The organism is Phytohalomonas tamaricis (assembly GCF_003012345.1).
In the GTDB taxonomy this organism is placed as follows: Bacteria; Pseudomonadota; Gammaproteobacteria; order Pseudomonadales; family Halomonadaceae; genus Phytohalomonas; species Phytohalomonas tamaricis.
This window is the reverse complement of sequence record NZ_PVRV01000013.1, coordinates 1-95,869: the sequence shown is the minus strand read 5'-3', so window position 1 is coordinate 95,869 and position 95,869 is coordinate 1. Positions and strand designations below refer to the sequence as shown.

Annotated in this window: 94 protein-coding genes, 5 tRNA genes and 1 pseudogene; 15 read left to right on the top strand and 85 right to left on the bottom strand. The window is 53.2% G+C overall.

The annotated features are described in order from the left end of the window. Positions 1–216: 216 nt before the first annotated feature. Positions 217–1,041: a CDP-diacylglycerol--serine O-phosphatidyltransferase gene (gene pssA / locus C3Z11_RS00655; RefSeq protein ID WP_106475602.1), complete on the bottom strand. Its 825-nt coding sequence runs from the start codon at positions 1,039–1,041 to the stop codon at positions 217–219. Positions 1,042–1,102: 61 nt separating this feature from the next. Here pssA and C3Z11_RS00650 point away from each other — a divergent pair, with 61 nt between their 5' ends. Beyond that, positions 1,103–1,609 (top strand): MOSC domain-containing protein, encoded by a 507-nt coding sequence (locus C3Z11_RS00650; protein ID WP_106475601.1) that lies wholly within the window; start codon positions 1,103–1,105, stop codon positions 1,607–1,609. A 50-nt stretch (positions 1,610–1,659) separates the two neighbouring features. On the opposite strand, the pseudogene ilvC reads toward C3Z11_RS00650, so the two are convergent. The 3 genes and pseudogenes from ilvC to C3Z11_RS00635 all read right to left on the bottom strand — a co-directional run. After that, positions 1,660–2,691, bottom strand: a pseudogene (ilvC, locus tag C3Z11_RS00645) (ketol-acid reductoisomerase); the annotation flags it as partial. Between the two features lie 42 nt (positions 2,692–2,733). Beyond that, a complete protein-coding gene (gene ilvN / locus C3Z11_RS00640; RefSeq protein ID WP_106475599.1) occupies positions 2,734–3,225 on the bottom strand; it encodes an acetolactate synthase small subunit in 492 nt (163 codons plus the stop codon). Then, positions 3,225–4,949, bottom strand: a complete 1,725-nt coding sequence (locus tag C3Z11_RS00635; RefSeq protein ID WP_106475598.1) for an acetolactate synthase 3 large subunit — start codon at positions 4,947–4,949, stop codon at positions 3,225–3,227. The genes ilvN and C3Z11_RS00635 overlap by 1 nt, the downstream gene beginning before the upstream one ends. A gap of 589 nt (positions 4,950–5,538) precedes the next feature. On the opposite strand from C3Z11_RS00635, the gene treF reads away from it, so the two are divergent. Then, positions 5,539–7,098: an alpha,alpha-trehalase TreF gene (gene treF / locus C3Z11_RS00630; protein WP_106475606.1), complete on the top strand. Its 1,560-nt coding sequence runs from the start codon at positions 5,539–5,541 to the stop codon at positions 7,096–7,098. 161 nt (positions 7,099–7,259) lie between these two features. Here the strand turns inward: treF and clpB are convergent, their stop codons facing one another. From clpB to rluD, 3 genes are all read right to left on the bottom strand, one after another. After that, positions 7,260–9,839, bottom strand: coding sequence for an ATP-dependent chaperone ClpB (gene clpB / locus C3Z11_RS00625; RefSeq protein ID WP_106475597.1), 2,580 nt, complete (start codon positions 9,837–9,839; stop codon positions 7,260–7,262). A gap of 220 nt (positions 9,840–10,059) precedes the next feature. Then, complete coding sequence (gene pgeF / locus C3Z11_RS00620; RefSeq protein WP_106475596.1) at positions 10,060–10,812, bottom strand: peptidoglycan editing factor PgeF; 753 nt, start codon at positions 10,810–10,812, stop codon at positions 10,060–10,062. Between the two features lie 54 nt (positions 10,813–10,866). Continuing rightward, complete coding sequence (gene rluD / locus C3Z11_RS00615) at positions 10,867–11,826, bottom strand: 23S rRNA pseudouridine(1911/1915/1917) synthase RluD (protein WP_106475595.1); 960 nt, start codon at positions 11,824–11,826, stop codon at positions 10,867–10,869. Between the two features lie 201 nt (positions 11,827–12,027). Here rluD and C3Z11_RS00610 point away from each other — a divergent pair, with 201 nt between their 5' ends. Continuing rightward, complete coding sequence (locus tag C3Z11_RS00610) at positions 12,028–12,840, top strand: outer membrane protein assembly factor BamD (RefSeq protein WP_106475594.1); 813 nt, start codon at positions 12,028–12,030, stop codon at positions 12,838–12,840. Positions 12,841–13,192: 352 nt separating this feature from the next. Continuing rightward, a complete protein-coding gene (locus C3Z11_RS00605) occupies positions 13,193–13,456 on the top strand; it encodes a PP0621 family protein (protein WP_106475593.1) in 264 nt (87 codons plus the stop codon). 7 nt (positions 13,457–13,463) lie between these two features. Here the strand turns inward: C3Z11_RS00605 and thiO are convergent, their stop codons facing one another. Next, entirely contained in the window at positions 13,464–14,570 is a 1,107-nt protein-coding gene (gene thiO / locus C3Z11_RS00600) for a glycine oxidase ThiO (RefSeq protein WP_106475592.1), read from the bottom strand. A 157-nt stretch (positions 14,571–14,727) separates the two neighbouring features. On the opposite strand from thiO, the gene C3Z11_RS00595 reads away from it, so the two are divergent. Next, positions 14,728–15,258 carry a GspH/FimT family protein gene (locus tag C3Z11_RS00595; RefSeq protein ID WP_106475591.1) on the top strand — a complete coding sequence of 177 codons (531 nt, stop codon included), beginning with the start codon at positions 14,728–14,730 and terminating at the stop codon, positions 15,256–15,258. A gap of 403 nt (positions 15,259–15,661) precedes the next feature. Here C3Z11_RS00595 and C3Z11_RS00590 read toward each other — a convergent pair whose 3' ends face one another. The 16 genes from C3Z11_RS00590 to rplU form a co-directional block, all read right to left on the bottom strand. After that, a complete protein-coding gene (locus C3Z11_RS00590; protein WP_106475590.1) occupies positions 15,662–18,637 on the bottom strand; it encodes a VWA domain-containing protein in 2,976 nt (991 codons plus the stop codon). Further along, positions 18,634–19,182, bottom strand: coding sequence for a hypothetical protein (locus C3Z11_RS00585; RefSeq protein ID WP_158700882.1), 549 nt, complete (start codon positions 19,180–19,182; stop codon positions 18,634–18,636). The genes C3Z11_RS00590 and C3Z11_RS00585 overlap by 4 nt, the downstream gene beginning before the upstream one ends. Beyond that, the gene (locus C3Z11_RS00580; protein ID WP_106475605.1) at positions 19,160–20,137 is read right to left on the bottom strand and encodes a PilW family protein; all 978 of its coding nucleotides are present in this window, start codon (positions 20,135–20,137) and stop codon (positions 19,160–19,162) included. The genes C3Z11_RS00585 and C3Z11_RS00580 overlap by 23 nt, the downstream gene beginning before the upstream one ends. Further along, positions 20,134–20,661, bottom strand: coding sequence for a type IV pilus modification protein PilV (gene pilV / locus C3Z11_RS00575; protein WP_106475588.1), 528 nt, complete (start codon positions 20,659–20,661; stop codon positions 20,134–20,136). The genes C3Z11_RS00580 and pilV overlap by 4 nt, the downstream gene beginning before the upstream one ends. 113 nt (positions 20,662–20,774) lie before the next feature. Further along, on the bottom strand, positions 20,775–21,257 hold the full coding sequence (locus C3Z11_RS00570; protein WP_106475587.1) for a sterol desaturase family protein: 483 nt from the start codon (positions 21,255–21,257) through the stop codon (positions 20,775–20,777). A gap of 68 nt (positions 21,258–21,325) precedes the next feature. Beyond that, complete coding sequence (gene ispH, locus C3Z11_RS00565; RefSeq protein WP_106475586.1) at positions 21,326–22,303, bottom strand: 4-hydroxy-3-methylbut-2-enyl diphosphate reductase; 978 nt, start codon at positions 22,301–22,303, stop codon at positions 21,326–21,328. Positions 22,304–22,320: 17 nt separating this feature from the next. Continuing rightward, entirely contained in the window at positions 22,321–22,767 is a 447-nt protein-coding gene (locus C3Z11_RS00560; RefSeq protein WP_106475585.1) for an FKBP-type peptidyl-prolyl cis-trans isomerase, read from the bottom strand. Positions 22,768–22,793: 26 nt separating this feature from the next. Beyond that, positions 22,794–23,306, bottom strand: a complete 513-nt coding sequence (gene lspA / locus C3Z11_RS00555; protein WP_262927152.1) for a signal peptidase II — start codon at positions 23,304–23,306, stop codon at positions 22,794–22,796. Positions 23,307–23,338: 32 nt separating this feature from the next. Beyond that, entirely contained in the window at positions 23,339–26,170 is a 2,832-nt protein-coding gene (gene ileS, locus C3Z11_RS00550) for an isoleucine--tRNA ligase (protein WP_106475584.1), read from the bottom strand. Positions 26,171–26,180: 10 nt separating this feature from the next. Next, positions 26,181–27,263, bottom strand: a complete 1,083-nt coding sequence (gene ribF, locus C3Z11_RS00545; protein WP_106475583.1) for a bifunctional riboflavin kinase/FAD synthetase — start codon at positions 27,261–27,263, stop codon at positions 26,181–26,183. Between the two features lie 98 nt (positions 27,264–27,361). After that, the gene (murJ, locus tag C3Z11_RS00540; protein WP_106475582.1) at positions 27,362–28,918 is read right to left on the bottom strand and encodes a murein biosynthesis integral membrane protein MurJ; all 1,557 of its coding nucleotides are present in this window, start codon (positions 28,916–28,918) and stop codon (positions 27,362–27,364) included. Positions 28,919–29,081: 163 nt separating this feature from the next. Further along, complete coding sequence (gene rpsT, locus C3Z11_RS00535) at positions 29,082–29,348, bottom strand: 30S ribosomal protein S20 (RefSeq protein WP_106475581.1); 267 nt, start codon at positions 29,346–29,348, stop codon at positions 29,082–29,084. Between the two features lie 194 nt (positions 29,349–29,542). Continuing rightward, positions 29,543–30,676: a glutamate 5-kinase gene (gene proB, locus C3Z11_RS00530; RefSeq protein WP_106475580.1), complete on the bottom strand. Its 1,134-nt coding sequence runs from the start codon at positions 30,674–30,676 to the stop codon at positions 29,543–29,545. Between the two features lie 25 nt (positions 30,677–30,701). After that, the gene (gene cgtA, locus C3Z11_RS00525; protein WP_106475579.1) at positions 30,702–31,895 is read right to left on the bottom strand and encodes an Obg family GTPase CgtA; all 1,194 of its coding nucleotides are present in this window, start codon (positions 31,893–31,895) and stop codon (positions 30,702–30,704) included. A gap of 101 nt (positions 31,896–31,996) precedes the next feature. Continuing rightward, a complete protein-coding gene (gene rpmA, locus C3Z11_RS00520; protein ID WP_106475578.1) occupies positions 31,997–32,254 on the bottom strand; it encodes a 50S ribosomal protein L27 in 258 nt (85 codons plus the stop codon). Between the two features lie 34 nt (positions 32,255–32,288). Further along, positions 32,289–32,597, bottom strand: a complete 309-nt coding sequence (rplU, locus tag C3Z11_RS00515; protein ID WP_106475577.1) for a 50S ribosomal protein L21 — start codon at positions 32,595–32,597, stop codon at positions 32,289–32,291. Between the two features lie 263 nt (positions 32,598–32,860). Between rplU and ispB the strand changes: the two genes are divergently transcribed. Continuing rightward, positions 32,861–33,835, top strand: coding sequence for an octaprenyl diphosphate synthase (gene ispB, locus C3Z11_RS00510; RefSeq protein ID WP_106475576.1), 975 nt, complete (start codon positions 32,861–32,863; stop codon positions 33,833–33,835). Between the two features lie 90 nt (positions 33,836–33,925). Beyond that, a tRNA-Pro gene (locus tag C3Z11_RS00505) sits at positions 33,926–34,002 on the top strand. Positions 34,003–34,101: 99 nt separating this feature from the next. Here the strand turns inward: C3Z11_RS00505 and C3Z11_RS00500 are convergent. The 3 genes from C3Z11_RS00500 to C3Z11_RS00490 all read right to left on the bottom strand — a co-directional run bounded on the left by C3Z11_RS00500 (position 34,102) and on the right by C3Z11_RS00490 (position 36,782). Beyond that, on the bottom strand, positions 34,102–34,797 hold the full coding sequence (locus C3Z11_RS00500; RefSeq protein WP_158700881.1) for a hypothetical protein: 696 nt from the start codon (positions 34,795–34,797) through the stop codon (positions 34,102–34,104). Positions 34,798–34,911: 114 nt separating this feature from the next. Further along, on the bottom strand, positions 34,912–36,474 hold the full coding sequence (locus C3Z11_RS00495) for a phospholipase D family protein (protein WP_158700880.1): 1,563 nt from the start codon (positions 36,472–36,474) through the stop codon (positions 34,912–34,914). Positions 36,475–36,548: 74 nt separating this feature from the next. Further along, positions 36,549–36,782, bottom strand: a complete 234-nt coding sequence (locus C3Z11_RS00490; protein ID WP_106475603.1) for a hypothetical protein — start codon at positions 36,780–36,782, stop codon at positions 36,549–36,551. 69 nt (positions 36,783–36,851) lie between these two features. Between C3Z11_RS00490 and C3Z11_RS00485 the strand changes: the two genes are divergently transcribed. Further along, on the top strand, positions 36,852–37,676 hold the full coding sequence (locus tag C3Z11_RS00485) for a TlpA disulfide reductase family protein (RefSeq protein WP_106475573.1): 825 nt from the start codon (positions 36,852–36,854) through the stop codon (positions 37,674–37,676). 27 nt (positions 37,677–37,703) lie between these two features. Here the strand turns inward: C3Z11_RS00485 and C3Z11_RS00480 are convergent, their stop codons facing one another. Next, a complete protein-coding gene (locus C3Z11_RS00480) occupies positions 37,704–37,823 on the bottom strand; it encodes an entericidin A/B family lipoprotein (RefSeq protein WP_262927153.1) in 120 nt (39 codons plus the stop codon). 268 nt (positions 37,824–38,091) lie between these two features. Here C3Z11_RS00480 and rapA point away from each other — a divergent pair, with 268 nt between their 5' ends. Further along, a complete protein-coding gene (gene rapA, locus C3Z11_RS00475; protein WP_106475571.1) occupies positions 38,092–41,025 on the top strand; it encodes an RNA polymerase-associated protein RapA in 2,934 nt (977 codons plus the stop codon). A 96-nt stretch (positions 41,026–41,121) separates the two neighbouring features. On the opposite strand, the gene C3Z11_RS00470 is transcribed toward rapA, so the two are convergent. Beyond that, entirely contained in the window at positions 41,122–42,015 is an 894-nt protein-coding gene (locus C3Z11_RS00470) for a TIGR01777 family oxidoreductase (RefSeq protein ID WP_106475570.1), read from the bottom strand. 455 nt (positions 42,016–42,470) lie between these two features. Between C3Z11_RS00470 and C3Z11_RS00465 the strand changes: the two genes are divergently transcribed. The 4 genes from C3Z11_RS00465 to fabB all read left to right on the top strand — a co-directional run bounded on the left by C3Z11_RS00465 (position 42,471) and on the right by fabB (position 46,464). Continuing rightward, on the top strand, positions 42,471–42,887 hold the full coding sequence (locus C3Z11_RS00465) for a sirohydrochlorin chelatase (protein WP_317450647.1): 417 nt from the start codon (positions 42,471–42,473) through the stop codon (positions 42,885–42,887). Positions 42,888–43,085: 198 nt separating this feature from the next. Further along, positions 43,086–44,009: a MerR family transcriptional regulator gene (locus tag C3Z11_RS00460; protein ID WP_106475568.1), complete on the top strand. Its 924-nt coding sequence runs from the start codon at positions 43,086–43,088 to the stop codon at positions 44,007–44,009. Positions 44,010–44,717: 708 nt separating this feature from the next. Next, the gene (fabA, locus tag C3Z11_RS00455; protein ID WP_106475567.1) at positions 44,718–45,233 is read left to right on the top strand and encodes a 3-hydroxyacyl-[acyl-carrier-protein] dehydratase FabA; all 516 of its coding nucleotides are present in this window, start codon (positions 44,718–44,720) and stop codon (positions 45,231–45,233) included. Positions 45,234–45,246: 13 nt separating this feature from the next. Then, a complete protein-coding gene (gene fabB / locus C3Z11_RS00450; protein WP_106475566.1) occupies positions 45,247–46,464 on the top strand; it encodes a beta-ketoacyl-ACP synthase I in 1,218 nt (405 codons plus the stop codon). Between the two features lie 91 nt (positions 46,465–46,555). On the opposite strand, the gene C3Z11_RS00445 is transcribed toward fabB, so the two are convergent. From C3Z11_RS00445 to ssb, 3 genes are all read right to left on the bottom strand, one after another. After that, the gene (locus tag C3Z11_RS00445; RefSeq protein WP_106475565.1) at positions 46,556–47,311 is read right to left on the bottom strand and encodes a lysophospholipid acyltransferase family protein; all 756 of its coding nucleotides are present in this window, start codon (positions 47,309–47,311) and stop codon (positions 46,556–46,558) included. Beyond that, entirely contained in the window at positions 47,308–48,180 is an 873-nt protein-coding gene (locus C3Z11_RS00440) for a sugar nucleotide-binding protein (RefSeq protein WP_106475564.1), read from the bottom strand. The genes C3Z11_RS00445 and C3Z11_RS00440 overlap by 4 nt, the downstream gene beginning before the upstream one ends. 454 nt (positions 48,181–48,634) lie before the next feature. Next, a complete protein-coding gene (ssb, locus tag C3Z11_RS00435) occupies positions 48,635–49,213 on the bottom strand; it encodes a single-stranded DNA-binding protein (protein ID WP_106475563.1) in 579 nt (192 codons plus the stop codon). A 420-nt stretch (positions 49,214–49,633) separates the two neighbouring features. On the opposite strand from ssb, the gene uvrA reads away from it, so the two are divergent. Continuing rightward, positions 49,634–52,465: an excinuclease ABC subunit UvrA gene (gene uvrA, locus C3Z11_RS00430; RefSeq protein WP_106475562.1), complete on the top strand. Its 2,832-nt coding sequence runs from the start codon at positions 49,634–49,636 to the stop codon at positions 52,463–52,465. A 60-nt stretch (positions 52,466–52,525) separates the two neighbouring features. On the opposite strand, the gene C3Z11_RS00425 is transcribed toward uvrA, so the two are convergent. The 53 genes from C3Z11_RS00425 to cyoA all read right to left on the bottom strand — a co-directional run bounded on the left by C3Z11_RS00425 (position 52,526) and on the right by cyoA (position 93,379). Beyond that, positions 52,526–53,305, bottom strand: a complete 780-nt coding sequence (locus tag C3Z11_RS00425) for an EAL domain-containing protein (RefSeq protein ID WP_106475561.1) — start codon at positions 53,303–53,305, stop codon at positions 52,526–52,528. A gap of 110 nt (positions 53,306–53,415) precedes the next feature. Further along, positions 53,416–53,802, bottom strand: coding sequence for a 50S ribosomal protein L17 (gene rplQ / locus C3Z11_RS00420; RefSeq protein ID WP_106475560.1), 387 nt, complete (start codon positions 53,800–53,802; stop codon positions 53,416–53,418). Between the two features lie 40 nt (positions 53,803–53,842). Continuing rightward, positions 53,843–54,841: a DNA-directed RNA polymerase subunit alpha gene (locus C3Z11_RS00415; protein ID WP_106475559.1), complete on the bottom strand. Its 999-nt coding sequence runs from the start codon at positions 54,839–54,841 to the stop codon at positions 53,843–53,845. Between the two features lie 49 nt (positions 54,842–54,890). Beyond that, positions 54,891–55,511, bottom strand: a complete 621-nt coding sequence (gene rpsD / locus C3Z11_RS00410) for a 30S ribosomal protein S4 (RefSeq protein ID WP_106475558.1) — start codon at positions 55,509–55,511, stop codon at positions 54,891–54,893. Positions 55,512–55,523: 12 nt separating this feature from the next. After that, positions 55,524–55,910 carry a 30S ribosomal protein S11 gene (gene rpsK / locus C3Z11_RS00405; protein ID WP_011505752.1) on the bottom strand — a complete coding sequence of 129 codons (387 nt, stop codon included), beginning with the start codon at positions 55,908–55,910 and terminating at the stop codon, positions 55,524–55,526. A 34-nt stretch (positions 55,911–55,944) separates the two neighbouring features. Then, complete coding sequence (gene rpsM, locus C3Z11_RS00400; protein WP_106475557.1) at positions 55,945–56,301, bottom strand: 30S ribosomal protein S13; 357 nt, start codon at positions 56,299–56,301, stop codon at positions 55,945–55,947. A 122-nt stretch (positions 56,302–56,423) separates the two neighbouring features. Next, positions 56,424–56,537 (bottom strand): 50S ribosomal protein L36, encoded by a 114-nt coding sequence (gene rpmJ / locus C3Z11_RS00395; protein ID WP_077373351.1) that lies wholly within the window; start codon positions 56,535–56,537, stop codon positions 56,424–56,426. 28 nt (positions 56,538–56,565) lie between these two features. Beyond that, positions 56,566–57,900, bottom strand: a complete 1,335-nt coding sequence (secY, locus tag C3Z11_RS00390) for a preprotein translocase subunit SecY (protein ID WP_106475556.1) — start codon at positions 57,898–57,900, stop codon at positions 56,566–56,568. Beyond that, entirely contained in the window at positions 57,900–58,334 is a 435-nt protein-coding gene (gene rplO, locus C3Z11_RS00385; RefSeq protein WP_106475555.1) for a 50S ribosomal protein L15, read from the bottom strand. The genes secY and rplO overlap by 1 nt, the downstream gene beginning before the upstream one ends. 3 nt (positions 58,335–58,337) lie before the next feature. After that, complete coding sequence (gene rpmD, locus C3Z11_RS00380) at positions 58,338–58,520, bottom strand: 50S ribosomal protein L30 (protein ID WP_106475554.1); 183 nt, start codon at positions 58,518–58,520, stop codon at positions 58,338–58,340. A gap of 5 nt (positions 58,521–58,525) precedes the next feature. Continuing rightward, positions 58,526–59,029, bottom strand: a complete 504-nt coding sequence (gene rpsE, locus C3Z11_RS00375; RefSeq protein ID WP_106475553.1) for a 30S ribosomal protein S5 — start codon at positions 59,027–59,029, stop codon at positions 58,526–58,528. Positions 59,030–59,040: 11 nt separating this feature from the next. After that, a complete protein-coding gene (gene rplR, locus C3Z11_RS00370; protein ID WP_106475552.1) occupies positions 59,041–59,391 on the bottom strand; it encodes a 50S ribosomal protein L18 in 351 nt (116 codons plus the stop codon). Between the two features lie 9 nt (positions 59,392–59,400). Next, complete coding sequence (gene rplF, locus C3Z11_RS00365; RefSeq protein ID WP_106475551.1) at positions 59,401–59,931, bottom strand: 50S ribosomal protein L6; 531 nt, start codon at positions 59,929–59,931, stop codon at positions 59,401–59,403. A gap of 9 nt (positions 59,932–59,940) precedes the next feature. Further along, positions 59,941–60,333, bottom strand: a complete 393-nt coding sequence (gene rpsH, locus C3Z11_RS00360) for a 30S ribosomal protein S8 (RefSeq protein WP_106475550.1) — start codon at positions 60,331–60,333, stop codon at positions 59,941–59,943. Positions 60,334–60,357: 24 nt separating this feature from the next. Continuing rightward, a complete protein-coding gene (gene rpsN / locus C3Z11_RS00355) occupies positions 60,358–60,663 on the bottom strand; it encodes a 30S ribosomal protein S14 (protein WP_106475549.1) in 306 nt (101 codons plus the stop codon). Positions 60,664–60,673: 10 nt separating this feature from the next. After that, positions 60,674–61,213, bottom strand: a complete 540-nt coding sequence (gene rplE / locus C3Z11_RS00350) for a 50S ribosomal protein L5 (RefSeq protein WP_106475548.1) — start codon at positions 61,211–61,213, stop codon at positions 60,674–60,676. A gap of 18 nt (positions 61,214–61,231) precedes the next feature. Next, positions 61,232–61,549 carry a 50S ribosomal protein L24 gene (gene rplX / locus C3Z11_RS00345; protein WP_106475547.1) on the bottom strand — a complete coding sequence of 106 codons (318 nt, stop codon included), beginning with the start codon at positions 61,547–61,549 and terminating at the stop codon, positions 61,232–61,234. Between the two features lie 14 nt (positions 61,550–61,563). Beyond that, positions 61,564–61,935 (bottom strand): 50S ribosomal protein L14, encoded by a 372-nt coding sequence (gene rplN / locus C3Z11_RS00340; RefSeq protein WP_106475546.1) that lies wholly within the window; start codon positions 61,933–61,935, stop codon positions 61,564–61,566. 44 nt (positions 61,936–61,979) lie between these two features. Next, positions 61,980–62,240: a 30S ribosomal protein S17 gene (gene rpsQ / locus C3Z11_RS00335; RefSeq protein ID WP_106475545.1), complete on the bottom strand. Its 261-nt coding sequence runs from the start codon at positions 62,238–62,240 to the stop codon at positions 61,980–61,982. Position 62,241: 1 nt separating this feature from the next. After that, complete coding sequence (gene rpmC / locus C3Z11_RS00330) at positions 62,242–62,433, bottom strand: 50S ribosomal protein L29 (RefSeq protein WP_106475544.1); 192 nt, start codon at positions 62,431–62,433, stop codon at positions 62,242–62,244. Continuing rightward, entirely contained in the window at positions 62,433–62,846 is a 414-nt protein-coding gene (rplP, locus tag C3Z11_RS00325; protein ID WP_106475543.1) for a 50S ribosomal protein L16, read from the bottom strand. Before rplP ends, rpmC begins: the two co-directional genes overlap by 1 nt. Positions 62,847–62,860: 14 nt before the next feature. Further along, entirely contained in the window at positions 62,861–63,562 is a 702-nt protein-coding gene (gene rpsC / locus C3Z11_RS00320) for a 30S ribosomal protein S3 (RefSeq protein ID WP_106475542.1), read from the bottom strand. An 11-nt stretch (positions 63,563–63,573) separates the two neighbouring features. Continuing rightward, positions 63,574–63,909 (bottom strand): 50S ribosomal protein L22, encoded by a 336-nt coding sequence (gene rplV / locus C3Z11_RS00315; protein WP_106475541.1) that lies wholly within the window; start codon positions 63,907–63,909, stop codon positions 63,574–63,576. Between the two features lie 16 nt (positions 63,910–63,925). After that, positions 63,926–64,201 carry a 30S ribosomal protein S19 gene (gene rpsS / locus C3Z11_RS00310; protein WP_027349299.1) on the bottom strand — a complete coding sequence of 92 codons (276 nt, stop codon included), beginning with the start codon at positions 64,199–64,201 and terminating at the stop codon, positions 63,926–63,928. 42 nt (positions 64,202–64,243) lie between these two features. After that, entirely contained in the window at positions 64,244–65,071 is an 828-nt protein-coding gene (gene rplB / locus C3Z11_RS00305) for a 50S ribosomal protein L2 (RefSeq protein WP_106475540.1), read from the bottom strand. Between the two features lie 16 nt (positions 65,072–65,087). Then, positions 65,088–65,384 carry a 50S ribosomal protein L23 gene (gene rplW / locus C3Z11_RS00300; protein ID WP_106475539.1) on the bottom strand — a complete coding sequence of 99 codons (297 nt, stop codon included), beginning with the start codon at positions 65,382–65,384 and terminating at the stop codon, positions 65,088–65,090. After that, entirely contained in the window at positions 65,381–65,989 is a 609-nt protein-coding gene (rplD, locus tag C3Z11_RS00295) for a 50S ribosomal protein L4 (protein WP_106475538.1), read from the bottom strand. Before rplD ends, rplW begins: the two co-directional genes overlap by 4 nt. Positions 65,990–66,003: 14 nt before the next feature. Further along, on the bottom strand, positions 66,004–66,642 hold the full coding sequence (gene rplC, locus C3Z11_RS00290) for a 50S ribosomal protein L3 (protein ID WP_106475537.1): 639 nt from the start codon (positions 66,640–66,642) through the stop codon (positions 66,004–66,006). A gap of 154 nt (positions 66,643–66,796) precedes the next feature. Then, the gene (gene rpsJ, locus C3Z11_RS00285) at positions 66,797–67,108 is read right to left on the bottom strand and encodes a 30S ribosomal protein S10 (RefSeq protein WP_106475536.1); all 312 of its coding nucleotides are present in this window, start codon (positions 67,106–67,108) and stop codon (positions 66,797–66,799) included. A gap of 165 nt (positions 67,109–67,273) precedes the next feature. Beyond that, positions 67,274–68,467, bottom strand: a complete 1,194-nt coding sequence (gene tuf, locus C3Z11_RS00280) for an elongation factor Tu (RefSeq protein WP_106475535.1) — start codon at positions 68,465–68,467, stop codon at positions 67,274–67,276. Positions 68,468–68,498: 31 nt separating this feature from the next. Then, positions 68,499–70,616 (bottom strand): elongation factor G, encoded by a 2,118-nt coding sequence (fusA, locus tag C3Z11_RS00275; protein WP_106475534.1) that lies wholly within the window; start codon positions 70,614–70,616, stop codon positions 68,499–68,501. A gap of 18 nt (positions 70,617–70,634) precedes the next feature. After that, positions 70,635–71,105 (bottom strand): 30S ribosomal protein S7, encoded by a 471-nt coding sequence (gene rpsG / locus C3Z11_RS00270; protein ID WP_106475533.1) that lies wholly within the window; start codon positions 71,103–71,105, stop codon positions 70,635–70,637. 84 nt (positions 71,106–71,189) lie between these two features. Beyond that, positions 71,190–71,564 (bottom strand): 30S ribosomal protein S12, encoded by a 375-nt coding sequence (gene rpsL, locus C3Z11_RS00265; protein ID WP_106475532.1) that lies wholly within the window; start codon positions 71,562–71,564, stop codon positions 71,190–71,192. A gap of 157 nt (positions 71,565–71,721) precedes the next feature. Continuing rightward, on the bottom strand, positions 71,722–75,939 hold the full coding sequence (rpoC, locus tag C3Z11_RS00260) for a DNA-directed RNA polymerase subunit beta' (protein WP_106475531.1): 4,218 nt from the start codon (positions 75,937–75,939) through the stop codon (positions 71,722–71,724). A gap of 81 nt (positions 75,940–76,020) precedes the next feature. Then, a complete protein-coding gene (rpoB, locus tag C3Z11_RS00255) occupies positions 76,021–80,097 on the bottom strand; it encodes a DNA-directed RNA polymerase subunit beta (protein ID WP_106475530.1) in 4,077 nt (1,358 codons plus the stop codon). A gap of 258 nt (positions 80,098–80,355) precedes the next feature. Next, on the bottom strand, positions 80,356–80,727 hold the full coding sequence (gene rplL, locus C3Z11_RS00250) for a 50S ribosomal protein L7/L12 (RefSeq protein ID WP_106475529.1): 372 nt from the start codon (positions 80,725–80,727) through the stop codon (positions 80,356–80,358). Between the two features lie 77 nt (positions 80,728–80,804). Then, positions 80,805–81,311, bottom strand: coding sequence for a 50S ribosomal protein L10 (gene rplJ / locus C3Z11_RS00245; RefSeq protein WP_106475528.1), 507 nt, complete (start codon positions 81,309–81,311; stop codon positions 80,805–80,807). A gap of 259 nt (positions 81,312–81,570) precedes the next feature. Then, positions 81,571–82,263 (bottom strand): 50S ribosomal protein L1, encoded by a 693-nt coding sequence (rplA, locus tag C3Z11_RS00240; RefSeq protein ID WP_106475527.1) that lies wholly within the window; start codon positions 82,261–82,263, stop codon positions 81,571–81,573. Between the two features lies 1 nt (position 82,264). After that, positions 82,265–82,696 (bottom strand): 50S ribosomal protein L11, encoded by a 432-nt coding sequence (gene rplK, locus C3Z11_RS00235; protein WP_106475526.1) that lies wholly within the window; start codon positions 82,694–82,696, stop codon positions 82,265–82,267. Between the two features lie 79 nt (positions 82,697–82,775). After that, positions 82,776–83,309, bottom strand: coding sequence for a transcription termination/antitermination protein NusG (gene nusG, locus C3Z11_RS00230; RefSeq protein WP_106475525.1), 534 nt, complete (start codon positions 83,307–83,309; stop codon positions 82,776–82,778). 8 nt (positions 83,310–83,317) lie between these two features. Further along, positions 83,318–83,686, bottom strand: coding sequence for a preprotein translocase subunit SecE (gene secE / locus C3Z11_RS00225; RefSeq protein ID WP_106475524.1), 369 nt, complete (start codon positions 83,684–83,686; stop codon positions 83,318–83,320). 69 nt (positions 83,687–83,755) lie between these two features. Beyond that, positions 83,756–83,831 (bottom strand) — tRNA-Trp (locus tag C3Z11_RS00220). Between the two features lie 123 nt (positions 83,832–83,954). Continuing rightward, positions 83,955–84,029 (bottom strand) — tRNA-Thr (locus C3Z11_RS00215). Between the two features lie 6 nt (positions 84,030–84,035). Continuing rightward, positions 84,036–84,109: transfer RNA gene (locus C3Z11_RS00210), tRNA-Gly, on the bottom strand. A 45-nt stretch (positions 84,110–84,154) separates the two neighbouring features. Further along, positions 84,155–84,238 (bottom strand) — tRNA-Tyr (locus C3Z11_RS00205). 306 nt (positions 84,239–84,544) lie between these two features. Then, positions 84,545–85,522, bottom strand: coding sequence for a biotin--[acetyl-CoA-carboxylase] ligase (locus tag C3Z11_RS00200; protein ID WP_106475523.1), 978 nt, complete (start codon positions 85,520–85,522; stop codon positions 84,545–84,547). Positions 85,523–85,711: 189 nt separating this feature from the next. After that, complete coding sequence (gene cydB / locus C3Z11_RS00195; RefSeq protein WP_106475522.1) at positions 85,712–86,719, bottom strand: cytochrome d ubiquinol oxidase subunit II; 1,008 nt, start codon at positions 86,717–86,719, stop codon at positions 85,712–85,714. A 2-nt stretch (positions 86,720–86,721) separates the two neighbouring features. Next, positions 86,722–88,137: a cytochrome ubiquinol oxidase subunit I gene (locus C3Z11_RS00190; protein ID WP_106475521.1), complete on the bottom strand. Its 1,416-nt coding sequence runs from the start codon at positions 88,135–88,137 to the stop codon at positions 86,722–86,724. Between the two features lie 529 nt (positions 88,138–88,666). Beyond that, positions 88,667–89,554 carry a heme o synthase gene (gene cyoE, locus C3Z11_RS00185; RefSeq protein ID WP_106475520.1) on the bottom strand — a complete coding sequence of 296 codons (888 nt, stop codon included), beginning with the start codon at positions 89,552–89,554 and terminating at the stop codon, positions 88,667–88,669. Positions 89,555–89,567: 13 nt separating this feature from the next. Then, on the bottom strand, positions 89,568–89,903 hold the full coding sequence (locus C3Z11_RS00180) for a cytochrome o ubiquinol oxidase subunit IV (RefSeq protein ID WP_106475519.1): 336 nt from the start codon (positions 89,901–89,903) through the stop codon (positions 89,568–89,570). Next, positions 89,903–90,517: a cytochrome o ubiquinol oxidase subunit III gene (locus C3Z11_RS00175; RefSeq protein ID WP_106475518.1), complete on the bottom strand. Its 615-nt coding sequence runs from the start codon at positions 90,515–90,517 to the stop codon at positions 89,903–89,905. The genes C3Z11_RS00180 and C3Z11_RS00175 overlap by 1 nt, the downstream gene beginning before the upstream one ends. A gap of 3 nt (positions 90,518–90,520) precedes the next feature. After that, the gene (cyoB, locus tag C3Z11_RS00170; protein WP_106475517.1) at positions 90,521–92,497 is read right to left on the bottom strand and encodes a cytochrome o ubiquinol oxidase subunit I; all 1,977 of its coding nucleotides are present in this window, start codon (positions 92,495–92,497) and stop codon (positions 90,521–90,523) included. Positions 92,498–92,500: 3 nt separating this feature from the next. Then, positions 92,501–93,379 (bottom strand): ubiquinol oxidase subunit II, encoded by an 879-nt coding sequence (gene cyoA, locus C3Z11_RS00165; protein ID WP_106475516.1) that lies wholly within the window; start codon positions 93,377–93,379, stop codon positions 92,501–92,503. A 680-nt stretch (positions 93,380–94,059) separates the two neighbouring features. Here cyoA and C3Z11_RS00160 point away from each other — a divergent pair. Then, positions 94,060–95,457: an MFS transporter gene (locus tag C3Z11_RS00160; protein ID WP_106475515.1), complete on the top strand. Its 1,398-nt coding sequence runs from the start codon at positions 94,060–94,062 to the stop codon at positions 95,455–95,457. The last annotated feature ends 412 nt before the right edge of the window (positions 95,458–95,869 follow it).

The following is a 95,869-nucleotide window of genomic DNA, read 5'->3' as shown; positions in this document are numbered from 1 at the left end:
CTACTCTCTTTACCGATCCTGTCAAGCCATTCCGAAGAATTTTCCAAACAGAATCAATGTCTTGCGCTTCCTCCGCCACCGACCCGAAGGACTCGTCCCCGGCAGCGGATGCGTACTTTACGCGCCAGGGTGACGGAGCGCAAGCACTTTCTTAAAAATAATTGAGGCAACCTTTTGGGTTACCTCAAACAGCATCTTGTGTGGTTTTACAGCACTTTATTTCGACGGCTTTCTTGTGCGCCGCCATATTGCCATTACCGGCCCAGAAAGCGAGTAACCGCCAAAAAGCAGTAACAACATGACAGCCGGCTCAAGGGAAATGACCACAAACCCGAGCACAATCGCCAGCAATGCGACGAAGGGAACCGGACCCTTGAAATCGATATCCTTGAAGCTGTAATAGCGGATATTGCTGACCATCAAAATACCCGCAGCAGCCACAATAAACGCCATCAGCAATTTGAAGCCGAAAGCAGTTGCTTCGAAGCTGTGAAATGTCCAGACGCAACCAGCCACGACACCGGCCGCCGAAGGACTGGGCAACCCAATAAACCACTTCTTGTCGACACTACCGATCTGAACATTGAAACGTGCCAGTCGCAATGCCGCGCCAGCAACGAAGACAAAGGCAGCAATCCATCCCAGCTTACCAATATCCTGCAGCGTCCAGCTGAACGCCACAATGGCTGGCGCCACGCCAAAAGACAACATATCAGCAAGACTGTCGTATTCTGCACCGAAGGCACTCTGCGTATTAGTCATTCGTGCCACCCGCCCATCAAATGCATCGAGCACCATGGAGATGAATATCGCAATAGCCGCGCCACCATAATCACCGTTCAAGGCAGCGACTACTGCAAAGAAGCCTGAAAACAGTGCTGATGTGGTAAAGAGGTTGGGTAATAAATAAATACCGCGCCGTCGTACTCGTTTACCGTCTTCAACGACCTCCTCGACGACTTCGCTATCTTCCTGAAACTCCGAAAACGGATCCTTACGGCCATTGTTTTCCTTGTCTGAGGTATTGGGCTCTTGCGTCATAGGTCTAATCCCGTTGGAGTTGGCTAATACATTCTACATGCTAGACGATAGGTAATCCGCCATGAATGATATGAAGACGCTGCTGGAACGTTTTCCTCATGCAGGCCGCATCGAGTGGCTTGGCGTTCGGCCGGCCCGCAATGAAGCAGTGCGAATTGTAGAAACTATTGAAGCACAGCCAGGCCAAGGGCTAATAGGTGATCGCTATAACGGACGCAGCGGCAAGCGCGAAGTTACGCTAATTCAGGCTGAACATTTGCCCGTTATTCAGGCACTGTGCCCCGGCACGTCCATTCAACCTGAGATGCTTAGACGCAATATCGTCGTGTCCGGTATCAACCTTCTGGCACTGAAGGGTAAGCGCTTGCGGCTAGGTGAAAACGTCATAGTGGAGATCACTGGTCTTTGTGCACCCTGCAGCAAGATGGAGGTTGTTCTGGGTCCAGGCGGTTACAACGTGATGCGCGGTCATGGCGGCGTCACAGCACGCGTTGTGCATTCCGGGATAATTTGCCTGGGAGATACAGCGAGCAAGGACGACAATAGTGAAGATATTCAGCCAAGCTAACAAAACGGGCGTGGCAATTGCCACGCCCGCCAGTACCGATAAAGCAGAAATCAGTTCTTGGACTTATCGACCATCTTGTTAGCCGCGATCCACGGCATCATGCCACGCAGCTTTTGGCCGACCTGCTCGATTTGATGCTCGGCACCAATACGACGCTTGGCCTTCAGCGTCGGGAAGCCAGCCTGGTTATCGAGGATGAAGTCCTTGGCGAACGTACCGTTCTGGATATCCTTAAGTACCTGACGCATCGCGTTCTTGGTCTCTTCGGTGACGATTTTCGGCCCGGTGACGTAATCGCCATACTCCGCTGTATTGGAGATTGAGTAACGCATGTCGGCCATACCGCCTTCGTACATCAAATCAACAATCAGCTTGAGTTCGTGCAAGCACTCGAAGTAAGCCATCTCCGGCGCATAGCCAGCCTCCACCAGCGTCTCGAAACCGGCCTGCACCAGCGCGGTGGCGCCACCGCAGAGTACCGCCTGCTCACCAAACAGATCGGTCTCGGTTTCTTCGCGGAAGGAGGTATGGATAATTCCCGCACGACCGCCGCCATTGGCACTGGCATAGGACAGCGCAATATCCTTGGCCTGACCGGACTTGTCCTGGTAAATCGCGATAAGGCTGGGCACCCCGCCACCCTGGGTATAAGTAGAGCGCACGGTGTGACCCGGCGCCTTGGGGGCCACCATGATCACATCGATATCTTCACGCGGTTCAATCTGCTGGAAATGAATATTGAAACCGTGTGCAAACGCGAGCGCCGCGCCTTGCTTGAGGTTCGGCTCGATATCGCGGTAGTAGATCTGTTTCTGCGATTCATCCGGCGCAAGGATCATTACAACGTCAGCACCCGCCACAGCATCCTTGACCTCAGCAACCTTAAGCCCGGCATTTTCGGCCTTGCTCCAAGAGCTAGAATCCTTACGAAGCGCGATAGTCACCTCGACACCGGAATCCTTCAGGTTGTTGGCATGCGCATGCCCTTGGGAGCCGTAACCCACGATGGTGACTTTCTTGCCTTGGATCAGGGAGAGATCACAATCCTTGTCATAATACACTTGCATTGAATTCACCTTGTCATCATGACGACAACGTCGCCAGTTATGTGTCCAGAAATTTGATTAGACACTCAGAATCTTTTCGCCACGTGCGATACCCGATACCCCAGTACGCGCCACTTCGAGTACGCCAATCGGCCCCATAGCCTGCAGAAAGGCATCGAGCTTACCGGCATCGCCGGTTATCTGCACGGTATAGAGGCTAGGCGTGACATCGACGATCTGCGCCCGGAAGATATCCACTGTACGCTTGACTTCGTCACGCGCGCTGCCTGTGGCTTTAACCTTGACCAGCATCAACTCGCGCTCGATATGGGCACCTTCGGTCAGATCAACCAGCTTAACCACATCAACCAACTTGTTGAGGTGTTTGGTGATCTGCTCGACAACGCGGTCATCACCTACTGTCGTCACCGTCAGACGTGACAGCGTGGGATCGTCGGTCGGCGCAACGTTGAGCGTCTCGATGTTGAAGTTACGCTGGGAGAACAGCCCGACTACGCGAGACAGCGCACCCGGTTCGTTTTCCATCAGAATCGAAATGATGTGACGCATCAGGTTCGCTCCGTCTTGGAAAGCAGCATGTCACGCATGGCGCCGAGCGGCACCTGCATCGGATAGACGTGCTCGCGCGGGTCGACATGGATATCCAGGAAGACCAGCTCGTCTTTTAGACGAAACGCCTCTTCAAGCGCCGGCTCGAGTTCCTCAAGCGTACGCACCGTCATCGCCTTGAAACCGTAGGCTTCGATCAGCTTTTCAAAGTCCGGCAGCGACTCCATGTAGGAATGCGCATGGCGTGATTTGTAATTCAGATCCTGCCACTGACGCACCATGCCCAGCGAGGCATTGTTCAGGTTAATGATCTTGACCGGAATGTTGAACTGCTTACAGGTCGACAGCTCCTGCATCATCATCTGGAAACTGCCTTCACCGGTGAACAGCACAACATCATCATCCGGATAGTTCAGCTTGATGCCATTAGCCGCAGGGAAACCGAATCCCATCGTGCCCAGACCGCTCGATGATATCCAACGATTGGGCTTGTTGAACTTGTAATACTGACCGGCAAACATCTGATGCTGACCAACATCGGTAACCACAAAAGCGTCACCGTGAGTGATCTTGTGTACCGCCTCGACAACCTGCTGAGGCTTGAGCGGCTCACCCGGCGTAGCAGGCTCATAGAGCTTACCGGCACGCTCACTACGCCAGCCTTCGATCTGTTGCCACCACGCTTCGAGCGCATCCTGGTTAACACTTTCTCGACTGGAAAGCAGTCCCAGCATCTCGTTCAAGACATTGTCGGCTGCGCCAACGATCGGCACGTCAGCCTGAACGGACTTGGATATAGAGCTAGGATCAATATCCACATGGATGATCTTGGCCGTCGGGCAGAACTTGGAGACATTATTAGTGACGCGGTCATCAAAGCGCACACCAATACCAAAGACCAGATCGGAATGGTGCATCGCCATGTTCGCCTCATAGGAGCCGTGCATGCCGGGCCAACCCAATGACTGTCGGTCATTTTGCGGATAGGCGCCAAGCCCCATCAATGACGTAATAACAGGCAGATTAAGGCGCTTGGCAAGATCGGTAAGCGCCTCACTGGCACGCCCCGAGATCACCCCACCGCCGGCAAAAATCACCGGACGGCGTGCCTTGAGCATCATATCAACCGCTTTTTTGATCTGCCCGGCGTGGCCGCGCGTTACTGGACTATAGGAGCGCAGCTTGACCTTCTTGGGATAGACATACTCATAACGCTCGGTCGGCGCGGTCATATCCTTGGGAATATCAACTACTACCGGCCCTGGACGGCCAGTCGACGCCAGGTAGAACGCCTTTTTGAGAATAGTCGGGATCTCGGAAGGATGACGCACAGAGAAACTGTGCTTCACGATTGGCCGTGTAACACCGACGATATCGGTTTCCTGGAAAGCATCTTCGCCGATCAAATGGCTGGCCACCTGGCCGCAGAGCACAACCATCGGAATCGAATCCATATAGGCGGTAGCAATGCCTGTCACGGCATTGGTTGCCCCTGGACCGGAGGTTACGAGCACCACGCCAGGTTTACCGCTGGCCCGCGCATAGCCATCGGCCATATGCGTAGCGGCCTGTTCGTGACGTACAAGAATGTGTTTTACATCGTCTTGGCGAAACAGCGCATCATAGATATGCAGCGCTGCGCCGCCGGGATAGCCGTAGATATACTCAACACCCTCATCTTTCAAAAAGCGGGCGATCATATCGGCGCCGGAAAGCAATTCCACTGGTGAGTCTCCCCTGGAGGTCTCGAGTGCATACACGATGCGGTACGCATCGGCGTTCGAGGGCGGCGATGCCGCCTGCCGTGGCCCTTGGCCAACGACACCTGATGCCAGACCCTGGCGTTCTTCGGCCCGGTTGGGGCCTGCACTTTATAGCGCATCGGGTCGATGCGTCGGGGCAATGATCAGGCAGGCGGATAGCGCCCTGGCCCGGTAGGTCCTTCGACAGGCGGGTAGAGGTCTAACGCCTACCCTTCACGCGGTAGCTGGGGGTTGCCCGTGCCATTCCGCGCCCGAAATCAGGAAGCCCTAAGATTCCCTTACCCTCGGGCGAGTGTCAACCAACAATCACGGCCACAAGCACTGAAAAAGAGCACTTTTTTGTTTCACCCCTGTAGTGCGCACCAAAAAAGCCGATATCAGCTTCACTTGATGGTCGGAATATCCCTGCATACTTTAGATAAAGCAGGAATTTCATCTACAGCGGAACACGACCATGAAAACGAACTCACTAGCGTTACGGTGGCTCGCCTGGGGTATTGGCTGCCTCGCATTTTTTCTCTCATTCGATTATGTCGAAGGGGCCTCTTCAATGAACACTGAGACGTCAGAGCTGAAAACGGTAGGGAACCAAGAGGTTCCGCCGCGCCCGGATCTGTTGTGGAAAGATCTATTTACCGACGTGCAGCGTCGCGCCATCTTCGACGACAGCAAGACCTTCGTTGACCTAGTGCCACTGGCTAGTCCTGAGTCGATTCTAAGCACTTACCATCACGTCAAGGCAGAACATAAGCTCGATGACGAAGCACTCAAGACTTTCGTCCTGGAGCATTTCGCACCTGCCGAAACCGCGGCAGTAGCTTATAATCCCGATCCAAATGAAGACGTCACGACCCACATCGACGAACTTTGGACAGCACTGACGCGTCAGCCCCAGTCGAAGAAGAGCCCCTATTCATCGCGCATCGCACTGCCAGCGGCGTATGTCGTGCCCGGCGGCCGTTTCGATGAAATTTATTACTGGGACAGCTACTTCACCATGCTCGGCCTGCTGGAGAGCGGACGTTCTGAACTCGTCCGTGACATGGTGCAGAATTTCGCCTACTTGATTGACACCTTCGGCCATATTCCCAATGGCAACCGCACCTACTACCTGAGCCGCTCCCAGCCGCCTTTCTTCGCCAGTATGGTGGACCTGCTTGCAGGTGTTGATGGAGACGACGTCTATCGCCGTTACCTTCCCGAACTTGAAAAGGAATACGCTTATTGGATGGATGGCGCCGATCAGCTCCAGCCTGGTGAGGCACGCCGTCGTGTCTTACGCCTGGAAGATGGCACACTGCTCAACCGCTACTGGGACGATCTTGCCGAACCGCGTCAAGAAGCCTATGTAGAAGATGTTGAAACGGCAGAAGCGTCATCACGCGATCACGCCATGGTCTGGCGCAACTTGCGCGCCGGGGCTGAAAGCGGCTGGGACTTCAGCTCCCGCTGGTTGAAAGACGGTAAAACGCTGACCACTATCCGCACTATCGATATTGCGCCAATCGATCTTAACAGCCTGCTTTATCATCTCGAAAGAACGCTGGTCAAAGCTAATGAACTGGCCGGCCATACAGACAAAATTGATCATTACCGCGAGCGCGCGGCGCAGCGTCTTCAGGCGATTCGTACCCGGTTTTGGAATGCCGAGCAGGATTACTACGGCGACTATCTCTGGCAAGAAGATAAATTGACCGGCGTGATCAGTGCCGCCATGGCTTTTCCGTTGTTCTACGGCATCGCTACACCCGAACAGGCTCGTGGCGTCGCCGCAACACTGGAACGCGAATTGCTCAAACCTGGAGGCCTATCCTCAACGACAACCACTACCGGCCAGCAATGGGATCAACCCAACGGTTGGGCGCCTTCGCAGTGGATCGCTATCGAGGGATTAAAGCGTTATGACAACACCCAGCTGGCCCGTACCATTGCCTCGCGCTGGATTCATACCAACCTTGAGCGTTACAACGAAGAACACAAACTGATTGAGAAGTACAACGTCATCAATAATCAACGTGCCGGTGGCGGTGAATATCCTGCTCAGGATGGTTTCGGCTGGACCAACGGCGTATTACGGGCGCTAATGGCGGATTATCCTGATGTTCATTAAACCTTACCTGATCATGTAAAGCGGCTCACAACACGCCGACTAGCACTTAAGCCAGCCGGCGTGTTGTCATCTTGCTCATATTTTCTATATAAAAGCCCGCATAAAGCGGGCTAAAGAACTTACAGCCAAAGTGACTCTCTTTTTTCCTGGTCCGATATCTCTTACTTAGTGAAGGCTAAACGCCCTTCAGCAGCAGTCACTTTGATCGTATCCCCAGGGCCAAAGCGACCAGAGAGCAAATCCTGAGCAAGCGGGTTCTCGAGCCGGCTCTGAATCGCCCGTTTGAGTGGCCGAGCACCATAAACCGGATCGAAGCCGACCACCGCCAGCTGGGCCATGGCATCGTCTGATATCTCTATCGCCATGTCGCGCTCTTTGAGGCGTGTGCGCAGCCGATCAAGCTGGATACTGGCAATGTGCTGGATCTGTTCCTGACCGAGCGGATGGAACACCACCAGCTCATCGATACGATTGATCAACTCGGGACGGAAATGCTGGCTAACCACATCCATCACTGCAGCCTTCATCTTGTCGTAACTTTCTTCCCCCTGCGACGCAAAGGACTGAATCACGTCGGAGCCCATGTTGGAGGTCATGACGATGACGGTATTACGAAAATCAACGGTCCGTCCCTGCCCATCGGTCAAACGACCATCTTCGAGCACCTGAAGCAAGATATTGAAGACATCGGGATGGGCCTTCTCGACCTCATCAAGCAGCAGTACCGAGTAGGGCTTGCGCCGTACCGCCTCGGTCAAATAACCGCCTTCTTCGTAACCAACATACCCCGGTGGCGCACCGATCAACCGTGCCACGGAGTGCTTCTCCATGAACTCCGACATATCGATACGTACCATTGCCTCTTCGGTATCAAACAAAAACGAGGCCAGCGCCTTGCACAGCTCGGTCTTGCCCACCCCGGTCGGGCCGAGGAACAAAAATGAGCCATTGGGGCGATTGGGATCGCTGATTCCAGCGCGCGAGCGGCGCACCGCGTTGGAGACTGCCTCAACGGCCTCATCCTGGCCGACGACGCGCTCATGCAGCGCTTCTTCCATGCGCAGTAGCTTGTCACGCTCGCCCTCAAGCATTTTGGATACCGGAATGCCGGTCCAGCGCGACACAACTTCGGCGATTTCCTCTTCGGTAACATTGGCACGCAGCAGCTTCAGCGGCGTCTTCTCCGCCTCACCGGCCTCGTTCATCTTGCGCTCGAGTTCGGGAATCACGCCATACTGGATTTCCGACATACGTCCAAGATCGCCCTGCCGCCGTGCAGCTTCGAGATCAATTCGCGCCTGTTCAAGTTCGGCCTTGTACTGGGCTGCGCCCTGCAGGCTTGCTTTTTCAGCCTTCCATATTTCGTCAAGGTCCGCATACTCGCGCCCTAATTCGTCGATCTGACCTTCAAGCGTATCAAGGCGCTTCTTGGACGCCTCGTCAGTTTCCTTCTTCAGCGCCTCGCGCTCGATCTTGAGCTGGATCAGGCGCCGTTCAAGACGGTCCATCTCCTCCGGCTTGGAATCCATCTCCATGCGGATGCGCGATGCCGCCTCATCGATCAGGTCGATCGCCTTGTCAGGCAGCTGACGGTCGGTGATGTAGCGGGTCGAGAGCTTTGCTGCAGCGATGATCGCCGGATCGGTGATATCAACGCCGTGATGCACCTCGTAACGCTCTTTGAGGCCGCGCAAAATGGCGATGGTGTCCTCTTCAGACGGCTCATCGACCAGCACCTTCTGGAAGCGACGCTCAAGCGCGGCGTCTTTTTCGATGTACTGCCGGTACTCATCAAGCGTGGTCGCGCCGACACAATGCAGCTCGCCCCGCGCCAACGCCGGCTTGAGCATGTTACCAGCATCCATCGCCCCTTCAGCCTTGCCGGCGCCAACCATGGTGTGCAACTCATCGATGAACAGGATGACCTGCCCTTCTTCCTTGGCCAGCTCGTTGAGCACCGCTTTCAGACGCTCCTCGAAATCGCCGCGGAACTTGGCGCCAGCCAGCAGCGCACCGAGATCGAGCGACAGCACGCGCTTGTTCTTGAGCCCTTCCGGCACCTCGCCGTTGACGATGCGCTGGGCGAGCCCTTCGACGATGGCGGTCTTGCCCACGCCGGGTTCACCGATCAACACCGGATTGTTCTTGGTGCGACGCTGCAGAACCTGAATGGTACGGCGAATTTCATCGTCACGGCCGATCACCGGGTCAAGCTTGCCGTCGGCGGCACGCTGGGTCAGGTCCATGGTGTATTTATCAAGTGCCTCGCGGCTTTCTTCCGCCCCGGCATCGTCCACTTTGGCACCGCCACGCAGACTATCGATCGCTTGCTGGACCCCCTGCTTGGTCAGGCCAGCGCCATTTAGAAGCTTGGCAATGTCGCTGCCCATGCTGAGTGCAGCGAGCAGTACTAATTCGCTTGCAATGTACTGGTCGCCGCGCGCCTGCGCTTCACGGTCGGCAAGATTGAACAGGCGGGCCAGATCCTGACCCATGGTGACGTTGCCGTCGAAATTGCTTACCGCCGGCAAGTTATCGACATGAAGGCTCATTCCATCACGCAGCTTGCTGGCATCGCCCCCCGCCTTTTGAATCAGCGCCTTGAAGCCATTGTCACTGTCATTCAACAAGGCCAACAATACGTGTCCCGGCTGCAGTTGATTATGACCATGACCTACCGCCAACGATTGAGCTTCCGCCAGCGCATTTTGCAACTTACTGGTCAGTCGATCGATTCTCATAGCTATTCCTCACTTGGCATCTGGGCGGCGCGCACTGGAACGACATGTTCTAGCGGCCCGTCAGCGATGCATTCAAATCATGTTGATAACCAAGATGGGGGAGCAGCCAGGAGGTTTCAAGATAGGGGGTTGACAAATTAACGCTGGCCAAAATGGCAGCGCAGTCCATAAGAAGTACTTATAGCGAGAGGGATATTTTTTCTGTCTGCGACGTCAGCTGTTATCTTAACCAGATGACCGACGCCATCCGGCCGGTATGACCATCGTCACGACGATAGGAATAAAAACGTGGGTCGGACGCCGTACAGAAATGCCCACCGGTGATCTCCGTCAACCCCAGCGCCTCAAGGCGCAGACGTGCCAGACGGTAAAGATCGGCCATGTAATGATTGAGCTTGTAGGGACTAGGTTCAAAGGCCATTTCAGCCTCGGCCTGGTGCGCCACAAAGGTATCGAAGACTTCCCGCCCCACCTCGAACTGGGCATTTGAAATGGCCGGGCCCAACCAGGCCAGCATGTTGGCCGGTTCGCAGCCCAGCGCATCCAGCGTTGCTTCAAGCACGCCCTCAGCCAGCCCACGCCAACCGGCATGGGCCACCCCGACCTTGGTCCCACGCCGGTCACAGAAGAACACGGGCAAACAGTCGGCTGTCATGACCACACAGGCATAATCGTGATTCATCGCCACGGCCGCATCAGCCTTGGGCGGACTCGGCTCAAAAGAGCGCTGAACAGATGTGCCATGTACCTGGTCAAGCCATAGCAGAGGGCGCGAATCATCGAGCTGGTCCTCTAGCAGCCGTCGGCAAAGATTCACTTTTGCAGGATCATCGCCGACATGCGCCGCCGGATTAAAGGAGGCAAAGTCACCTTCACTGGGCCCTGTTTCACGCGTGGTCACGAAGGCACCAACGGTGCTTGGCGCACTCCAGTCAGGCAGGATCAGGCTAGGCTGTTCACTCTTAGTATTCATGCGCTCGCGGCCTCGTCCGCTCAATTCTTCTTGCCTCTCACGTCTTCTTGCCCCTCACGACTCTTCGAGCATATCTGCCCGCAAACAATCGAGCAGCACGCTCATATCGTCAGGCAAATCTGCATGGTACGTCTGGGTCTCTCCGCTGACAGGATGATCAAACGCCAACTTTCGAGCATGCAGCGCTTGCCGAGGAAACTCGCGCAGCATCGTTTTCAAGGCATCACTGGCACCGGCAGGTAACTTGAGTCGTCCACCGTAGACGGGATCACCGACCAAGGGATAGCCGCGATGCATCATATGAACGCGAATCTGGTGAGTACGTCCTGTTTCCAACCGGCAGCTCACATGCGTATGGCCACGAAAACGTTCCTTGACGCGATAATGCGTGACCGCCGCTTTGCCACCTGCCACGACCGCCTGACGTTTACGGTCCTTGGGGTGACGTCCGATCGGGGCATCAACCATCCCACCAGCGATCATCACACCGGTAGCCACCGCATCGTATTCACGCCATACGCTCTTGGCTTGCAACTGCTCAACTAATGCCGTCTGCGCCCGCAGCGTTTTGGCGACCACCATCAATCCGCTGGTATCCTTGTCCAAACGATGAACGATGCCGGCACGCGGTATCGCCGCCAGCGAAGGCGCATGGTGCAGCAGTGCGTTGAGCAACGTGCCATCAGGGTTGCCCGCCGCGGGATGAGCAACGAGGCCCGCCTGCTTGTTAAGCACCAGGACATCATCATCTTCATCGATGATATCGAGCGCAATGGCCTCGGGTTGCCACGCAGTTGAATCCTCCACTCGCGCACTCAGCCTGAGCTTCGAGCCACCCAGCACGCGATCTTTGGGTTTCGCCTGGGCACCATCCAACGTCAGGGCGCCTTCTTTAATCCAGCCTTTCACTCTTTCACGCGAATAATCCGCAAGGAGCTCGGCGGCGGCCTGATCAAGGCGCAGGCCGGTCATGGCATCAGGAATGGTAAGACTGTGTTCAATGCTTTCGGCCATGGGGCTCTCTCAATGCGCGTATCGCGATAGGCGTTTCGCGGCGGCTATACGATGTTTTATAGTAGCTCTCGATCTATACGGCTCGATTATCGAGCCACTGGGCTTTATAGTGAGCCCCTTTCACAGTTTTCAATAGTCAATGAGTAGCCAAGGCGGTGAAGCTTATCATACCGCCGAGGGTTGCCCGACACGAGGAAGATGATGCGCGCCATTTCTCTGAGTGCCCTCACGCTGGCGGCCATACTGCTGACGGGCTGCGCCGGTAATTCACCGCAACAAGATGCACCTGAGGTGCCGGAACAGGAATTATATCAGCAAGCCCAGCAGGCGCTCGATAACGGACGCTACTCCACTGCAGTAACTCGGCTCGAGCAGCTCGATAATCGTTATCCTTTCGGACGTTATGCCGAACAGGCCCAGCTTGAGCTGATCTATGGTTATTATCAGATCAGTAACTGGGAATCGACCCGTGCCGCTGCCAGCCGCTTCATCCGTTTGCATCCCGACCACCCGCAGATCGATTACGCCTACTACATGCGCGGTCTGGCCGCCTGGCAGGCAGGCCGCTTCAGCCTGGAGAGCTTCGACCTGATCGATATCTCCAAGCGTGACCTGGGTGCCACGCGTGATTCCTATGTCGATTTTGGCGAACTGGTACGACGCTTCCCAGACAGCACCTATGCTCCGGATGCCCGTCAGCGCATCATCTTCCTGCGCAACGTACTGTCCCGCCAGGAGCTTCAGGTCGCTGACTTCTATCTGCGCAAAGAAGCCTATGTCGCTGCGGTAGAACGCGGCAAGTGGGTGCTTGAACACTATCCACAGACGCCCGCGTCACGCGATGCATTGGCTGTGATGGTGGAGGGTTACATGGGGTTGAACATGACCGATCGCGCTCGGGAAACCTTGGCGCTGCTGATCAAGAACGACCCGCAGAACAAGCGACTCGATGGCACCACGTTTGTACCGCGCTATGTCGATGCCAAACCGCTCAAGGTTCAAAGCCAAGGCTAAGATAAGGCATTGGCGCTGCTCCTTACGCAAGCTGTCCCTTACGCAAAAAGAACGCCTCGCATCCGCGAGGCGTTCTTTTGTTTGCTCGGTATTACCGGCGCTCTTGCTGGTTAGGCGGCACCATCGTCTCAATCAGGTTTTTCTGGCCGAACATAGTTTAAAGTCGTGAAGTTCATTGGCACGGGCTAGGCCTGACGCCGTACACTACCGTCTTGCTGCGCTCATGACTTTGCATGGCCTATACAACGCGACCAGACCCACTTGCCCGCGCTAGTGGCGCCATCGCGGCCTGTTCAACGCAACTGTTGTATACGCCGGCTCCCATCCAACAGATCATCGGAAGGATAAAACCTTGCTTGTTCGTCTGATTATTTTCGCCATTCTGATCTGGTTTGGCCTGAAGCTTTATCGCCGTTATAAATTGAAACAGGAAACGCTAAAGCGTCAAAAGGCAGCGCATGAGCTACGTGACGGCGGTGTCATGGTGCGCTGTGCCTATTGCCAGGTTCATTTGCCCAAGAATGAAGCCCTGACAAATGATACCCAATGGTTCTGCTGCGAACCGCATCGTCAGAAATTTCTCACGTACGGTTCCCAGCGCAAGGATGAGCGATAACGGTAAGCTATAACAGCCGCTCGCTCGTGGCATTTTTCGGTTGGTAGGGAGCAGGATCTACAATCGGGACATTCCCTAGTAACAGATCGGCCAGCAGTTGCCCTGCTGCAGGCGCCATCATCACGCCATTGCCGAAATGACCGGCATTGATGGAGAGCCGAGCTACCTCAGGTAGTGCGCCGATAAATGGAATACTGCCGGGCGTACCGGGTCGCAGCCCTGCCCAATGCTGCACCACCTCGCAGTGCTTTAATTCCGGCAGAATCTCCAGCGCTTGAGCGTACAGCTGACGATACCCTTCCTCAGGAAGGGACTTGTCGAAGCCGACATCCTCGAAGGTGCTTCCTGCTAGAATCAGGCCATCACGGCGCGGTATCAGGTAATGCCCGTTCATCAGCACGACATGTTCAAGCAAGCCAGGCGCAGCCTTGAAAAGCAGCATCTGTCCTTTGACCGGATAGATAGGCAACACGCTTCCCAATGGCTCAATTATTCGTGCACTCCAGGCCCCACCGGCTACAACCACATGCCCTCCTTCAATCAGCCCCTGGGAGGTCTCAACACCTAAGGCTGTGCCGGCGTTTACGTGGACTCGGTACACCTCTGTATGCTCAACCAGCGTCACATGATCCAGCTGCTTCAGGCGCTCGCGCAGCGCCTTGCCCAGACGGGGCGTACGAATGCTTCCAAGATCGGGCATCCATAACGCCGGATATGAAGACGCCGTCAGCTGGGATAATTTCGTTTCCAGCAGTGCAGGACTAGCTGTTTCCAAGCGTTTATCGAATGCCGAAGCCCATGCCTTGGCACTTGCTACATCTTCGACACGTAGATAGAAAATACCGCCCGGCGTAAATTGCGGATCGATCCCGGTGGCTGCCGCCAACTGCTCGGCAAGCTGGGGATAAAACTGTTCAGCGTAGCTCGCCAGTGCGGTAACCGGCGCGTCGTAGCGCCAGGGATAAAGCGGCGAGACGATCCCACCACCTGCCCAGGACGCCTCGTGCGCACAGCGCTGACGTTCGACAAGTGTCACCGAGGCGCCTGCTTCGGCTAACCGAAGTGCACTCATCATCCCTATGACACCGCCACCTACAATCAAGAAGTCGTCCAAACATCTTCTCCAGCTGAGCTTTTCCAGCGATGATACCGAATACCATCGTCTCCTCGCTAAGCCTCCCCGTCCATCGTGCCGATAGATAGCAAGAAGAAAACGATAAGAATCCATTTCGCGCGAATCTTGCGCTCAAACGACACGGGTATCCAGAGGCATGAACGCGCAAAAAAAGCATCAGTCCGGTATCGGGCTTTTAGAATCGCTCGTTACGCTTTTGCTTATCGCATTACTCGCGAGCTGGTCACTTCCGCATTACCAGCAATGGCTTAACGAAACTGCCGCCCGCGGGGCCAGAAACGACATGCGTACGTTGATTGCCTATGCCCGCCAGACCAGCGTTGCCATGCATCGTTCGTTGATACTTTGCGGCAGCACCAATGGTAGCGATTGCGATGGCCAATGGCAGCACTACACGATCGTGCGTACCTCTCAGGAAAATAACCAGGCAAATAGCACCGAGGAAGTGCTCGCCCGCCTCGAACCCGATACGCGTATTACGATCAAAGGGCCTGGCGCAGATCGCCTCTTTCATCCTCAACCGACCAAGAACATGGTCAATGCCACGTTTCGCTTCTGCCTTCCGGCCTCAGGATCTGCAGATTCGCCACGCGCGTTGTTACTGGTGGTCAACGCGATGGGACGCACCCGCGATGAATCGCTTACTAGTGACGCCGAGTGCTCATGACGCCTCTGGCTGCCCCTGATATCAGCTACGGCATGCCGATGACTTATCCGTGGGCATACAGGGATTGAAGGCAATAGGTGATCTGCTTGACGATGCCCGCGACAAAGACGTTAGCCAACAAGTTGATGCTCAAACGAAGCGTAGTCCGTGCTGCACTTTGCTCGCCCTGAAAGTAGCGTTGCCGGGCTGATCGGAAAAGTCATAACACAAGGAGGGCAAACAGCAGGCTTCGAGCAAAACGTAATGTCTATCGGTTAGTCGATAGAAAAATAAGCTCACAGAAATGAATCATGCGGAGTTCTGCACTGAGCATGAGCGCAAAAGGTTCAATGAATGATAGCTCCCGGTCAGCCAATGGCCGAAATGACTAAGCAATGGCCAATAACAGCGCCGAGGCTACCGTTCATTTTTCCTGATACCACCAGGAGGGTTGAATGTTCTGCTGCGAAAAGCTCAACGATTCGCTTCCAGTCACTGCTGTCAGCACCTGTTGCAAAACGCTACTGTTGATACCCAGAATCTGTACGCTACCGTTGGAAACGTGAAGCGAGGGCGTGCCGACCATATAGTCGCTCGTTAACTCCACGGCGGCGATCTGACCCGCCGTTTCTTTTGCTTCCGACCCTTGCCAAGTGATTTGCGGGAATTGGAAGGCATAAAAGTAGCTGACACCATCGATAGGCGTGCAAATACTCGCACTCGGCTCATAAGCAGTGAAAAACGTAGTCCCCGTGACCGTTTGCGTGTTAGACAGCACCTTGCGTCCGCTGCCTGCCTCGCCGATGGCAAGCTTCCAGCCCGAGAAACTCGCTAGTGCGGTTTTTGACGTTCGTGCAGCGGCTGGAAAGCTTAAGGTCCCGCTTTCGCTTTCCGCATCGAATGTAGCCTCGCTCAGATCATCGAAACTTATCGCCTGCGCACCCTCTGCTCCGCTCAGAACGGAGGTCACATTGAGGATGAACAGGTAGTTACTGATCTCAGTCCGCCCGGGATGGGCACGGTCGCCGCTGCCGATCATCAGAAAATCGAACTTCTGACCGCCGATAGTGGTACGTACCAAATCCGGCGTGTTGAAAAAGCGCCGGTCCTGGCCATCACTGAGGTGTCGGCCCAGCGTCGCCAGTTTGGTCAGGCTCCACTGCGAGGCATCCGTATTGCTGATATCGGCGTACCAGACATTCCCGCCCGTATCGGCGAAGAAAGCGTGATCGCTTAGATCATTGAGATCGAGATCGACCAGGTTAAGATTGCCCGACACGCTGTCCTTCAACTCAGAGGTGGCGTTGAGCTTGTCGCTGCCTGTCGTAGCGGCAAAGCCACCGATGAGATCACCACTATAAGCGTCAACAATATAGACGCCGGTGCCACGCGAGTCGTCCTGAATCGCGTCGAGATCATCTTTGGCGATGTCGTAGCCGCCGCCGAAGGTGAAGACCGCTTTTGATGATTCCAATTTAGCCGGTATGGGCGTCGACCATGTCTGACCGAGGGTTGCAAACCCCGCCGTCTGAGGTGTGATACGCCAGGCCCATGCAGGTGGACCATCCTTCTTTGTGACATCTAAGCCGTAATAACTGTAGCCGCCGCGTCGAAAGCCGAAGGCGATCAAGGCACGATCATCATTCGCGTCACCGATCACGCCGCTCTTGTCACTATCGACAGTGATATAACCCAGTTCACCATCGAGACCGTAATTGATTGACTGCGCTGATTCATAGATTTTCTCACCGCTTTCAAGATCGTAGGCACGGTATTGTTCATTGCCGTTGAGCATGCGATAGACCGGAGTATCGACAGTCTCCTCGGGCCAGAATGCCCAGCTCTCCTGTCCCGTACTGGCATTTACGGCATGCAAAATACCTTCATTGGTGCCAAAGAAGAGGCGAACGTTACTATCGCTGTCGCCGCCGTAATTGATCGCAATCGGCGTCGAGTGAATGATATCGCCTACCAGCCAGTCACGTGTGCCACCACTGCCACCGATGACATCCTTACCCAGCACCCAGTTGGCGACATCGACCGGCGCATATTGCGTACTCTTGAGCAGAGTGGCAGCCGGGGAACCGAAATATTGATCGGCGTCTCCCCTTGCCCCTGAACTGCTGATCGTCGGGAGATAAGTGGAAAGAGAGACGATACGGTTAGCACTAAGAATATCAGTGTAGACATCCCGGCCCAGGTAGCCTTGAGTGAGCAATTGCGCACCGAAGCCGCCACTTTCCACCTCGTCGTCATCGCTGGCACCGCTCCATAGCTCGCTGCCTGTACGTTCTCCCGCTTCGCTATCATAAACATATTTCTTGATATTACCTGTCCACTGCTGATCCTCTTGTGGCAGGAAACGCGGTAGATAGACATAGTCCAAACTGCGCGTCTGGGTGACGTTGGCAGCGGTGAGCTCAGAGGACACCAGCGTCCGAGACTGAGAAAGAATATTGGCAACGATATTATTAAACGCGGTGCTGAGCTGACTGACGTCATCGGCGGTGAAATAGCCCTTGGTGTCGGTTTCTTCACCTTCCTCGTCCAGGAGCGGTGAGGCCGCATCCTTTAGCAATTGTTGATCAGTAGCGAAGCCGATCGTGTAGGTATAGGCATGCTGATCGCCAGCCAGATCAGGAGCCAGATCATGGGTTCTCATGTACTCGGTCAACTGCGGCAGGCAGTTTTCGCTATTGCCGTCGTTATCGGCCTCATAATTGCCGCATGTACTACTAGCGACGAGAGACTTTATTTTGCTATTGGCATCGATGTCCTTGTTGGGCTGCCCATCGGTCATATAGATCACGTAAATGTTTTCACAGGATCTTAACGGGGATTCATATACCCCATTGGTTTCAATTGTCGTATCTCGATCTGGCTGGTCCTTCGCTTTCTTGTCATCGCCAAACCACACCGAATCTCCCGAGAAATAGCGATAGACTTCATACATGGTCTCGCACAGCGGCGTAGTGGTAGTAGCCTGTAGGCTATTAACGACATTCTGGAGCGCCAGACGACCGTGATCACCCGTTTCATCCTGAGTTTTTTCCGATGGAAAGCCCTGTACTATACGACCGCCGTTGTTTTTATTAACGCCACTCTGAACGTCATAGTTATCGTTAAATACGGTCAATGCAAAATTGAGCTTTGGATTATCTTCGATAATCTTAATAATAACGCTCTTGGCGACAGCGAGGCGTGAGTCACTGCTATTGGCAACTTTAGCCGTCATGCTTGCCGAGTTATCGAAAATGATCATTACCTGCGGCTGGCCACCGAGACTGTCACTTTGATAACGCGACATATAAACATCAACGTCATCACCGTAGGCATACCCCCCCATAGTAATGGTAAATAGCCACAAGCACAGGGCGATAACCTTTAGCCTAATCGTCATAAGGCCAGTCCATTGGAGGTGGTCGCGCTATAAGTCACATCGAAAAGTCCCTGTTGAAGAGCACTACTGGAATGCAGAATATCCCTTTGCTGCTCACGCGAAATATCGGCTTCATAGTAACGGCAAAGTGCTCGCCCGTTTGAACTTGAAAGTTCGCGTATCAACGCCTCATCATCACAGGGATTATCCACTCTCTTCAGAGTGATACTTCCTTCCCCGCTACAGTCATCTTCGTCGTCAGCGCACACAGTGATATCTATGCTCTGATCCTTTTCAAGCTGCTGGAGTTGCGTCATCAAACTGCTCGTCTCTCCGCTACTGTCAGGCAAGAGATCCATTAGCAGCTGATCGACAACCCCATCATTGAGCTGGAAATTCTCGACGCGCTGTCCGGTCTGATAAGCAGAACGCGTCTCGAACAGCCCACTGGAAAAAAGCGATAGCGCCAGAATTGACATGCCGGTCAGTAATATCAGGCCGATCAGCAGTGAAAAGCCGCCTTGCTTTTTCGGCGTTGAGATATCAATCGCTATGGTTACGTGCATTGCGAATCATGACCGTGGTGGAGAAAAGGCGTCGGATACGATTGTCGGCGGGTGCGCTGTAGGTTTGTCCACCTAGCATGAGGGTCGATTCGCCTATCTGCCGTGGCACTGCCAAAGCGTCGCTGCGAATCACAAGGTAGACCCGAGCGCTGATGACGTTTTGCCACCACCCGAGCAGGTCGCTCTGGGCCTGTAGCACAGCCTCTTCACTGGAATAATAGTGATCGGCAAAACCATCACCGTCCTGGTCATAACCCCAGTCAATAGCCAGCGCTTCAACGTTGCGAACGATCTCAACCGTGCGATACTGCCCTGTCGCGCCTAACTGAGCCATATAGAGTGCAGGCACATTGAGTGCGCCACCATCCGACTGCGTTTCCTGAACGCTGCGCAGATAGTAATACACGGCGTGATACTGCCACTGATCATCATCGTCTAGATTACTGCAAGCCCCACCAGACCCAGTCCCGATCCAGGCACAGCTCCCGTGACTTTCCAGCCCGACCGATGAGGCGCCATCCACCTTCGCATAGCGTACAAACAGCACGTCATGCGGTGCCTGCGGATCGCCTGACCAGAGGCTGTTGATACAACCACTGTGCTGACACACCTCTGCCGTCGGCGCCCCCCAAGCCGGGAGTGGCTGAGCTAGTTGAGCATCGCCACCGTAGCCAGCCCTGGCAGCCTGCTGGAAGTTGTCATCATCTGCTTCGAAAGTGCCTTCGAACGATGGCTGCCAGACCTTGCCCCAGAATCCGGCGCGCCGTATATCGTCAGCGATCAGCTGCGTTGCGAAGCGTCCCGTCGACTGCACCTCGGTAAGCGCTTGCTGATACTGCGCTGCACGCGCCACATGGATATAGATAGTGACGATCGCGCCGATGACCAGCGCGCCAAGGGCCAGCGCAATCATTAGCTCAAGCAGACTCGCCCCGCGTTGACGATAGCCCGTCATGACGAACCATCCGCGGAATAGACCACCGTTTTCAGCACTACATCCTTGCGCGCCACGCTGATAGCATCATCGCCGCACTCCCCTTGTGCCGTGGTTGCTCCTGTGCCCTGCCAGGCTAGCGCTACGGTAACCTCATTAGCCGAAACGGAAATGCAGCCCTGTGCATTGCGAAATCCACCGTTACTTCCATCCAAGGCTAGTTCGCGCTGCCACTCACAGATATCGTATTGAGCCACGGCTGCCGGACCATCGGATGATTGCGTGCACGTTTGAGTGGTGCTGGAAGGCATTACACTTGTGTTGGTGGCATAGGCTTTGAGCCCTGCTTCAGCGGCATTGGCGCGAATGCGCTCGATCATCCCTTCAACCAGCAATGTTGCACGGGTCCGCTGCAGCGCCTCCTCATTGGCACGCATTGCCGAAAACTGCAGCCCAGCCGCCCCCATGATGCCAACACTCAGCACCACTAACGTGACCAGTACTTCAATGAGCGAGAAGCCCTGCTGTCGGGTATGACAAACCATGGCGTCATCCGTAATTGCTTAGACGCCGCTCAGATAAAGCGGCGCTCATATTGGAAGCAATAACGGCGGATGGATGATGAATCTTTAAAGAGTTGTAGCAAAGGAAAGGAATATCAGCGGCGCAAGGAGGCTTTTTTGCGGATAAGTTCGCGCTTGAGGTCTTTAGGTGAACGTACGATTAGAAAACCAAAAGAGACTGCGCCCTCTCGACTGTTGACGGCATGATGCATTTGGTGGGCCTGGATACGTTTACGCCAGAACGCACGGCGGCGATTGAAGGGCACACGAAAGCGACGATGCACCAGACCATCATGAAACATGAAATACACCGCACCGTAAGCGGCGATGCCGAGCCCTAAACTCAGCAGATAAGGGTGACCGTTCGAGCCGAAATAGATCAGAACGATCGAGGGCAGAGCAAACCAGAACGCGAACAGATCGTTGAGCTCAAACGCACTATGACGAGGCTCGTGGTGCGACTTATGCCAACACCACAACACTCCATGCATGATATAGCGATGCGTGAACCACGCCACACCCTCCATTAGCGCCAAGGCCGCAAAGAACAACATAACGTTGATGACGATATCGCCCATGTCACTTCCTCTGGCTGCCTGCCAGCGCTCCGGGCTCGGAGCACCTGTCTTCCCGCAAAAAAGACCAATCAAACACTAGCGATAACGCGCTCTCTGAGCTCGCGGGGCATGGAAAAGGTAATATTCTCTTCCTGGCCTGCCAGTTCTTCCGGCGCTTCAGCACCCAATTCTTGAAGGCGTGAAATAACGCTTTTGACCAGTACTTCCGGGGCGCTGGCGCCAGCAGTAATCCCAATCGAAGTAACACCCTCGAACCAGGACGGCTGCATTTCTTCGGCATTATCGATTAAGTAAGCCGGTGTGCCCATGCGCTCGGCCAACTCACGCAGGCGATTCGAGTTAGAGCTATTAGGGCTACCCACTACCAGTACCAAGTCGCTTTCCTCAGCCAGCTGACGCACAGCGTCCTGGCGATTCTGCGTGGCATAGCAGATATCATCCTTGCGCGGCCCCTGAATGTCGGGAAACGTCTCGCGCAGCGCGTCAATCACCTTGGAAGTATCGTCCATCGAAAGCGTCGTCTGGGTGACGAAAGACAGCTTCGATGGATCGCGTACCTGAAGATTTCTGGCATCGTTTTCATCTTCGACGAGATAAACCGCCCCGCCGTACGACGTATCGTAACGGCCCATCGTGCCTACCACCTCAGGGTGGCCAGCATGACCGATCAGGATGCATTCCTGGCCGCGCTTGGCATAGCGCAGCACTTCCATATGCACCTTGGTGACCAGAGGACAGGTGGCATCAAAAATCTTCAGCCCACGGCGCTCGGCCTCCTGCTGCACGGCACGCGATACACCGTGGGCAGAAAAGATCACGATCACATTATCGGGCACTTCATCGAGCTCTTCGACAAAAATAGCACCACGCGCTTTCAGGCTGTCGACCACAAAGCGATTGTGCACCACTTCATGACGCACATAGATCGGCGCACCGAACACATCAAGCGCACGGTTGACGATATCGATGGCACGGTCGACGCCAGCGCAGAAACCACGCGGGTTAGCCAGTTTGATTTTCATGGCAGGTTGTTCAGATGCTTGCATGGGCACCTCGCCCTCGCTTAATGAGTAGTGGCCGGACGGACGTCAAGCACTTCAACTTCAAAGGTCAGGGTACGCCCCGCCAACGGATGATTAAAGTCGACTTCGACCTGGCGCTCACCGATCGACTTGATCACGCCAGGCAGTTCGCCGCCAGCCGGATCGGAAAACGATACGACCATGCCCTCTTCGATGGTCATCGTCTCGAAATTGTCAATGGATAGCGTTTGCACATTCTGCGGGTTGTACTGACCGAAACCGTGCTCAGGGGCAACGGCATAGCTGCCGCTCTCACCTATCGCAAGCCCCTTGATAGGCGCCTCGAATCCCGGTGGTAGATTGCCGTCCCCAAACACGAAGTCGGCAGGGCGTTTTTCCCGAGTGGAATCGACGATCGTGCCGTCTTCAAGCTTCAAGGTGAAATGAAGCGAAATCTCCATTCCTTCACCAACCCGATAGTCGCTCATCTAAACGCTCCCTCTCCATCCTTTAGCTATCCTTTAGCCTGATCGCTGACTTGCTGTTTTTTCTTGCCACGCAGCGATTCCCAGATTAGCGCAACTGCACCCACCGTGATGGCCGAATCCGCCACATTAAAAGCAGGATAGAAATATCCGCCCCAATGAAAAGAGAGGAAATCGACCACATAGCCAAGCATCAGGCGATCATAGAGATTACCCAATGCTCCGCCGATAATTAAGGCAATCGCCAAAGCGGTCAGGCGCTCGGAAGCCTTCAGTCGCGAAAGCCAGACGGTTAAACCGGTAACCGCCGCTACTGCAATTGCCGCGAACAGCCAACGCTGCCAGCCGGCATGCTCAGCCAGAAAGCTGAACGCCGCGCCGGTATTGTGCAAAAGCGTCAGATTGAAAAATGGCAGCACCTCGACCGGCCGGCCATACGACAGCGTAGCACTGACAAGTGCCTTGCTGCCGAGATCAATCACGACCACGATGACTGCCAGCCATAACCAGCGCAGCGGACGCTGCATCGGCGCGTCATTCATTGCATTCCCTCACGACACTTTCTAGCGTTGGCTTATGCATAGCGACGAACTTCACCCGGCCCACCCGGCAAATTGGCGATCGAACGTGCGCTCAACGTCGGATACTCAGGGTGAGTGCCTACATCGGGACGACGTTCCCAGCTACGCTCATCCTTCTCGTAGGGGCTCACACGCACACCGATCTTCAGACCATCAAGTTCGGTCACCGCCGCATCACCTGCTTCGGCGAGCGGCTTGAGCAGTGCCTCGGAGGTAATCAGCACGAAACGTAGTTCCTCGCCAAGCTTCGAGAGCAATGCGCTTAGACGGTCATCGACGTAGAGCGTCACTTCGGTGTCGAGTGAACCCTTGATCTGACCTTCGTTGCGTGCCGCTTCCAGGCACTTATTGACGGCGTGCTTCACCTCCATCACCTCAGCCCAGAACTCGCGATCCATCTCGGCCCCTTCCGGCAGCATCACCAGGCCCTGATAATAGGTTTCAAGCAGCACGCTCTCCTGATGTTCGCCAGGGATGTTTTCGTAGATCTCATCGGCGGTGAAGGAAAGTATCGGAGCCACCCAGCGCGCCAGTGCTTCGACAATATGATAAAGCGCGGTCTGACAGCTGCGACGTGCCAGCGAGTCGGACTGAGTGGTGTACTGACGATCCTTGATAATATCGAGGTAGAAACCACCCATGTCGCGAGCACAGAAGGCGTGTACCTGCTGATAGACATCGAGGAAACGATACTCTTCATAGGCCTTCTCGATTCGCGCCTGCAATAGTGCGGCACGATCGAGCGCCCAGCGATCAAGCGCGAGCATCCGCTCAGGTTCGACGCTGTCACTGGCCGGGTCGAAACCGGTCAGGTTGCCGAGCATGAAGCGCGCCGTATTACGAATACGGCGGTAGGCATCGGCAGTACGCTTTAAGATCTCATCGGAGATCGCCATCTCGCCAGAGTAGTCAGTGGAGGCGACCCATAGACGCAGGATATCGGCACCTAATTTATCCATTACCTGCTGCGGCGCGACCACGTTGCCCACCGACTTGGACATCTTGCGGCCTTGAGCATCAACAGTGAAGCCGTGGGTCAGCAGTGCCTTATACGGTGCATGACCATCAATCGCCGCCCCCGTCAGCAGCGACGAGTGGAACCAGCCGCGGTGTTGGTCTGAACCTTCAAGGTATAGATCGGCCTGCGGTCCCGCCTCGTGTCCCATCGGATGGGAACCACGCAGCACATGGAAGTGGGTCGTGCCTGAGTCGAACCAGACGTCGAGCGTGTCGTTGACCTTTTCGTACTGATCCGCTTCATCGCCAAGCAGTTCGGCGGTATCGAGTTTAAACCATGCTTCGATACCGTCCTGCTCGACACGCTGAGCCACTTCCTCCATCAGCTCGACAGTACGCGGATGCAGCTCACCGCTCTCCCTGTGCAGGAAGAACGGAATCGGCACGCCCCAGTTGCGCTGGCGCGAGATACACCAGTCGGGACGCCCAGCGATCATGCCATGCAAACGAGCCTTGCCCCACGTCGGGAAGAACTGTGTATCGTCGACGCTCTTCAGGGCCGCCTCACGCAGTGGCGCGCCTTCTTTTGGCGCATTATCCATGCCAATGAACCACTGCGCTGTGGCGCGGTAAATCAGGGGTGTCTTGTGGCGCCAGCAGTGCATGTAACTGTGCGTGATACGCTCATGGGCCATCAGATTGCCAGCATCATCGAGCGCTTCGACGATGCGCGGGTTAGCTTTCCAGATCATCATCCCGCCGAACAGCGGCAAGGACTCAGCGTAAACGCCGTTACTCTGCACCGGGCTGAAAATCTCGTCACTACTCATGCCGTAGCGGCGGCACGTATAAAAGTCGTCCTCGCCGTAGGCCGGCGCGGAGTGGACCAACCCGGTACCTGCACCCAATTCGACATAGTCGGCCAGGTAGACGGGGGAATGACGCTCGTAGAGGGGATGGCGGAAGTTGATCAGTTCAAGCTTCTGACCCGGCGCGGTAGCAATCGTTTCGCCTTCACGCTTGTAACGCTCCAGACAGTTCTCGACCAGTTCTTCCGCTAACAGCAGCAACCTATCGCCGACATCAACCAGGGCATAGGTGAACTCGGGATGAATATTGAGGGCCTGGTTGGCTGGAATGGTCCATGGTGTGGTCGTCCAGATGACGGCATAAGCGGGCTTGGACAGCGCATCCAGCCCGAACGCTGCCGCCAGCTTGGCATCGTCGACCACAGGAAAGGCCACGTCGATAGTATCCGACTCCTTGTCCTGATACTCGACCTCGGCCTCGGCCAAGGCCGAGCCGCAGTCGAAACACCAATTGACCGGCTTCAATCCTTTAAAGACGTAGCCCTTCTTGACGATCTCAGCCAGGGCGCGGATCTCACCTGCCTCATTGGCAAAGTCCATGGTGCGATAGGGATTGTCCCAATCGCCCATAACGCCAAGACGAATAAAGTCGGCACGCTGACCGTCGATCTGCTCAGCGGCGTAACTGCGACACAGCTCGCGGGTTTTGTCCGCTGACAGATGCTTACCGTGGGTAGTCTCGACCTTATGTTCAATCGGCAGACCGTGGCAGTCCCAGCCCGGCACATAAGGCGCGTCGAAGCCTGCCATACTCTTGGACTTGACAATAATGTCCTTGAGAATCTTGTTGACCGCATGACCGATATGAATGCTGCCGTTGGCGTAGGGAGGGCCATCGTGAAGCAGAAACGTCTCACGCCCGGCACGCGTTTCGCGAAGCTTGGCGTAGAGGCCCATATCAATCCATTTCGCCAAGCGGTTAGGCTCCTGAGCCGGCAGGTTACCGCGCATGGGGAAATCGGTATGGGGCAGATTCAAAGTGTGCTTGTAGTCGCTCATAGCCTAGAGGTCAGCCATCGTCATGATCGGTTGGCGGATGATCCGCTGCCAACGGCGCGGACGCCAAGGGCAGTGAGTCATGAACCGCAGAGAAATTGTCTTGAAAAACAGACGGGTCGGACTGGAAGCTCGTCACGGGGCCTCTTGCAAGAACTGTCTGGAAGTCCGCTGCCCGAAAATAGTCACGAGCTTGGACAATATCGAGCTTAATCTGACGCGTCAGCGCCTCGAGACCGTTAAAAGCGATCTCACCGCGCAGCCGCGCACAGGGCCATACGTCAATACGGCGTCCATATAATGCTTCATCAGCATCAAGCAAATGCACTTCAAGCACCGGTCGGGTCGCCCCTACGGTGGGCCGCCAGCCAATGTTCGCCACCCCCGGCAATATGCGTCCATCGTCTAGCCGGGTAGCTACTGCATAAACTCCCTTCAAGACCAGCGCCCCGGGCAGCAGCGGCACATTGGCGGTCGGCACACCAATGGTACGGCCTAACTGACGGTCCTTGACGACCCGTCCATGCAGCGCATAGGGACGTCCGAGCAGACGCGCCGCCTGGCGGAAGTTGCCAGATGCCAGCAATGTCCGCACACGTGAGCTCGATACGCGCTCACCATCCAGCGTAAAGGTCCGGGTATGCTCGACACCAAAGCCGTCAAGCTCTCCGACCTGCCTGAGTAGTGAAAAATCACCGGCCCGGTCACAACCGAAACGGAAATCGTCACCAACGACCAAGTGCTTGACGCCGAGGCCCTGAACCAGAACGCGATCGATAAATTCTCGCCCGGACAACTCACGCAGGCGCTGGTTGAAGGGCAAACAGAGCACTCGATCAGCGCCATAGCGGGCCAATAGACGCACTTTATCGCCCAGTCGAGTCAACCGCGGCGGCGCCTGGTCACCCGCAAAGTATTCACGCGGCTGAGGCTCGAAAATGACCACGACAGCTGACAGTCCATGAAGATTGGCATGGCTTCGCAATTGATCGAGGATCGCCTGGTGGCCACGATGGACACCGTCGAAGTTGCCAATAGTGGCAACACTTCCTCGATGAGGAGGCTGCAGATTATGCAAGCCTCTGATCAATTCCATGCGCGGTTCCAACATCAATAAAAGCCCTTGATTATAACCAAGCCCGTTGGCGCTGACAGCTACGCCTCGAATGTCACTGCGAACCCACTGCTCACCGGCTAGCCCTTCAGTCGAAAATGTCTGACCCTAACCCCCGTTGCCGCCAGCCAGCCAAAATAAAGGGCAACGCTGCCGAGCACGAGCGCCAGCATCATTATGACACGCCGGGTGATTGACCAGTCGACCCATTGATGCCAATCGGGAGATAACCACAGCAGGCCAGCCACCAACAGCAAGCATCCCCCTCCCAGCTGAAGCACATAGCGCCCCCACCCGGGTTGGAAGCGCCATATGCCTTGACGATAAAGCCCGAGGCCCAACAGCAGCGCATTGAGATAAGCGGACAGCGACGTTGCCAGCGCTAACCCGGCATGGGCCAACGGCCAGATAAGTACCAAATTGAACCCCATATTGGCGACCATGGCGACGATACCGATCTTGACCGGGGTCTTGGTATCCTGACGTGCATAATAACCGGGTGCCAGCACCTTGATCAGCATGAAGGCAATCAATCCAAATGCCAATGCACGCAGGCTACGCGCTGCCATCACAATATCGTGATCCGTCATGGCCCCATAATGAAACAGCGTCACCAGTAGCGGCTCGGCCAATACGATGATCGCCAGTGCCGCGGGCAAACTGATCAACAATACCGCACGCAACGCCCAATCAAGCATATGTGCAAAATGTTCGCTCGACGCTTTGGCATGCTGCCGTGACAGTGCCGGAAGGATCACGGTGCCAATTGCGATGCCGAAGATGCCCAGCGGCAACTCAACCAGTCGGTCAGAATAGTACAGCCATGAGACACTGCCCGCCGCCAGCAGTGATGCCAGAATAGTATCGAGCAGCAGGTTGATCTGTGAGACCGACACACCAAAAATCGCTGGCAGCATCAGCCGTAAGATACGTCGCACGCCGGGGTGATTGAAGTTGGGCTTGGGCCGCGGCATCAAACCCAGTCGAGCCAGAAACGGCAGTTGAAAGCCGAGCTGAACGAACCCGGCAATCAATACGCCCCACGCCAGCCCCATAGCGGGCGTATCCAGACGTGGCGCCAGCCACAACGCCGCACCAATCATCGATAGATTGAGAAAAATCGGCGTCAGTGCCGGGATAGCAAAGCGATTGTGTGTATTGAGTACACTTCCCGCGAAGGCAGTCAGCGAAATCAGCAACAGGTAGGGGAACGTAATGCGCAGCATCTCGGCGGTTAGCGCAAGCTTGCCATCCCCTTCATCATGGAAGCCCGGTGCAAATACCCACACAAGCCAGGGTGATGCCAGTACCGCGATGATGGTGACACCTAGCAGCACCAAGCCAAGGCTGCCTGCCGTCGCATCGAGCAGCGCACGCGTCTCATGCTTGTCGCGCGTGCTTGAGTATTCCGAGAGTACCGGCACAAATGCCTGATTAAATGCGCCCTCGGCAAACAACCGACGCAAAAAATTGGGAATACGAAATGCGATAAAAAATGCATCCGCGCCACTGCCTGCTCCGAACAGCGTGGCGATGATGACATCACGTGCCAAGCCCAGCACACGCGATAACATCGTCATGATACTGACGATAAGTCCCGAGCGAAGCAGACCTCCCGATGCCTTACCCTCACTCATCTTGCATCCTCAGCGAATACGCGCCGGTTCAAATAACCTACCCCTTATCTGCAAAAGCAAGGGCCATTCTGCGTAGCATTATCCGGCACCGAAAGGTAACCAAAGGGAAAAGACAGCTACAAAAAAACCGGCCGAAGCCGGTTTTCCAAGCAAAGGGCCGGCTTTAAGCAGCCAGTACCTTAATTCGCGCATTCAGGCGGCTCTTGATACGGGCAGCCTTCTTCTTGGCGATGATGTCCTTGTCAGCGATACGATCGATGATCGGCTGAGCCTGCTTGAACTCAGTCATCGCCTGAGCGTGGTCACCACTCTGGATGGCTTTCAGGACACGCTTGACATAGGTACGCACCATGGAGCGCTGGCTCGCATTGTGCTTGCGGCGCACTTCTGACTGACGCGCACGCTTACGGGCTTGTTTGCTATTCGCCACCGTCTACTCCTTGGAGACTTCGACAGTTCTATTTTCAAATAGAAGTCTAAAATATGAAAATCATTGATGGAAATCACTGATTTATCAGCGACTTCCGGCCATTGTTCAAAAATGATCAACGGGCCGTGTCTGAGAGGATGCAGTATTTTAGCAGCGATGGGCATAAAACACTACTGTTTCGCAGTCACGCCTGCTTACAGCACAACCAAATTGTCGCGGTGAATCAGCTCCGGAGCCTCGATATACCCTAGCCGTGCTTCTATGTGCTGACTGGCCACACCCAGAATCTGTTGGGCATCGTCGATGCCGTAATTGATCAATCCTTTGGCAACATGCTCGCCCTGCTCATCCACGCACAACACCATGTCGCCGCGCTTGAAACTACCTTCAAGACGCTTGACCCCTACAGGCAGCAGGCTCGAGCCATGCTGACGCAGTACATTGACGGCACCCGCATCAAGCACTAGCGTACCGCGCACCTGTAACTGACCCGCCAGCCAACGCTTGCGTGCGGCCAGCGGGGCATGCTCAGGCCGGAGCAATGTTCCCAGACGTTCACCTTCAGCCAACCGTGTAAGCACATCAGGCTGACGACCACTTGCAATCGCAGTTACTGCGCCGGAGCGTGCTGCCAGCCGAGCTGCACGTATCTTGGTGGCCATCCCGCCACGCCCCAGCTTGCCACCGCCCCCGGCCACGGCAGCCAGATGCGGATCATCCGCATCGCCCTCGGAAATCAGCGTAGCGTTAGGATTACTGCGAGGATCGGCATCGAACAAACCTTCCTGATCGGTCAGGATAATCAGCGCGTCAGCCTCAAGCAGATTGGCCACCAGCGCGCCCAGCGTATCGTTGTCACCAAAACGGATTTCATCGGTAACCACGGTATCGTTCTCATTGACGATCGCGACAACATCCATATCGATCAGCGTGCGCAAGGCCGAGCGCGCATTGAGATAGCGTTTGCGATTGGAAAGATCATCATGGGTAAGAAGAATCTGCGCCGTACGCAGTCCATAGCGAGCAAAATGATCTTCATAGCACTGCACCAGTCCAGTCTGACCTACCGCCGCGGCCGCCTGCAATTCGTGCAGTTCGGTGGGGCGTACCGGCCACCCCAGCCGAGCCATGCCTTCAGCTACCGCCCCGGATGAGACCAACACGACCTCGACGCCTCGCGACTTAAGCGTTGCCAACTGATCAACCCACTGCCCAATCGCCTGGCTATCGAGACCGCGCCCATCATTAGTCAGCAGCGCACTGCCAATCTTCACTACCACGCGTCGCGCCTGGATTAGCGCATCCCGCCCGGGAATTTGCCCGTTCATTGCCTCACGTCCTCACGCCAGCCGGTTACTCACGCACGTACTCAACGCCAACGTCATAATCATCGTCATCGAAGTCGTCATCATCTTCTTCGACGTCGGGGCGCTGGCGCCGGGTCATTCGTGCCTCGGCACGTGCCACCGCCTCGGCATCCATGCGCTCGCGCATGCCACGCTCACGCTCAGCGGCCGTTTCGTCCTCAGCTTCAAGCAGACGTTGCTCGACCAGCCAGCGGTGGGCGGCCTGAACTAACGCATCAGTGCCATCGCCACTGATAGCAGAAATGCGAAACACAGGGCCTTCCCAACCAAGACGCGCAACAATATCAGCTACCACTGCCTCACGATCCTGCTCGGCAATCAGATCAAGCTTGTTCAACACCAGCCAGCGCGGACGTTCGGCCAGCGTGGGTGAGAAACGCTCTAGCTCCAGGGCGATCTTCTCGGCAGCATCGACCGGGTCAACGTCATCAAACGGTGCCACATCAACCACATGGAACAGTAGCCGCGTGCGCGTCAGGTGTTTCAAGAAGCGTAACCCCAGCCCCGCACCATCGGAAGCACCTTCAATCAGCCCCGGCACATCGGCCATGACGAAGTGTTCGTGCGTGCCGAGCTTGACCACGCCTAAATTCGGAACCAGCGTGGTAAACGGATAATCCGCGACCTTGGGCTTAGCTGCCGACACTGAGCGAATCAGCGTCGACTTACCGGCATTGGGCATACCCAACAGCCCAACATCAGCCATTAACTTGAGCTCGAGACGCAGCTCGCGACGCTCACCTTCGGTGCCCAGCGTAGTGCGCCGCGGCGCACGATTAGTTGAAGACTTGAAGTGAATATTACCTAGGCCGCGTCGCCCACCCTGAGCCACTTTCAGCGTCTGGCCGGGCGCGGTGATATCACCAATCACCTCGAGCGACTCTACATCGATGACTGTCGTCCCGACCGGCACCTTGACATAAATATCCTGGCCCTGACGCCCACTCATCTGGCGTCCCTGCCCAGGCTGGCCGTTCTCGGCCTTGTAAAAACGCTGATATTTGAAATCGATCAGCGTATTGAGCGCCTCGTCGCCAACCAGAAAGACGCTGCCACCATGGCCGCCATCGCCGCCGTCGGGACCGCCTTTAGGGATAAATTTCTCACGCCGAAAACTCAGGCAGCCACTGCCGCCCTTGCCTGCTTCTACGGTGATCGATGATTCGTCGACGAACTGCATGACCTTAAACTCCTGACGATGCTCTCGTCATGATACAAAAAAAGCCCCGCCTTTGGCGGGGCTTTTCACACGACACTCAGTCGCAAGTAACAACGAACGTCTCAGGCAGAAACGATGCTGACAAACTTGCGCTGCTTCGGGCCTTTGGTCTCAAACTTGACGTGACCGTCCTTGAGAGCAAACAAGGTATAGTCCTTGCCTACGCCCACACCAGTGCCCGCATGAAACTTGGTGCCACGCTGACGCACGATGATGTTGCCGGCCGTAGCGACCTGACCACCGTACAGCTTGACACCAAGGCGTTTGGATTCCGAATCGCGACCGTTACGTGTACTACCTGCCGCCTTCTTGTGAGCCATTGCAAATTACCTCACTCGTTGGGGGATGATCCGCTCAGGCGGAAATCCCGGTGATCTTGACTTCAGTGAACCACTGGCGGTGGCCCTGACGCTTCATGTGATGCTTACGGCGACGGAACTTGATGATCGTCACCTTGTCGCCACGGCCATGGGACACGACTTCTGCAGTCACTTTGGCACCTTCGACGAGCGGCGCACCGATTGTAACTTCATCGCCGCCGATCATTAATACCTGATCGAACTCGACGCTGTCGCCAGTGGCAACTTCCAGCTTCTCGAGCTTGATGCGCTGGCCTTCTTTAACGCGGTACTGCTTGCCACCGCTTTTGATAACTGCGTACATTATGGTCTCCAATGGAGTGCTCATCTGAATCGCTGCTTGATTGACCTGCTGCGAGTGGCGCCTATCTTGGCAACCATCTGACAGGGAGCACGATGAGAAAGAAATCGCACACGGCAACCTCAAGGGCGCGGATTATAACTGTCAATAACGATATGCTCAAGCGTTACCCGCTGTGCCTTGACGCTCCCGCAGGGCGCGCCTAGCATACCGGCAAACCATGGCCCGAACGCACGGCCCAATCCTTCAGGTGAATAAGCCGAGTCATGCATCCTAACGCATTGCCGACCCATGCCCCGGTGGCAGACGATTTCGCCGCCGTCGACCGTACTATCCATGCCCGGTTGGCCTCCCGTGTTCCTCTTGTACAGACCATCGGCAACTATATCGTCGATAGTGGCGGCAAACGTGTGCGGCCGCTGCTGGTGCTGCTTGCTGCTCGCTCACTCGGCTATGCCGAGGACAAACATATCACGCTTGCCGCCCTGATCGAGTTCATGCACACCTCGACGCTGCTGCACGATGACGTGGTCGATGAATCTGCACTGCGTCGCGGCCGAGCCACGGCCAATAACGCTTGGGGCAATGCCCCCTCGGTGCTGGTAGGCGATTTCCTTTACTCACGCTCGTTCCAGATGATGGTCGATGTGGGCTCGATGAGGATCATGGAGATTCTTTCGGCAGCTACTGCTGTTATCGCCGAAGGCGAAGTGCTCCAACTGACTAATATTGGCAACGCCGATATTGATGAACAGGCCTATTACGACACCATTCAAGGCAAGACAGCCATGCTGTTCGAGGCGTCTTCACACACCGGTGCCATACTGGCTGGAGCAACCCCGGCGCAAGAAGAAGCGCTAAAACTTTACGGCCGCTATCTGGGTATGGCGTTCCAGCTGATTGATGACCTGCTCGACTATCAGGGTGATGCCTCAACCATGGGCAAGAACGTCGGAGACGATCTGGCCGAAGGCAAACCCACGCTACCGCTGATTCATGCCATGCAGGCAGGTACTCCCGAACAAGCCGCTCTGATCCGTACCGCAATCCAGCAAGGGGGCCTTGAGCATCTGGATAAAGTCCTTGCGATCGTGCAAGAGTCTGGCGCGCTTGAATACACACGTCGCCAGGCCGAAGCCATGGCGGACAAAGCGTTAAAGGAGCTTAGGGTACTGCCCGAGAGTCCCTACCGCGACAGTTTGACATTGCTTGCTCGTCAAGCGGTCGACCGTCAGGCCTGATTACCGGCCATGTGGGCCTAGGGTTGCATTAGCGTACGCCTTGCGTATAATTGCGCTCCGTCGAGTCACTGCTTAGCAGCGCCAGACGATCGGAATATAGCTCAGCTTGGTAGAGCGCTGCCTTCGGGAGGCAGAGGTCGCAGGTTCGAATCCTGCTATTCCGACCAAGAATTACCGCAAAACGCCCACTACGGTTTTACCGAGTGGGCGTTTTTCGTTTTATCGTTACTGCTGCTTATCTTTTCCTCACCGTATGTCTGCTGTACTCATGACATCAGATTGCGCTGCCAACGACGCACCTCGCGACGCTGGCGGCGCGAACTCAACTGCTGTGTCCATAACACCTCAGGCTCGAGATAGCTCTCGCCCTGTTCGGAACGCTCCAGTTTGAAACGACGCCGCGCGCCGATGGGGCGTCGCTCCGCGCCAAACACGATGACCAAACGAACTTCCAGAGCCTTGAATTGAACATCGCCGATCGGCTGGCAGTGATCATTGACACCGATGCTATTGTCTTTATCCACCTTGCGGATCAAGGCATTGAACGACCCGGCATCCATGTACTCACCAGCCCGAAGGGGGCCCTGTCGGGTCATTTTCTTCAGCAAATTCGATTCAGGCATTTCGCCTGGCTGACTCTCACCGCTAGCGAGGTTACCTTGCTCATCAGTGGTATCGGTAACATCACTGATAAAATTACCCGCTGATGTTTCTAGCTGGACAAGGATGGTTTGAATAAAGACAGCCTGCTCACTCATGTTGCTGATAATACAGCGTGCATGGACGTCGCTGCCGTGCCCACGATTGATGATAATCTGCGGCCGCCGCTGCATCCGAAAATTATGCAGCAGCAGCTGAAGATAGACACCCCAGATCAATAGCATGCCTACGCTAGTCAGCCCACTGAATACCGTGGCGTTTTCCTGAATCCAATTCCATAAATGACTCAACCATATCATCACCTCCCACCTCCCTGTGTCAGCCATTCCGGCTTGCATCCAGCAATGACCTGCGAACAGACTCCCTCATCTGCCTGCAGGCTCCCAAACCACGTACAGTTTACTTCCCCTTAATCCTTAGAGAAGACTGTAGAGGTGCACCTTGGCACTCACCCAGGCCTGCAGATGTCGCCATCGACTTCCCGGATCACGGGCTAGGATACAGTCCCGACCCTCCTTACGGGTGAACCATTGAAGTTTATTGTCAGCATCAAGGGTAACGCGATAGCTACGCTCCGGCGCCAGGACGGCGGAACCGAGCTCACATAAGCGCTGATTAAGCTCTGTGCTTTCGACCACAAGCGCCACCTCGCTGTTCCACCACACCGAACGCGGGTCGAGATTGAATGAGCCGATAATGACTCGATCATTATCCAGTGCTATCGCCTTGGCATGCAGGCTTGTCGAACGCGCCTGAGGCAAACGCCTGCGCATGCTTGCCGGCTGGCTGCGCAACTCATGAAGCTGGATTCCTTCACTTAGCAGCGGCACGCGGCAAGGCGCATATCCGCCATGCACTAACGCGACATCGGTCGCCTCAAGAGCATTCGTGACTACCGTCACTTCAACATCACGTTGAAGAAGCGCTGATATATCAAGACATTTGAGCTGACGAGGCACGAAATAACCGGAAATCGCGAATAGCCGCTGCTTTATGCGTGAGAACTCAACAGCAATCTCATCGATCAACAAACGCTCGTGAACCGGGCGCCCCCAGGTCATAAGTTTGTCGGGAGAATCCCACACAACTCTTCCTTTTGCCCAACAAAGCCGCTGCGCCAGCTCATCGAAGGCATGACTATTTAGCTGATCAAGCGCCCCACTGTAATCAACACGCTCTCTGAGCTCCTGGTCGAGTTGCTGTTTGAGTGTATCCCGCAGTGCTTGCCAGGCGTCATGGGCAGCAGACTCAAACCAGGCAAGCGACTTTGCTAACGTGTGGTTCCAGTAGTCATCGAAACTCTGCGAGAGTGAGGAGACCGTTTGTCCTGCTGCCAGGATATCAAGATCAGCAAATTCGTGATCGGCATCGGCACTGAAATAGTCATCACTTAGGTTGCGGCCGCCGGTAATGCCCATGGCGTTATCGGCAATCCACAACTTGTTATGCATACGTCGATGTAGCCGTACGCACCCGAGCACCAGCATTATCCTGCGCGTCGCAATGTGACGCCGCCCATACAAAATAGGGTTGAACACACGCACTTCGATATTGGGATGACTGTTTAGCGCTGCCAGCATGGTTTGCTGATCGCCAATGGTCAGGTCATCGATCAGAAAACGAACGCGCACACCGCGCTGAGCCGCTACCAACATGTGATCAAGCAGTAACCGTGACGTCAGCCCATCTTCAAAAATATAGGTCTGAATATCGAGTGTTTGCGTACTGCGCTGGGCCAGTTCGGCACGTAGCGCAAAAGCTTCGGCGCCTCTGGTCATTAACATGAAGCCGGTATCGGCGCCATGCGGTGAGCGGCTATCAGTCCAGTGGCCCAACGGCGTTGCTGCCGTAGCTATTTCACTGAGTGCATGACTTGGCGGCGGTGTCTGCCGACGCGGCCTGTCCGTTCCAGGCCATAGACGTAACAACCGCTGACGACCTGATTTCGCCGCCTTTCGCATCTTTGCAAGAGCCACCATAGACATGCTCTTTATTGAATCCATTAACGCATCTCGATAGTTACGTACATCGCTCAACAATCCTTAGATTCCTTTTACAGAGCATCATTGCGCTCAGACTGCCGGCGTTGTTTGTTGATGCGGTAACGCTTGATGGTGGCTATTACCAAGGCCGCCAGAAGCATGCATGCCAGTGTAATCCCTTGAGCGGGCCGCGGCTCAGGCAGCCAGGTCTGAAAAGCAAGGATCAGGATAAACCCTATCGCTTGCGAGGTGATGGCAGCAGCACGCAGGCGATCCTTATGCGGAGGGGGAACAAATGAAGTCATAGGCTGGTTTCTGATGACATGACCCATTAGGCTGGCGGCTTTCCAGCCGTAAGTAAACCGTACATCGTCATGGATGCTATTGCCTTTGGCGGGTTTCTGCTCTCGTTACCTCGCCTTTATGCGTTTATTTGCACCCTGGTCTTATTGTTCGCAGCGCAGTGCCTGTTAAAAGTGCCGCCTCGGCAAAAGACACACTGGGCCAACGGCGTACTGCTGGGCTGGCTTATCGGTGCTCGCCTGGTAGATGCAGCACTCAACATTGACGCTTATCAAGCAGCACCCCTTGCGTTGTTTATGCTGTGGCAACCGGGCTACACCCTATGGGGCGGACTCTTCGTGACGCTGTTATGGAGCCTGTGGTATCTCCGCGCCATGCCCAGGTCCTGCATGGTTGCGGTTGCACTCCTCCTCTCCGTTCATGGCGTATGGTATGCACTCGATAGCTGGCGTCCCTTCAGCAACGCTCCCGACCTTTCACAGCTACCTTCACTGACGCTGGAAAATATCGATGGTCACCCCGTCCGGCTTGATACGTTTAAAGGGCATCCGGTTATGATCAATCTATGGGCCAGTTGGTGCCCGCCCTGCCGGAGAGAAATACCTTTGCTCGCTGACATAGACACCCACGAGCAGATAACCGTGATTACCGCCAATCAGGGAGAAAGCTTGCTGCAGGTGCTACGGTTTCTCAATGATCGTCAGCTTAGCTTTCGCCATGCCCTGCTCGACCCACAGCAGCGGCTTATGGCATTGAATAAAGCCCCTGGATTACCCGTAACGCTGCTCTTTGATAGCGCGGGCAGGTTAATCGCCATACATACGGGTGAGTTGACCCAGATACAATGGCAGAAATGGCAACAACGGCTCGCCAAGCACGAACGCCTGTCAAAATGACAGCAGATAACCGCCAATAAACCTTCTTCAATCAGCAGCGTGCTGAATCGCTCGCCCCAACGCCGCGATATCTTCGCCAGCACCGTGCATGGTGTTACATCCAGACAACATCCAAGCAGATAACAATGCCACCAGCCATAGGGTCATTTTTTTCAATGATACATTCCTCTCTCGGCTATTTTTGTCTCACTCGGCGCTATGCTGACGAGCATTCAGCCAGTTGAAATGCAGTCAACAATGACAAAAAGACATGTAACGGAAAATAGAATTACCGTTTCGGCTCTTAAGCCAAGCAGTACTTTCCGGTAACATACCGCGCCCTGCTTCCGGCAACCACTATGCTGCCGGCCGATTGAGTCAGTGTATCGACTCAGGACGTTTTAGTTATCCGTTTTGACGTGCATTCCGAGGCATCATGAGCGACTTCATTTCCGGCCAGCGTTACATCAGCGATGGCGAGGCCGAGCTCGGCCTGGGTACCATTTTGAATTGCGATCTTCGCTCGGTGACGGTGCTGTTTGCCGCCAGCGAAGAAACGCGCACCTATAGCGTACGCCAAGCGCCACTTACCCGTGTCGCGTTTGGGAGCGGCGATCGCATCGAATCGTCCGAAGGCTGGACACTTACCGTTGATGACACCAAAGAGATCAATGGCCTGATCGTCTACATTGGTGAAACGGTCGATGGCGAGCGGCGCGAGCTGCCTGAATCAGCGATCAGCGATCATATGCAGTTTCATCAGGCGCGTGACCGATTGCTGACCGGCCAGGTCGATCGCAATGACTGGTTCAACCTGCGCTACCGCAGCCTGCAGCACCGCAACAGAATTGCCCGACACCCCGCCCTCGGCCTGGCCGGACCGCGCATCGGCCTGGTTCCTCATCAGCTCTATATCGCCGATGAGGTATCGAATCGCCGTCTACCACGCGTTCTGCTGGCCGACGAAGTCGGACTAGGCAAGACCATCGAAGCCGGCTTGATTCTTCATCGGCTGTTACTGACCAAGCGGGTAAGCCGTGCTTTGATTCTGGTGCCCGACAGTCTGACTCATCAATGGCTGGTTGAACTATTGCGCCGTTTCAGCCTTGAAGTCACCTTGCTCGATGAACAGCAGAGCCTGGCACGCAGCACCGAACGTAATCCGTTCGAAACCGGCCAGCTCGTTCTGGCCAGCCAGCAATGGTTGTTCGCTAATCCTCATCGTCAGGAACAGGCCCAGGCGGCACAGTGGGACATGCTGATTGTCGATGAAGCTCACCATCTCGACTGGACGCCCGAAGGCAGCGGCCCGGGCTACAGCTGTGTCGAGCAACTCGCTGGCAATGCCAATGGCTTGTTACTGCTGACCGCCACGCCCGAACAGATGGGCATCGAAAGCCATTTCGCACGTCTGCGCCTGCTGGACTCAGAGCGCTATCATGACTTGGCGCTTTTTCGTGAAGAGGAAGCGGGCTATGTCGACGTTGCACGCGCCATAGAAGCTCTCGAACGACTACCCGATGACAAGCATGCAGCGCAGGGACTTACAACCCTGCTGGACGACAGCGACAGTCGTGCCCTGCTGACGACGCTGCTCGAAAGTGTCGATGAAGATGAACTTGAGCACGCGCGCGTTCAGTTACGCCGCCAGCTGCTCGACCGTCACGGCACAGGGCGGGTGATGTTCCGCAACAGCCGTCGCCACGTGGCAGGATTCCCGGAGCGTCAATTGCATGTCTCAACGCTTGAGCTGCCAGCGGCCTACCGTCGTGTACTACGCAAGATCGAACGCGATGAGGATTATCTGGATGAGCTGCTGATCGAAACCGGCATCGATTATCCCGACGTTCTGCTTTATCCCGAAATAACCTTCGAGGCACTGAAGACAGAACATGACAGTGATGCCTGGTGGCGCTTTGACCCTCGCGTGGAATGGCTACGCCAATGGCTAAAAGGCCATCCTGCAGAGAAAGCACTGATCATTTGCCATGCTGCCGACACGGCGCGGGAATTATCAGCAGGATTGCAAGTCTTGACCGGGCTGCACACCCCCGTATTCCATGAAGGCATGACACTGATTGAGCGTGACCGTGCCGCTGCGGCATTTGCCGACAGCGATGCCGAAGATGGTAGTCCTCTGCTGATATGCTCGGAAATCGGCTCGGAAGGCCGCAATTTCCAATTTTGCCATCACTTGATCATGTTCGACCTGCCCGCCCATCCCGACCAGCTCGAACAGCGTATCGGTCGCCTCGACCGTATTGGTCAGCAATTCCCGATCGAGATTCATGTACCTGTCTTTGACCAGAGTCCCGGCGAAGCCCTGCTGCGCTGGTACCGTGATGGCATGGCGGCCTTCGAGGCACCCCACGGCCTGGGCAGTGCGCTTTTCGATGAGTTCGGCGACACGCTGGCCGATGCCCTGCTCGACAGCGATGCGCTGAATAATCTGGTAGCTGACACCCGAACGTTCTTTGTCGCTAAACGTGAAGAGCGCGAGGCTGGCCGCAACCGCCTGCTGGAACTCGGCTCCTCACATCCCGAACGCGCCAGCGCGATCGCTGATGGTATTCGTGAACTCGATAGTGACCCAGCACTGCCCAAGTACTTCGACCAAGCGCTTGACGTATTCGGTATCGATACGCGCGAACTCGGCGATGATCTGCTTTATCTTCATCCCGGAGCACACATGCTTGATGGCATGCCCGGCCTGGTAAAAGGGGAAGAAGGCTTCACAATAACCTTTTCCCGGGAAACGGCCCTGGCACGCGACGATATTCAGCGCTTGAGCTGGGAACATCCCCTGGTGCGTGAAATGCTAGATCGTGTCATTGACGGCGCAATGGGCAATACGGCGCTGGCGCTGCTCAAGCATCCCTCAATTCCCGGCGGACGCCTGATGGCGGAAATGATTTTCCGCACCCAGACACCGGCCCCTCGCGGTCTCCACCTTGAGCGTTTTCTACCGCCAACGACAATTCGAGTATTACTCGATGAATCAGGACAGGATCTTTCCGACAAGGTCTCGTTCGGTGGGCTCGCCAAGAATCTCACTAACGTGAAAAAGGCAGTGGCACGTGATTTGATCAAGCAGCGTCACAACCAACTGCGCCAGCTACTTGATAATGCCGAGCGCAACGCCGAACAGCAGCTACCGGGCATTGTCTCGACAGCACAAGCGGCCATGCGCACCCAACTTGGTGATGAGTTGGCCCGACTTGAAGCGTTGGCCCGGCATAATCCAGCAGTACGCGACGAAGAATTGGACGCCATTCGCCATGAGCGTGACACACTTGATGATGCCATCGCCTCGACGCGCCTGCGTCTCGATGCCGTTCGCGTGATTGTCACCGTGGATGCCGAACAGTAAGTTCAACGTCCTATCAAAAATCACTGACGCATCGAAATGCCCCATGGGCATTTCGATGCCCTGTGGCGCAATGGCAAGGGTCATACGAGAAAAGTCTCACACGAGAATTGCACCAAGCGCTTCATCGAGCGTGTTATAGCGAAACTTAAAACCCGCCTCTTCAAGCCTAGCTGGCCGCATTCGGGCACCCGTAAGCAAAAGTCGCGCCCGCTCACCCAGTACAAGTTCAAGCGCTTTACCCGGTATGGTAAAGAGCGCCGGACGCCCCAATCGATGCGCCAGCGTCTTGGTAAACTGCGCATTGGTTACTGGCTGAGGCGCCGAGGCATTGAAAGGCCCGTCAAGGTCGTCCCGCGTCAACAGGAAGTCGATAATGCGAACAAGATCACTGCGATGGACCCATGGCATGTACTGGTTGCCCGCGCCCACCTTGCCACCGAGCCCTATACGAAACGCCGGCAGCATCTGTTTTAGCATGCCGCCCTCTCTATCCAAGACCAGACCGATACGAATACGAGCGACGCGCACTCCAAACTCTGCGGCCTTCGTCGCCTCGTCCTCCCAAGCCTTGCAGAGTTTATAGGCAAATTCATCGCTAGGCGGGGTACCTTCGGTTACTTCACGATCGCTCTGCGCGCCGTAATAGCCCATCGCTGAGCCCGATATCAATACCCTGGGAGGAGATTTCATTATCTGGCAGAGTGCTACCAGATCACGTGTGCCAGAAACACGACTCTCGATAAGTATCTTTTTTTGCGTCCTGCTCCAGCGTTTATCGAAAATTGGCTCACCTGCGAGATTGATGATGGCATCGATAGGCATGTCCTTGAACGCTTGGGCACTGCCACGCGCATCCGCTGGCACACCAAGTTGCTTGACGGCTGTCTGTGGCGAGCGTGATATCACTAGAAGTTCATGACCATGCTCATGCAGGTAAGAACAAAGTGCCCTACCTACAAAGCCTGTCGCCCCCGTTACCAGAATATGCATATCCTCTCTCCCATACGAAAATCATTGGTTTGATTTCCAGATAACGCGGCTGCGTCATGCCTCCACTAGCAATGCGATAACCGTTTCACTTTTCGCTACTTGATACCATATCGCTCACATTTAATTTATACAAATATGATACAAAAAGATGGGCGCTTGCTTCTCCTTTAAGTCACACAGCCAACCAGAAGCTCGTGAACTCATGACAGGAAGCATAAATCTAGCTATTATTGCGTCTACTCACCGTATCTTGTCCAACGGGATAAAATAACCGTATATCATGTACAACTTTTAGACAGCCATATAAGCGATGACTATTTATCAAATATCCATCACTCGTATATCGTTGGGCATAAACTGTACATGAGCCTGCGCCACCAGGTGTCGCAGCAGCCCATTGAATTACCGCCGAGCGGTGATGACGAGCAAAATGCACCCGCGCATTCCTTGACGTTATGCCAGACAGCGTCAGAGGAATGGCAAAAATTGCTAAGAGGACAAACAACATGAACAAGGCCTTGATTCTGCTTGCCCACGGCTCACCTGATTCACGCTGGCAGGCTCCTTTCGAAGCGCTTGAAAGCCAGCTTAAACCACGCGTATCGACACGTTTAAGACTCGCCTACATGGAATTATGTGAGCCCTCGCTTGAGACTGTAGTCGAAGAATTAAGTAAGGAAGGGTTTGATACGCTTGATATTCTTCCATTGTTTTTTGCTGCCGGAAGACATCTACGTGAAGATGTACCCGCCCAGCTTGAGGCGTTAAACCAGCATTACCCCAAAGTATCGTTATCCCTGCTTGAACCGGTAGGCCAGCATCAGGCGTTTACTAATGCCATTGTGAATATTGTAGAAGAAACCAGCCACTAGATATGAATTCGATTTGTACACAACTGTTAATATGTACAATAATTCAAGATATCCTTGAGGGTGATGAGGTTTTAAAGTGAACAATCACTCACCTTATAAACTTAGTGTTGGCGACGTTTCGGGTTCATTTTCTTGCCTAGCCACTCAAGATGAACACGCTTTTAACATCTTGTACAAATGGCAATGGAGGCCGGTTAAATGACAGAACAAGTAATGGAGACAGCAGGAGGCCCTCTTTATCCCATACGAGAGGTTTCAAGGCTTACAGGCGTAAATTCCGTTACTTTACGTGCGTGGGAGCGTCGTTACGGCCTTATTCAGCCGCGACGGACACCTAAAGGGCACAGGCTTTATGCTCGAGGAGACATCGAGCGCGTACAGCGTATCCTGCAGTGGCTCAATCGAGGCGTATCAGTAAGCCAAGTAAGTGAGCTACTTGACCAGCCAGCCCCCAAGCAGGAAGAAGCGCTTGCCACACCTCCTCCCGAGGATACCGACTGGCATACGCGCTGCCTCACAGCAATTGAGGCCATCGAAGCTCTTGATACGACGCGTCTTGATGCCTTATTCACCAAGAGCATGGGCCTTTATCCGGTTAGCACGGCTATTTCACGCTTATGGCGACCCGTTGTTGAACATCTTGAAGAACAAGGTAAAGATGACTTCGGCGCCAGCGTTCAACAGAGTTTTTTTGAAGCATTCCTGCGGACCCGCCTGGGCTTGCGTCTCTATCATGGGAACCTTGAGCTTCACGAGCCTCGCCTGCTACTGAGTCGCCTGCCTGCCGACCCAAGTATGTTACGCCTGCTATTAATGGCGTTTACTGCAAGTGTGGGCGGATTCCACATTACCTTTTTTGATCGCGCCATTCCGATGGCCAAATTGCCGTGGGCAGCGGAGCGTTGCGGCGCTGATGCCATCATTCTTGTGGGCAGCCAAGCTGAGCGCACCGATCTGATACGTCGACAATTACCCCAAGTAACCGAGCAGCTTAATGTTCCACTTTGCCTCAGTGGTCCAGTGATTCGAATCCGCGCACTAGATCTTGAGGGCTCAAATATCGTCATGCTTGATGACAATTTTGCCCATTCCGTATCGCATTTGCATGCATTGATAAGTTAGGACACGCTATGGGAAGTAATATGCTCCTAACAGTATTTCAGCAGACAAATTGAGCAACAAAATTAGCCACCGTTAAGCCAATCTGTCAGCGCGTCATGAGGTTATTCTCACGCCCTTCTCTTTAAGATTAATAGTATCTTATTGGCCTCATGCGCGTAGTTCAGCTGGACCTTGTATAGGCTGCCTACTTGGAAGAGTGTTGCACTGCTCCGTAATATCACCTGATTGAATTGTTCAGCACCGTTATTGTCCGCCACAACGCGAAGACCGCTCATCGCCTTTTGTGTAAATAGCCGTTTATCCTTTTTGAAGTGATGTGTTCACATCAACTTAACAGTATGGCGTAACACTGTTATTAGAGAGCGATAACATGGGCGTCACAGCCAGCGGCATGAATTATCTTCGGCCACTGAGAAAGACCAACCCTGTTAATTTCACCCTGTCCAGGCTGCACGCCAAGCTTGATGCAGTGAAAGACAGCTACTTTGCGCAGATAAACACAGTCAATGCACATATACGGTAATATCCTTCTACATGATATAGCAGTAAATTTGCATCGAAGCATGCAATGTAAATGTGTCATAATCATGTGCTTTGATTTGCAAGCGGCCAACCTCTGGGCTTAACGTGCATTCCCCACTGTCTATCAGTAGACTAGGACGCGCTCCGGAGACAGAGCACAACCAATTCGAATCTCGGAATGAGTCAGTGACCAAGCAACACTCTTTTTCACGCGATGAACTGCTTAGCTGCAGTCAAGGCGAACTCTTCGGCCCTGGTAACGCACAGCTGCCAGCACCGAACATGCTGATGCTTGACCGCGTCACCCATATTCAGGAACAGGGTGGCCAATATGGCAAAGGCGAGCTGATTGCTGAGCTGGATATTCATCCGGACCTGTGGTTTTTTCAGTGCCATTTCCCCGGCGATCCGGTCATGCCTGGCTGTCTGGGCCTAGATGCCATGTGGCAGCTTGTAGGTTTTCACCTCGGCTGGCTCGGCAACCCAGGGCGCGGACGAGCACTAGGTTGTGGAGAAGTAAAATTCTCCGGCCAGATACTGCCAAGCGCCAAAAAGGTCACCTATCATATTAATATGAAACGTGTAATTACTCGCCGGCTTATCCTGGGCATCGCCGACGGCACGGTGTCCGTGGACGGGCAAGATATCTATCAGGCCAACGACTTGCGCGTCGGTCTGTTCACCTCTACTGCGAACTTTTAATCGGGAGGCTCCCATGCGACGAGTGGTAGTCACCGGCCTAGGTATTGTCTCCTGCCTAGGCAATGACCAACGTCAAGTACTGGATGCGCTCAAGCAAGGGCGTTCGGGTATACGTTTTCGCGAAGAGTATGTCGAGCACGGCATGCGCAGCCATGTTGCAGGTGTTGTCGATATTGATCTTGAAGCGTTGATCGATCGAAAGCAGCTGCGTTTCATGGGTGATGCAGCAGCTTATGCCTATATATCGATGCAGCAGGCCATTGAGGATGCCGGTTTGACACATGAACAAGTGTCAAATGCTCGTACCGGTCTCATTGCTGGATCGGGAGGCGCTTCATCATCAAACCAAGTTGAAGCCGCTGATGTTCTGCGCGGAAAAGGGTTGCGCCGTGTAGGTCCCTATCGTGTTACCCGTACGATGGGAAGTACAGTGTCGGCCTGCCTAGCTACTCCTTTTGCCATTAAAGGAGTCAACTACTCTATCTCGTCTGCTTGCGCGACATCGGCTCACTGTATCGGTAGTGCGATCGAACAGATTCAGTTGGGTAAGCAGGATGTGGTGTTCGCTGGGGGCGGAGAAGAAGAGCACTGGACCTTGTCATGTCTCTTCGATGCCATGGGCGCTCTTTCGACCGAGTACAATAACTCACCGGAAAAGGCCTCACGTCCGTATGACAAAGCGCGTGATGGCTTCGTCATAGCCGGCGGCGGTGGCATTATAGTGCTTGAAGAGCTTGAGCATGCACGTGCCCGTGGCGCCAAAATCTATGCAGAAGTAGTCGGCTATGGTGCTACTTCTGATGGCTACGACATGGTCGCACCATCAGGGGAAGGTGGCATGCGCTGCATGCAGCAGGCACTTACCCATGTCACTGGCCCCATTGATTACGTCAACACACATGGCACCTCAACGTCGGTGGGTGACATTTATGAGCTCAAGGCCCTGCATACCGCCTTCGAGGGTAAAGCGCCACCGCTCAGCTCTACGAAATCACTGACCGGCCACTCGCTGGGCGCTGCAGGCGTTCAGGAGGCGATCTATTCGCTTTTAATGATGCAGCATAACTTCATCTGCGCATCTGCCAACGTCGATGAGCTTGATCCAGAAGCCGAAGGTTTCGACATCGTTACGCAACGCCGTGACAATGTTCAACTCAAACGTGTCCTTTCCAATAGCTTCGGCTTTGGTGGCACAAATGCCAGCTTGGTATTTGAACGCTTGGATGATTGAGATTAAGTAAACGCTGCAAGCTGTAAATAGTAATTAAAGAAGGCGCTCACTGAGCGCCTTCTTTTACATGAGTAGCATTGCGTATTAAATCTCACACGCCGATTCTGGCTGCTTCTTCAGCGGCGTCAGGTCTTGGCACGTCAGAGATGCGACGCAACTGATCCTCAATCCACCCTTCCACGTATGCAGCCACCTCATCCGGTGTACGCCCTTTGGTAGGAATTGCTGGACCTACAACCAGCGTCAAGCGCCCCGGCGACTTGATCCAGGTACGACTTGGCCAGTATTCACCGGCATTATGCGCAATGGGAATTACCGGTACGCCGGCACGGCAGGCAATGTGCACGCCACTTTTATTGAAACGCTTACGCGCTCCCGGCGGAACCCGCGTCCCCTCCGGAAAGATCAAAATCGACAATCCGTCTTGAAGACGCTGAGCCCCTTCACGGAAAACCTGTTTCAATGCACTAGAGGGTTTGGAACGATCAAGCGGGATAGGCTCCAGCAAACGCAGTGCCCATCCAAAAACCGGCACTCGCAGCAGTTCCTTTTTCAACACGGTGCAGACAGGCGGCTTGAGTAACTGCAAATAAATCGTTTCCCACTCACTTTGATGATTGGAAAGCAATACACAGGGTCCCTCAGGCAAGGGCTCGGGCATTTCGATTGTGTAGCGTATGCCACATACCAAGCGAAGCCAGAAGATAATAAAGCGGTTATAAAGATTGAGCGCCTTGAAACGCATCTTGAGCGGCAAGCAAAGTGCTACAGGCACCAGTGTCAAAAAAGACAATATGATGGCAAGCACGTAGCCAATGTAAAAGATCAGGCTGCGCAGTGCATTCATCGTTCGCTCTCCTCACTACGCTCTCGACACCATTGATCCAGCAAGCGGTCGAGCTCCAGACGCCATGGTTTCTGGTGGACACCAAACGTTTCCAGCATGCGTCGACAGTTGAGTACGCGACGCATCGGATAATCGGGATGCAGGCGCAGTGCAATGACATCCGCCAGTTCCACACTTTCTCCCATACCGGATAGACGAGTATCGAGCTGTGTTCTTACTACGGAAGTGAAGGTAAAAGCGCTGACCGGCTCGGTACCGGCGAGATGATAGGCTCCCCAGGAATCCGCCCCACATGATTGCTGCTGAAGCATCCCCAGCAAAGCCATAGCCAACGCTTCAGCGGCGGTTGGACATATAATTACATCCTCCGCAGAACGAATGCTTTCTCCGCTTAGCAGCTTGGCGAGAAGATCAGGCAGCCAAGCATCGCTCCCTTCGAGGGCAAACAGCGGCCCAATCCGCACGATAAGATGACGTGGTAAGTGAGCACGTATCCGGTTACCGGTGATAACGAGTCGTCGCAGCGCCTCATCACGAGGCGCCGGTACCATAGTTTCCTCAATGGCTGTAGCCCCGCCACTTTCATACATCTGATCACTCACACACCAGACCAGAGGCACATCGCATGCAAGACAGGCGTCCAGCGTTGCTTCAACTGCCTCGGCATGCGCATTCACTATTGCAGGTTCAATATCAGCAGGCGCACCCAGTGGGGGGACAATAACAGCGTCTGGAGCTAGCTCACTTAATAACTCAACACTGCAGTGCATACTGTCCTCAACCTGCAACTCAACATCTGTACGTCGACAGCTTTCACGTACCAGCGCATGGGCCAGACAGTGGGCGGCATTAAGAATTAAAAGCTTCACGGTTGGAACTTAAAATAATGAAACGATGAAAAAAAAGCGCAATAGCTCATCACTACAAGACTCGTCACCCGCACCATTGCTGAATCTATGCAACATATCAGATGCGGCATCGTTATGGTTAACATGCCCATTAACAAGGCATATAAAAGCGCTACCTTACAGAATATTAGTTCAACGCGACATCACTTCGTAGGGGATATGCGCAACGCGCCTTGCAGCACAGTTCATTTAACCACCGCTGGGCAGTATGGAAATTAACGCGCCATCGAAGGTGCGAAGGCGCATTAACTGCGGACTTTTCTAACTGCCGCCAAGATCTTAGACAACCATCTCTCAGCTAAGAAATAGTACATGGCAGATCACCACCCTCTTGGAGCAGACTCTCTAAGCACAAAAGCCCCGCATAGCGGGGCTTTTAAGCTAAAACTTTACATCTACAATCGAGGGTTCAACGCTAGAAGGGGATTTCATCATCGAAATCATCAAAACTTCCGGGACTAGGTGCCCCCTGATCATTACGGCTTGGAGCATTATTTCCGCTCTGCTGACCACTCGAGCGGTTCGAACCGCTGTAGTTACCTTGATTATTGCCGTAACTTTCCTGGCCAGCGCCGCCTTGACTGCCTTGGTTATAACTGGGAGGAGCACTATTGTAGCTTTGCTGAGCGCCACTATAATCGCCACCCTGCTGCCCGGAACGCGAATCGAGCATCTGCATATCGTTAGCAACGATCTCAGTTGAATAACGATCCTGACCGTCCTGCCCCTGCCATTTACGCGTTTGTAACCGGCCCTCAATGTAAAGACGGGACCCTTTTTTAACGTATTGCTGCGCAATTTCGGCCAGCTTGTTAAACATTACTACACTATGCCACTCGGTACGCTCTTGACGCTGGCCACTTTGGCGGTCCGTCCAAGTATCCGTTGTTGCCAAACGTAAATTGCATACTGGGCTACCGGATGGCAAGAAACGCACCTCTGGATCCTGGCCGAGATTACCGATCAAGATGACTTTGTTCACCCCACGGGCCATGACTTTCTCCTTTGCCTAGCGGCGCTACGCGCCTGACTTTTTACTACGTGCGACGAGTCGTCGAAAGGGCGTTGACAGAATCGTGTATAATTACTGTATGAATGATCAGCTAGCTGCACTATCCGCGTGCCTTACCCAAACTGCAATACCACCACCTGGCAAGGCGAATGAGGTAGGATTATAAACTCGGATCACCCGTTGAGAACGCCTTCGCCGTATGACGCCCAAGAACGGTATGACATGCGGAAAAATGGCTGCGCTATCCAGCTTTATGCTCAACGGTAGGAGAGAAGCGTTTCAAGCTACTTTCCCTTGTCTATATTTTACCGATTTGCCACCAACATTGAAATGCGACCGACTTTTGCGGCTACTTTAGATGACCGCCTATAGTTATTAATTCAGTCCGGTTACGAGGTAGGTATGGATCGAATCTTGGTGCGCGGTGCGCGCACTCACAACTTGAAGAATGTCGACGTTGAACTGCCCCGTGACAAGCTTATCGTGATTACGGGTCTTTCTGGTTCAGGAAAGTCCTCTCTAGCCTTCGACACCCTCTATGCCGAAGGCCAGCGCCGTTACGTTGAGTCGCTCTCGACTTATGCACGTCAATTTCTGTCGATGATGGAAAAGCCCGATGTCGATCACATCGAAGGCTTATCTCCTGCTATTTCAATTGAACAGAAATCGACGTCACATAATCCACGCTCTACGGTCGGTACCATTACCGAGATTTATGACTATCTGCGCCTGATCTTCGCTCGCGCGGGCACGCCGCGCTGCCCTGAGCATGATTTAGATCTTGAAGCACAAACTGTTTCTCAGATGGTCGATCAGACGCTGGCCTTGCCAGAAGGCTCGCGGGTTATGCTGCTTGCCCCCGTGATCAAGGGACGCAAGGGTGAGCATCAACAGCTACTAGCCGAACTCCGTGCGCAAGGTTTTGTGCGTGCCCACGTCAATGGTACGACCTATGAGCTTGATGAAATTCCTGCCCTGGAAAAGAACAAAAAGCATGACATTAGCGTTGTGGTCGATCGCGTTAAGATCCGCAGTGATCTTCAGCAGCGCTTGGCCGAGTCATTTGAAACAGCGTTAAATCTCGCCGATGGAACGGCAATACTTCATTTCATGGATGGAGAGCGTGATGACATCATCTTCTCATCACGTTTTGCCTGCCCGATATGTGGTTATTCCATCGCCGAACTCGAACCGCGCATGTTTTCATTCAATAATCCAGCGGGAGCCTGCCCTGGCTGTGACGGTCTCGGGGTCCATCAGTATTTCGATTCTGACAAATTGATCCGACAGGATGAACTGTCGCTGGCTGAAGGCGTTATCAAGGGCTGGGATAGACGCAGTGTCTATTATTTCAATCAGCTTGAGGCCGTAGCCAGCCACTACGATTTCACACTGGAAACGCCATGGCACAAGCTGTCACAGCGCATTCGTGACATTGTGCTTCATGGTAGCGGGCGTGAAACGATTGCGTTCAACTATGTCAGCGACCGTGGCCGTAAGGTAGTACGCGAGCATCCTTTCGAGGGTGTACTACCTAATATGAATCGTCGCTTTCGCGAGACTGAATCAAGCATGGTCCGTGACGATCTGGCCAAATACCTTTCCGTACAGCCCTGTCCAACCTGCCATGGGAGCCGTCTACGCAAAGAGGCACGTCACGTATTTATCGATAATCGCAGCTTACCTGATATCGTGCGTATGCCTATCGGTGAGGCTTGGGATCTGTACAAGACGTTATCGTTACCGGGTCGCAAAGGCGAGATTGCTGCCAAAATTGTCTATGAAATTGCCAGCCGCCTTGAGTTTCTTGTCAATGTCGGTCTCGATTATCTGACACTGGAGCGTAGTGCCGATACCCTTTCCGGTGGAGAAGCACAGCGCATCCGCCTAGCCAGTCAAATCGGTGCCGGCCTGGTTGGCGTTATGTATATTCTTGATGAGCCATCCATTGGGTTACATCAGCGTGATAACGATCGCTTGCTGAAGACACTGGTTCATCTGCGAGACTTGGGTAATACCGTCATTGTTGTCGAACATGATGAAGACGCCATTCGTGCCGCTGACCACGTGCTTGATATCGGCCCAGGTGCTGGCGTCCATGGCGGCACTATTGTCGCTCAAGGTACGCCTTTGCAGATTGAACAGGCTCCCGAATCGTTGACCGGGCAGTACCTTTCCGGTGCACGCCGTATTGAGGTACCTGAACAACGCCATCCTGTCGACCAAGACCGCGTAATCCAGCTGCTCGGCGCCAGTGGTAATAACCTTGATGAGGTTGATCTAACGCTGCCACTTGGTTTGTTCGTCTGCGTTACCGGTGTCTCAGGTTCAGGCAAATCAACCCTGATCAACTCCACGCTGATGCCGATAGCGGCTCGCGAGCTGAATAAGGCGACAACCCTGACCCCAGCGCCCTACAAGACCATCAAAGGGCTTGATCATCTCGATAAAATCATTGATATCGATCAAAGCCCTATAGGTCGTACGCCGCGCTCAAACCCTGCAACCTACACCGGAATATTCACGCCGATTCGTGAGCTATTTGCCGGTACTCAGGAGGCACGTGCCCGAGGCTACAAGCCGGGGCGCTTCAGCTTTAACGTCAAAGGGGGGCGTTGTGAAGCCTGTCAGGGCGAAGGCATGATCAAGGTAGAGATGCATTTTCTACCAGATATTTATGTCCCTTGTGATGTTTGCAAGGGCAAGCGCTACAATCGTGAAACGCTTGAAGTCGAGTACAAAGGCAAGAACATCAATGAAGTTTTAGAAATGACGGTAGAGGAAGCTCTTGAATATTTCAGCCCGGTACCGGCTATAGCGAGACGGCTACAAACGCTAATTGATGTCGGGCTGTCTTATGTCCGCTTGGGGCAAAGTGCAACAACGCTATCTGGTGGCGAGGCACAGCGCGTCAAGCTGGCACGTGAGCTTGCCAAGCGTGACACCGGCAAAACCTTATATATACTCGATGAACCGACAACAGGGCTCCATTTCGAGGATATTCGTCAGTTACTCACCGTGCTGCACAAGCTACGCGATCATGGCAATTCGATTGTTGTGATTGAGCACAACCTTGATGTGATCAAGACCGCCGACTGGTTGATCGATCTCGGCCCTGAAGGTGGAGCTGGTGGTGGCCGTATCATTGCTGAAGGCACACCAGAAGAAGTCGCCGCGCTAGAGCATTCGCACACCGGTCAATTCCTTGCGCCTCTGCTCAAACAACAGCGGTAGTGAGCATCACATTTATACACAGCATACAGGCTCCTCCAGCAGGAGCCTTTTTAGTGTGCGTCAAGCATTCTTATTAGCCATGAAACTGAACCAATTATCATCACAAGGAACCAATGCCTCTATAGCAGGCCTTGCGTAATAGAATCCTTGGTGAAGATAGATTCCTCGTTCATATAGCCATTGAGCTTCTTCTTGAGTTTCAACGCCTTCAGCAATCAGATTCATATCCAATCGATCAGCCAAGGCAATGGTAGTCTCGATTAATATTTGCCGACGCACATCATGGACAACGTCATGCACAAGATCACGGTCAAGCTTGAGATACTGCGGTGTCAAATCAATAAGCATATCAAGATTGGAATAGCCGGAACCGAAATCATCAAGCGCAACGAAAAAGCCCATTTCTCTATACGCGTCAACGATTCGGCGCAGATGTTGACGATCACGCACTTGCTCAACTTCTGTAATTTCAAAGATCAAACGTTCAGTTGGCCATCCCAGCTCCTTTGCTAACTTCAAAGTCGCGTGGATACATGAACGTGGCTCATAAACTGCATTTGGCAAGAAATTGATCGAGAGGCTCGTTGTCATACCCAATTTTTCAGCCAAGTCTAGCGCTTTGATACGACAAGCCTGATCGAAACGATAGAGAAGATCAGCTGTCACTTGCGAAATAATCGAGTGAGCCGATTCCCCATTCACGCCTCTAACAAGAGCTTCATATGCATGAAGAGTCCTAGTATTGAGGTTGACGATCGGCTGAAATGCCATGGTGAACTCAAACGGCAGTTCACCTTCACAGTTCGAGCAAAATCCATCTACGAACCTACATTTCTTCATAGTGAGCACCTGTAAGTTTTTTATAGTTGCGCGCTACAGTACCCCAATCTGTAAATAAAAAAGCCGACCTTGAAGGCCGGCTTTCGTTGTAGATCAGACGAGTTTTAATTTTACTCGTCCCCGCTCGCTTCAGCAGCAACAGGACGATCTACCAATTCGACATACGCCATAGGCGCATTATCGCCCGGACGGAAGCCGCACTTGAGAACACGTACATAACCGCCAGGACGGTTGGTGTAGCGTGGGCCCAGCTCATTAAAGAGCTTACCTACCGCAGCCTTGGAGCGCGTACGGTTGAACGCCAGACGACGATTAGCGACGCTGTCGTTCTTGGCCAGGGTGATCAGCGGCTCGATATGACGACGCAGTTCCTTGGCCTTAGGTAAAGTGGTTTTGATCATTTCATGCTCGACCAAAGACACGCACATATTCTTGAACATGGCATGGCGATGCGAGCTCGTACGACTTAGGTGACGACCACTCTTACGATGACGCATGGTTGTGATTCCTTACCAATCTTGAACTCGAGTCACCCGTTCAGGCGGAGGCCTTGTCGTCTTTCAGGCTCGCCGGCGGCCAGCTTTCAAGCCGCATGCCGAGCGACAGGCCACGTGCCTCAAGAACATCCTTGATTTCGTTCAAGGACTTCTTGCCAAGATTCGGCGTCTTCAACAGCTCCACTTCCGTGCGCTGGATAAGATCCCCGATATAATAAATATTCTCGGCTTTGAGACAGTTAGCACTGCGGACGGTTAACTCGAGATCGTCTACGGGACGCAGCAGAATAGGATCAATCTGATCCTCTTCCTCTTCGACTTCCTGCTCTTTATCAGCTTCCAGATCGACGAAGGCGGCAAGCTGCTCCTGTAGAATGGTAGCGGAGCGGCGAATCGCCTCTTCAGGATCCAGGGTACCGTCAGTTTCCAGATCGATAACTAGCTTGTCGAGGTCGGTACGCTGCTCGACACGAGCGGCTTCAACCGAATAAGACACACGGCGAACCGGGCTATAAGTCGCATCCAACTGTAGACGACCAATAGCACGGGATTCATCGTCGGCTTGAGCGCGGGCATCTGCCGGCTCGTAACCACGGCCACGCATAACACGCAGCTGCATCTTCAACTCGACGCCATCGTTCAAGTGAGCAATGACATGATCGGGATTGACAATTTCAATATCATGATCGCCAGCAATATCGCCAGCCGTCATTACACCTGGACCCTGCTTGTTCAGCGTCAGTACAGCATCGTCGCGACCATGCATTTTGATGGCCACGTCCTTGAGATTCAGAAGAATTTCAATTACATCTTCCTGAACCCCTTCAATGGCGCTGTACTCATGAAGAACGCCTTCGATCTCGGCTTCCACCACGGCACAGCCGGGCATGGAAGACAAAAGGATGCGACGCAGAGCATTCCCCAGGGTATGGCCGAAACCGCGCTCGAACGGCTCAAGCACGATCTTCGCGTGGTGCGCGTTGATCTCTTCGACCTTGATGTCGCGAGGACGGAGAAACTCTGTCACTGAACGCTGCATAAGAACACCTTTCAGGCTGCCAAACAAATACTCGAAGTCACGTATGGGATTACTTGGAGTACAGCTCGACGATCAGGTTTTCGTTGATGTCGGCAGACAGATCGCCGCGTTCAGGCAAAGCCTTGAAAGTGCCTTCCATCTTCTTGGAGTCGACATCGACCCAGGCCACGTCGCCACGATTGGCAGACAGCTCCAACGCATGTTGAATACGGGACTGGTTCTTGGCCTTTTCACGAACGGTAATCACATCACCTGCCTTGACCTTGTAGGAAGGCACGTTGACAGTGCGACCATTCACGGCGATCGCCTTGTGGCTGACCAGCTGTCGTGATTCATCACGGGTAGAGCCAAAGCCCATGCGATAAACCACGTTATCCAGCCGGGTTTCCAGTAGCTGGAGCAGTACTTCACCGGTCGCCCCTTTCAGGCGAGCAGCTTCCTTGTAATAATTGCGGAATTGCTTTTCAAGCACACCATACATACGACGTACTTTCTGCTTTTCACGCAACTGCATGCCGTAGTCTGAAAGACGTTGACGGCGCTGGCCATGTTGGCCGGGGGGCTGTTCAGATTTGCACTTCTTCTCGAATGCTGTAACACCACTCTTTAGAAAGAGATCGGTGCCTTCGCGACGAGACAGTTTGCACTTCGGTCCAGTATAACGTGCCATAAGTCCGTCTCCTTAAACGCGGCGTTTCTTCGGCGGGCGGCACCCGTTATGAGGAACGGGAGTCGCGTCGGTAATGCTTTGCACGCGGAAACCGGCGGCATTCAATGCACGCACGGCGGACTCACGGCCGGGCCCCGGGCCCTTGACCAGCACGTCGACGTTTTTCACACCATACTCGGCTGCAGCAGTTGCTGCACGTTCGCTTGCCACTTGGGCTGCGAACGGGGTGCTCTTACGAGAACCACGAAAACCCGAACCACCGGCAGTGGCCCATGAAAGGGCATTGCCCTGGCGGTCTGTGATCGTCACGATCGTATTGTTAAAAGAGGCATGAATGTGGGCAACCGCATCCACAACCTGCTTTTTAACCTTTTTCCGGTTACTGCGCGGGTTAGCCATGTTGATGTTTCCTGTCTAAACGCCAGAACGTGCGTTATTTGCGAATCGGTTTACGCGGTCCCTTACGGGTACGCGCATTGGTCTTAGTACGCTGACCACGCAGCGGAAGACCACGACGATGGCGCAGACCACGATAGACACCCAAGTCCATGAGACGCTTAATATTAAGCGTGATCTCACGGCGAAGGTCGCCCTCTACGGTATATTTGCCAACTTCGGCACGCACTTCATCAAGTTGCTCGGCAGTAAAATCGCCGATCTTGAGATTCGGTGCGATACCGACTGCAGCACAAATTTGCTGTGCGCGAGTACGGCCAATCCCGTAGATATAGGTCAGCGAGATCGCCGCATGCTTGTTGTCCGGGATATTGACGCCTGCAATACGGGCCATCAGCTTACTCCGAATATTGAGCGGCTTGCTCGGTTAATCATCTACAAAAGGCGCAACAGCATACCCCTTCACCCCCAAAAGGGCAAGAGGTATGCGACACCCAACCTAATACAGTGCCAAGTTTAACCTTGGCGCTGCTTATGACGTGGCTCAGTGCAGATAACACGTACCGCGCCACGGCGCCGAATAATTTTGCAATTACGGCAGATTTTCTTAACTGAAGCTCGAACTTTCATGGTTCACTCCAAATAGCTCATAGGCATATCAGCGCATGATGCCGCCGCTACCATACCCTTTGAGGTTGGACTTCTTCATCACTGACTCATATTGATGAGACATCAGATGCGACTGCACCTGCGCCATGAAGTCCATGATGACTACCACGACGATCAGCAATGACGTTCCGCCGAAATAAAACGGCACCTGCCATGCCACCATCAGGAACTGCGGCATCAAGGAGACCAGCGTGATGTAGAGAGCACCAAACAAGGTCAGCCGAGTCATTACTTTATCAATGTAACGAGACGTCTGTTCACCCGGGCGTATGCCCGGTAGGAAAGCACCCGATTTCTTTAAATTATCGGCGACGTCTTTAGGATTAAAGACCAGTGCCGTATAAAAAAAGCAGAAGAATACTACGGCTATTGCGAAAAGCAAGATATAGAGCGGTTGCCCTGGCCCAAGTGCCTGAGACATTGTCTGAAGCCACTGCATCCCCTCACCCTGACCAAACCACTGGCCAATCGAAGCAGGAAAAAGCAGGATGCTCGAAGCGAAGATCGGCGGAATGACGCCCGCCATATTGACCTTCATCGGTAAGTAACTGCTCTGACCAGCATACATCTTGTTTCCTACCTGACGCCGCGGGTAATTTACCGTAATGCGGCGCTGGCCGCGCTCGATAAAGACCACGAAAGCGACTGTCGCAATTGCTAGTACAGCTAATGCCAAAATCGGAAGAACATTCCATGCGCCATCATTTCTTGCCAGCTCAAAAGCCTGGCCTACCGCACTGGGCAAACCGGCAACAATACCGGAAAAAATGATTAACGATATGCCATTACCAATGCCCTTCTCCGTGATCTGTTCACCCAACCACATCAAGAAGACAGCACCAGCAACAAGCGTCGCAACGGCGGTAAAATAGAAGCTGAAGCTAGCGCTATAGGCCACTCCGTTTCCGACCAGTCCCACTGCCATGCCGATCGATTGGATCAGGGCCAGCACCACTGTGGCGTAGCGCGTGTACTGACTGATCTTACGGCGGCCGGCCTCACCTTCCTTTTTCAGCTGCTCCAGTTGAGGTGAGACCACGGTCAGGAGCTGCATGATTATCGACGCAGAAATATAAGGCATTATACCCAACGCGAAGATACTCATGCGCTCCAGCGCACCACCCGAAAACATGTTAAACAGGCTCAGGATGGTGCCCTGGTTCTCTCTGAAGAGGGCAGCGAGCTGGTCAGGATTAATACCGGGCACCGGAATATGGGCACCGATACGGTACACCACGATCGCGATGAATACGAAACGCAGGCGAGCCCAAAGTTCACTCAAGCCACTCTGCATATTTGCCGGTACATTTCCTGACTTAGCCATTAGTCCTCTACCTTACCGCCAGCGGCTTCAATGGCGCCTCGCGCACCTTTGGTGACTTTGAGACCACGCACCGTAACCGCTTTACTCAGCTCACCAGACAGAATGATTTTCGCAAATTGCGTATCATCCCTAAGTACATTGGCTTTCTTTAATGTCTCAAGAGTGACAGCTTCGCCATCAACCTTGGCCAGCTCAGAGAGGCGAACCTCTTCAGAAACCAGTGACTTCATTGAGGTAAAACCAAATTTCGGCAGACGACGCTGCAAAGGCATCTGACCACCTTCGAAACCTGGCTTGACCGTGCCACCACTACGAGACTTCTGGCCTTTGTGACCACGGCCACCGGTCTTACCCAGACCGGAGCCAATGCCACGACCCACGCGCTTTTCAGCGTGCTTGGAACCCGGTGCCGGGCTCAGGCTATTAAGTTTCATGGATTACTCTCCCTCAACGCGCACAAGGTAATTTACCTTGTGGATCATACCGCGGACGGCAGGGGTATCTTCCAGTTCGACAGTATGACCGATACGACGAAGGCCAAGACCACGAATAGTAGCCTTATGCTTTTCCATCGTACCGATAGTGCTACGGATCTGGGTAATCTTAAGCTTGGCTGACATGATGTTTACCCCGTAATCGCTTCAACGGAGAGGCCACGCTTGGCCGCGACGTCTTCAGGCGAGCGCATAGATGCCAAACCTTTGACGGTAGCACGCACAACGTTAACCGGATTGGTCGAGCCATAGCACTTGGCCAGAACGTCATGAACACCGGCCAACTCAAGCACTGAGCGCATCGCACCACCGGCGATGATCCCAGTACCTTCGGATGCAGGCTGCATATAAACCTTGGAAGCACCATGATTGGCGCGTACCGGGTACTGCAGCGTATTACCCTTGAGTTCGACCTTGATCATGTTGCGATGTGCTTGGTCCATAGCCTTCTGGATCGCAACAGGCACTTCACGCGCCTTGCCACGACCGAAGCCTATACGACCCTTGCCATCGCCAACAACGGTCAAAGCGGTGAAGCCGAAGATTCGACCACCTTTGACCACTTTGGCGACACGGTTGATCTGCACAAGTTTTTCTTGCAGTTCACCGCTGCCTTTCTGTTCGTTATTCGCCATCGTAAAACCCTTTAGAATTGCAGGCCGCCTTCACGCGCGGCGTCAGCGAGGGCCTTGACGCGACCGTGGTACTTGTACCCGGAACGGTCGAAGGCAACTTCAGTGATACCCGCTTCTTTCGCGCGCTCGGCCAAAAGCGAGCCGACCTTGGCGGCGGCTTCCGCATTACCAGTCGCTGCTTCACGCAGCGACTTGTCTAAAGTGGATGCGCTAACCAGCACACGTCCACCATCGGCGGAAATAATTTGGGCATACATGTGACGCGGTGTGCGGTTGACACACAAACGATCGACACCCAACTCGCGGATTTTGGCACGCGTGCGGCGGGCACGACGGAGACGAGATTCTTTCTTCGCGTTCATAACCCTGCCTTACTTCTTCTTGGCTTCTTTACGGCGAACCTGTTCGTCGCTGTACCGGATACCCTTGCCCTTATAGGGCTCGGGCGGACGGAAAGCACGAATTTCTGCCGCCACCTGGCCGAGACGCTGCTTGTCCGCGCTTTTCAGCACGATCGTAGTATTACGCGGTGTTTCCGCGGTAACACCCTGAGGCAACGTGTAATCGACCGGATGAGAAAAGCCGAGCGTTAGATTGATGGACTGGCCGCTAGCCTGGGCACGATAACCTACACCGTTGATCTCAAGAGTTTTGGTAAACCCTTCAGAAACGCCCACAACCATATTGTTGACCAATGCACGAGTAGTACCAGCCATCGCCCAATCCTTAGCTTCTTCACTAGGCTTGAACGTCAGCGTTCCTTCTTCCTGCCCAACAATAACGTCTTGATGCACGTCCAGCTCAAGCTGACCCTGACCACCTTTAACGGTCAGCTTATCACCTTCGATCTTGACTTCGACGCCATTTGGCAGTTTAACCGGATATTTTGCGATCCTAGACATTTCTCACTCCTAGAATACGGTGCAGATGACTTCACCGCCGACGCCGGCTTGACGCGCCGCGCGATCAGTCATCACGCCTTTAGAGGTGGAAACGATCGCTACGCCCAAGCCGTCTGCGACCGTAGGCAACTCACCTTTGCCCTTATAGATACGCAGTGACGGCTTAGAAACGCGCTGCAGGTGCTCGATGACCGGCTTACCTTCAAAATACTTCAGAGTTACAGAAAGCTGCGGTTTCTCACTTTCTTCCACCGCATACTCTGCAATATAACCCTCTTCTTTCAACACGCGAGCCACCTCAATCTTGAGTTTGGAAGACGGCATGGAAACCGTTTCCTTAGTGGCTAACTGCGCATTACGGATACGTGTCAGCATATCCGATAGAGTGTCTTGCATGCTCATTTGTTGCGCTCCTGATTAACGTGGTTACCAGCTGGACTTGGTCAGGCCGGGAACGTCACCACGCATAGCGGCTTCACGCAGCATGTTACGGGCAAGCCCGAACTTGTTGTAGAAGCCATGCGGACGGCCCGTAATACGGCAGCGATTACGCTGGCGTACAGGGCTCGAGTCACGCGGCAGCTTCTGTAACTGCAGCTGCGCATCGAAGCGCTCTTCGTCAGAAGCGTTCACATTGTTAATGATGGCTTTGAGCTCAGCGCGACGACCGGCGTACTTCTGCACCAGTTGGGTACGCTTGAGCTCACGCTCCATCATGCTTTTCTTTGCCATGATCTCACCCTTATTTCTTGAACGGGAAGTTCAGCGCACTCAACAGTGCACGACCTTCATCGTCGGTGTTGGCGCTGGTGGTTATCGTGATATCCAGGCCCCGAATGCGATCGATTTTATCATATTCGATCTCCGGGAAAATGATCTGCTCACGAACCCCCATGGAGTAATTGCCACGACCGTCAAAGGACTTCGGGTTGAGACCACGGAAGTCACGAACACGTGGAATCGCAATATTGACCAGACGGTCAAGGAAGTCCCACATGCGTTCGCTACGCAGAGTGACCTTGATGCCAATCGGCCAGCCTTCGCGGACCTTGAAGCCCGCAACTGACTTGCGTGCTTTGGTCACGATCGGCTTCTGACCGGAAAGCTTCTCCAGATCACCAGCGGCGTTGTCGATCAGCTTCTTGTCACTGGTCGCTTCGCCAATACCCATGTTCAGCGTCACTTTCGTGATCTTGGGCACCTGCATCACGTTGGCGTAGCCGAATTGCTCCTTGAGCTGGGCCATCACCTCATTTCTATACTGTTCTTTCAAGTTCGCCATGTTGCCACCCGAGTCGCGTTAGGCGTCGATCTGCTTTTGCGTCGACTTAAAGATACGGACTTTGGTACCGTCATCTTGCACCTGAAAGCCGACCCGATCCGCCTTGCCGGTCTCCTGGTTGAAGATCGCCACGTTGGATTCGTGGATCGGAGCCTCACGCTCGACGATACCCCCCTGGTTGCCCAGCATCGGGTTGGGCTTGGTGTGACGCTTAATCATGTTCACACCAGCGACGACAAACCGGCCGTCCTTGAGTACCCGCTTGACGGTACCGCGCTTGCCCTTGTCCTTGCCGGCGATGACGATCACTTCGTCGTCACGTTTAATCTTACGCATATTCGCCTCGCTCCTTACAGCACTTCAGGCGCCAAGGAAATGATCTTCATGAACTTCTCAGTACGAAGCTCACGAGTTACCGGTCCGAAAATACGGGTGCCGATCGGCTGTTCGTTGGTGTTGTTCAACAAAACGGCCGCATTTCCATCGAAGCGGATGAGTGAACCATCGGGACGGCGAACACCACTTCTGGTGCGCACAACTACAGCTTTCAACACCTGGCCTTTCTTGACACGGCCACGCGGAATAGCTTCTTTCACCGTCACCTTAATGATGTCGCCCACGCGCGCGTAACGGCGGTGAGAGCCGCCCAGCACTTTAATGCACTGGACCCGGCGCGCGCCGCTGTTGTCGGCGACATCCAGCATTGTCTGAGTCTGAATCATCGGTTTTCTCCAAACCTACACTGACTGCACTGCGCTTGCCGGGCTTAGCCCTTCGCCTGCTCGATCACTTCAACCAGTGACCAGGCTTTTTTCTTGGAGATAGGACGGGACTCTTCAATAGAGACCGTATCGCCAAGTTTCGCCTGGTTGGCTTCATCATGAGCGTGCAGTTTGGTGGAGCGCTTTACGTATTTGCCGTAGATGGGATGGCGCTCACTGCGCTCAATCATCACGACGATGGATTTTTCCATCTTGTCGCTCACCACCTTTCCGGTGAGCCTACGTGCTTTCTTTTCTTCGGCCATATCAGTTACCTGACTTCTCGTTGAGCACAGTCTTCACACGAGCGATATCGCGGCGCACCTGTTTTAGCAGATGACTCTGGTTCAACTGACCAGTTGCCTTCTGCATGCGCAGATTGAACTGCTCACGAAGAAGCTCAAAGAGCTGCTCCTGAAGCGATCCGACTGACTTATCACGGAGTTCCTGGGCTTTCATCACATCACCGTCCGTTTCACAAAGATGGTGGCAATAGGCATCTTCTGAGCAGCTAGCGAGAATGCTTCACGCGCCAACTCTTCAGATACACCTTCGATTTCGTAGAGCACTTTACCCGGCTGAATCTGGGCAACCCAATACTCAACGGAACCTTTACCTTTACCCATACGAACTTCGAGCGGCTTCTCGGAAATTGGCTTATCCGGGAAAACTCGAATCCAGATCTTCCCACCGCGCTTTACGTGACGAGTAATCGCACGACGGCCGGCTTCAATCTGGCGTGCGGTGATACGACCACGACCAGTGGCCTTGAGACCGAATTCACCGAAGCTCACGCTACTACCGCGATGCGCGAGACCGCGGTTGCGGCCCTTTTGCTGCTTACGGAATTTGGTACGCTTGGGCTGTAACATCGACGACTACCCCCTTACTTGGAACCTTTCTTCTTAGGTGCGGACGCAGGCTGAGGCTGTTTCTGCTTGGCCCGGACCTCTTCGATGCCCCCAAGAATTTCACCCTTGAAGACCCAGACCTTGACGCCGATGACGCCATAGGTTGTATGGGCTTCATAGGTCGCGTAGTCGATATCAGCACGCAGGGTGTGCAACGGCACACGACCTTCGCGATACCATTCTGTACGGGCAATTTCAGCACCACCGAGACGTCCGGACAGTTGCACCTTGATACCCTTGGCGCCGAGACGCATAGCGTTCTGCACAGAGCGTTTCATGGCACGACGGAACATCACACGGCGTTCAAGCTGGCCAGCAATATTCTGCGCAACCAGTTGAGCGTCAAGTTCCGGCTTGCGAACTTCCTCGATATTGACATGCACCGGCACACCCATCATCTGAGTGAGATCACGACGCAGACGATCGACGTCTTCACCTTTCTTACCAATCACGATACCCGGACGGGCAGTATGAATAGTAATACGGGCATTGTTAGCCGGACGCTCAATCTGAACATGGCTAAGTGATGCATTCTTCAAACGCTCTTGCAGGAAGCGACGCACCTGAAGATCGTTGTTCAACTTGTCAGCGTAATCGCGGCCCTCAGCGTACCAGACCGATGTATGGTCCTTGACGATCCCGAGGCGAATACCTGTTGGATGTACTTTCTGACCCATCTGGTCGACTCCTACTTCTCGGCTACCTTGACGGTGATGTGGCAAGTGCGCTTCAGGATGCGATCCGCACGGCCTTTGGCACGCGGCTGGATACGCTTCAGCGTCATACCCTCATCGACACAGATGGTCGAGACGCGTAGCTCGTCGATGTCCATGCCGTTGTTTTCTTCCGCATTAGCAATAGCGGACTGAAGCACTTTCTTGACCAGCTTGGCAGCCTTTTTCGGGCTGAATGTCAGCAGGTCTAGAGCTTCGGCGACCGGCTTGCCCCGCACCTGATCAGCCACCAAACGGGCCTTCTGGGCGGACAGGCGAGCGCCGCGCAATTTTGCAGCTACTTCTTCCATTTTATAGTCCTCTCCCTTACCGCTTGGCTTTCTTGTCTGCCGCGTGGCCGCGGTAGGTGCGGGTGGCAGCGAACTCGCCTAGCTTGTGACCGACCATCTCTTCTGAGACGTAGACCGGAACATGCTGGCGACCGTTATGGACGGCGATGGTGAGTCCTACCATGTTCGGCAGGATCATTGAACGACGCGACCAAGTCTTGATCGGTTTGCGATCGTTCTTTTCCACAGCCGCCTCAACCTTCTTCAAAAGATGAAGGTCAATAAAAGGACCTTTCTTAAGTGAACGTGGCACAGCCGTTACCCCTTAACTTGCTTGAATTTGGCCTTGCGGCGCTTACTTGGCCTTGCGGCGACGGACAATCAGCTTATCGGTGCGCTTGTTCTTGCGGGTCTTGTGACCTTTGGTAGGCACGCCCCATGGCGACACAGGATGACGGCCACCGCTTGTGCGACCCTCACCACCGCCGTGTGGGTGATCTACCGGGTTCATCGCAACACCACGAACCGTCGGACGCACGCCTTTCCAGCGCTTTGCACCGGCCTTGCCAAGCTGGCGCAGGCTATGCTCGGAGTTGCCCACTTCACCCAACGTAGCGCGGCATTCAGAAAGAATACGACGCATCTCACCAGAACGCAGACGTAATGTCGCGTAGTTACCTTCACGCGCAACCAGCTGAGCACTAGCGCCGGCACTCCGCGCTATCTGAGCACCCTTGCCCGGCTTCAGTTCGATGCAGTGAATCGTCGCACCCAGTGGCATATTACGCAGCGGGAGAGCATTACCACTCTTGATCGCAGCGTTGACACCGGATTCGAGGCGATCACCTGCCGCTACGCCCTTGGGGGCAATAATGTAGCGACGTTCACCATCGATATACTTAAGCAGTGCAATGTGTGCACTACGGTTAGGATCGTATTCAATGCGCTCAACGATAGCTGGAATGCCATCTTTGTTGCGTTTGAAATCAACCAGGCGATACTGCTGGCGATGACCACCACCAACGTGGCGAGTGGTAATACGACCATTATTGTTACGACCACCACTACGGGACTGTGACTCGGTCAACGCCTCGAAAGGGCGACCTTTGTACAGCTCCTGATTGACGATCTTCACCTTATGGCGACGACCGGCTGAGGTCGGTTTAGTCTTGACTACTGCCATGATCCGTTCTCCTGCCTCACTCGGCGCCAGTGAAGTCTTCGAGGGTCTCGCCCGCAGCCAGGGTCACGTAGGCTTTGCGATAACCGCTGCGGCGACCTTCGCCACGCGCGCTACGCTTAGTTTTGCCTTTCATGTTCAACACCTGGACGCGATCAACCTTCTTTCCGAACAATGCTTCTACAGCCTTTTTGATCTCAGGCTTGGTCGCATCGCTTGCCACCTTGAACACATACTGGTTGTGCTCGGCTGCAAAAGCGGCTTTTTCGGTCATGTGCGGCCCGAGCAGCACTTTGAATACGCGCTCTTGATTCATCCCAGCTTCTCCTCGAACTTGCGCAGAGCAGGGACGGTCATCAACACCTTGTCGAAGGCAATCAGACTGACCGGATCCGCAGCTGCGGCATCCACGACTGCAACATTAGGAATGTTGCGCGCAGCCAGATAAAGATTCTCGTCAACTTCTTCAGTGACGATCAGCACCTTTTCCAGGCCGAGGTCCTTGAGCTTAGCAATCAACTGCTTGGTCTTAGGCGTCTCGACGGCAAAAGCATCAACAGCCACCAGACGGTCCTGACGAACCAGCTCGGAGAGGATAGAGCGCATTGCTGCGCGATACATCTTACGGTTTACCTTCTGCGAGAAGTCTTGAGGACGCGCCGCAAAGGTAACACCGCCTGTACGCCACAGCGGAGAACGAATGGTACCGGCACGAGCACGACCAGTACCTTTCTGACGAAACGGCTTCTTACCACCACCGCTAACATCAGAACGAGTTTTCTGCGCACGAGTACCCTGGCGTGCACCGGCCAAATAGGCGGTGACAACCTGATGCACGAGTGACTCGTTAAATTCTTTGCCGAAAGTCACGTCGGAAAGTTCGACGGCTCCAGCATCTGCACCTGCAAGATTCAGATTCATCGGTCCTCTACCCCTCAGCGAGCTTTGACAGCAGAGCGCACAATCACATTACTGCCGGTTGCGCCAGGAACGGCACCCTTAACCAGCAACAAGTTACGCTCAGCATCGACACGCACTACTTCCAGGCTCTGTACGGTTACACGGGTATTACCCAGTTGACCGGCCATTTTCTTGCCTTTAAAAACACGGCCTGGCGTTTGGCACTGGCCGATAGAACCAGGTGCCCGATGCGAGAGGGAGTTACCGTGAGTCATATCCTGAGTACGGAAATTCCAGCGCTTAACAGCACCAGCAAATCCCTTACCCTTGGATACGCCAGTCACATCAATCTTTTGACCAGCTTCGAAGAGGGATACGGTGAATTCGCCACCCACCTGAGGATCATCTTCGCCTTCGACAAGGCGAAACTCCATCATGGAGCGACCAGCCTCAACACCTGCCTTTGCATATTGACCAGCGACGGCCTTGGACAGATGTTTGGCTTTGCGGGAGCCAGTTGTTACCTGGACCGCGCGATAGCCATCAGACTCAAGCGTTTTCACGCTAGTCACGCGGTTAGGCTCAACCTCAATAACGGTTACAGGCACAGAAGCGCCGTCTTCGGTGAAGATACGGGTCATACCGCTCTTCTTACCGACTAAACCGATAGTCATGTTCAGTCTCCTTAGTGTACGGGGCTATCACCCGCTATGGCTGCCCTTTCCAGAGCATTCCACTAGCACATTGTGTAACGCCATCACGGCGTGGCGGCTCTTTTTCTACAGAGTCATCTACAAAAAGACAGCCGCTATAGTGACTAGTGTAGTGTTAATCAACCTTGATCTGGACATCGACACCAGCGGCCAAGTCCAATTTCATCAATGCATCAACTGTTTTTTCAGTTGGCTCAACGATATCAAGTACACGCTTATGGGTACGTATCTCATATTGATCACGCGCATCTTTGTTGACGTGCGGTGAAATCAATACAGTATAACGCTCCCGATTGGTCGGCAGCGGGATCGGCCCACGGACCTGAGCCCCAGTACGCTTCGCGGTTTCCACGATTTCTTGAGCGGACTGATCGATCAGGCGGTGGTCGAACGCTTTCAACCGAATGCGAATCTTCTGGTTCTGCATTTGCCCAAAGCTCCAACGGCCTTACAGCCTAGTGAATAGTGACGGCGCGAGCCGTCCACTCACGCATGAAAGGATGCGCATTATATGCATGCTGACACCGTCTGTCAAACATGCATGACAAAGGGGCTCCTTTCGGAGCCCCTTCAGTACAAGCAGTTTTAAAACTTACTCGATAATCTTGGCAACAACACCGGCGCCAACTGTACGACCACCCTCGCGGATAGCGAAGCGCAGACCGTCTTCCATAGCGATGGGAGCGATCAGCGTGATAGTCATTTGGACGTTATCACCCGGCATTACCATCTCGACACCTTCCGGCAGTTCACAAGTACCCGTTACGTCAGTGGTACGGAAGTAAAACTGCGGACGATAGCCCTTGAAGAAAGGCGTATGACGACCGCCTTCTTCCTTGGACAGGATGTAGATTTCAGATTCGAACTTGGTGTGCGGAGTGATAGAGCCGGGCTTAGCCAGAACCTGTCCACGCTCGACGTCATCACGCTTAGTACCACGCAACAGCGCGCCAACGTTTTCACCCGCGCGACCTTCGTCGAGCAGCTTACGGAACATTTCAACGCCGGTAACGGTAGTCTTGGTGGTGTCACGCAGACCAATGATCTCGACTTCTTCACCCGTCTTGACGATACCACGCTCGACACGACCGGTCACAACGGTACCGCGGCCTGAGATTGAGAATACGTCTTCAATCGGCATCAGGAACGGACGATCAATAGCACGCTCCGGCTCAGGAATATAGTCGTCAAGAGCCTTGATCAGATTGGCAACGGCAGTAGTACCCATACCGTTGTCATCCTTGCCTTCCAGAGCCATCAACGCAGAACCGATGATGATCGGAGTGTCGTCGCCAGGGAAGTCATACTCATTCAACAACTCACGGACTTCCATTTCGACCAGTTCAAGCAGTTCTTCGTCATCGACCATGTCAGCCTTGTTCAGGAACACGACAATGTACGGAACGCCAACCTGACGAGACAGCAGGATATGCTCACGCGTTTGCGGCATCGGGCCATCAGCAGCAGAACAAACCAGGATAGCGCCATCCATCTGCGCAGCACCGGTGATCATGTTCTTGACGTAGTCAGCGTGTCCCGGACAGTCAACGTGTGCATAGTGACGTGCTTCGGACTGATACTCAACGTGCGCTGTTGCGATAGTGATACCACGCTCACGCTCTTCAGGAGCATTATCGATGGTATCAAATGCACGCCAGTCGCCACCGAAAACCTCGGCAGAAACGCGAGTCAGAGCCGCAGTCAACGTAGTCTTGCCATGGTCAACGTGACCGATAGTACCGACGTTTACGTGCGGTTTGGAACGTTCGAATTTTTCCTTAGCCACTGCTATAACCTCTTTAATCAGCTAACGATTATCAGTTCTGTTTGATGACGGCTTCGACGACGCTGGACGGCGCCTCATCGTACTTCGCAAACTCCATGGAGTAGCTTGCGCGGCCCTGGGTCTGCGAGCGTAGATCAGTCGCATAACCGAACATCTCACCCAGTGGCACCATTGCGCGGATGATCTTGCCAGTGGAAGAATCATCCATGCCCTGCACCAGACCACGCCGACGGTTCAAGTCGCCCATGACGTCGCCCATGAAATCCTCAGGCGTCACTACCTCGACTCGCATAACCGGCTCGAGCAGAACAGCTTTAGCCTTGCGAGCCCCTTCTTTAATCGCCATGGAAGATGCGATCTTGAAGGCATTCTCGTTAGAGTCGACGTCGTGATAGGAACCGTCAAACAACGTGACCTTCACATCAATCATCGGATAACCTGCGATAACCCCATTCTGAAGCTGCTCGTAGGCCCCTTTTTCAACGGCAGGCACGTATTCCTTAGGAACTGTACCACCGACGATTTCGGATGCGAATTTGAAGGTCAATTCTTCATCTTCGCCCTTGTCTGCATCAGTAAGCGGTTCAATACGCAGCCACACGTGACCAAACTGACCACGGCCACCGGACTGACGGACGAACTTGCCTTCCTGCTCGACACTGCCACGGATAGTTTCACGGTAGGCGACCTGGGGCTTACCGATGTTAGCCTCCACCTTGAACTCGCGACGCATACGATCAACGATAATGTCGAGGTGCAGCTCACCCATCCCAGAAATAATGGTCTGGCCGGTTTCTTCATCGGTCTTGACGCGGAAAGACGGATCTTCCTGCGCAAGCTTGCCAAGAGCGATACCCATCTTCTCCTGATCAGCCTTGGATTTAGGCTCAACAGCAACGGAGATGACGGGATCTGGGAATTCCATGCGCTCAAGCACAATCTTGGCATTTGGATCGCAAAGCGTATCGCCAGTAGTAACATCTTTCAGGCCAACACACGCTGCGATATCGCCGGCGTAGACTTCCTTGATCTCCTGACGACTGTTGGAGTGCATCTGGACGATACGGCCAACGCGCTCCTTCTTGTCCTTCACGGAGTTATAGACACTATCACCGGAGTTAAGCACACCGGAGTAGACACGAATGAACGTCAGAGTGCCGACAAAAGGGTCAGTCGCGATCTTGAAAGCCAATGCAGCAAACGGCGCTGTATCATCAGCTTCACGCGTCTCGATAGTACCTGCCGCATCATCAAGCTCACCCTCGATCGCCTTGACTTCTGTCGGCGATGGCAGGTACTCAATGACACCGTCAAGCATGGCTTGAACGCCCTTGTTCTTGAAGGCGCTACCACAGACTACCGGCACGATTTCATTTTCAAGCGTACGACGGCGCAAACCAGCCTTCACTTCCTCGATGGAGAGATCACCCTCTTCGAGGTACTTGTCCATCAGCTCTTCAGATGCCTCGGCAGCAGCCTCGAGCATATGCTCGCGCCACTCTTGGGCTGTATCCTGCAACTCAGCCGGAATATCGACCAAGTCATAAGTCATGCCCTTGTCTTCTTCATTCCAGAGAATGGCTTTCATCTGAAGGAGATCAATAACGCCCTTGAACTCATCCTCAGCACCCCAGTTAATCTGGATCGGTACCGGATTAGCGCCCAAGCGCTCCTTGAGCTGCTCAACAACCATGAAGAAGTCAGCACCAGCGCGGTCCATCTTGTTGACGAACACCATGCGAGGTACTTCGTACTTATTCGCCTGACGCCAGACCGTTTCAGTCTGCGGCTGAACACCAGAGGATCCGCACAGAACAACGACCGCACCATCAAGAACACGCAGAGAACGTTCAACTTCGATAGTGAAGTCAACGTGCCCAGGCGTATCAATGATATTGATACGGTGCTCATCGAACTGCTTGTTCATGCCCTGCCAGAAGCAGGTAGTCGCTGCAGAAGTGATGGTAATACCACGCTCCTGCTCCTGCTCCATCCAGTCCATGACGGCGGCACCTTCGTGCACTTCGCCAATCTTATGTGACAGACCAGTATAGAACAGGACACGCTCGGTCGTAGTCGTCTTGCCGGCGTCTACGTGTGCAACGATACCGATGTTGCGGTAACGCTTAAGCTGAGTCTTACGTGCCACGATAGATAATCCTGTTGTTTAGAAGCGGTAGTGAGAGAAGGCCTTGTTGGCTTCGGCCATACGATGCACGTCTTCACGCTTCTTCACGGCTGCACCCTTACCTTCTGCCGCATCAAGCATCTCACCAGCGAGACGCTGAGCCATGGTTTTCTCACCACGATTACGAGCAGCATCAGCCATCCAGCGCATTGCCAACGCCTGACGACGAGAAGGGCGCACTTCGACGGGCACTTGATAAGTAGCACCACCGACACGGCGTGATTTGACTTCAACCATCGGCTGGATAGTTTCCAGAGCCTTTTCGAAGATGCTCAGCGGCTCATCATTGGAGCGTTCGGCAACTCGATCAAGCGCACCGTAAACGATACGCTCGGCGACCGACTTTTTGCCACTGATCATCAAATGGTTCATAAACTTAGCAAGACGCTCACTTCCGAACTTAGGATCCGGCAATATTTCGCGTTTTGCTGCAATACGTCTTCTAGGCATGATAAGCCCTCAAGTCGAAGGGTCTTTCAGGTAAACCCGGGACAAATAAAGCGCCCAGCCTTACTCTTATCAGACCAGTATGAATTAGGATTTCGGACGCTTGGTACCGTACTTAGAACGGCCTTGCTTACGGTTCTGAACACCAGACGTATCCAAGGCACCACGGACGGTGTGATAACGCACACCCGGCAAGTCTTTTACACGACCGCCACGGATCAGGATCACAGAGTGCTCCTGCAGATTGTGGCCTTCCCCGCCGATATAGGAAGTTACTTCGAAGCCGTTGGTCAAACGCACGCGGCATACTTTACGCAGTGCCGAGTTTGGCTTCTTCGGGGTGGTCGTATAGACGCGTGTGCAAACACCACGCTTCTGGGGACAAGCCTGCAGCGCAGGCACGTCGCTTTTCGCGTGCGGGCGCTTGCGCGGCTTGCGCACCAGCTGGTTAATAGTTGCCATGAACAGCTCACTCCAATGATGATATAACAAAACAGTAAGGACAGGACGCACCTTTCCCTACTGTTAAAGGCTGCGAATTCTAAGGGCTTATGCGCCAAGACGTCAAGTCCAGCCCCGTAATGGACGAAGCTGGATAACGCAGAGGATGCAAAAGAACTTAGATATCGTCGTCGTCAGCATCTAGAGCGGTTAGATGCTCGCCCAGCTGCTGCTCGACATCAAGCGCAGATGGATAGAGGCTACGCTCAGATTCTTCACGCTTGCGACGACGCTCGGCATGATGCGTTAGGCCCGTTCCCGCCGGAATCAGTCGGCCTACAACAACGTTTTCCTTCAATCCACGCAAATGGTCGCGCTTGCCAGTTACGGCCGCTTCCGTCAGTACACGCGTAGTTTCCTGGAACGAGGCCGCAGAAATGAACGACTCGGTGGCCAACGAAGCTTTAGTGATACCGAGCAGCACACGCTCATATTTGGCAGGGAATTTATCCTGCTCAGCCAAACGAGCGTTTTCCTCAAGCACACGCACGATTTCGACCTGATCTCCAGGAATTAAATCACTATCACCCGCATCGGTAATCTCTACCTTACGCAGCATCTGACGCACAATGACTTCAATGTGCTTGTCGTTGATACCTACGCCCTGCAGACGATAAACGTCCTGGATTTCAGTAGTGATGTACTTCGCAAGTTCCGACACACCTAACAGCCGCAGAATATCGTGCGGATTGCTGGGGCCATCGGAAATCACCTCACCCTTCTCAACGGTCTCGCCCTCGAACACACCGATCTGACGCCATTTCGGAATCAGCATCTCGAACGGATCACCTTCGGACGGGTTAATCGCCAAGCGGCGCTTACCCTTGGTCTCTTTACCGAAGGTCACGGTACCCGAGATTTCTGCCAGGATAGACGACTCCTTGGGCTTACGAGCCTCAAAGAGATCGGCAACGCGCGGCAGACCACCGGTAATATCCTTGTTTCCGGACGCCTCAACAGGAATACGTGCAACAACCTCACCGACACCAATTTCTGTACTGTTATCCACAGAAACGATAGCGTTGCCCGGCAGCATGTACTGGACCGGCGTATTGGAGCCAGGCAGTGCGATATGCTTGCCCGCCTCGTCCTGAAGCATGATCATCGGACGTTTATCACGGCCGGAAGCCGGACGATTAGCTGATTCGATGATCTCGATCGATGAGAGTCCAGTCAGCTCATCCACCGTACGGTGAATGGTAAGGCCTTCCTCCATGTCGGTGAACTGCACACGGCCAGTCACTTCTGCAACGATCGGATGCGTATGCGGATCCCACTTCGCCACGATCTGGCCACCTTCGACCCGATCACCGTCATTGACAGAGAGCTCCGCACCGTAAGGCAGTTTATAGTACTCACGTTCACGACCATGGTCATCGGCAACTGCCAACGCACTGGAGCGAGAGACCACAACCAGCTTACCGTCAGCGCGCTCGACATTCTTCATGTTGTGAAGACGTACCGTACCGCCATGCTTGACCTGAACACTATCTATCGCGGATGCACGTGATGCTGCACCGCCGATGTGGAAGGTACGCATGGTCAGCTGAGTACCCGGTTCACCGATCGACTGTGCGGCGATTACACCGACAGATTCACCGACATTAACCAGATGGCCACGAGCCAGATCACGACCGTAGCACGATGCACAAACGCCATGACTGGTTTCACAGGCGATCGCACTACGTACAATAATCTCGTCGACGCCCATGGTATCAAGCTTGTTGCACCACTCTTCATCGAGCAACGTACCCTTCGGAATCAGGACATCCTGGCTTTCCGGATCGATCACGTCGCGCGCAACAACACGCCCAAGAACACGCTCAGCCAATGAGACAATGACATCGCCGCCTTCGATAACCGGATGCAGCGTCAGCCCTTCTTCGGTACCGCAATCGACTTCTGTAATAACCAGATCTTGAGCAACGTCAACCAGACGACGCGTCAGATAACCTGAGTTAGCGGTCTTAAGGGCGGTATCTGCCAAGCCCTTACGAGCGCCGTGAGTCGATATGAAGTACTGGAGTACGTTCAAGCCTTCACGGAAGTTGGCCGTGATCGGTGTCTCGATGATCGAACCGTCCGGCTTGGCCATCAAGCCACGCATCCCCGCCAGCTGACGAATCTGGGCGGCACTACCACGTGCACCAGAGTCGGCCATGATGAAGACACTATTGAACGAATCCTGCTCGACCTGATTGCCCTCACGATCAGTAACGGTCTCCTTGGAGATACCGCTCATCATCGCCTTGGCAACCTTGTCGTTGGCTTTCGACCAGATATCGATAACCTTGTTGTACTTCTCACCCGCCGTCACGAGACCGGAAGAGAACTGATCTTCAATCTCTTTAACTTCATCTTCGGCAGCATCGATGATTGACTTCTTCTCATCAGGGATAACGAAGTCGTTAACACCGATCGAAGCACCTGACCAAGTCGCTAAGCGGAAGCCGGTATACATCAGCTGATCAGCGAAGATAACGGTCTCTTTAAGCCCAACGCTACGATAAGCCACGTTGATAAGCTGAGAGATCGCCTTCTTCTTCATCGGCCGGTTGACGATCTCGAACTCCATACCTTTCGGAACGATGCGATACAGCAGCGCACGGCCGACGGTAGTGTCCTTGATCGAGGTATGAGCGCTAAACTCGCCAGTCTCTTCGTTCTTGGTCCACTCAGTCAGGCGCACCTTGACCCGCGCATGCAGCGCCACACTATGTGTACCATGCGCACGCTCGACTTCGTTCAGGTTCGAGAACGTCATGCCCTCGCCCTTGGCGCCAATCTTTTCACGGGTCATGTAATAAAGACCCAACACGACGTCCTGAGACGGCACTATGATCGGCTCGCCGTTGGCAGGCGAGAGCACGTTATTGGTCGACATCATTAACGCACGCGCTTCCAGCTGGGCTTCCAGCGTCAGCGGTACGTGAACGGCCATCTGGTCACCGTCAAAGTCAGCGTTATAAGCCGCACAGACCAACGGGTGCAGCTGAATCGCCTTGCCCTCGATCAGCATCGGCTCAAATGCCTGAATACCCAGACGGTGTAGCGTCGGCGCACGGTTGAGCAGTACCGGATGCTCACGGATAACATCGGCCAGGATGTCCCAAACCTCGGGCACTTCACGCTCAACCATTTTCTTGGCGGCTTTGATCGTCGACGCGTGGCCGTAGGACTGCAGCTTCGAATAAATGAACGGCTTGAACAGTTCAAGCGCCATCTTCTTAGGCAGACCACACTGATGCAAACGCAGCGTTGGACCTACGGTAATGACAGAACGGCCCGAATAATCGACACGCTTGCCCAGCAGGTTTTGACGGAAACGCCCCTGCTTACCTTTGATCATGTCGGCTAGCGACTTGAGCGGACGCTTGTTAGAGCCGGTAATGGCGCGACCGCGACGACCGTTATCAAGCAGCGCATCGACCGATTCCTGCAACATGCGTTTCTCATTACGCACGATGATATCGGGCGCATTAAGATCAAGCAGACGCTTCAGACGGTTATTACGGTTAATCACACGACGATACAGATCGTTCAGATCCGATGTCGCAAAGCGTCCACCATCAAGCGGGACCAGTGGACGCAGATCCGGTGGCAACACCGGAAGTACTTCCATGATCATCCAGCCCGGATGGTTGCCGGATTTGAAGAAGGCCTCCAGCAGTTTCAAACGCTTGGAGAGCTTCTTGATCTTGGTTTCAGAATTAGTCTGCGGAATCTCTTCACGCAGACGCTCAATCTCTTCTTCGAGCTCGATATCAGACAGCAGCGCTTGGATGGCCTCGGCCCCCATGCGTGCGTCAAAGTCATCGCCGAACTCTTCGAGCGCCTCGAAATACTGCTCATCGTTTAAAAGCTGGCTACGCTCAAGCGTGGTCATGCCCGGGTCGATAACCACAAACGACTCGAAATAAAGTACACGCTCAATATCACGCAGCGTCATGTCGAGCAGCATACCAATGCGGCTCGGCAAAGACTTCAAGAACCAGATGTGCGCGACCGGGCTGGCCAGCTCAATGTGGCCCATGCGCTCACGGCGCACAGAGGCTTTGGTGACCTCAACGCCACACTTTTCGCAGATAATGCCGCGATGCTTCATGCGCTTGTACTTGCCGCACAAGCACTCATAGTCCTTTACCGGGCCGAAAATCTTGGCGCAGAACAGACCGTCGCGTTCAGGCTTGAACGTACGATAATTGATGGTTTCAGGTTTTTTAACCTCACCATAGGACCAGGAGCGAATCATGTCCGGAGATGCAAGCGTAATCTTGATTGCATCAAATTCTTCGGACTGCGCCTGTGATTTGAGTACTTTCACCAAATCTTTCATAAGGTCGGCTCCGTTGCGGAGTTGTCATGAGCGGATCCCGCAAGCGGGATCCGCGGACCATCAAGGGCTCGGCTAACGCCTTTAACTTTCCAGCTCGATGTCGATACCCAGCGAGCGAATTTCTTTTACCAATACGTTAAATGACTCAGGCATTCCGGCCTGCATGCTGTGATCACCATCTACGATGCTCTTGTACATCTTGGTACGTCCTTCGACATCGTCAGACTTGACTGTGAGCATTTCCTGCAGCGTGTATGCTGCGCCATAGGCCTCAAGTGCCCATACCTCCATCTCACCGAAGCGCTGACCGCCAAACTGCGCCTTACCACCCAGCGGCTGCTGAGTAACCAGTGAGTAGGAACCGGTAGAGCGAGCATGCATCTTGTCGTCGACCAAGTGGTTCAATTTGAGCATGTACATGTAGCCTACGGTGACCGGACGATCGAAGCGCTCGCCGGTACGGCCGTCGAAGAGCTCCATCTGACCCGATTCCGGCAGATCGGCAAGCTTGAGCAATCCTTTTATCTCATGCTCTTTGGCACCATCGAAAACCGGCGAGGCAATCGGCACGCCACGAGACAAGTTCTTGGCCAGAGTGATCACTTCGTCATCAGTAAGCTCGTCGAGCGATTCCTGACGGCCACCGCTGGTATTGTAAACCTTGTCCAGGAACTCACGGATTTCGGCGAGCTGCTGCTCTCGAGCATCCTTGAGCATACGGTCAATTTTTGCGCCTAAGCCGAAAGCAGCCATCCCGAGGTGCGTTTCAAGGATCTGACCCACGTTCATGCGTGAAGGTACACCCAGCGGGTTCAACACCACATCGACAGGTTCACCGGCGGCATTAAACGGCATATCCTCAATTGGCATGATTGCCGAAATAACACCTTTGTTACCGTGACGTCCAGCCATCTTGTCACCTGGCTGAATACGACGTCTCACGGCCAGATAGACCTTGACGATCTTCAACACACCCGGTGCCAAGTCATCGCCCTGAGTCAACTTGCGTTTCTTATCTTCGAAACGCTCGTCCATCTCCTTGCGACGATTCTCTAGCTGCTCGTCGGCCTGAGCCAACAGCTCATTGAGCGACTCATCCTGCATACGCAGCTTGAACCATTGCTGGCGCGGCAACTCATCGAGATACTCTTCATCGAGCGTATCGCCCTTCTTGAGACGAGGGCCACCATTGACGGGCTGCCCGTCAAGCGTACGCTTGATACGTTCGAAGGTAGCGTCCTCAGCGATACGGTAAGTCTCTTGCAGATCCTTACGTACCTCTGCGAGCTGCATTTGCTCGATCGCTAAAGCACGTGGGTCCTTTTCAACACCATCACGCGTAAAGACCTGAACATCAATAACAGTACCGCGCATCCCTGTTGGAGCACGCAGCGACGTATCTTTAACGTCAGAAGCCTTTTCACCAAAGATCGCACGCAGCAGCTTCTCTTCCGGTGTCAGTTGGGTCTCGCCCTTGGGCGTCACCTTACCGACCAAGATATCGCCTGCGTTGATTTCGGCGCCTATGTAGACGATTCCCGATTCATCAAGCTTTCCGAGCGCTGACTCCCCAACGTTGGGAATATCCGAGGAAATCTCCTCTGGCCCCAGCTTGGTATCACGCGAAACGCACGTCAGTTCCTGGATATGGATCGTTGTAAATCGATCCTCTTCCACCACGCGCTCGGAGACGAGAATAGAGTCTTCGAAGTTGTAGCCGTTCCAGGGCATGAACGCGATACGCATGTTCTGTCCCAATGCCAGATCACCGGTATCTACCGACGGACCATCAGCGAGAATGTCACCGATAGCCACCTGATCACCAGGCCGAACGATAGGGCGCTGGTTCTGGCAAGTATTCTGGTTCGAGCGCACATACTTGGTCAGGTTGTAGATATCGACGCCAGCTTCACCGCCAATGATCTCATCTTCATTGACACGGATAACGATGCGCTTTGCATCAACCGAGTCAACCATCCCGCCACGTCTCGCCACGGCGCATACACCGGAGTCACGGGCGACAAAGCGCTCCATGCCAGTACCTACCAGTGGCTTATCCGCCTTGAGCGTGGGCACAGCCTGACGCTGCATGTTCGAACCCATAAGAGCGCGGTTCGCATCATCGTGCTCAAGGAACGGAATCAGCGCAGCAGCGACGGACACGACCTGACGTGGTGACACATCCATCAGTGTTACCTTGTCAGGCGTCATGAAGGTGGTTTCACCCTTATGACGCACCTGAACAAGGTCATCGATCAATTTATTACCTTCATCAACAGTCGCAGAAGCCTGGGCGATGATGTAATCGCCTTCTTCGATTGCTGATAGATGAACCAGTTCATCGGTAACTTGGCGTCCCTCTACCTTGCGATAAGGCGTTTCAAGGAACCCATAGCTGTTGGTACGGCTGTAAGTCGCCAGCGAGTTAATCAGACCGATGTTCGGTCCTTCAGGCGTCTCGATAGGACACAGTCGGCCATAGTGCGTGGCGTGAACGTCACGAACCTCGAAGCCAGCGCGCTCACGTGTCAAACCACCCGGCCCAAGCGCTGATACACGACGCTTGTGCGTAACCTCTGAGAGCGGGTTGTTCTGATCCATGAACTGTGAAAGCTGACTTGATCCGAAGAACTCCTTCACTGCCGCCGCAACCGGCTTGGCATTAATCAGGTCTTGCGGCATCAGGCCTTCGCTTTCAGCCATGGACAGGCGTTCCTTGACCGCACGCTCAACACGCACCAGACCAACGCGGAACTGGTTTTCGGCCATCTCGCCCACACTACGGATACGGCGATTGCCAAGGTGGTCGATATCATCAACATCGCCAAAGCCGTTACGGATGTTGATCAGCTCCTTGAGAACATCAATGATGTCATCATGAGTCAACACACCCGGTCCTTCGTCGTTATCACGACGTAGACGGCGGTTGAACTTCATACGGCCGACGCCCGACAGGTCATAGCGGTCTTCGCTGAAGAACAGATTGTTGAACAGCGAATCAGCGGCATCCTTGGTGGGTGGCTCACCGGGACGCATCATGCGATAGATCTCGACCAGCGCTTCCAACTGCGAATGGGTCGAATCAACCTTCAGCGTGTCTGAAATGAACGGGCCGGTATCAAGGTCGTTGGTATAGAGCGTTTCAAAGCTCGTGATACCCGCCTGTCCCAGTTTTTCGATCAGCTCAGGAGTAAGCTCGGTATTACACACACAAATCAGCTCGCCGGTTTTGGGATCGACTTGATCCTTGGCCAGCGTCTTGCCAAATAAATATTCCATTGGCACAGCAAGGCGCTCAATACCGGACTTCTCTATTTGGCGAATATGTTTTTGGGTAATCCTGCGCCCTTCTTCAACAATGACATTTCCGTCATTATCAAGAATTTCAAAAGATGCTGTTTCACCACGCAGGCGCGACGGAACAAGCTCAACAGAAAAACCAGACTTTTCAATATGATATACATTGGTATCAAAGAAAAAGCCGAGAATATCTTCAGCATTGTAGCCTAACGCACGCAGCAGCACGGTAGCAGGCAATTTGCGACGACGGTCGATACGTACAAAGACGTTATCGCGCGGATCAAACTCGAAATCGAGCCATGAACCGCGGTAAGGAATTACCCGCGCAGAATAAAGCAGCTTGCCCGAAGAGTGACTCTTACCCTTGTCATGGTCAAAGAACACACCGGGACTGCGATGCAGCTGCGAGACAATCACTCGCTCAGTACCATTGACGACAAAGGTACCGTTTTCAGTCATCAGGGGGATTTCCCCCATGTAGACTTCCTGTTCCTTAATGTCCTTGATCGCCTTGTTAGACGATTCGCGGTCATAAATGATCAGGCGCACTTTTACACGCAGCGGGGCAGAGTACGTCACGCCACGCAGCTGACATTCCTTGACATCGAATGCTGGTGTGCCGAATCGGTAGCTCACGTATTCGAGAGCAGCGTTACCTGAGAAGCTCTCGATTGGAAATACGGAGTTGAATGCGGCATGCAGACCAGTATCCAGACGCTGCTCAGGCGTCTTTTCCTGCTGGAGGAAGTCGTAATAGGAGTCAAGCTGGATGGCCAGCAGGTAAGGCACATCCATCACTTGGGGCAGTTTGCCAAAATCCTTGCGGATGCGTTTTTTCTCAGTGTATGAGTAAGCCATCTGTATTCCCCAGCTTGTTCACCATGAGTGACCGGCGTGGTCGGCACGCCACAACGAGGAGAACGCCCCCGTCAGGCGTCAACGGCAAGCCTCAAAACAGAGACTCGCCGTTGAGATTTTCCGGACTACTTCGAAATGTTCAGCCTAATTCGATAAGCGGCTTTCGAACTGACCCGGTGCAACAGAAAAAGGCCGGCGGCGGAGGTCCGCCACCAGCCGTGGACGCTTACGCAGCGTATAGATAAGCAATCACTAGGATTACTTGAGCTCTACGCTAGCGCCAGCTTCTTCCAGTTTCTTCTTAGCTGCTTCAGCGTCGTCCTTGGACATCGCTTCCTTCAGCGTTGACGGCGCGCCGTCAACAGCACCCTTGGCTTCTTTCAAGCCGAGGCCGGTAATTTCACGGACAACCTTGATGACGTTGACCTTCTTCTCACCAGCAGCAGTCAGAACGAGATCAAATTCAGTCTGTTCTTCTGCAGCGGCTTCACCTGCGCCAGCAGGACCAGCAACGACTGCAGCAGCAGCAGAAACGCCGAACTTTTCTTCCATCGCAGAAACCAGCTCAGCGACTTCCATGACTGACATTTCCGCAACCGCGTCGATGATGTCTTCTTTGCTCAGTGCCATGATTACTTTCCTAAACTTTGCGGAGCAACAAGTGCTCGATCAAATAGTATTCGATTCGTGCTTGAAGGCAGTGAAGCTTATGCAGCAGCTTCTTCTTCCTTTTTGTCACGCAACGCAGCAAGTGTGCGAACCAGCTTGCCGGCAGAAGCTTCCTTCATGACCGACATCAGCTTGGCAAGCGCCTCTTCGTACGTCGGCAGAGTCGCCAGACGATCGATCTGTTCCGCTGGGATCAGCTCACCTTCGTAAGCCAGCGCCTTGACTTCGAAAGCCGCCTGCTGCTTAGCGAAATCCTTGAGCAGCCGCGCACCAGCGCCAGGATGCTCCATGGAGAAAGCCAACAGAGTCGGGCCAAAGAAGGCATCGTTCAGACACTCATAAGAAGTACCTGACAGGGCGCGACGTACCAGCGTGTTACGCACAACACGTAGCTGGACGCCATTCTCGCGGGCCTGCTTGCGCAAATCAGTCATTGCACTAACAGACACACCACGGGAATCGGCAACGACGATAGAGAGCGCAGCACCAGCGGTTTCGCTGACTTCAGCAACAATTGCTTTTTTGTCTTCGAGACCTATTGGCATATTTCACTCCTCCGTGCCGGGGCGCATCTTCATGATGAGATTGCCCCGTAGTTACCAACTCTCGCCACCTCAATACAGATAGCGAGTCTGGGTGATGGCGGGCACCAGAAGATCTGGCGGACCGCACCATCTGCGTAGGCGCTCGAACTCAGCGTCGAAACATTAAGCCCGGTTCTGACACCAGACACCTACGGTCTTTGACGGTGCCCCGCCCCATCAAGCACGGGGACCGCAAAGTTCTTGCAATAAGATTCAAATTTTAGACCAAGTAAGAATGGTCAATAGTCACACCCGGGCCCATCGTTGTGGACAGGGAGACCTTTTTCAGATACACGCCCTTAGACGTACTTGGCTTGAGCCTCTTGAGGTCATTAACCAATGCATCAAGGTTGACCTTAAGTGCATCAGCACTGAAATCGACCTTACCGATAGTAGCATGAATGATACCGTTCTTGTCGGTACGGAAACGCACCTGTCCCGCCTTGGCATTACGGACGGCAGTAGCGACATCAGGTGTCACAGTTCCGACTTTTGGGTTCGGCATCAGCCCACGCGGACCCAAAATCTGACCAAGCTGACCAACAACGCGCATTGCATCCGGAGAGGCAACAACAACGTCAAAATTCAGATTGCCTTTCTTGACCTCGTCGGCAAGATCTTCCATGCCCACGATTTCAGCACCAGCTTCACGTGCAGCGTCAGCATTTGCACCTTGAGCAAATACAGCCACACGAACGTCCTTACCAGTACCGTTAGGCATAACAGTAGCGCCACGCACAACCTGATCTGATTTGCGCGGATCTACGCCCAGGTTAACTGCTACTTCAACGGATTCTTTGAACTTAACGGAAGACAGCTCAGCCAGAAGTGACGTAGCCTCCTCAACGCTATACACCTTGGTCGGATCAACCTTGGCGCGAATCTGCTTCATACGCTTAGAAAGTTTTGCCATCTCAGAGACCCTCCACGTTCAGGCCCATACTACGAGCAGTACCCGCGATGGTACGCACAGCTGCATCAAGATTAGCAGCAGTCATATCGGGTTCTTTGGTCCGAGCAATCTCTTCTAACTGATCGCGAGTTACCGTACCCACCTTCTTCTTGTTCGGCTCACCAGAACCAGACTGAATACCAGCAGCTTTCTTGAGAAGAATGGCGGCAGGCGGCGTCTTGGTAACAAACGTAAAGCTGCGATCAGAATAAACTGTGATCACAACCGGTGTCGGCAGACCTGGTTCAATATCCTGCGTCGCCGCATTAAAGGCTTTACAGAATTCCATGATATTAACACCATGCTGACCCAGAGCCGGCCCAACGGGAGGACTTGGATTAGCTTTACCCGCTGCAACCTGCAGCTTGATATAAGCTTGTACCTTCTTTGCCATAATAATACTCCTAGTGGGTAATAGCGCCTTACGGCTCCCCGGAAAAGAAAGCGCAGCGCGCTTTCATATCATGTCACGCCTACTCTTTCTCGACTTGTGAAAACTCAAGTTCGACAGGCGTAGAACGACCAAAAATAAGAACGCTCACTTGTAGTCGGTTCTTTTCATAATTTACTTCTTCCACCACCCCGTTGAAGTCAGCGAATGGACCGTCGATAACACGAACAGTTTCACCAGCATCAAACATGGTTTTGGGGCGTGGCTTGTCACTACCATCCTGAACACGATGCAAAATAGCCTCAGCTTCGCGCTGCGTAATCGGCGCGGGCTTTTCAGGAGTACCACCGATAAATCCCATTACACGCGGGGTTTCATTGACAATATGCCAAGTGCGGTCGTTCATTTCCATCTCGACCAGAACATAGCCAGGGTAAAATTTGCGCTCACTCTTGCGGCGCTTACCCTCTCGCATTTCCACGACCTCTTCGGTCGGCACCAGGATTTCCCCGAATTCGTCTTCTATTTCGTAAAGTTTCACGCGCTCTTTTAATGAGCGCATGACTTGTTTTTCAAAACCAGAATAGGCATGAACGACGTACCAGCGCTTAGCCATGCAATCTCCTAACCAATGATGCCCGACATCAGCCAGCCGAGTAATGTGTCGATCAACCAAAGCACCAGCCCAACCAACGCCACTGCCGCCAGAACAATGGCAGTAGTCTGTACGGTTTCTTGCCGAGTTGGCCATACTACGCGCTGGATTTCCTTTCGGGCATTCTGTGCAAGCAAAGCCAGCTCTCGGCCTTTTGCCGTAGAAAGAGCGACAATAGCTGCCAGCACTCCAAGAATAACAACACCAAGCACACGGTACAGAAGCGCCTGATCAGAAAAATAGGAGTTACCAGCAACGGCCAATGCCACGAGAACGACAACGACCGTCCACTTAATACCGTCGTGGCGCGACTCTTGCACCTCGGCGTTATGTTTCATGGATAAGGGACTCCTCAGAGCATGGCTTTAATATAAGGAAACCAGAGAATCTGCCAGCCTGGGGAAGACTGGCAGGCCAGGAGGGAATCGAACCCCCAACCTGCGGTTTTGGAGACCGCTGCTCTGCCAATTGAGCTACTGGCCTGTAACGCTTTCGGACTGCCAAAAGAGCGGCGGCCATTTTAGCGAGCCATCCCACACTTAGCAACCCATACACGGGCATTTTCAAGCAAAAAAACAGGCGAACCAGTCGGCTCGCCTTTAACACTGGAGCTCATGGACGGAATTGAACCGTCGACCTCACCCTTACCAAGGGTGTGCTCTACCCCTGAGCTACATGAGCAAGCCATGGAGCGGGCAGCGGGAATCGAACCCGCACCATCAGCTTGGAAGGCTGAGGTTCTACCATTGAACTATGCCCGCTTACCAACTTTATGCCCACCGAAGTACAGCAGACATATTGAATTCTGGTGGAGGGGGAAGGATTCGAACCTTCGAAGCTTACGCGGCAGATTTACAGTCTGCTCCCTTTGGCCACTCGGGAACCCCTCCAATGTGGCGGCAAATTATACCACCCGAACAACAACTGTCAAGAACCAATTACCAACCACTTGTTCTCGCAGGTCTTTCCCAAGACGGAGCGCATTCTGTCAAAGCAGCATTAAGAATGCAAGCCCCACGCGAACTTGTTACAGAATATTAGTTCCAGACAACATAAGACTGGTAAAACAGATGTAATTGCACCGTCGCGAGACTGTGCAGATTACTTCTCGCGCCTCACCAGCGTGTGGCTGGCCAGTAGAATACTCAGGAGAAGCACCAATTTAAAAATCACAACTGCTTTAGTTACAAGCATCGTTAGCGGCCGCGTAAACTAACCTCACCACCGCTGAGTAATCTAAGTTGCCCCTCCTCACGAACACGTAGATTTCCGGCTTCATCGACATCTTCTGCAATTGCTTCGAAGTTTGTCCTCCCCTGCAGCACATTGACAGGCTGGCCTGCATGATAATGACGCGCATTCCATCTTTCGCGCCAAGGGCCAAACCCTTCTGTTTCAAACTTCGGCAACAGCGTGACTAGCGCTTCGATCAAACCTGCCGCCAGCGTATTTCTAGATATGCTCCTGTCGACATCATGTACTGCAGCTACTGGCTGCCCTACTGAGAGACGAAACTGCTCTGGTAGAGAGACATTAAGTCCTATACCAACCACCACTTGGCAGGGCCCTTCTATGTCTCCCCTTACCTCGATCAGAATCCCACCAAGCTTGTAGGCTTGACCGCTTTTTACTAACAGAAGGTCATTAGGCCATTTCAATTGAAGCTCTACGCCATGGGAAGCAAGAAGCTCCGCCACAACCACACCAATAGCCAAACTCAACCCTTCCAGCCTGCTAGCGCCGGACTCAAAACGCCACCCTAGGCTAAACGGGAGCGTACGCCCCCAAGCACCTATCCAGTTACGCCCGCGTCTGCCTCGACCATTAGTCTGCATTTCGGCAATACAGACCTCGCCATGACCTGCTCCATCGGAGAAACGGTCGAGCAGAAAAGTGTTGGTCGAAGATAATGTATCGTTAATGAACAAACGCACCAGCTGTTGCCGCGCAGCCAAGGGCAATGCTGCAACAATTTCGGCGCCGTCCAGCAACTCTAAAGCATCGGAAATGCAGTAGCCTTTGCCTCTAACTGCTTCAAGTGAAATGCCCAGCGTTTCAAGCTTCTTTAACTGTTTCCAGACAGCTGTTCGTGAAACACCTAACTGCTCACCTAGTTGTTCTCCAGAATGATAGTGCCCATCACTCAACAAGCAGATCAGATCGCGGATATTCATCGCACCGCCATGGTAAGAAAAGCATTCATTCTAGCGGAAACCAACTGCACTGGGGGAAGCGTGCAGCAAATAACCGTTGTGCCTGTAAAAGGCTTAACAACTAAAACAAAAAGGCGCCCCATTAGGGCGCCAGGAAAAGCATTACTACTGTTACCGCTACGGTAAAAGCAGCCGGTACCAGCTAAATCATTAATGATAACCTTCACCTTCACGCACCTTGCCTCGGAATATCCAGTAACTATAAGCCGTGTAAGCGAGCACGATCGGTAGCAAGATAGAATAGCCTACAAGCAAGAATATCTGACTGGAACGATGGGAAGAAGCATCCCATATAGTAATATCTGGTGGAATAAGAACGGGAAAGAAACTTATTACCAACCCAATTAGCCCCAGCAGGAAAAGCCCCACCACCTGAATAAAAATCAGTTTCTCATGCCGTTTGGCGATGCTGCGTATAATACTTAACGTCAATACAACAACGAGTATTGGCACTATAGATAGCCCAATTATGTTGGGGAAGTTAAACCATCGGTCCGCAATACGATCATTTGACAAGGGTGTCCAAATACTAATAATCAGCATTGCCAAGATAAGCAGCAATGTCAGCGGTCTCACTATGCGGTAGAAGCGCTTTTGCAAATTGCCTTCCGTTTTGACAACCAACCATGCCGCTCCTAACAACGCGTAGCCCACAAGCAATGCTATCCCGGTAAATAGGCCAAATATCGAGAACCAATCAAATGTGTTGCCTGCGTACTGACGATTTTCCACCTGAAAACCACCAATAATACCGCCAAGAACGACACCTTGAGCAAAGGTAGCCACGATCGCCCCGCCACTAAAAGCAAAATCAAACCATTTACGCGAGCGATTCGACTTAAAGCGGAACTCGAACGCGATTCCGCGAAAAATCAAAGCTAAGAGCATAAGAATCAATGGCAGATACATCGCTGGAAGAATAGTGGCGTAAGCCAGCGGAAATGCACCGTATAGTCCTGCCCCGCCGAGGATCATCCATGTTTGGTTACCATCCCACACTGGCGCGGCCGTATTCATCATAATGTCGCGATATTTTCCTTCTTTGACAAAAGGAAACAGGATACCAATACCAAGACTAAAGCCATCCAGAATGATGTACATCATGATCGCCAAACCAATCAAGGCAAACCAGACGACGGGTAAAATATCATTGCCCATGGCTACGCTCCCTTATGCTGTTCTTCGAGGCTGTCATCGGCAGCAGAGAATGGACGTTTTGGCTGGCGATCCTCGCCCGCTCCCCCAGCTGGCATATTTTCGGTCGGCTCATGCTTGATCAGTTTGAGGAAATAATACGTACCAATACCAAAGATGATCGCATAAACCACTATGAAACCGATCAAGCTTGCCGAGACACTGGAAGCATGAAGCGGTGATACAGCGTCATCTGTACGCATCAACCCATAGACAACCCAAGGCTGGCGCCCCCCTTCAGTAGTTACCCAGCCGGCCAACAATGCAATAAACCCAGCAGGCGATGCGATCAACGCTATCCGATGGAACCAGGCTTGATTATACAGCGTCTTCTTCCAGCGCAGGAACAGACTGACCAGACCAATCGCCAGCATTAGGAAACCAAGCCCGACCATGATACGGAACGACCAGAAAACGAGCGCCACATCGGGCCATTCCTCTTGCGGCCAGTCTGAAAGTCCTTGAATCTGCCCGTCCCAGGTATGTGTCAAGATCACACTGCTGGCATGTGGGATTGCAACCTCAAAACGGTTACGCTCATTTTCCTTATCTGGCAGACCAAAAAGTACAAGTGGCATGCCCTCCTCGCTGGGGCCATTCTCCCAATGCCCTTCCATTGCAGCAACTTTGGCAGGCTGATGTTCTAGCGTATTCAGACCATGAGCATCTCCCGCGATGATCTGAATAGGAAGCGCAACGACAATTATCCACATTGCCATTGAAAACATTCGCCGCGCAGCAGGGTCTTCGCGATTTCGCAGTAAATGATAAGCACCACCCCCTGCGACAGCAAACCCGACGGAAATGAACGCGGCCAATACCATGTGTACCAAGCGGTACGGAAAGGAGGGGTTAAACATAATGTGCAGCCAGTTAGCTGGCTCAAAACGCCCACCGACTACTTCATAGCCTGATGGCGTCTGCATGAAACTGTTGGACATCAATATCCATGTCGCGGAAATCAACGTACCTACTGCCACCATGCATGTCGCTATAAAATGAAGGCGTCTACCTACTTTCTTCTCGCCAAACAGCATGATACCCAGAAAACCGGCTTCCAGGAAAAATGCTGTTAAAACTTCATAAGTTAACAGGACACCTGTAATATCGCCGGCCCGCTCGGCAAAACCACTCCAATTGGTGCCGAACTCATAGGCCATAACCACACCTGATACCACACCGAGCCCGAAGACTACGGCAAAGATGCGCACCCAAAAGCGATAGATATTGTGATATATCTCATTACCTGTTTTAAGCCACAGTGCCTCCGTAGCCATTAAGAAACTGGCCAGACCTATGGAAAAAGCAGGGAAGATGATATGAAACGATACGGTAAAGGCGAATTGAAATCGCGCTAGGTCTAGAGCATCGAACCCCAGCATTGGAAGTTATCTCCTAGTGACGGTCGCGGCGTTGGCTGATACGTCAACGGTTGGTCAGCAACTTAAGGCAAATTCCTTATCAAAGAAATGCATTGCGGCAACATGTCGCAGCGCCTTTCTTGGCTTAAGCTTAATATTTTCAAGGCAACGTTACGCTTGCAAATCTCTTGAAAGCCTTCTCAGCGTAGCTACTGACTACTACTCCGGCAAAGATATCTCGCTATAAGTGCCGCAATGTCCCGTCATCGCCGTGGAGATAGGATAAAGACAGAGGAACCTGAAAATGCACACCCTCTACCTAGAAAATTGATGATTAACAAACGCACAAATAATCATCTGTAGAACAGATAACGAAGTTAATACTCGCTGGAAACGCTATCTCTGACTTCAAGAGAAAAACGTTGTTTACGTAGAGGCTGGTTATTTACGGTCAGCGTGAATATGGGAACTCCACACCTATGCGCAGGAACAAAAAGCAGCCGAATAAACACTCAGCTGCCTTTACTGCCACAATGCCTTTAGTTATTTATTAATAAATATAGGTAAGAAGTGACTCAGAGGCAGACGCCTTGAAATCCAGAGACATCATTATACTTAGCGTTGTCACAATCAGAATGGAGAAGGCAAATAGCTTCCTAGCCCAGATGCGATCATCCACCGCTTTATATCCCAACAGAGCCATTCGTAACCAATAGATACTCATTACTGCCGCCACGACAAGATAGCTATAGCCTGTATAACCCACCACAGTAAGCATCAAAGTTGCAATCGTGAATGCCACAATATAGATAATGATATGGTTTTTTGCGACGAGGATGCCCCGCTTTACGGGGAGCACAGGGATAGATGCCGCCGAGTAGTCATTCCATCGAAAAATGGCAATCGCATAGGAATGTGGCATCTGCCAAAGGCTGAAAATCAACAGCAAAATGAGTGCACCCATATCGAATTGATTACTGACTGCGCAGTAGCCAATAACTGGCGGAGACGCTCCCGATAAGCTGCCGACTAAAGTGCCGTAGACTGAATGCCGTTTTAAATAGAGGCTATATAAAACTACATAAATGATAAAACCTATAAAAGCGAAGCTAAGCGCTACCATATTCGTTGCTACATAGAGCAACAGAAAGCCCAATAAGCCAAGCAAACATGCATAGATAATCGTGACTCGAGGCGAAATAAGCCCTGTTACCGAAGCACGATTTTTTGTTCGCTCCATCTTTTTGTCGATATCGCGATCAATATAATTATTGAAGACACACCCTGATGCGATGACCAGAGACACTCCGACAATCGTTGCTAAAAGAAGGGCTAAATCGATGCTTCCTTTAGAAGCAAGGAGAAAGCCCCCAATAGTAGAAACCAAATTGCCAAAAATGATGCCTGGCTTTGTGAGGAGTATATATTTCTTGAGCATCAAATCAGGGTTCTCAATGCCCCATCATCACATTGTGATTGAGATGGAACATGACCCACAGCGAGCCGAGAACCAAAATAGCAACGATAATCACTGTAAAGATAAGCGATATCAGATTCCATCCTTCTTCTGAAGTACGGTTCATATGCAGGAAGTACACTAACTGCACAAAAATCTGTACCACAGCCAGCACCAAGATACTGACCAGGAGAACAGGCTTGGAGAACGCTGACGTCATTACCATCCAGAAGGGAATAACCGTCAGAATTACAGAGAGAATGAATCCAACAATATAGGATTTCAGGCTACCGTGACCCGGCTCCGTGCCCCCAGTTTGTCCGATTTTCATTACATTACTCCCATCAGATAAACAATGGTAAACACGCAGATCCAGATAACATCTAAGAAGTGCCAGAACAAGCTCAAGCACATAAGCCGCGTATTGTTGGTGGCCGTCAAGCCTTTAGTCATTACCTGAACCATCAATACGATCATCCAGATCAGACCTAGAGTAACGTGCAGACCATGCGTCCCAACGAGGGTAAAGAACGCAGACAAGAAAGCACTACGGTCAGGACCTGCGCCTTCAACAATCAGATGATGGAATTCATATATCTCCATCCCGATGAAGCCAGCACCAAGCAGAAAAGTTGCCACAAGCCAAGTTAATACCTGGCTTTTGTTGCCTTTGTTAAGGGCCAGCATTGCCAGCCCATAGGTAAAACTACTGATCAATAGCAAAAAGGTTTCGACGAGCACAAAAGGCAACTCGAAGAGTTCTTCGCCTGTTGGACCACCGGCAAAACTATTAGATAGAACTGCATATGTTGCGAAAATGGTCGCAAACAAAACGCAGTCTGTCATCAAGTAAACCCAGAAACCAAATACCGTATTGGACCCGGACTCGTGATGCTCATGCTCCTCAGCATGAGCGGCATGGTTACTCATAACTTCACTCGACATGGTTCACGCCTGATTAGTCATTTTCTGAAAATGCTGATTTTCGATCCGCTCAACTTCTTCAGCGGGAACGTAGTAATCAATATCATCGTTACAGGTGCGAACAATGAATGTGACGAAGATACCAATCACGCTCACTATCGCAAGCCACCAGATATGCCAGATCAGGGCAAAGCCAAGCGTTAAGCTGAAAGCACTGATGATCAACCCTGCCGGTGTATTCTTGGGCATGTGGATCGGTTTGTACTGGGTAGGCTTCTTATGGTCTATCCCCTTTTCTTTCATATCCCAAAAAGCATCCCGTTCCTTAACAACAGGCGTCTCAGCGAAATTATAAAAAGGAGGCGGAGAAGAAGTTGCCCACTCAAGCGTACGACCACCCCAAGGATCACCCGTCAGATCAAGGTTCTGCTTACGGTTTTTGACGCTCACAAACAACTGCAATAGCTGGAATGCAATCCCGCACAGGATGATGAACACACCTATCTCAGCAATCACAAACATTGGAATCCAATCAGGATTGTTAGTATGTGAAAGGCGACGTGTCATTCCCATGAAGCCAAGAGCATAAAGCGGTATGAATGTGGTAAAGAAGCCCACAATCCAGCACCAGAATGAACATTTGCCCAGCTTTTCATTTAGCTTGAAGCCAAATGCTTTCGGGAACCAATAGTTCAGACCAGCAATATATCCAAATACAACACCACCAATAATCACGTTATGGAAGTGAGCGATCAGGAACAGACTGTTATGTAACACGTAATCGGCACCTGGCACGGCCAACAAAACACCGGTCATACCGCCAATTGAGAATGTAACTAAAAAGCCCAGTGTCCACAGCATAGGAGTACTGAACTCTATGCGCCCCTGATAAAGAGTGAAAAGCCAATTGAAAATCTTCACGCCGGTAGGCACGGCAATGATCATCGTCGTAATACCGAAGAAGGCATTAACATTGGCGCCAGACCCCATCGTGAAGAAGTGGTGCAGCCATACGATGAAGGACAAAATCGTGATCGCTACCGTTGCATATACCAAGGAGGTATAACCAAAGAGGCGCTTCTTTGAGAACGTAGCGACAACCTCTGAAAATATTCCGAAGGCAGGCAGAATCAGAATGTAGACTTCTGGATGGCCCCACGCCCAGATGAGATTGACGTACATCATCTGGTTACCGCCCATATCATTAGTAAAGAAATGGGTACCCAGATAACGATCCAGCGTCAGCAAAGCAACTGTTGCTGTCAGAATCGGGAAAGAGGCAAGAATCAATACGTTGGTGCACAGAGCGGTCCAAGTAAAGACAGGCATCTTCATCAGGGTCATGCCCGGCGCGCGCATTTTCAGGATAGTGACGAAGAAGTTAACGCCTGTTAGCAGGGTGCCTATCCCTGATATTTGTAGACTCCATATCCAATAGTCGACCCCGACCCCTGGACTGTACTGGATACCGGATAATGGCGGATAAGCCAACCAACCAGTCTGAGCGAACTCACCTACTGCGAGGGAAATATTGATCAGGAGTGCCCCGACCGCAAAAAGCCAAAAGCTAAGTGAGTTCAGGAACGGAAATGCAACATCGCGAGCGCCAATTTGTAATGGCACCGCAATATTCATCAAGCCCACCATAAATGGCATCGCCATGAAGAAAATCATGATGACACCATGAGCGGTGAAAATTTGATCGTAGTGGTGCGGAGGAAGGACCCCTTCAGAGCCACTGGTCGCGATGAGCTGCTGTGAGCGCATCATGAATGCGTCAGCGAACCCGCGAAGCAGCATCACAAGGGCGACAATGATGTACATGATGCCGATTTTCTTGTGGTCAACGGAGGTTAACCATTCTTTCCACAAGTAGGTCCATTTCCGGAAATAGAATAACGCAGCGACCAATACCAAGCCGCCTAGAATCATAGCACCCACAGCACCTACGATAATGGGCTCATGATACGGTATATCTGAAAGAGTTAATTTCCCGAACATTTTTTACTCCCCGGTACCAGCCATGCCCATACTCTTGGCAAACTTATCGATAATATTCTGGAACAGATGCGGCTCAACCGAAGAGAAGTACTCGACTGGATTCTTCTGACTCGGCTCGGCTACCTTTTCGAACTCATTACGCCCCAGTGTTTCTGATGAGGCCTTGACCTTATTCACCCATTCATCGAATTCTTGTGGAGAATTCATTGCAAGCGCTGTGAACGTCATGTCAGAGAAGCCATGGCCACTATAGTTTGCTGACATACCGCCATAAGTGCCTGCTTCATTTGCCATGAGATGAACACTATTCTGCATGCCCGCCATGGCATATATCTGACTGCCTAACTGTGGGATAAAGAACGAGTTCATGACTGAATTCGATGTCACCTGAAAATTCACGGGAACATCTTTTGGGAAGGCGATCTGATTAATAGTTGCAATACCTTGATCGGGATAAATGAACAACCATTTCCAATCAAGAGCAACAACTTGAATATTGATAGGGGCCACATCTGAGTCAATAGGCTTGTGCGGATCCAAAGCATGAGTGCTCTTCCACGTCAACGTCGCCAGGGCCACAATGATGAGACAAGGAATACCCCAAACCACGGCCTCAACCTTATTGGAATGCGACCAATTGGGAGAATATTTAGCCTGCTTGTTAGACGCTCGATACTTCCAAGCAAATATTAATGTCATTAAAATTGCAGGAATAACAACGATTAACATCAACCAAGTCGATGTCAATATAAGGTATTTCTGCTCTGCGCCCACTTGCCCTTTGGAGTTCATGAGAACCATACTGTCGCAACCACTCAACAACAAGACAGTGGCGCACAAGGCTAGCTTTTTAACACACCCTAGGTAGTTCTTTTGTCTCATCTTACGCTCTCTTGAACGACCTGCTTGATCAATCCGTTTTACTAAAGCTCGGAATGTATACTTTCGAAACAGGATGTTCAATAAAAGTTATCCTGTTTTGGTTACCCAAAAGCTCTCTCAATATCACTCAGCATGGACTACATAGGTAATGAGTTTCACTCATAAGACCCATATTGGCACTCCAGTTATTATTTAGTACCGGGAGAGTGCTTGGAGGAATATCTTAGGGTTGCTGAAAAGATTTGCGCGGATCGCACTGGAGAGACACTTCAAAGCAACAATACGGCCTGACAAGAATAGATGTAGCCGCGGCTGCATATTGTTTGTTTTTTCACTAAGGGGCTGCAAGCAGCAATTGGCTTTATCTTGTTATACTTTAGTCTAAACCAATGTAATAAACAAGCCATTGGAAGATCAGCTACTACTCAATGTTACTCTGTCCATCTGCTACTCACATTCGCGAAAGCCTTCACCTTCACTACGGAAACTTACTATTTATAATTACTACATCACTATCAACCTGAAACAAATGCCAGTTTTGCCCCGTTCTACAGCACATCATCTCCCTAAACAAGCAACAAAATACCGCATCGCTTTTCACAGCCGGAACGAACCAGTAGAATCACTTAGACCACATACCGTCATTTTCCTTCTGCAATCGACCTCATCGATGCGACTCAATGAAACTCTCTCTACTGTTAGCCACTGAACGCCGAGCCATCTCGGGTCTAGCTCTTCTCTATGCCTTTCGGATGTTGGGGCTATTTATGGTGTTACCGGTCCTTTCGCTGTACGCCGGTCACCTCGAATATGCAACACCCGCACTAATCGGCATTGCTCTTGGCGGTTACGGGCTCACCCAAGCACTATTACAGATTCCTTTTGGCCTACTGTCTGATCGCATAGGACGCAAAGTCGTTATTGCCGGTGGGCTACTATTATTCCTGATCGGCAGTATTGTCGCAGCCGAAGCAACCACAATATATGGCGTTATCGCCGGACGTTGTTTACAGGGCAGTGGCGCTATAGCAGGCGCAATCATGGCCCTGCTTGCAGACCGTACCAGGGAAGAGGTCCGTACCACCGCAATGGCAACCATTGGCATGAGCATTGGCATCGCCTTTGCCATTGCGATGGTTGTTGGACCGCTCATCGCCCATACGCTTGGTCTCGCTGGGGTCTTTTGGGCAACCGCAGCCTTAGCCATGATTGGCTTGCTCGTACTGTGGCGATTCGTCCCTGCTGCGCCCTTACGGCGCCATCGCGATGTGGGACTCAATCGTGAGCAGCTCCGCACTACGCTTGTGCATCCAAATCTGCTACGCCTGGATTTCTCTATTCTGTCATTACACATGCTTCTAACCGCATGTTTCGTCGCTGTTCCCGTTAAACTTGTCGCGCTAGGTATTGCGCCAGAAGATCATGGCTGGGTCTACTTGGCAGTTATGGGATGTGGCTTCGTAACAATGATTCCCATGATTATTGCTGCCGAAAAGTACCGTCATATGAAAATGATATTTACGGCTACTGTCGGTACATTAGCTGTCATATTATTCTCGATGAGCCTGCTGCCTTCAAATAGCTGGATGCTGGTAATTCTATTAGGGCTCTTTTTTGTAGCTTTCAACTTTCTAGAAGCAACTTTGCCCTCAATGATCAGCAAGCTTGCTCCTGCGGGCGCTAAAGGAACTGCCATGAGCATCTACTCAACCAGCCAGTTTCTCGGTGCCTCGATTGGTGGAGCTGGTGGAGGAATGATCGCGGGCTTTTATGGCGAGAATGCCGTTTTCCTTTTTGCCTCCTGTATAGCCCTATTGTGGCTACTGGTCATTTGGCGAATGCCTGCCCCACGCCATCTTTCAAGCGAAATTATCGCATTAAATGAAGACGCCATTAAGACAAGTGATGTCTTAGTTGAACGCTTTGCAGCCATTGCTGGTGTTGAAGATGTTCTGATAGTGCCTGAAGAGCGTGTAGCCTACCTTAAGGTTGATCGCACGCTACTTGATACTGAAGCATTGGCTCAGATCACTGAGCGGAAAGGCATGGCTATGTCCGCTCCATCAACTTCATTCTAAGGTGACCTGCCTTTCTTTTTATAATCAAAGCCTGATGCAGCCTTGATGATCGGTAAAGAGCGCTTGGCTGGATGTATTATTGGCATGTTTCAGATGTGATTGGCCGTCAAGGAGGCTTATGCTTGGCACAAGCGCTTGCTTCCAAAAGAGCCCGGCATAACCAGACTGACAAATGGACTGTCTTGTTGCCAACTTGGCGAGCCCTTTTCATCAGCCCCTTGTCGTGCACACCTTGCCCCTACCGGCTCGAATCGCGCCTGATGAGACTACATGCGGATAACCACACCCACGCCTGCCGCGATGGCGGGCTTTTTTTATGTGGGCGTGTTCGGGAGTCGGGCTGCGGCGGGCAACGCCGTCAGGCGGGGCCGGGGGGCGGGCAGGATCAAGATCCTACGTGGCGAGCATAAAA

What these genes read in the sequence shown, in the direction of transcription:
- C3Z11_RS00490 (WP_106475603.1), bottom strand. Translation starts at nt 36,782, where the DNA reads ATGACTTCATTTGTTCCCCCTCCGCATAAGGATCGCCTGCGTGCTGCT.
- nusG (WP_106475525.1), bottom strand. Translation starts at nt 83,309, where the DNA reads ATGGCTAAGCGCTGGTACGTCGTTCATGCCTATTCTGGTTTTGAAAAA.
- lspA (WP_262927152.1), bottom strand. Translation starts at nt 23,306, where the DNA reads ATGAATGACGCGCCGATGCAGCGTCCGCTGCGCTGGTTATGGCTGGCA.
- cyoA (WP_106475516.1), bottom strand. Translation starts at nt 93,379, where the DNA reads ATGAGACAAAAGAACTACCTAGGGTGTGTTAAAAAGCTAGCCTTGTGC.
- C3Z11_RS00190 (WP_106475521.1), bottom strand. Translation starts at nt 88,137, where the DNA reads ATGCTGGGGTTCGATGCTCTAGACCTAGCGCGATTTCAATTCGCCTTT.
- C3Z11_RS00160 (WP_106475515.1), top strand. Translation starts at nt 94,060, where the DNA reads ATGAAACTCTCTCTACTGTTAGCCACTGAACGCCGAGCCATCTCGGGT.
- rplA (WP_106475527.1), bottom strand. Translation starts at nt 82,263, where the DNA reads ATGGCAAAACTTTCTAAGCGTATGAAGCAGATTCGCGCCAAGGTTGAT.
- rpoB (WP_106475530.1), bottom strand. Translation starts at nt 80,097, where the DNA reads ATGGCTTACTCATACACTGAGAAAAAACGCATCCGCAAGGATTTTGGC.
- rpsN (WP_106475549.1), bottom strand. Translation starts at nt 60,663, where the DNA reads ATGGCAAAGAAAAGCATGATGGAGCGTGAGCTCAAGCGTACCCAACTG.
- rpsL (WP_106475532.1), bottom strand. Translation starts at nt 71,564, where the DNA reads ATGGCAACTATTAACCAGCTGGTGCGCAAGCCGCGCAAGCGCCCGCAC.
- rplU (WP_106475577.1), bottom strand. Translation starts at nt 32,597, where the DNA reads ATGTACGCAGTTATCAAAAGCGGTGGCAAGCAGTACCGCGTTAAAGAA.
- C3Z11_RS00595 (WP_106475591.1), top strand. Translation starts at nt 14,728, where the DNA reads ATGAACGCGCAAAAAAAGCATCAGTCCGGTATCGGGCTTTTAGAATCG.
- C3Z11_RS00470 (WP_106475570.1), bottom strand. Translation starts at nt 42,015, where the DNA reads ATGCATATTCTGGTAACGGGGGCGACAGGCTTTGTAGGTAGGGCACTT.
- rplJ (WP_106475528.1), bottom strand. Translation starts at nt 81,311, where the DNA reads ATGCCAATAGGTCTCGAAGACAAAAAAGCAATTGTTGCTGAAGTCAGC.
- secE (WP_106475524.1), bottom strand. Translation starts at nt 83,686, where the DNA reads ATGAAACATAACGCCGAGGTGCAAGAGTCGCGCCACGACGGTATTAAG.
- C3Z11_RS00570 (WP_106475587.1), bottom strand. Translation starts at nt 21,257, where the DNA reads ATGGGCGATATCGTCATCAACGTTATGTTGTTCTTTGCGGCCTTGGCG.
- C3Z11_RS00560 (WP_106475585.1), bottom strand. Translation starts at nt 22,767, where the DNA reads ATGAGCGACTATCGGGTTGGTGAAGGAATGGAGATTTCGCTTCATTTC.
- rpsJ (WP_106475536.1), bottom strand. Translation starts at nt 67,108, where the DNA reads ATGCAGAACCAGAAGATTCGCATTCGGTTGAAAGCGTTCGACCACCGC.
- rplD (WP_106475538.1), bottom strand. Translation starts at nt 65,989, where the DNA reads ATGAATCTGAATCTTGCAGGTGCAGATGCTGGAGCCGTCGAACTTTCC.
- rplF (WP_106475551.1), bottom strand. Translation starts at nt 59,931, where the DNA reads ATGTCTAGGATCGCAAAATATCCGGTTAAACTGCCAAATGGCGTCGAA.
- rpsK (WP_011505752.1), bottom strand. Translation starts at nt 55,910, where the DNA reads ATGGCTAACCCGCGCAGTAACCGGAAAAAGGTTAAAAAGCAGGTTGTG.
- proB (WP_106475580.1), bottom strand. Translation starts at nt 30,676, where the DNA reads ATGAACGGGCAAATTCCCGGGCGGGATGCGCTAATCCAGGCGCGACGC.
- rpsG (WP_106475533.1), bottom strand. Translation starts at nt 71,105, where the DNA reads ATGCCTAGAAGACGTATTGCAGCAAAACGCGAAATATTGCCGGATCCT.
- rplO (WP_106475555.1), bottom strand. Translation starts at nt 58,334, where the DNA reads ATGAAACTTAATAGCCTGAGCCCGGCACCGGGTTCCAAGCACGCTGAA.
- murJ (WP_106475582.1), bottom strand. Translation starts at nt 28,918, where the DNA reads ATGAGTGAGGGTAAGGCATCGGGAGGTCTGCTTCGCTCGGGACTTATC.
- fabB (WP_106475566.1), top strand. Translation starts at nt 45,247, where the DNA reads ATGCGACGAGTGGTAGTCACCGGCCTAGGTATTGTCTCCTGCCTAGGC.
- rplW (WP_106475539.1), bottom strand. Translation starts at nt 65,384, where the DNA reads ATGAATCAAGAGCGCGTATTCAAAGTGCTGCTCGGGCCGCACATGACC.
- rpsC (WP_106475542.1), bottom strand. Translation starts at nt 63,562, where the DNA reads ATGGGTCAGAAAGTACATCCAACAGGTATTCGCCTCGGGATCGTCAAG.
- C3Z11_RS00580 (WP_106475605.1), bottom strand. Translation starts at nt 20,137, where the DNA reads ATGACGGGCTATCGTCAACGCGGGGCGAGTCTGCTTGAGCTAATGATT.
- C3Z11_RS00590 (WP_106475590.1), bottom strand. Translation starts at nt 18,637, where the DNA reads ATGACGATTAGGCTAAAGGTTATCGCCCTGTGCTTGTGGCTATTTACC.
- C3Z11_RS00415 (WP_106475559.1), bottom strand. Translation starts at nt 54,841, where the DNA reads ATGCAGCGTTCAGTGACAGAGTTTCTCCGTCCTCGCGACATCAAGGTC.
- cyoE (WP_106475520.1), bottom strand. Translation starts at nt 89,554, where the DNA reads ATGCTCAAGAAATATATACTCCTCACAAAGCCAGGCATCATTTTTGGC.
- ileS (WP_106475584.1), bottom strand. Translation starts at nt 26,170, where the DNA reads ATGAGCGACTACAAGCACACTTTGAATCTGCCCCATACCGATTTCCCC.
- rplV (WP_106475541.1), bottom strand. Translation starts at nt 63,909, where the DNA reads ATGGAAGAAGTAGCTGCAAAATTGCGCGGCGCTCGCCTGTCCGCCCAG.
- rpsD (WP_106475558.1), bottom strand. Translation starts at nt 55,511, where the DNA reads ATGGCACGTTATACTGGACCGAAGTGCAAACTGTCTCGTCGCGAAGGC.
- C3Z11_RS00495 (WP_158700880.1), bottom strand. Translation starts at nt 36,474, where the DNA reads ATGGTGGCTCTTGCAAAGATGCGAAAGGCGGCGAAATCAGGTCGTCAG.
- rapA (WP_106475571.1), top strand. Translation starts at nt 38,092, where the DNA reads ATGAGCGACTTCATTTCCGGCCAGCGTTACATCAGCGATGGCGAGGCC.
- C3Z11_RS00180 (WP_106475519.1), bottom strand. Translation starts at nt 89,903, where the DNA reads ATGAAAATCGGACAAACTGGGGGCACGGAGCCGGGTCACGGTAGCCTG.
- cydB (WP_106475522.1), bottom strand. Translation starts at nt 86,719, where the DNA reads ATGGGCAATGATATTTTACCCGTCGTCTGGTTTGCCTTGATTGGTTTG.
- secY (WP_106475556.1), bottom strand. Translation starts at nt 57,900, where the DNA reads ATGGCTAAGTCAGGAAATGTACCGGCAAATATGCAGAGTGGCTTGAGT.
- rpsQ (WP_106475545.1), bottom strand. Translation starts at nt 62,240, where the DNA reads ATGGCCGAAGAAAAGAAAGCACGTAGGCTCACCGGAAAGGTGGTGAGC.
- rplL (WP_106475529.1), bottom strand. Translation starts at nt 80,727, where the DNA reads ATGGCACTGAGCAAAGAAGACATCATCGACGCGGTTGCGGAAATGTCA.
- rpmC (WP_106475544.1), bottom strand. Translation starts at nt 62,433, where the DNA reads ATGAAAGCCCAGGAACTCCGTGATAAGTCAGTCGGATCGCTTCAGGAG.
- rplN (WP_106475546.1), bottom strand. Translation starts at nt 61,935, where the DNA reads ATGATTCAGACTCAGACAATGCTGGATGTCGCCGACAACAGCGGCGCG.
- ispH (WP_106475586.1), bottom strand. Translation starts at nt 22,303, where the DNA reads ATGCAAGCATCTGAACAACCTGCCATGAAAATCAAACTGGCTAACCCG.
- C3Z11_RS00485 (WP_106475573.1), top strand. Translation starts at nt 36,852, where the DNA reads ATGGATGCTATTGCCTTTGGCGGGTTTCTGCTCTCGTTACCTCGCCTT.
- ribF (WP_106475583.1), bottom strand. Translation starts at nt 27,263, where the DNA reads ATGGAATTGATCAGAGGCTTGCATAATCTGCAGCCTCCTCATCGAGGA.
- rplQ (WP_106475560.1), bottom strand. Translation starts at nt 53,802, where the DNA reads ATGCGTCATCGTAAGAGTGGTCGTCACCTAAGTCGTACGAGCTCGCAT.
- rpmJ (WP_077373351.1), bottom strand. Translation starts at nt 56,537, where the DNA reads ATGAAAGTTCGAGCTTCAGTTAAGAAAATCTGCCGTAATTGCAAAATT.
- treF (WP_106475606.1), top strand. Translation starts at nt 5,539, where the DNA reads ATGAACACTGAGACGTCAGAGCTGAAAACGGTAGGGAACCAAGAGGTT.
- C3Z11_RS00480 (WP_262927153.1), bottom strand. Translation starts at nt 37,823, where the DNA reads ATGACCCTATGGCTGGTGGCATTGTTATCTGCTTGGATGTTGTCTGGA.
- ssb (WP_106475563.1), bottom strand. Translation starts at nt 49,213, where the DNA reads ATGGCCCGTGGGGTGAACAAAGTCATCTTGATCGGTAATCTCGGCCAG.
- rpmD (WP_106475554.1), bottom strand. Translation starts at nt 58,520, where the DNA reads ATGTCAGCCAAGCTTAAGATTACCCAGATCCGTAGCACTATCGGTACG.
- C3Z11_RS00425 (WP_106475561.1), bottom strand. Translation starts at nt 53,305, where the DNA reads ATGAAGAAATGTAGGTTCGTAGATGGATTTTGCTCGAACTGTGAAGGT.
- rplX (WP_106475547.1), bottom strand. Translation starts at nt 61,549, where the DNA reads ATGCGTAAGATTAAACGTGACGACGAAGTGATCGTCATCGCCGGCAAG.
- ispB (WP_106475576.1), top strand. Translation starts at nt 32,861, where the DNA reads ATGCATCCTAACGCATTGCCGACCCATGCCCCGGTGGCAGACGATTTC.
- rpmA (WP_106475578.1), bottom strand. Translation starts at nt 32,254, where the DNA reads ATGGCTCACAAGAAGGCGGCAGGTAGTACACGTAACGGTCGCGATTCG.
- C3Z11_RS00445 (WP_106475565.1), bottom strand. Translation starts at nt 47,311, where the DNA reads ATGAATGCACTGCGCAGCCTGATCTTTTACATTGGCTACGTGCTTGCC.
- rplP (WP_106475543.1), bottom strand. Translation starts at nt 62,846, where the DNA reads ATGTTACAGCCCAAGCGTACCAAATTCCGTAAGCAGCAAAAGGGCCGC.
- rplR (WP_106475552.1), bottom strand. Translation starts at nt 59,391, where the DNA reads ATGAACGCGAAGAAAGAATCTCGTCTCCGTCGTGCCCGCCGCACGCGT.
- rluD (WP_106475595.1), bottom strand. Translation starts at nt 11,826, where the DNA reads ATGGCCGAAAGCATTGAACACAGTCTTACCATTCCTGATGCCATGACC.
- pssA (WP_106475602.1), bottom strand. Translation starts at nt 1,041, where the DNA reads ATGACGCAAGAGCCCAATACCTCAGACAAGGAAAACAATGGCCGTAAG.
- clpB (WP_106475597.1), bottom strand. Translation starts at nt 9,839, where the DNA reads ATGAGAATCGATCGACTGACCAGTAAGTTGCAAAATGCGCTGGCGGAA.
- rpoC (WP_106475531.1), bottom strand. Translation starts at nt 75,939, where the DNA reads ATGAAAGATTTGGTGAAAGTACTCAAATCACAGGCGCAGTCCGAAGAA.
- C3Z11_RS00650 (WP_106475601.1), top strand. Translation starts at nt 1,103, where the DNA reads ATGAATGATATGAAGACGCTGCTGGAACGTTTTCCTCATGCAGGCCGC.
- rplE (WP_106475548.1), bottom strand. Translation starts at nt 61,213, where the DNA reads ATGGCGAACTTGAAAGAACAGTATAGAAATGAGGTGATGGCCCAGCTC.
- rpsM (WP_106475557.1), bottom strand. Translation starts at nt 56,301, where the DNA reads ATGGCCCGTATTGCAGGCGTCAATATCCCGGACAACAAGCATGCGGCG.
- C3Z11_RS00175 (WP_106475518.1), bottom strand. Translation starts at nt 90,517, where the DNA reads ATGTCGAGTGAAGTTATGAGTAACCATGCCGCTCATGCTGAGGAGCAT.
- rplC (WP_106475537.1), bottom strand. Translation starts at nt 66,642, where the DNA reads ATGACTATCGGTTTAGTCGGTAAGAAGAGCGGTATGACCCGTATCTTC.
- C3Z11_RS00200 (WP_106475523.1), bottom strand. Translation starts at nt 85,522, where the DNA reads ATGAATATCCGCGATCTGATCTGCTTGTTGAGTGATGGGCACTATCAT.
- C3Z11_RS00460 (WP_106475568.1), top strand. Translation starts at nt 43,086, where the DNA reads ATGACAGAACAAGTAATGGAGACAGCAGGAGGCCCTCTTTATCCCATA.
- rpsE (WP_106475553.1), bottom strand. Translation starts at nt 59,029, where the DNA reads ATGGCGAATAACGAACAGAAAGGCAGCGGTGAACTGCAAGAAAAACTT.
- uvrA (WP_106475562.1), top strand. Translation starts at nt 49,634, where the DNA reads ATGGATCGAATCTTGGTGCGCGGTGCGCGCACTCACAACTTGAAGAAT.
- rpsH (WP_106475550.1), bottom strand. Translation starts at nt 60,333, where the DNA reads ATGAGCATGCAAGACACTCTATCGGATATGCTGACACGTATCCGTAAT.
- rplK (WP_106475526.1), bottom strand. Translation starts at nt 82,696, where the DNA reads ATGGCAAAGAAGGTACAAGCTTATATCAAGCTGCAGGTTGCAGCGGGT.
- rplB (WP_106475540.1), bottom strand. Translation starts at nt 65,071, where the DNA reads ATGGCAGTAGTCAAGACTAAACCGACCTCAGCCGGTCGTCGCCATAAG.
- C3Z11_RS00465 (WP_317450647.1), top strand. Translation starts at nt 42,471, where the DNA reads ATGCCAGACAGCGTCAGAGGAATGGCAAAAATTGCTAAGAGGACAAAC.
- ilvN (WP_106475599.1), bottom strand. Translation starts at nt 3,225, where the DNA reads ATGCGTCACATCATTTCGATTCTGATGGAAAACGAACCGGGTGCGCTG.
- C3Z11_RS00610 (WP_106475594.1), top strand. Translation starts at nt 12,028, where the DNA reads ATGCGCGCCATTTCTCTGAGTGCCCTCACGCTGGCGGCCATACTGCTG.
- C3Z11_RS00585 (WP_158700882.1), bottom strand. Translation starts at nt 19,182, where the DNA reads ATGCACGTAACCATAGCGATTGATATCTCAACGCCGAAAAAGCAAGGC.
- cyoB (WP_106475517.1), bottom strand. Translation starts at nt 92,497, where the DNA reads ATGTTCGGGAAATTAACTCTTTCAGATATACCGTATCATGAGCCCATT.
- pilV (WP_106475588.1), bottom strand. Translation starts at nt 20,661, where the DNA reads ATGGTTTGTCATACCCGACAGCAGGGCTTCTCGCTCATTGAAGTACTG.
- pgeF (WP_106475596.1), bottom strand. Translation starts at nt 10,812, where the DNA reads ATGAATACTAAGAGTGAACAGCCTAGCCTGATCCTGCCTGACTGGAGT.
- cgtA (WP_106475579.1), bottom strand. Translation starts at nt 31,895, where the DNA reads ATGCAGTTCGTCGACGAATCATCGATCACCGTAGAAGCAGGCAAGGGC.